The 83,498-nt window shown below is 52.6% G+C and carries 81 protein-coding genes, 1 tRNA gene and 1 pseudogene (1 of these 83 cut by a window edge); 35 read left to right on the top strand and 48 right to left on the bottom strand.

Annotated elements, in window-relative coordinates; genetic code table 11:
- From RW65_RS05305 to RW65_RS05265, 9 genes are all read right to left on the bottom strand, one after another.
- A partial coding sequence (locus tag RW65_RS05305) for an antirestriction protein (RefSeq protein WP_039055631.1) occupies nucleotides 1-254 on the bottom strand: 254 nt, incomplete at its 3' end.
- Between the two features lie 85 nt (nucleotides 255-339).
- The gene (locus tag RW65_RS05300; protein WP_039055630.1) at nucleotides 340-576 is read right to left on the bottom strand and encodes a DUF905 domain-containing protein; all 237 of its coding nucleotides are present in this window, start codon (nucleotides 574-576) and stop codon (nucleotides 340-342) included.
- A 77-nt stretch (nucleotides 577-653) separates the two neighbouring features.
- On the bottom strand, nucleotides 654-1,064 hold the full coding sequence (locus RW65_RS05295) for a hypothetical protein (protein ID WP_039055629.1): 411 nt from the start codon (nucleotides 1,062-1,064) through the stop codon (nucleotides 654-656).
- A gap of 66 nt (nucleotides 1,065-1,130) precedes the next feature.
- Entirely contained in the window at nucleotides 1,131-1,568 is a 438-nt protein-coding gene (locus tag RW65_RS05290; RefSeq protein WP_039055628.1) for a hypothetical protein, read from the bottom strand.
- Between the two features lie 41 nt (nucleotides 1,569-1,609).
- Entirely contained in the window at nucleotides 1,610-2,146 is a 537-nt protein-coding gene (locus RW65_RS05285; RefSeq protein ID WP_039055627.1) for a DUF4339 domain-containing protein, read from the bottom strand.
- A 25-nt stretch (nucleotides 2,147-2,171) separates the two neighbouring features.
- The gene (locus RW65_RS05280) at nucleotides 2,172-2,882 is read right to left on the bottom strand and encodes a DeoR family transcriptional regulator (RefSeq protein WP_039055626.1); all 711 of its coding nucleotides are present in this window, start codon (nucleotides 2,880-2,882) and stop codon (nucleotides 2,172-2,174) included.
- Nucleotides 2,883-3,090: 208 nt separating this feature from the next.
- Entirely contained in the window at nucleotides 3,091-3,915 is an 825-nt protein-coding gene (locus RW65_RS05275; RefSeq protein ID WP_039055625.1) for a DUF932 domain-containing protein, read from the bottom strand.
- A 95-nt stretch (nucleotides 3,916-4,010) separates the two neighbouring features.
- Nucleotides 4,011-4,874, bottom strand: a complete 864-nt coding sequence (locus RW65_RS05270; RefSeq protein WP_039055624.1) for a GTPase family protein — start codon at nucleotides 4,872-4,874, stop codon at nucleotides 4,011-4,013.
- A 99-nt stretch (nucleotides 4,875-4,973) separates the two neighbouring features.
- On the bottom strand, nucleotides 4,974-5,885 hold the full coding sequence (locus tag RW65_RS05265) for a hypothetical protein (protein ID WP_231564359.1): 912 nt from the start codon (nucleotides 5,883-5,885) through the stop codon (nucleotides 4,974-4,976).
- 463 nt (nucleotides 5,886-6,348) lie between these two features.
- On the opposite strand from RW65_RS05265, the gene RW65_RS05260 reads away from it, so the two are divergent.
- From RW65_RS05260 to dndE, 7 genes are all read left to right on the top strand, one after another.
- Nucleotides 6,349-6,936, top strand: coding sequence for a rolling circle replication-associated protein (locus RW65_RS05260; RefSeq protein ID WP_039055623.1), 588 nt, complete (start codon nucleotides 6,349-6,351; stop codon nucleotides 6,934-6,936).
- A 98-nt stretch (nucleotides 6,937-7,034) separates the two neighbouring features.
- Nucleotides 7,035-7,241: a helix-turn-helix transcriptional regulator gene (locus tag RW65_RS05255; protein ID WP_039055622.1), complete on the top strand. Its 207-nt coding sequence runs from the start codon at nucleotides 7,035-7,037 to the stop codon at nucleotides 7,239-7,241.
- A gap of 102 nt (nucleotides 7,242-7,343) precedes the next feature.
- Entirely contained in the window at nucleotides 7,344-7,919 is a 576-nt protein-coding gene (locus RW65_RS05250) for a hypothetical protein (RefSeq protein WP_039055621.1), read from the top strand.
- 551 nt (nucleotides 7,920-8,470) lie between these two features.
- Nucleotides 8,471-9,556, top strand: coding sequence for a DNA sulfur modification protein DndB (gene dndB / locus RW65_RS05245; RefSeq protein WP_039055620.1), 1,086 nt, complete (start codon nucleotides 8,471-8,473; stop codon nucleotides 9,554-9,556).
- The gene (dndC, locus tag RW65_RS05240) at nucleotides 9,553-11,187 is read left to right on the top strand and encodes a DNA phosphorothioation system sulfurtransferase DndC (protein ID WP_039055619.1); all 1,635 of its coding nucleotides are present in this window, start codon (nucleotides 9,553-9,555) and stop codon (nucleotides 11,185-11,187) included. Before dndB ends, dndC begins: the two co-directional genes overlap by 4 nt.
- Nucleotides 11,177-13,186, top strand: coding sequence for a DNA sulfur modification protein DndD (gene dndD, locus RW65_RS05235; protein WP_039055637.1), 2,010 nt, complete (start codon nucleotides 11,177-11,179; stop codon nucleotides 13,184-13,186). Before dndC ends, dndD begins: the two co-directional genes overlap by 11 nt.
- Entirely contained in the window at nucleotides 13,186-13,539 is a 354-nt protein-coding gene (gene dndE / locus RW65_RS05230; protein WP_039055618.1) for a DNA sulfur modification protein DndE, read from the top strand. The genes dndD and dndE overlap by 1 nt, the downstream gene beginning before the upstream one ends.
- Before the next feature lie 126 nt (nucleotides 13,540-13,665).
- Here dndE and RW65_RS05225 read toward each other — a convergent pair whose 3' ends face one another.
- The 8 genes from RW65_RS05225 to RW65_RS05190 all read right to left on the bottom strand — a co-directional run bounded on the left by RW65_RS05225 (nucleotide 13,666) and on the right by RW65_RS05190 (nucleotide 26,082).
- On the bottom strand, nucleotides 13,666-14,814 hold the full coding sequence (locus RW65_RS05225; RefSeq protein ID WP_052250277.1) for a DGQHR domain-containing protein: 1,149 nt from the start codon (nucleotides 14,812-14,814) through the stop codon (nucleotides 13,666-13,668).
- Nucleotides 14,811-15,614: a hypothetical protein gene (locus RW65_RS05220; RefSeq protein ID WP_039055617.1), complete on the bottom strand. Its 804-nt coding sequence runs from the start codon at nucleotides 15,612-15,614 to the stop codon at nucleotides 14,811-14,813. The genes RW65_RS05225 and RW65_RS05220 overlap by 4 nt, the downstream gene beginning before the upstream one ends.
- The gene (dptH, locus tag RW65_RS05215) at nucleotides 15,611-20,692 is read right to left on the bottom strand and encodes a DNA phosphorothioation-dependent restriction protein DptH (protein WP_039055616.1); all 5,082 of its coding nucleotides are present in this window, start codon (nucleotides 20,690-20,692) and stop codon (nucleotides 15,611-15,613) included. The genes RW65_RS05220 and dptH overlap by 4 nt, the downstream gene beginning before the upstream one ends.
- Nucleotides 20,673-22,013: a DNA phosphorothioation-dependent restriction protein DptG gene (dptG, locus tag RW65_RS05210; protein WP_039055615.1), complete on the bottom strand. Its 1,341-nt coding sequence runs from the start codon at nucleotides 22,011-22,013 to the stop codon at nucleotides 20,673-20,675. Before dptG ends, dptH begins: the two co-directional genes overlap by 20 nt.
- 4 nt (nucleotides 22,014-22,017) lie before the next feature.
- Nucleotides 22,018-23,667, bottom strand: coding sequence for a DNA phosphorothioation-dependent restriction protein DptF (dptF, locus tag RW65_RS05205; protein WP_039055614.1), 1,650 nt, complete (start codon nucleotides 23,665-23,667; stop codon nucleotides 22,018-22,020).
- A 217-nt stretch (nucleotides 23,668-23,884) separates the two neighbouring features.
- Complete coding sequence (locus RW65_RS05200; RefSeq protein WP_039055613.1) at nucleotides 23,885-25,150, bottom strand: tyrosine-type recombinase/integrase; 1,266 nt, start codon at nucleotides 25,148-25,150, stop codon at nucleotides 23,885-23,887.
- 199 nt (nucleotides 25,151-25,349) lie between these two features.
- Nucleotides 25,350-25,434, bottom strand: a tRNA-Leu gene (locus RW65_RS05195).
- Nucleotides 25,435-25,629: 195 nt separating this feature from the next.
- Nucleotides 25,630-26,082 (bottom strand): lysozyme, encoded by a 453-nt coding sequence (locus tag RW65_RS05190; RefSeq protein ID WP_039055612.1) that lies wholly within the window; start codon nucleotides 26,080-26,082, stop codon nucleotides 25,630-25,632.
- A 240-nt stretch (nucleotides 26,083-26,322) separates the two neighbouring features.
- Between RW65_RS05190 and ahr the strand changes: the two genes are divergently transcribed.
- Nucleotides 26,323-27,342 carry an NADPH-dependent aldehyde reductase Ahr gene (ahr, locus tag RW65_RS05185; RefSeq protein WP_039055611.1) on the top strand — a complete coding sequence of 340 codons (1,020 nt, stop codon included), beginning with the start codon at nucleotides 26,323-26,325 and terminating at the stop codon, nucleotides 27,340-27,342.
- 35 nt (nucleotides 27,343-27,377) lie between these two features.
- Here ahr and RW65_RS05180 read toward each other — a convergent pair whose 3' ends face one another.
- The 5 genes from RW65_RS05180 to RW65_RS22975 all read right to left on the bottom strand — a co-directional run bounded on the left by RW65_RS05180 (nucleotide 27,378) and on the right by RW65_RS22975 (nucleotide 31,935).
- The gene (locus RW65_RS05180) at nucleotides 27,378-29,015 is read right to left on the bottom strand and encodes a dihydroxyacetone kinase subunit DhaK (RefSeq protein WP_039055610.1); all 1,638 of its coding nucleotides are present in this window, start codon (nucleotides 29,013-29,015) and stop codon (nucleotides 27,378-27,380) included.
- Between the two features lie 84 nt (nucleotides 29,016-29,099).
- Nucleotides 29,100-29,579 carry a hypothetical protein gene (locus RW65_RS05175; protein WP_039055609.1) on the bottom strand — a complete coding sequence of 160 codons (480 nt, stop codon included), beginning with the start codon at nucleotides 29,577-29,579 and terminating at the stop codon, nucleotides 29,100-29,102.
- Between the two features lie 60 nt (nucleotides 29,580-29,639).
- Nucleotides 29,640-30,722 (bottom strand): LPS export ABC transporter permease LptG, encoded by a 1,083-nt coding sequence (lptG, locus tag RW65_RS05170; RefSeq protein ID WP_039055608.1) that lies wholly within the window; start codon nucleotides 30,720-30,722, stop codon nucleotides 29,640-29,642.
- Complete coding sequence (gene lptF, locus RW65_RS05165; protein WP_039055607.1) at nucleotides 30,722-31,822, bottom strand: LPS export ABC transporter permease LptF; 1,101 nt, start codon at nucleotides 31,820-31,822, stop codon at nucleotides 30,722-30,724. Before lptF ends, lptG begins: the two co-directional genes overlap by 1 nt.
- A gap of 62 nt (nucleotides 31,823-31,884) precedes the next feature.
- The gene (locus tag RW65_RS22975; RefSeq protein WP_231564360.1) at nucleotides 31,885-31,935 is read right to left on the bottom strand and encodes a hypothetical protein; all 51 of its coding nucleotides are present in this window, start codon (nucleotides 31,933-31,935) and stop codon (nucleotides 31,885-31,887) included.
- 153 nt (nucleotides 31,936-32,088) lie between these two features.
- Between RW65_RS22975 and pepA the strand changes: the two genes are divergently transcribed.
- From pepA to RW65_RS05150, 3 genes are all read left to right on the top strand, one after another.
- On the top strand, nucleotides 32,089-33,600 hold the full coding sequence (pepA, locus tag RW65_RS05160; protein ID WP_039055606.1) for a leucyl aminopeptidase: 1,512 nt from the start codon (nucleotides 32,089-32,091) through the stop codon (nucleotides 33,598-33,600).
- 202 nt (nucleotides 33,601-33,802) lie between these two features.
- Nucleotides 33,803-34,246, top strand: a complete 444-nt coding sequence (gene holC / locus RW65_RS05155) for a DNA polymerase III subunit chi (protein WP_039055605.1) — start codon at nucleotides 33,803-33,805, stop codon at nucleotides 34,244-34,246.
- Nucleotides 34,246-37,101: a valine--tRNA ligase gene (locus tag RW65_RS05150; protein WP_039055604.1), complete on the top strand. Its 2,856-nt coding sequence runs from the start codon at nucleotides 34,246-34,248 to the stop codon at nucleotides 37,099-37,101. The genes holC and RW65_RS05150 overlap by 1 nt, the downstream gene beginning before the upstream one ends.
- A gap of 67 nt (nucleotides 37,102-37,168) precedes the next feature.
- On the opposite strand, the gene RW65_RS05145 is transcribed toward RW65_RS05150, so the two are convergent.
- The gene (locus RW65_RS05145) at nucleotides 37,169-38,371 is read right to left on the bottom strand and encodes a YjgN family protein (protein WP_052250276.1); all 1,203 of its coding nucleotides are present in this window, start codon (nucleotides 38,369-38,371) and stop codon (nucleotides 37,169-37,171) included.
- A gap of 192 nt (nucleotides 38,372-38,563) precedes the next feature.
- On the opposite strand from RW65_RS05145, the gene RW65_RS05140 reads away from it, so the two are divergent.
- Nucleotides 38,564-39,067: a GNAT family N-acetyltransferase gene (locus tag RW65_RS05140; RefSeq protein WP_039055603.1), complete on the top strand. Its 504-nt coding sequence runs from the start codon at nucleotides 38,564-38,566 to the stop codon at nucleotides 39,065-39,067.
- Between the two features lie 20 nt (nucleotides 39,068-39,087).
- On the opposite strand, the gene miaE is transcribed toward RW65_RS05140, so the two are convergent.
- Together miaE and rraB are read right to left on the bottom strand one after the other, a co-directional pair.
- Nucleotides 39,088-39,846 (bottom strand): tRNA isopentenyl-2-thiomethyl-A-37 hydroxylase MiaE, encoded by a 759-nt coding sequence (gene miaE, locus RW65_RS05135; RefSeq protein ID WP_039055602.1) that lies wholly within the window; start codon nucleotides 39,844-39,846, stop codon nucleotides 39,088-39,090.
- A 45-nt stretch (nucleotides 39,847-39,891) separates the two neighbouring features.
- Nucleotides 39,892-40,317 (bottom strand): ribonuclease E inhibitor RraB, encoded by a 426-nt coding sequence (rraB, locus tag RW65_RS05130; RefSeq protein WP_039055601.1) that lies wholly within the window; start codon nucleotides 40,315-40,317, stop codon nucleotides 39,892-39,894.
- Nucleotides 40,318-40,415: 98 nt separating this feature from the next.
- Here rraB and argL point away from each other — a divergent pair, with 98 nt between their 5' ends.
- Both argL and argF (RW65_RS05125) read left to right on the top strand, forming a co-directional pair.
- Nucleotides 40,416-40,511: a putative translational regulatory protein ArgL gene (gene argL, locus RW65_RS23340; protein WP_231564358.1), complete on the top strand. Its 96-nt coding sequence runs from the start codon at nucleotides 40,416-40,418 to the stop codon at nucleotides 40,509-40,511.
- Nucleotides 40,481-41,485: an ornithine carbamoyltransferase gene (argF, locus tag RW65_RS05125; RefSeq protein ID WP_039055600.1), complete on the top strand. Its 1,005-nt coding sequence runs from the start codon at nucleotides 40,481-40,483 to the stop codon at nucleotides 41,483-41,485. The genes argL and argF (RW65_RS05125) overlap by 31 nt, the downstream gene beginning before the upstream one ends.
- 40 nt (nucleotides 41,486-41,525) lie before the next feature.
- Here argF (RW65_RS05125) and RW65_RS05120 read toward each other — a convergent pair whose 3' ends face one another.
- Nucleotides 41,526-41,978, bottom strand: coding sequence for a YhcH/YjgK/YiaL family protein (locus RW65_RS05120; RefSeq protein ID WP_039055598.1), 453 nt, complete (start codon nucleotides 41,976-41,978; stop codon nucleotides 41,526-41,528).
- 674 nt (nucleotides 41,979-42,652) lie between these two features.
- Here RW65_RS05120 and arcA point away from each other — a divergent pair.
- From arcA to RW65_RS05095, 5 genes are all read left to right on the top strand, one after another.
- On the top strand, nucleotides 42,653-43,873 hold the full coding sequence (gene arcA / locus RW65_RS05115; protein ID WP_039055633.1) for an arginine deiminase: 1,221 nt from the start codon (nucleotides 42,653-42,655) through the stop codon (nucleotides 43,871-43,873).
- 9 nt (nucleotides 43,874-43,882) lie between these two features.
- A complete protein-coding gene (arcC, locus tag RW65_RS05110) occupies nucleotides 43,883-44,800 on the top strand; it encodes a carbamate kinase (protein WP_039055597.1) in 918 nt (305 codons plus the stop codon).
- A gap of 12 nt (nucleotides 44,801-44,812) precedes the next feature.
- Nucleotides 44,813-45,817 carry an ornithine carbamoyltransferase gene (gene argF / locus RW65_RS05105; protein ID WP_039055596.1) on the top strand — a complete coding sequence of 335 codons (1,005 nt, stop codon included), beginning with the start codon at nucleotides 44,813-44,815 and terminating at the stop codon, nucleotides 45,815-45,817.
- A gap of 49 nt (nucleotides 45,818-45,866) precedes the next feature.
- Complete coding sequence (locus tag RW65_RS05100; RefSeq protein WP_039055595.1) at nucleotides 45,867-47,270, top strand: YfcC family protein; 1,404 nt, start codon at nucleotides 45,867-45,869, stop codon at nucleotides 47,268-47,270.
- A gap of 91 nt (nucleotides 47,271-47,361) precedes the next feature.
- Complete coding sequence (locus tag RW65_RS05095; RefSeq protein WP_039055594.1) at nucleotides 47,362-47,838, top strand: arginine repressor; 477 nt, start codon at nucleotides 47,362-47,364, stop codon at nucleotides 47,836-47,838.
- 3 nt (nucleotides 47,839-47,841) lie between these two features.
- On the opposite strand, the gene RW65_RS23335 is transcribed toward RW65_RS05095, so the two are convergent.
- A complete protein-coding gene (locus tag RW65_RS23335; RefSeq protein ID WP_502685543.1) occupies nucleotides 47,842-47,958 on the bottom strand; it encodes a hypothetical protein in 117 nt (38 codons plus the stop codon).
- On the opposite strand from RW65_RS23335, the gene RW65_RS22575 reads away from it, so the two are divergent.
- The 9 genes from RW65_RS22575 to RW65_RS05050 all read left to right on the top strand — a co-directional run bounded on the left by RW65_RS22575 (nucleotide 47,938) and on the right by RW65_RS05050 (nucleotide 52,646).
- Nucleotides 47,938-48,075 carry a pyrBI operon leader peptide gene (locus RW65_RS22575; protein ID WP_156123971.1) on the top strand — a complete coding sequence of 46 codons (138 nt, stop codon included), beginning with the start codon at nucleotides 47,938-47,940 and terminating at the stop codon, nucleotides 48,073-48,075. The genes RW65_RS23335 and RW65_RS22575 overlap by 21 nt on opposite strands.
- Before the next feature lie 2 nt (nucleotides 48,076-48,077).
- Nucleotides 48,078-49,013, top strand: a complete 936-nt coding sequence (gene pyrB / locus RW65_RS05090) for an aspartate carbamoyltransferase (RefSeq protein WP_039055593.1) — start codon at nucleotides 48,078-48,080, stop codon at nucleotides 49,011-49,013.
- Nucleotides 49,014-49,025: 12 nt separating this feature from the next.
- Nucleotides 49,026-49,487, top strand: coding sequence for an aspartate carbamoyltransferase regulatory subunit (gene pyrI / locus RW65_RS05085; RefSeq protein ID WP_039055592.1), 462 nt, complete (start codon nucleotides 49,026-49,028; stop codon nucleotides 49,485-49,487).
- Nucleotides 49,488-49,561: 74 nt separating this feature from the next.
- Entirely contained in the window at nucleotides 49,562-49,948 is a 387-nt protein-coding gene (gene ridA, locus RW65_RS05080) for a 2-iminobutanoate/2-iminopropanoate deaminase (RefSeq protein WP_039055591.1), read from the top strand.
- Between the two features lie 86 nt (nucleotides 49,949-50,034).
- Entirely contained in the window at nucleotides 50,035-50,469 is a 435-nt protein-coding gene (locus RW65_RS05075; protein ID WP_039055590.1) for a hypothetical protein, read from the top strand.
- A gap of 288 nt (nucleotides 50,470-50,757) precedes the next feature.
- Nucleotides 50,758-51,090, top strand: a complete 333-nt coding sequence (locus tag RW65_RS05070) for a DUF1493 family protein (protein WP_039055589.1) — start codon at nucleotides 50,758-50,760, stop codon at nucleotides 51,088-51,090.
- Nucleotides 51,091-51,374: 284 nt separating this feature from the next.
- The gene (locus RW65_RS05060) at nucleotides 51,375-51,824 is read left to right on the top strand and encodes an STM2901 family protein (RefSeq protein WP_039055588.1); all 450 of its coding nucleotides are present in this window, start codon (nucleotides 51,375-51,377) and stop codon (nucleotides 51,822-51,824) included.
- Complete coding sequence (locus tag RW65_RS05055) at nucleotides 51,818-52,144, top strand: DUF1493 family protein (protein WP_039055587.1); 327 nt, start codon at nucleotides 51,818-51,820, stop codon at nucleotides 52,142-52,144. The genes RW65_RS05060 and RW65_RS05055 overlap by 7 nt, the downstream gene beginning before the upstream one ends.
- A 16-nt stretch (nucleotides 52,145-52,160) precedes the next feature.
- Complete coding sequence (locus tag RW65_RS05050; RefSeq protein ID WP_039055586.1) at nucleotides 52,161-52,646, top strand: Hcp family type VI secretion system effector; 486 nt, start codon at nucleotides 52,161-52,163, stop codon at nucleotides 52,644-52,646.
- 223 nt (nucleotides 52,647-52,869) lie between these two features.
- Here the strand turns inward: RW65_RS05050 and RW65_RS05045 are convergent, their stop codons facing one another.
- The 3 genes from RW65_RS05045 to RW65_RS23330 form a co-directional block, all read right to left on the bottom strand.
- A complete protein-coding gene (locus RW65_RS05045; protein ID WP_039055584.1) occupies nucleotides 52,870-55,254 on the bottom strand; it encodes a beta-N-acetylhexosaminidase in 2,385 nt (794 codons plus the stop codon).
- A 147-nt stretch (nucleotides 55,255-55,401) separates the two neighbouring features.
- Entirely contained in the window at nucleotides 55,402-58,110 is a 2,709-nt protein-coding gene (gene mgtA, locus RW65_RS05040; RefSeq protein ID WP_039055582.1) for a magnesium-translocating P-type ATPase, read from the bottom strand.
- Between the two features lie 107 nt (nucleotides 58,111-58,217).
- Nucleotides 58,218-58,424: a hypothetical protein gene (locus RW65_RS23330; RefSeq protein WP_039055579.1), complete on the bottom strand. Its 207-nt coding sequence runs from the start codon at nucleotides 58,422-58,424 to the stop codon at nucleotides 58,218-58,220.
- Nucleotides 58,425-58,493: 69 nt separating this feature from the next.
- Between RW65_RS23330 and treR the strand changes: the two genes are divergently transcribed.
- The 5 genes from treR (at nucleotide 58,494) to nrdG (ending at nucleotide 65,958) form a co-directional block, all read left to right on the top strand.
- On the top strand, nucleotides 58,494-59,441 hold the full coding sequence (treR, locus tag RW65_RS05030) for a trehalose operon repressor TreR (protein ID WP_039055577.1): 948 nt from the start codon (nucleotides 58,494-58,496) through the stop codon (nucleotides 59,439-59,441).
- 125 nt (nucleotides 59,442-59,566) lie between these two features.
- The gene (gene treB, locus RW65_RS05025) at nucleotides 59,567-60,985 is read left to right on the top strand and encodes a PTS trehalose transporter subunit IIBC (protein ID WP_039055576.1); all 1,419 of its coding nucleotides are present in this window, start codon (nucleotides 59,567-59,569) and stop codon (nucleotides 60,983-60,985) included.
- A gap of 45 nt (nucleotides 60,986-61,030) precedes the next feature.
- Entirely contained in the window at nucleotides 61,031-62,686 is a 1,656-nt protein-coding gene (treC, locus tag RW65_RS05020; protein ID WP_039055575.1) for an alpha,alpha-phosphotrehalase, read from the top strand.
- Nucleotides 62,687-63,063: 377 nt separating this feature from the next.
- Complete coding sequence (nrdD, locus tag RW65_RS05015; protein ID WP_039055572.1) at nucleotides 63,064-65,199, top strand: anaerobic ribonucleoside-triphosphate reductase; 2,136 nt, start codon at nucleotides 63,064-63,066, stop codon at nucleotides 65,197-65,199.
- Nucleotides 65,200-65,493: 294 nt separating this feature from the next.
- On the top strand, nucleotides 65,494-65,958 hold the full coding sequence (nrdG, locus tag RW65_RS05010; protein WP_039055571.1) for an anaerobic ribonucleoside-triphosphate reductase-activating protein: 465 nt from the start codon (nucleotides 65,494-65,496) through the stop codon (nucleotides 65,956-65,958).
- A gap of 9 nt (nucleotides 65,959-65,967) precedes the next feature.
- On the opposite strand, the pseudogene RW65_RS05005 reads toward nrdG, so the two are convergent.
- The 14 genes and pseudogenes from RW65_RS05005 to pmbA all read right to left on the bottom strand — a co-directional run.
- Nucleotides 65,968-66,249, bottom strand: a pseudogene (locus RW65_RS05005) (type II toxin-antitoxin system RelE family toxin); the annotation flags it as partial.
- Entirely contained in the window at nucleotides 66,239-66,481 is a 243-nt protein-coding gene (locus RW65_RS05000; RefSeq protein WP_039055569.1) for a type II toxin-antitoxin system RelB/DinJ family antitoxin, read from the bottom strand. The gene RW65_RS05000 and the pseudogene RW65_RS05005, both read right to left, overlap by 11 nt.
- Nucleotides 66,482-66,709: 228 nt before the next feature.
- The gene (locus RW65_RS04995) at nucleotides 66,710-68,620 is read right to left on the bottom strand and encodes a BglG family transcription antiterminator (RefSeq protein WP_039055568.1); all 1,911 of its coding nucleotides are present in this window, start codon (nucleotides 68,618-68,620) and stop codon (nucleotides 66,710-66,712) included.
- Nucleotides 68,621-68,634: 14 nt separating this feature from the next.
- On the bottom strand, nucleotides 68,635-69,783 hold the full coding sequence (locus tag RW65_RS04990) for a lactonase family protein (RefSeq protein WP_039055567.1): 1,149 nt from the start codon (nucleotides 69,781-69,783) through the stop codon (nucleotides 68,635-68,637).
- Between the two features lie 59 nt (nucleotides 69,784-69,842).
- Nucleotides 69,843-70,583, bottom strand: a complete 741-nt coding sequence (gene dagF, locus RW65_RS04985; protein ID WP_039055566.1) for a 2-dehydro-3-deoxy-phosphogluconate aldolase — start codon at nucleotides 70,581-70,583, stop codon at nucleotides 69,843-69,845.
- Nucleotides 70,580-71,698 carry a DgaE family pyridoxal phosphate-dependent ammonia lyase gene (locus tag RW65_RS04980; protein WP_039055565.1) on the bottom strand — a complete coding sequence of 373 codons (1,119 nt, stop codon included), beginning with the start codon at nucleotides 71,696-71,698 and terminating at the stop codon, nucleotides 70,580-70,582. Before RW65_RS04980 ends, dagF begins: the two co-directional genes overlap by 4 nt.
- A complete protein-coding gene (locus RW65_RS04975; protein ID WP_039055564.1) occupies nucleotides 71,682-72,815 on the bottom strand; it encodes an amidohydrolase/deacetylase family metallohydrolase in 1,134 nt (377 codons plus the stop codon). The genes RW65_RS04980 and RW65_RS04975 overlap by 17 nt, the downstream gene beginning before the upstream one ends.
- A gap of 42 nt (nucleotides 72,816-72,857) precedes the next feature.
- Nucleotides 72,858-73,499 carry a DUF4310 family protein gene (locus RW65_RS04970; protein ID WP_039055563.1) on the bottom strand — a complete coding sequence of 214 codons (642 nt, stop codon included), beginning with the start codon at nucleotides 73,497-73,499 and terminating at the stop codon, nucleotides 72,858-72,860.
- 9 nt (nucleotides 73,500-73,508) lie between these two features.
- Nucleotides 73,509-74,285, bottom strand: a complete 777-nt coding sequence (locus tag RW65_RS04965) for a DUF4311 domain-containing protein (RefSeq protein WP_039055562.1) — start codon at nucleotides 74,283-74,285, stop codon at nucleotides 73,509-73,511.
- A gap of 50 nt (nucleotides 74,286-74,335) precedes the next feature.
- Complete coding sequence (locus tag RW65_RS04960) at nucleotides 74,336-74,632, bottom strand: DUF4312 family protein (protein ID WP_039055561.1); 297 nt, start codon at nucleotides 74,630-74,632, stop codon at nucleotides 74,336-74,338.
- A gap of 2 nt (nucleotides 74,633-74,634) precedes the next feature.
- Complete coding sequence (locus tag RW65_RS04955; RefSeq protein WP_039055560.1) at nucleotides 74,635-74,997, bottom strand: SFCGS family glycine-rich protein; 363 nt, start codon at nucleotides 74,995-74,997, stop codon at nucleotides 74,635-74,637.
- Between the two features lie 10 nt (nucleotides 74,998-75,007).
- On the bottom strand, nucleotides 75,008-75,343 hold the full coding sequence (locus tag RW65_RS04950; protein WP_082022407.1) for a glycine dehydrogenase: 336 nt from the start codon (nucleotides 75,341-75,343) through the stop codon (nucleotides 75,008-75,010).
- Nucleotides 75,344-75,702: 359 nt separating this feature from the next.
- The gene (gene cybC / locus RW65_RS04945; RefSeq protein ID WP_039055557.1) at nucleotides 75,703-76,089 is read right to left on the bottom strand and encodes a cytochrome b562; all 387 of its coding nucleotides are present in this window, start codon (nucleotides 76,087-76,089) and stop codon (nucleotides 75,703-75,705) included.
- Nucleotides 76,090-76,145: 56 nt separating this feature from the next.
- Nucleotides 76,146-77,498, bottom strand: a complete 1,353-nt coding sequence (gene pmbA, locus RW65_RS04940) for a metalloprotease PmbA (RefSeq protein ID WP_039055556.1) — start codon at nucleotides 77,496-77,498, stop codon at nucleotides 76,146-76,148.
- A gap of 94 nt (nucleotides 77,499-77,592) precedes the next feature.
- On the opposite strand from pmbA, the gene yjgA reads away from it, so the two are divergent.
- Complete coding sequence (gene yjgA / locus RW65_RS04935) at nucleotides 77,593-78,147, top strand: ribosome biogenesis factor YjgA (protein ID WP_039055555.1); 555 nt, start codon at nucleotides 77,593-77,595, stop codon at nucleotides 78,145-78,147.
- Nucleotides 78,148-78,234: 87 nt separating this feature from the next.
- Here yjgA and mpl read toward each other — a convergent pair whose 3' ends face one another.
- Entirely contained in the window at nucleotides 78,235-79,617 is a 1,383-nt protein-coding gene (gene mpl / locus RW65_RS04930; RefSeq protein ID WP_039055554.1) for a UDP-N-acetylmuramate:L-alanyl-gamma-D-glutamyl-meso-diaminopimelate ligase, read from the bottom strand.
- A gap of 279 nt (nucleotides 79,618-79,896) precedes the next feature.
- Between mpl and fbp the strand changes: the two genes are divergently transcribed.
- Nucleotides 79,897-80,895: a class 1 fructose-bisphosphatase gene (gene fbp, locus RW65_RS04925; RefSeq protein ID WP_039055553.1), complete on the top strand. Its 999-nt coding sequence runs from the start codon at nucleotides 79,897-79,899 to the stop codon at nucleotides 80,893-80,895.
- A 147-nt stretch (nucleotides 80,896-81,042) separates the two neighbouring features.
- Here fbp and RW65_RS04920 read toward each other — a convergent pair whose 3' ends face one another.
- From RW65_RS04920 to RW65_RS04910, 3 genes are all read right to left on the bottom strand, one after another.
- Nucleotides 81,043-81,894: an Rpn family recombination-promoting nuclease/putative transposase gene (locus RW65_RS04920; RefSeq protein WP_052250278.1), complete on the bottom strand. Its 852-nt coding sequence runs from the start codon at nucleotides 81,892-81,894 to the stop codon at nucleotides 81,043-81,045.
- Between the two features lie 238 nt (nucleotides 81,895-82,132).
- Nucleotides 82,133-82,630 (bottom strand): DUF2569 domain-containing protein, encoded by a 498-nt coding sequence (locus tag RW65_RS04915; protein WP_039055551.1) that lies wholly within the window; start codon nucleotides 82,628-82,630, stop codon nucleotides 82,133-82,135.
- A gap of 12 nt (nucleotides 82,631-82,642) precedes the next feature.
- Nucleotides 82,643-83,498: the 3' portion of a methyl-accepting chemotaxis protein gene (locus RW65_RS04910; protein ID WP_039055550.1), read on the bottom strand. It continues 710 nt past the right edge of the window; only the last 856 of its 1,566 coding nucleotides appear in the window; its start codon lies off the right edge, out of view — the gene reads right to left on this strand; it ends in the stop codon at nucleotides 82,643-82,645.

Here is an 83,498-nt window from a genome sequence, read left to right as displayed (position 1 = left end):
CCACCGTCAGCATCAGGGGCCATAAACGCGCCGCCATTACTGAGCGTGTAAAAGGACCAGATACCACCGCTGTACTCATCACAAAAGCGCTCCATCCAGGCGAAAATACGCGGTTCCAGCGTTATCCACTGCGGGATAGTGCCAAAGTACAGCGGCCAGAAATCGAGACGCTGTTCGTCAGGTACTGGTGTTGCTGTAAGGGCAAATTGAGGTTCATTAGCGGGTACCAATTCGCATTGAGTTTGTGTCGTCATGGATTTTCTCCGTCAATAAAAACGCCAGCGACGATGGCTGGCGTATGGGAAATAAAGGACAGACAGGGATGATGAATGGGTGTGGTCAGGAGGAGGATGCTCTGAGCATGCCTGAGTTGCGGATATAACGGTTAAGCCCTTCACCGGCATCCGGTTCAAAGCACCACGCCCGCCAGATCATTCGACCTTCAGAGTCACGAACCACCAGGCGGAAGTGTGTGCCCTGGTCGTCTTCAATGCTGATGTTGCGATACCTGCGGGTAACCGCTTCGGCCTGCTGTCGGGTGAACTGTCCTGATGGCAACATATGAGATTCAGACATTGGGTGTACCTTAAAAGCAAAAGCCCCTGACGCAGAAGCGTCAGGGGCTGTGGGTGTATGCAGGTGTGGGATGATTATCAGTAACCGGTTTGTACCTTATACAGCTGCAGGGTTTTACTGCCCCGGACAATTTTCACATACAAGGCATTATCTTTTGTGCCGCGCACAAACCCGGCCTGTACATCGCCCTTACAGTCACCACCATCGTAAGGAATGTTGGCACCGGTCTGGCGCACCAGGTCGATAATCCCGAAGCTAAGGTCCTCACAGGCCGGGCCCGGCAGGTCCTGAATCAGGGCAAATTTATGGTCGTCGCTGACACCGGTCAGTGAGCACATGGAGGTGTTGATGTCGTTTCCCTGGCACCAGTACTCCTGGCCGGGATTGTCTTTATCCATCAGGCTTGCCGGAAGTTGAGCGGCACCGGCACTGAAGGCGGCAAGTGACAGAATGAGGGCGGGTACAGCAGAGGTCATTATTTTCAGCATGGTTTTCTTCCTGAATTAATCCAGCCCGCTGTCGGGCAAAATGAGGGAGGTAGGTATCGGGTGTTATCAGAAGCGCCGGTAGCGAAACAGCTCTTTGCCCTGGTACAACGCCACCAGGTCGTCATACTCCGGCTTCTTCTGGTTGGGCTTAAAGGTCACTACCGTGCCCGGACGACACAGGTCTTTTGCGGTGAGACCGAATTTCTTGTCCGGAGTAATGGTGAATCCCTTCGACACATCGTTGTGCATGATGGTTATCCAGCCCCACAGGCCGCCTTCGCAGTCTTTAAAGGGTGCGGAACGCACCGTGACCATACCGCCCTTACGGTCAACGAACATGGCCTCACACTTCCCCGTGACCTGACGATGCGCATCACACCAGAAAATGTTCCCGTTGTTGTCATTAACTACCGCAGGTAGGGTCCGGTTATAAGGCTGAGCCTGAGCGCCCGCACAGAGCAGAAGGCTGCCGGTAATGCCCAGTATTTTAATCAGTGTTTTCATTACGTTGGTCCTTAACAGAGAAAGAATCAGGTAGCGGTGATTCAGGCCCAGACGGTCAGGCCCAGCATCAAAAGCCATACCCAGAGGTAAGCTGGTTTCTGACCGAGAGTTTTCGCCCGCCGCCACAGATAGAACGGCACCAGCCAGGCCAGTTTGCCGAACGTGGTGGTGTCCACTCCGGCCTTACGCAGGCGTCGTTCATCGAGATACCCCAGAGCAATATTGAGCAGCAGCGTGATAAACCAGTACTGCCCACCCGAGACGGCATCATATGCCTCGTCAAATGACATCCCGTTCAGCCCTGCAGTCCACAACTCCAGCGCGTAGCCAATGAAGGGAGCAAATGCCAGCGTCCATACCACTCCACCCGGAATGCGGTTCCCCGGCAGCGCTGGTGGTGTGGTGCTGTGGAGCAGCGCCGAAGCCAGCGGGGTGGCGGAGACCGGTTGCCAGTCCGGCATACCCTGTCGCCACACCAGCGTGGCAGCGGTGAGTTCACCGCGCGCAATCAGGCCAGTGATGTCGTCTTCAGTCACATTGTCGTGACGTATGCCATTTTTCTCGTAATGCCAGGTCATTGTTTTTCCTTCTTAACAGAGATAATTAAATCAGTGTGTTGCCCGGCTCCTCCTCAGAGAGCCCAGGAGACAGGACTTCGCGGATACAGCTGAAGTGCGGAAGGGCCCGGATAAAGCCCGCCTGTGTGGTTAACTGGCTGAGACGTTTTAGCGGGGTGAACGTGGTGTTGAGTACTGTCACCGCATGGATGGTCGCCAGAGGATGCACGGTGATATACCCGTTAAGTTCACCGGTGAGGTACCAGCAGCCGTCGAATGAAATCAGTCGGTACGGGGCCAGCCCGTCACAGCGCTCTCCCTCGGCCAGCAGCAGTACCCGCTGGCATGCTGTAATGGCACTGACGAGGCGGTAAAACACCAGCGAGCTGGCCGGTGACACTGACTGTGGGGGTTGCCACACCAGGCAGGGCATCCCTCCTGCAGTGAGCAACATGCCCGCCAGACGCCGGTCCAGCCCCGGAAAAATATCGGCCAGTCCTGCCCGGTGAGCAAAGGTCAGCGCATCCAGCTCGCCCTGTACGCCTCCACCGGTACTGCGCAGGCGGCATTGCCCCCGTCGATACTCAAGGTCGAGGTACATCAGCCGTTCGCGAAAATCCCGTCGCAGGGTACGGACTGACACACCAAACTCTGCAGCCAGCCGCGCCATGTTCAGCGTTTCACCTGCAACCAGGCGGCTGATTATCAGTGACAGCCTGACAGCCAGCCGGTCATGACGGCGCTCTGCCTGTGTCATCTTAAATCTCCGTAATAGTTAACTGACTGAATATGAAATGATTCTAAAGAGGGGGGCGGACAGGGTATGGACATGGAATGAACTATTTTTTATCTGCCACCGGAAGCAGGCCCGACGCGGCACATCGTGAAATACGGTGAAAAAACACTCAATTCAGTGGAGGTAAAACGGACAGGGAGTGTCCTTTCCTAACATGCTGATAACAAGCTCAGGACTGAAACCCACTCAGCATCGCTTCAGCCATCACCCAGAGAGCCCGGTTGAGCTTCACATCTCCGTCGATACCACGCACGGCGCGGGTATGCGTTCGCCCGCCTTTCGCACTCCGACCACTGAGCCCGCCCTTAATCAGGTTCTCCTGAATACGCTGATATGTGGTCCACAGATCATTGCTCTCATCCTGCCAGCGGCGTGGGGAGAGTATCTGAGGTGCTGTCACCGGCTGGTGGTCCTCACCGAAACGGTACGTCAGTGCAGCCTGTGCCAGAGCCTGTTGTGCAGGTGGCGTCAGTATCAGCGACTGCATGGCATCCCGCTTCTCTTCCACACGTTCAAAAATACCCAGTACTTCATACGCCCCCTCAATCACCTGACTCACGACATCCCCTTTGTGCGGCACCCGCACCTCGCCAAACGACTCACCGCAGACGAGTCCGTTCTGGCATACCGCACGGAATAATCCCGGTAGCATCTGGTACGAACTGGTGCCGTCATGAGAGTTGAGCAGAATGATTTCCGGCACCTGCTTGCCGGTAATTTGTCCCTCGCGGCGCAGACGTAACATATGCTTTGTATGCTCACGACGCCCCGGGTCACGCACGCGGGTCTGGCAGGCAAAGAACGGCTGGAAGCCTTCCCGCTGTAAGCTGTCGAGAAGGGAGATGGTGGGTATATATGTGTACCGTTCACTGCGAGATTCGTGTTTGTCCTCGCTGAAAACACTGGGCACTACACGAAATAGCTCTTCGCGGGTTAACGGACGGTCACGACGGATAAGATTTGATGCACCAAAGCGCGAAGCCAGACGGGTCATAAGCAGACTCCTCATGATGGGAAAATAAAGACAGAAAAGCCCTACCGCTCAATCGCGGTAGGGCTCAGGAAACTACGGGTTAGAAGGGTTAATGTTCAGAAGAAGAAGTTCCAGACTGCACGAGCGACCGATACCACGATGTCGCGTACAGACTGGATGACAGTCCGAACCGGGGGCGGTATCAGGGGCATGGAACTTACTGTGTCCAACACCGAGCCGACCGTTTCACCAAAATCGTCAAGGGCTTTTTTATTAATGGCATCGGTACGAAGTGGATCACTAAGCTGTACCGCCACCGGACTACTGGCCTCCCGCGGCAGGCAATGAATCATCCGTTCAGCCATTACCCGCAGCCCCCATTGCAAACGTACCGACACAGCGCAGACAGGGTTTACAGGTTGGAACAACTCATGCAGTAGACAGATTTTGCGGCTGATATTTTGTTTCTGCTCTGAAGACAGCTTTTCACCACCGCTGGTGGGTTCAACCTTGTCGGACTGACTGATGACAAACAACACCTTATGCCGGTATGCTTCACCAATCACCTGCCGGTAAAAATGTTCATCCGCCGCTAGTGCTCGATCATCGGCCTTAATCAACCACAGCACCAGGTCGAGCCGGGGAAGTTGTTCACGGTAGAGTGCGGCATATTCAGCATCCCGGAGTTCGGACTCTCCAACACCGGGTAGGTCCATAACTGTCATAAAGCGTTTGCCGAGCTGCAGGCGAAACTGCAGTGGTTTTCGAGTACATGCCGCCACATCACTGACCGGTGATATATCCCCAGCAAACAGCGCATTACACAGGCTGCTCTTGCCTGCTCCGGTTTTCCCCATAATGCCTATTACAGGCTCGTAGTGGGTTAACTGATTTATCTGCTGCAGAATGCGTTCAGAGACCCACTGGGGCAGGCCGGAAAGCGGTTGCTGCAGTGACTGCAGACCGTCAAATTGTTTCATTATTGCTCCTCCGAAAAAAGTATACAAAAACGGCAGAACTAAGAGGTTCTGCCGTTAATGGGATATGTTCAGAGTGATGATATATATCTGTGATCTTTTTTAATTTTCCCAACTTTTCAGTTTAGCTTTTGCGTATGCATCATTGATCAGCATCTCAATCAATTCATTGATTTTCATTTCATTTTGGCTTGCCAGATAATCAAGTTGTCTCTTACTATCTTTGCTAATATAGGTATTGAGAACTTTTTTGTTTGCAACACTATCTCTGAATTTTTTCTGACCCCATGCTTTTTTTGTTTTTATAATAAACAACTCACCTTCAGCATCGGATTTATTCTCAACCCATTGATCAAAGATTGAGTGAACTTTCAGATTCAAATTTTTTTCAAACCAAAAATCCACATTACCATTAATCATTTTGTTCTTATCGAAGTAAGACATCACCCACTGATAATCTGCCAGGTATTTAGCATCATATCTGGCTGATGAGAACCAAAACGGATTGCCAAATTTTTTCTGGATACGGAGCCAGGAATTTCTCAAACGCTCTAAGTTTGAGCGGATATGGATAAAACTTGATACACGACATTGATGGTCTATCAAAAGAATTAACCCGTCATAATTTACGCCCCCCTTATCAGAATCAAGGCTCCATTCAGGTAAAGTGATATCAAGGAGAGAGGGGGTATTATTATTTGCATATAGCTTATATTCGGCATGAATGTAATTAGCAACAAATGACAACGAACGCTCACAATCAATCCACTCAAGTTCACTAAAAGGTATTAACTTACCCTCAACCTCTCGCCTACTCTTTTCAAAGAAATCTTCCGCACTCCTATACTTAAGCATTTCTTTTTTATTCATATATTTAATACAAGACTCTTTGAAAAAATTGGCATCACCTATTCTTTCCACTAATTCACGAGACTCATCAACATGCATTAATGCTGAGCGGAAGATATCCCAGTAAAGCCATAAATTTACTCTTTTCGTCCAGAGACTGGTCACTCGTTTTCCTGCACTCATCATAACCTCAAACGTAACAACAATCGTAGAAAAAGCCGTAGCACTCTACGTAGTATACTACGTTATTTTTTTGACTATCATAAGCCTCTACACCTGTACTTCATGCCTTGATTTCAATCATACCGGAGAAACTTTGACCTAAGTCATGTTGAGCGCCTCCCCGGAAATACTGAAAATTGTCTCTGCGCCCCCCAACGACAGCCAAGGGTAACAGGTTGTATGAATGTAAAAACTGTAGGAAAACGGAGACGTCTATCAGGTTAAAACATAATTAAGGTTAATTGGTATTATAGAGAGTAGACCTCAATTGATAGACATCTAACATCCCCACCACGAGAGGATAAACATCCGTCAAAAGCGATTGAATCCTGTTTTACAAGCATCGTTTAAGATACAAAAAAACAGATGTGCCAATTCCTTTGAACTCATCCAAAGGAACAGAGCAATGCAAAGACATTACCCACATTTAAAGAAAATCATCCCTAACGACTTCCTGCTGAATTTGATTAATCACCATCTTAATCAGATCCTGGCATGTCACTCCAAAATACTGGCCTTTCGAATGGATTTTGATTACCAGCGAGGTACTAACCGATTCATTCGTAATTCCTCCGCCGAAATACAGGACGACCTTAGAGAACTCACTCAGGCGATGATGAACCTTCCAGGCGTCACTGGTATTTTTTGGGTACTGGAATGGACTTCAGAAGGTGCGGTGCATGCCCATGCGATTTTCTATCTTAATGCTCAGGAACATCAGAAATCATTCCCGTTCATTTTACAGGCAGAAGAACTGTGGTTAGAGATTACCCATGGCGAAGGCAAATCTCAGCGATGTAAGCCAAATGAATATCATCGGGATAACATTAACAAAGTTGTTGAATATCACAATCATGAAGCCCTAAACAGCCTAAGACGTATAGCCAGTTACCTGACAAAAGAAGACCAGAAATATAGTTATCCGATCTGGGGATGCAATGAGGTCCCACTACCTGCAAGACAGGGAAGACCCAGAAAATATATACCAAGCTAATACTTTTTTTTACGCCATCACCGGTACCTATGCCGGAGCGGGAAGTAACAATAATAAGACCTTCTCCGGTTTCCATTCAGATACCGGAGAATAAAATCATGACTATTCAAATTTCCCTGCTCGAAGACCAGTTCATCGATATGGCATTCATTACGCAACTCACCCAGTTGACCGATAAATGGTTTTACAAACTGATTAAAGACGGTAAGTTCCCAAAACCCACCAAATTTGGTCGCAGCTCCCGCTGGCGGAAAAGTGAAGTGGAAGCCTGGCTACAGGCGAGAATCGACGAATCACGCAGCTAGATACCTCTTCTTACATATCACTTTCCTGACAGGCAGACTCTTTATCCGCTCATTGCGAAGGTTTGTGACTGCCTGTCATTCAGTATTCGAGGATAATTCACCATGAAAGAGACAAAGACGCGATATGACAGTTTGCTGGACAGCTATCAACGTTGGCTAAACGGGTTCACAAAACTGGCCATCATAAATGGCATGTGTCACCCCAATATCCAGGCCAGCCACCATCTGATGGTGGGCAGTCTGTACTTTCCCGGCGCGGGACAGATGACTGCAGTGGTTCCACAATGCCTTTACCGACTGATTTACGGAAGTCAGCATCCAGAGCCAGTGTCGGTAGTGACTGATATGCAAATCAGCCTTGAGACAAAGCAAAAAACATTACTGCACCACCCAATGCTGGAAGGGATATTACTGAGTGAATGTATCCGCCTCAAACAACGCCCACTGGCAAATAGGCTGATTAGCCTGTTACACCAATTCAGTTCACCGGAGCATCGCCACAAACTGGTCTGGCTATGTTGGTACGATCTGATGATGGGGGCTACGCTGGAAGACTGGCTGGATAACCTGAAACGTAAGGCACCTGAAGATCTAGGCTTGTGGCTGGTTGGACGGCAGGAGGAAAACATATCCCTCACGCAAATGATGGATGAATATCTGCTATTTACCGGCCACTAATATCAGTTCCGATCTGTGCCTAACCGCTTTGATATCTCAGAAAAAGCAGAACTCCTCCCTCCGCGCCCTTTTCTCAATGACGCCACCTATGTCGGAAAGAAAGGGGGATTACTGGGGTCAGTTGTGCAAGATTGAAGCAAACATCGTATAGCCAGCCTTCCCCCACGATTTAAGGTGCGTGAGATTCGTCATTTGCTGATCTTGCTATGCTGCTACGACTTGGAGCCAGGAACATCAATGATTAACTGGATGGAAATCCTGAAGCGGATGAATCATGAGGAGATTTACTTTTAGCTGGGGCAACGAGAGGAAGAAAATGACGTGCTTACAAGACTGATGGATGAAAACATTTTTATATCTTATTAAATAAAAAGTAAAAATCACCCATACAGAATAATTCACCCCCGTGTAAATTTGGTTTATAGAACTAAATTTCGGGCACATATCGGAATGAGGTACGCAATTTTTCACGTGAAAAAACTGTAATTCTTGTCCTGAGTTACGTAAAATATCACGTAACTCAATTCATTAAATTTTTTACGGATTACAGCATGGCTAGTATTGATGCAGATTACTGCTATTCGTTTCCAGCTATACGTGGCATCCAGGCTGGTCGTCCTTTCTACATCGCCACATGCCCGATGCGCATCATACCCAAAATCTTCAGCTTTGATGAAAATGACGTCCCTCCTGAGCTACGCGCACAACGCACGCTGAATAAATCACGCATCCCCGAAATGGTGCGTTATCTGCTGGAAAATCCGAAAGATTATGTGTTTTCGGCATTGACAGCGTCAATTGCCGTTGACGTTCAGTTTGATGAGTTCCCTAACTCCAACAACTTGGGGACGTTATGCGTGCCAATGGATGCACAAATTCTGATCAACGACGGTCAGCATCGCCGTAAAGCGATTGAAGACGCTTTGGATGCTCGCCCGGAGCTGGGCCAGGATAATATTCCGGTGTTGTTCTTTGTTGATGAAGGCTTAAAACGTAGCCAGCAGATGTTCGCCGATCTGAATAAATACGCCATTCGCCCCAGCCCGTCGCTGGCGTCTCTATACGATCATCGCGATGCCAGTTCAAATCTGGCACGTTACCTGGCGATGTCCATAGAGCCGTTTGTTGGGATGACTGAACTGGAAAAATCTGGTATCAGTCAGCGGTCAAATAAGTTATTTACGTTGAGCAGCATCAAGCAGGCTACCCGCGCATTGTTGGGTAAAGATCCCAAAGAGAACAACTTTGAGGAATGCACCCAAATTGCTACCCAATATTGGCAAGCTATTTTTAGCGTGATGCCGGATTGGCAGCTAGCGGCTAAAAAAGAGGTTTCACCGGTTCAGTTACGACAAGATTATGTTCACGCTCATGGCATTGGATTGCAGGCACTTGGGCAACTGGGATATACCCTGCTAACGGATTATCCTGAGCAATGGCCGGAGAAAATAGCTGCACTTAAAACTTTTAACTGGCGCAGAAACAACCCGGATCTCGTCAAACGTGCGATGCAGCACGGCAAACTGAGTAAAACCAGTACCGCGATCCAGCTCACCTGTAATGCGCTAAAAACCGCGCTCTCAATCCCCCTCACTCCTGAAGAACAGGAGCTTGAAGCTCAAATGGTTGTCTCATGAGTAAATTAGTTCAGGCCTACGATTTGGCCGAATACGAAGATTTTATTAATCAGGAGCAGTTCGCTGGACGCCCTCTAGCCGAATATGTCGCTGAGGTTCAAAGAATTTATTGTGCGGATAAGCGTCCGTGGGTGATTGGCTACAGCGGTGGGAAAGATTCTTCCGCCGTGATCACGCTGGTCTATCTGGCCTTGCTCGGCCTGCCCCCGGAAATGCGCAGCAAAGATGTATTTGTAGTGTCATCCGATACGCTGGTGGAAACACCAGTAGTAGTAGATTTAATTAAGAAAACGATGTTGCAGATTGAGGCAGGCGCAAAGCGTAATGGCCTGCCGATCACTCAACATGCTGTAACGCCTAAAACTAACGAAACCTTCTGGGTCAATTTACTAGGAAAAGGTTACCCGGCCCCAACCCGTAGTTTTCGCTGGTGTACCGAGCGTATGAAAATCAATCCGGTGAGCGACTTTATTAAAGATAAGGTTAGCCAGTTTGATGAAGTGATTGTTGTCCTCGGCTCACGTAGTAGCGAAAGTGCCTCACGTGCGCAGGTCATCGCAAAACACAAAATTGATGGCTCACGCCTGGCCCGGCATACCACTCTGGCAAATGCGTTTATCTATACCCCTATTGATACCTGGGATGTAGAAGACGTCTGGAAACTGCTGCGCGGCGCGTTCCGCTATGCTCCTGAAGATATCGACGAATGGGAAAGCCCGTGGGGTGGAAACAACCGTCCTCTATGGACGCTGTATATGGACTCTTCCGCACAGGGTGAGTGTCCCCTGGTGATCGACGAAAGTACCCCCTCTTGCGGGAACTCTCGCTTTGGCTGCTGGACCTGTACCGTAGTCACCAAAGATAAAGCGATGGAAAGTCTGATCAAAAATGGCGAAGAGTGGATGTCGCCATTGCTGAAATATCGTGATCTGCTGGCATTTACCACCGATCCGGCAAATAAAGACACCTATCGCAACTATAAACGCCGCACCGGTAAGGTTAGCTATCAGTACGCTAAAGACGGCGAAGATCGCAGTGCAGAGCGTAAGCATGTTCCTGGCCCCTACTGGCTCAAATATCGCCAGCAGTGGTTAAAAGACTTACTGGAAATTGAGCGTGATTTAAACGCCCAGGGCCACACGATTACGTTAATTACCCAGCCGGAGCTGCACGCTATCCGTCAGGAGTGGTTGAAAGATCCTAACGAGCCAGACTGGCACGACACATTGCCGGGAATTTACCGCGAGGTATATCAGCAGGATCTGAATTGGGTGGTTGACGATCAGTCGCGCTTTGATTCCAGCGATGCTGATTTGCTGGCGCAGATAACGCAAGGGTTCGACGTAGTACCTGAAATGGTGATGAAACTGATAGAGCTGGAAACCTCGATGGAAGGGTTAAGTCGTCGTCAGGGGATTTTTGACAAACTCGGCACAATTTTGAAGCAGGACTGGGGCAGCCTGGAAGAAATCCAGCAGCAACAGGCAACACTACAAAAACGCAACGATCGGGATATTCATCAGGACGAAGTTGAAAAGCTGGAAGATGAACTTCAGACCTTACAGCGCAGAATTATCGATGCGGGCGAATCGTCTGTGCTTATCGATGAGGAAAATGAACGTGCTCATTAAGCAACTGGTATTACATAATTTTCGCGTATTTTGCGGCACACACACCATCGATCTGGCTCCCAGAAAGCGCCCGCATGAAGTAACCCCTCGCCCGATTGTGCTATTTGGTGGTTTAAATGGTGCAGGGAAAACGTCTATTTTGTCAGCGATTCGACTGGCACTGTATGGGCGTTTAGCATTTGGCCCGGCAATGCAGCAGCAGGAGTATGTTGAACAACTCGGTGCGCTGGTGCACAACGGGACGTATACCACGGAGCGCCCGGAAGAGGCCGCAGTAGAACTGACCTTTACCTACAACCAAAACGGCCATGAGACTGAATTCACCGTCACGCGCAGCTGGAAGAAAGGAAAGAAAGATCGTCTCTCTTTGCAACAGGATGGACAACCGCGTAGTGAACTCAGTTATGACCAGTGCCAAGGATTTTTGAATGAATTAATTCCTCACGGTGTTGCCGATCTTTTCTTTTTTGATGGAGAGAAGATTGCAGAGCTGGCGGAAGATGAATCCGGCAATATTCTGCGTACAGCGGTGCGTCGTTTGTTAGGACTGGACCTGATCGCCAGACTGCAAAATGATCTGATGATTTTTGTCAAACGCCAGCAAACCGCTCAGTTGGGTGGCTCCCAGCAACAGCAGGTTGAAGCGCTTGAGGCAAAGATTAAAACGCTTGCCGGTCAGGCGGAGAAATTGTTGGAAGAGGCAGATTTCGTCAACTCGCGGATTGAATTTTTATCCCAGGACATTATTCGCCATGAGGGATTGTTAAATGCGCAGGGTGGCGCATTTGCCCAGACGAAAGCACAGGAAAAACAGAAAGTTGAAACGCTGTTAAAAGAAAAAGAACGTCTGGAAAAAGCGTTACGACAGGAATGCGATGGATCGTTGCCCTATGCGCTAGCGCCTGATACGTTGTCGCGGTTGCTAGAAAAAATTGCCAATGAAGAGCAGATCAAGCAGGCGAAAATTTTTGAGACGGAGTTAAATCAATTTTTAACCCAACTCAAAAATGATATTACGCTCCGTGCCAGCAGTGAGAGTAATACCAGAACCATCGCTACTGAAGCTATTGCCGATAATTTAGATGCCTATATGGCAACCAAACCCAAAGGTGACTTGCTGTTTGATATTTCTGAACGTGAAGCCGGTATGCTCCAGCAGTCCATTAAACAGGACAGCAAGAAAGCCTGGGAGAGATTTGATACCTATCGCCAACAATTAGCGGATATTGAACAACAACTGGAGCAGGCCGCAGCTAATATTGCTCGCGCCCCGGAAGACGAGCAATTGATGGATCTCTTTGCAGCATTACGCGAGCTCGATCATAAGCGTGAAAAACAGCGGCAAAAATACCGCTCACTGCTGGAAGAGGCTAAACGGACAAAACAGCAGCAACTGGACTGTGTTCGTCAGGTACAGAAAGCACATGACATCACCCGTAGCCAACATGGTTTGAGCAGCGCATTTAAAAATGCGCAGGAAACCATTAACCTGCTCGATTACTACAGCGATGTACTAACGCAGGCGCGAGTGAAAAAATTATCTGCTAACTTTGAAATTGCCTACCACAAGCTGGCTCGTAAAGAGGATTTACAGCTTAATGCGCACATAAATCCACAGACATTTGATGTTGAACTGGTGGATGAAAAGGGTTCGGTGATTAATCGCAAGCTACTTTCTGCGGGTGAAAAGCAGATTTATGCGATTGCCATTCTTGAGGCGCTAGCAAAAACTTCTGGGCGTGATTTCCCGGTGATTATTGATACACCGCTGGGGCGTCTGGATTCTCAGCACCGGGATAAGTTGATTAATCATTATTTCCCGGAGGCCAGCCATCAGGTTGTGCTGCTATCCACCGATACTGAAGTGGACGAGCGTTATTTCGTCGACCGACTGCGTGACGATATTTCTCATGCTTATGAGATTGTGTTTAATGCGCATACCAAATCATCTGCGCTGAAACCCGGTTATTTCTGGGAACTAACTAAGGAGGCTGTTTGATGCTCCCTAATCGAATGGTGCTTAGTCGTCAGGCTGAAGACCAACTCAAGAAGTTAAAAGGATATACTGGAATTACACCAAATGTCGCGGCTCGACTAGCATTTTTTCGCTCGGTGGAGAGTGAGTTTCGCTATTCGCCTGAACGGGATAGTAAGAAGCTGGATGGCTCTCTGGTGCTGGATAAAATAACGTGGCTGGGGGAAACACTGCAAGCTACGGAACTAGTGCTGAAAATGCTTTATCCTCAATTAGAACAGAAAGCGATGATTAAGGCATGGGCGGCACATGTCGAAGATGGTATTGCTGCATTAAGGAATTATCGGAGCTTAAAAGATTTCGCCTTAAACTTATAAAAACAAAAAAATGAATGCCGGATAAACATTCCGGCATTCAATTAGATCAACAGTTCTTATATTTTTTCCAGAAAAAATACCCATCAACCATATCTTTAAAAGATGGGTATCTTAATTCAACATCAATTACAAACCTGTCAAAAACAACATCCGTTTATAAGCATCATTCATCCCTTTTGTTGATGAGGGATAAAGAGTAGAGTCAGAGAAATCCTCTTTGTTTTTTATTACATTTAGATAGTTTGTAAAGTCATCACTTATAACCTTCCTAGAAACGCCATGCTTAAGCAAGACAGCTTTTAGAAATTTAAATATGCAAGCAATGCCAACTGTTTTCTTGAGAAAATTATCATCCCCCAGATCTTTCCAAAAAATTTCATCTGTGGCATCCAACGCTAAAGACAGTACTTCTTGAATAGCTTTATCATTTCCTTGAATATATAATTTCCTTAAGGGATACTCTGCATCATCTTTAAGAACACTTCTTCCATATATAGTACTTTCGCCCGCATATCGCTTTGAGTTCATCAAATATCGATCATCTTTAGGATTCTTACTTATCAGAGAAAGTATAGCTTCTACAATAGAGGCAGTAGAAACACGCCAAGAAGCTGTATTGTTTTTTTTATGTTCGTCTGCTGTTCTATATTTAATCCTATTTAACAAAGGCTTTTCACTGTTGAAAAGCCGAACAAGATAAACAGCTAGGGTTTCTGGCGGCCAATTTATTGGCTCTTCATTATCCAGTTCATAACCAAACAATTGATACGCTAAACTTTTATCGACTTTCCCTTGATTGTAATTTATCGTCGAAAATAGAAAAGCTTGATAAGGCATAGCTAAATCGATATAAATTGCACAAAGTAGATCCATTTGTGTTTCAGCATATTCAAAAGCATACAAGCGATGCTGCCCATCAATAATAGAAAGAACTTCCGAATGTTTAGGCACCTTTATTGTGTAAAGGTTCTCTGTAGTTGTTGGTTCGACTAAGCATCTTTCGCTTTCTCCAGCATATCTACCTGATTTTAAAAAATTTGCCCCTAGAATTATTGAGTTAGGAAAAGCAGCAGACTCTCCATCAATAAACTTTGATATTTCGTGTAGCCTTTTATTATTCAGTAAACGCTGAACACCTTGGATAGTCCCATTTACATTCTCGGCCTTTAAGGAAAAACTTATTTCCTTTAGAGTACCAGAAGGTATAACACAGGCATAATAATCAGCAAATGGCTGGGACACTTTCATTGCTAAAAATTCATGATATACACTCATTCTAGGCCATCTCCATTTAGTTGAGTGACGGGATGTTCTGGAGAAATTGCCGCCTCGTCGAGTCCCATACCTTGTAATTTATCACTATCCAATACTATGCCACCAATAAGATTATTTGCATCCGTTTTTACGATATATTCCTTTTTCCTAATATTTGTGAATATCCATAAAAAAATCGATAATACCCCTCCCCAGAAAACCTGAGGGGAATCACCTGTTGGATTTTTCAATGCAAAGAATGACAGTATAAATGCTACTACCCAAAGGAAAAATGCTGCATATTCCTTTACTCGGCTATCACTACCGTCATCAGTTAATAAATCATCTGAGCTAATATTTTTCTCGCATTCTGAATCATCTTTTTTTTGTATAAAAAACTCAGCAGCAATCCCACCCAACAACCCTAAGTTAAACATAAATAATGAAAAATTCTGAAAAAGAGTAATATCAAGAGATGAAATATACAAACAAACCACATTAACAGATTCAACTATTTTATCTGAGCGTATAACTCCTCCCGATGTTGTTGTAATAACAGCATTTGTTGGAACTATTGTTTCACAGACAGGTGAGAGGTCTAAAGAGTATAACCATGGAGCCCATATCCCTGCACTGGATATAAGCATAATCACTAGAAATGAAAATATAAATTTTGGATTTTGTATTACTTCATATATTACAGAAAGAAGAAAATTCCATAATAAAAACCAATACTTGAAATAGCCTTTTTCATCAATCTTTAGCCTATTGATTGATAAGTAATATTTTGTACAAGCAAGAAACTTTTCTCTTTTATTCATACAATTAACTCCCAAAATGCCTTATCACGCATCTTCTTGACCTTTTTATCTCCATCAATATACAAACTATAATGTTTTTCAAGCTGCCGAATCTGCCCCATCAAAGACTCCTGCTCACCTTTATCATCAACGTTAAATACCGCCTTAATATCTGCATTCCTAATCTCAGAAACACGATGGATCACCCAAGTCAAAATATATGAAGCATAATTATTTTCCCCAGTCTTAAAGTGAGTGATCTCCTGCGTTGACAGGATCGCACCAACACCATACTCACGGCCTTCTTTAAGAATCTTACGCAGGCTGGAGAAATCCTGCCGCATAAAGTTATCGGCTTCGTCCACCAGAATCATTTTGGTGAGCTGACGATAATCCCCCCTCACCACCGGTTTACCGCGCTTTTGCATCTGAGCGTAAAATAGATCCAGCGTAAGTGCGACTACCAGGTTTTGCACTTCTGGCGGGTAACCAGCCAGTTCGATCACGGTGACGCCGTCAATCAATTCGTACAAGCTGGTCATCTTCTCCGGGATAGTCTCGAATATCTTGTAACGCGCCAGTTTAGAAAGTGCTGCGTAAAGCGAATCCTCTTCAACCTTCTCCTGATCGAGGAAGCGCTGCCATACATCTTCAATCGTCGGCGCAGTCCTTGACCATGTTGTCGGATCTTCCGGCGAAATACCTGCCGCTTCGTAGCATTCTAAAATCAGATTTTCTAATTTGAGCTGCTGCTTATGGCCCAGCCCATAGGCTTTCGCCATCGTTTCGGATAGTCCACCAGCAGTATGGATTGGTAGCATTGGCGTGTCGCCAAATAGAGATAAGGGGTTGTAAGGCAGCTTAAATAACTTGTACTTTTTGGCACCCGTTGCATCCAGGAAAGCCTCATCCACATAGTCTGATTTGTAGTCGAAGATCAGCAAACCAATAGGTTTACCATCAACGTTACAGGACTGATTACGCATCAACTGTGTGACCAGTGATTTAGTAAACTGGGTTTTACCGGTGCCCATCGTTCCAATAATGCCGGTATTGGTATTCATAAACTTGGCGGTGTTGGTTGGCTCCCAATATAACGGACTCTGACGCGTAGCATCATGACCAAACAGGATCTGTAATGGGGTATCGCTAATATCAGGAGCTGCCACCGATACAGCAGGCTGTAACGACTCTGGTTCCGAAATGGACTGTGCAGTGGTCGGCGTTGTGACTTTTACCACAACTTCTGGTTGTGAAGGACTGGCATCACACTCTGGCGTAAGCAGGTATTTTTCCGGCACCCGGTAACGTTCCGCCAGCGGTGGTTCATCCCCCTGCGCAGCAATCAGCGAAGGCAGCAGTGAATAAGGGATTTCGATCTGTAAAATATTCTCCGCTGTCTCTTTATAAGAGAGATCGAAGCAGGTTGCGCTGTCCACATGCGCCACAACGAAGCCGTCCGCATAGTCGGTCAACTCACCTAACTGATAGTCGCCCGTTAACCACCATTCGCGTCGTTCCAGCAAGGGAGCCAGTTTGTCGCTGTCCAGCACACCATACAGGCGCAGTTTCTCCACCTGCATCAGTACCTGACGAATAAAGAGTGCTCGGTACAGCTGTGATGCCAGCGTTTGTGGTTCCAGAATATCCTGTTGTAAATAACGTTTCAGCTCACGAGCCTGTTGGCCTGCATAGCTGTAGTCAGGTCGCGCCCCGGTTTTAACTTCCAGCGGCAACAGATAGAGGCGGTCTTCTTTGAATCCCACAAAGAGCACATCATCAGAGATCGCACCTTTACGATACCCCTGTAAATTTCTCGATAAATCACTTTCTTTCATTTTCAGCCCAACATTGCCGGACACGCGGATCATTTCGGCCACCGATAGCGGAATCCAGCAAATATCGGACTGGTGCAACATGGATTGCACAAATTTGTACGCGCCTATAATGCCGTGTTTCTCTTTACGCTCCCTTTCACTGGAGCGCAGCATTTTCAGCAGCCATTCACCGTTAAAGGCATTAAATTCAGCCAGCAAATGCTGACTATCAACAGCAGGTTGCCCTGACTGGCTTCCTGTCTGGAGCAACCGCAGGAACAAATCAACCTGCTTCGTGACGGTGACGGCATCGTAGCCTGCGCAACTGGTGTACTGGTCAGAATAGTGGATAAGCACCACATCTTTCTGACTGGTGAAAAAGTCGAGGGTGACTTTAGGATCAATGATGGTGGTCCAAAGCGCGCTATTGTAAGAGTAATTGAGCAACTGTTTAAAATTGCCACTCACAGCCAGGCCGATCCCTTGTCCATGATACTGGCTATTGCTTTGACGTGCGGGTTGCCACAGGCAGCCGATTAGTCTGGCAAGACGCAGGGCGCAATAAGACTCAGTATCCACATCACGCAGTCCAAACGCGGTAAAGTAAGCATCCCCCTGCGTTTCAGCCCCCTCCCCAGCGATCAACCCATGACACAATACCCCGCTGGATGCATCTTCAATGCGGATCTGGCGGCAATCCACAGGTGCTGTATTGGTGAAAAATGCCAGATGTGCATAGGCCAGCTTGTCGCTTTCTGACGGCAGGACAAACTTGCTGAACGTTAACCGGCTACGCAGCAAATCAATCAGCATATCGGCTTCCGCCCGCCATACGCCGCTGTTCAGATCGAGATCGTTTTTAAGCTGTTCATAGCTACCACTTTCAGCAAAGTGATCGAACATATTTGGTAGCAAACGTTCATCGTAGCAGTTCACATGAACCGAAATAGCGTGCTCTTTTTCTTCCTTAAAATATTCTACTAATCCCAGAAACAATTCTTTGGCATTCCCTTGATTAATAGCATTGATAATCAACGCACTATTTTCAGCACTCTGGAACAACCGGGCGTAAGCGTCTGTGAACTCATTGAGTTTGTCTTTTACCAGACGCTTAATGTAGTCATGACTAACCTGTCGCTGAGGAACCACATCAATCCAGAAGCGGTTTTCCTCCACCGGCTGTAGTTGCGCGTATTCATGCTCACTGTGATAAACAAACGGCATTAACCCGGAAACCATCAAGCGATCAAGAGTGATCGGCGGTAGTGTGGCAAATGAAGCCGAATCGTGCTGTTCCGACTCCGCAACGATAGTTTCTGCCAGTTGCAGATGGTAGGCCAGCACTAATGGGTGCAGTGGTGAGAGACGCTCATGGCTATCATTGCGGCAGATCCCCAGATGCAGAAGACGTTTCTCGTGCGCTGTCAGCGCTCTGCTCTGGCCGATTTGCTGGAGTGACTGCTCAAACGTAGTAACAATGTAGCTGACCAGTGTGCGATATTCCGCTGACCACGACACCAGACTCGGTAGGGTGTTACGACGATGATAGTAGGCAAATAACTGCTCATAGGCATTATGGAGATCGGGGTAGCTGGCAAGAAGTTCATCCAGCGCAAACTCACTATCGTCACTTCCCGTACCCAGCAAACGTTGCTCAATTAATGAGGCTTCCAGTATCAACAACTGCTGGCGTACACCGACGACCTTGTGTTCAGTATTATCGAGTATGATGCGCCCTTTTAGTCGGTTCCAGGTTGCATTACCCTCTTCTTTGAACAACTTATTGAAACGACTTTGGTCAAAAAGCAACGGCAACGTTAGCCCTTCTTCTGCTCCCGGCCCCTCGATGTTAAACGACAGACGGGAATCACCGGAAACGAGCACAAACTGAACCAGGTCACTTTGATTTGCCAGCGTCTCAAAATTCACCAGAGCATAATGCTGGCAGTCGATGTCTTCGCTCTCGTCATCCAACGTACAGGTAAGGTTGCCAGACTCGGCAATACGCAGCGTGTTATCTTCCAGTTGCAGGGTTATTTGATCTTTACCTGGCTCAACGCGGTAGCAGTGCTGAATATCGTTTAGCCAGAATTGCCCTTGTTCGACCAACAACAGGCGAAATTTATACTCTTCAGCTGAATTATTGCGGTTGGTCAGTTCGAGACTGAAGAAGCAGGGATGCCCGTCAAAAGGCACCGACGCCATAATGCGGGAAGTCTTGCCGCCCGCCCGGCTGGTGCGCCAGAAAGATGCATTCTTTAACTGGCGATTATGGGCAATCTTTATCTGGTTATCTTGAAGATCATTACCTTGGAAACTGAATTCCAGCTCAGCCTTTGATTGCCCTGGCTGCACCTGCACCAGCAGGCTGATGTCTCGTTTGCCTGCCTTACTGGCGCTTTTCGCCCGTTGCCAAACCTCACCGTTTTCGACGGAGACGTTCTCCAGTACCAGTTTTTGTTCACTATTCTGTTCTTTCTCTTTCCTGTAGTCGGAGAAATCGAGCTCACGCCAGTCATCTTTATCGTAAAAATGCTCCTGAATGAATTTTGAACTAAACTCAGGCAGCACATTCTCCAGCTGTCCACTGTAGCGTTCAACACTATCTTCTATCTGGCGATATAATTTCCGGTTTTCACTCAGTCGGGTGCGTAGCTGCTTCTGGCTATAATTCAGTAGTTCATCATCTTTAAACAGATGAAGCTCGGAGAAATCCAGATTGCCATCATCCAGCAAGCGATACAGCGACGAGAAACCAAATACGGTCGCGCCTTCATCCAGTACCGTCGCCAGTTGATCCTCCAGCAAACAGCGGGACAATTCCGAACGGTTACTATTAGTAGTAATGAGCTTGTCCAGTTGATGACAGAAAGTTTGTGGGTACCAAATAGCATCCGGTGCCGCCACGTCTTTCGTGCTGTTAATCAGGGTATCGAGCATACTGTTGTGAATAATCAACAGCGCTGTTTGGGCAAAAACGCCGCTGCGCCCTGCAACTTCATCGCGCAAATGAGAAATGTAGTTTTCTGTGAATGCTGGAGCCTCGGCTCCGTGCAGTACAGGAATAAGCTGAACACCATTGCAGGGGAGGCAATCAATATATTGCCCTGGCGCAATTTCCAACTGATTGCCGTCCGCCAGAGAGACGAATGCTTCCCAGAGTTTTAGGGCATTATCGGGATCGGGAGATTTGAACTGGTAGCGCTCGCCGGGCTGAATGATGCCACCTACCCATTCAATAAAGGTTTTTGCCAGATAGGTTTCATACTGTTTTACGGACATACACGGCGTCTCCACTATCACTCATTCGCTCTACATTTCCCATGCGTTCATAAAACGCCACCAACGTTTGCACCGACTGGTTATCCAGATAAAAACCGCGCTGTTCAAAACCACGCAGCAGTTCGTGCAGGCGGAGTTTGTCATTTTTGCCTATGGTGAGATTGGTCAGTAACAGAAGACGATCCTGATTCAGCACCAGCACTTTCCCTGCACGACCACGAACCTGAATAAAGTCAGTGCAAATCTGGCTCTCAAGCTCATTAATGTAGTCTCGGTTCACTCTTGCTCTATCAGATCTTTTATTCTGAAACTGTGCAACAGCAACTGATTTTAGCTGCTTAAAGGCCTCATCCAAGTTTGCAGCTCGTTCGCAAACCTGAAGTTCGCGCTCGACAATAAACTCCTGCAAGTAATTGTTAAGCGAATTTAGTACCTTTGTTGAATCTGAGTAATTGAGACAATCTTGATAAACCTGCCATAGCGGGCGTTTGGGTTGCCCTTTGTGCTTTTTATCATTCCACTGTAAAACTTCCAGCGCAGAGAGCATCGGGAAAAGATTTTTACTATGCCGAGCAAAAAGCTTGTAACCATAGGTTTGCACACCTTCCCGTTCTGCACTGGCTTTTTCCGAGTCAAGGATGAAAAAAAGGGATTTGCTTTGCGGTTCCCCTTTTTGCCAATTGTCTAGATTGAGCGCAAGTTGAGCGCACCAGCTAAAAGCATACAATCGCAAAGTATTGGCTAGTTCCTGTAGAAGATATTGTGGATATTCCGCTAGAAATGCCAAATCGGACTGAAAACATTTCGCAATAAAGGGAAGATAAGATTGTTCTTTGGTAAATGGACTTTCACCAGAAAACTCATATACTTTTTCATCAAGCTTATTCAAAAGTTGCTTTTCGATAAAATTCAGCTTATCCGGCATTGGATAGTTGAGATTAAAATCCCCCATCAAATTAGCGAAGAGAGCTCCAAGACGCTTATCGGCTGCAGAACCAGAGTTTATTCTTTCATTGTTAAACTGGGATTGAAACAATAAAAACATAGGAGAAACACGAAAAATATCGTGGTTCGAAAAATACATTCGTTCCAAGACGGCCCAGAAATCTGGTTCATCAATTATTTTTTCAAAATGGACTTTGCAATCATCTCTGAATTGTTCAATCCCATAAGACTCTTCGATTTTATGTTTCAAGGAATAACTTAGTACCAAACCGGTCACTATTTGCCAGTTAATATTATTATTTTTATTTCGTATAGGAAGATAGCTAGGCTGTGGATTATTTTTCCTTACTTCCAAGATCTCTGAAATAGGATACATTCTGTTACCCCTCCATTCCGCTAATAGAGATCATATCGTCATCAAATCTTGCACTATAAACTCGGCGCATACCATCATAAAATCTTATCTCAGAACTAAGCTTGATCTTATCAGAAACTAAATCAATAATTCCGTCTAATAGAACAATAGCATTTTTATCGTATTTATTCGGACGATAACCATTATTTAATTTTTTCAATAATTCGAACAGGTTAAGTCCGATACGGATGGGTGGTAATGGATCCTCACCCACTTTTAAATGAACATCGAAGCCAGTAGGATGAGCAGTATGTTTACTACGGATAGCGTCCCAGTCAGGCTTCAGCGCTACTGGCGCAGTTATTTTAACCCCACCAAACTCCCCTAAAAAAAATTCTTCTTTATGCTTACTCAACTCCGGCGCTTTACGGTTTGCATAGCGCTGGATACCAGCGATAAGTTCAGAGGTGTAAAAGCGATTCAGTGATCTTTTTTGCTCCAGATCTGCTGTGTAATTTCTATGTAAATGCCAGATTTCTGAGTAATGTTCAAACAACGATTCGTTAAAGAACGCGGAAAATCTCCGATGATAATCATTACCCAATGACTCGTGCTGCAATAGCCAGAAAAGCCGGATCAACGAGGTTGCGTCACCAGGCTTAATGCACTGGCGATCAAACTTAATGTGTAACGGCTCAAGTGCGGCTAAAAAATCATCGAGCTCAGCATCAACCAGTCTCAGTTCATAGCGCAAAACAAACTGATCAAGTTCATAAGTGTGCAATCTGGCGGGATCAAAATCGCAAATTTTTTTAATCAGATCATTTTCTGCACCGGTGAAGAGGTTATCAAACAAGTAGCCAGGCCCCATCAGCAGATGATGCAAAAAATCCAGCAGCGTTCGGGTCGTTACAAACTGGTCTTTAATTAGTCGCGCTTTAAAGAGCTGCGTAATTAATACATTCTGCACACCTGGCATGCAAAGCAATTTAAAGTTTGCGACCTCTTTTAGATCTGGATTAATTGACTCATCGCGCCGAAAAATAAACTGAAATAAATTATTATCATCATCACGAGTTAAATTATCTAATAAGGTCTTAATAAATGATGAATATTGTTTACTTTCGTCAAACTGGAATTTAGGGTAATGTTCAAAATCAAAAAAAGAACAATTCTCGTTACGGTAAGGACGGCTTGCATCCTGCTGTCCTGATAAAAATGAGTCAATTGCAGACCGGATCACCCTGTGGCATTCAGCGCCTTCTCGGGCAAAGTTAGCGAGCATTCCGGTGTTGATGCCAATGAGCAATGGAGATGTCTGCTGATGATGATTAGCAAATAATTCATTCAAAGCATCAATGGCTGATTGTCGAGGGGCAAAGCTATGAGTGGCATCCAGATGGAAAATAAATCGCCGCTGATAACGCGGATCTGACTGACAGCGGGTTAAAATTTCGGACTTTCCATCCCCGCTACTGCCGCACAAAAAAATGATTTCACCGGGTTTAGCAACATCCAGATAGCGTTGTAATTCGGTTTCAATTTCTTGTTTAACAAAGAGTTGTTCCTTTAACTGATCGAACTCATCCTTCTGACGGTGTGTCACGGTGGTGACGGAAAACGAAGATGACTTCGCAAGTACACCCAACGCTTTACGTAATGTGATTGCGCTCATAACTTCATGTTCTCTAAAGTAGGAATACACCTATTCTATAAAAGCTACCCACTGATATCTATAGGCTCTTTGACACATTCATTACGAGCAATTTCAAAATTGTGTATTTTCCTTTCCGTCCACAAAACACATCCAGAGATGGCGGGTCAAGTCCATACATCAACCAGCTTCACTTTGGAAGCTGGTTGATTGATTGTATATTAATTAAACATATACACTAAATATTACCACGATTGACTTTTGCATAGTCAAACGGCGTAATCCCACTCTCCCGATTCCCATCCAGAAAGTCAGCCCACCATTGCAGCATCAGTTTGCGTTCATCCAGATGCTCTGCTTTATGAATATAAGCCGCACGTACTAAGTTACGCTCCATATGGCTCATCTGACGCTCTACCGCATCCCTCGACCACAACCCTGATTCAATCAACGAACTACAGGCCATTGTTCTGAAACCATGCCCACAAACATCAACCTTCGTGTCATATCCCATGACGCGCAGTGCCTTGTTCACCGTGTTTTCACTCATGGGCTTATGAGGGTTATGATCGCCAACGAAAACAAAGTCACGATCACCACTGATCTTGTGGACCTGTTGAAGGATTACTAATGCCTGACGAGACAGAGGAACTAAATGAGGTGTACGCATTTTAGAACCTCGTTGCGAATGCTTAACACCTTCTATAGCTTCTCGTTCTGCCGGGATTGTCCACATTGCCCTTTCAAAATCGATCTCGGGCCAACGGGCAAAGCGCAACTCACTGGAACGAATAAAGATTAATAACGTTAGCTCAACAGCCAGACGGGTTAAAGGCCGTCCGGTGTAGCTATCAATTCGGTGGAGTAGTTCAGGTAAGCGTTTCAGTTCAAGTGCTGGTCGATGGACACGATTACTGGAAGCAACTGCCCCAGCCATCTCCTGAGCAGGATTGTAATCGATCAAACCGCTTTGCACTGCATAACGCATAATCGCATTGGTACGCTGCTGAAGACGCGAAGCCACTTCAAGACGCCCTGTAGCCTCAACTACTTTGATAGGCACAAGGAGATCGCGCGTACTAAAACTATCAATACTTCGCTTTCCAATCGCTGGGAACAAATTATCTTCCAGGCTCTTCAGCACCCGCCGACTATGTTCTTCTGTCCATTTTTTATTTGCTGCGTGCCACTCTCTGGCAACTGACTCAAAAGTAATAGCTTCTTTCGCCTGTTCTTCTTTCACAGCTCGTTTGTGTTCGCGAGGATCGATTCCAGCAGCAACAAGCCTTCTGGCCTCTTCCCTCTTCTGACGAGCATCAGCCAGGGATGTTTCAGGATAAACCCCAAACGCCATCAGGTGCTGCTTACCACCAAAGCGAAAGCGGAACCGCCAGTATCTAGAGCCGTTGGGGTGAACCAGCAAAAACATGCCATCCCCATCGACTAGGGTGTACTCCTTTTTCTGCGGTTTCGCAGAACGCACTTTGATATCTGTCAGAGCCATAAAAGTTCTCCTTCCATGTGCTGCCGTGAGTATATAAGCATTATCGAACCAGCATATATACTCGGTTCTATACTCACAAGCGACTTGATGTGGGTTGACTCAGATTGACTTCTGTTGAAAGGAAAATCGCGGAAAGCCTTGTGTGGCGTGGATTTCAGGCACAAAAAAAGACGTCCGTTGACGTCTATTGATGTTCCGATGGTGCCGAAGGCCGGACTCGAACCGGCACGTATTTCTACGGTTGATTTTGAATCAACTGCGTCTACCGATTTCGCCACTTCGGCACTGAAGGGGATGCGGAAACGTGTTGGATTATACCTGCCGCGGGCGGCTATGCAAGTCGCGATATGGTTACCCACCGCTAAGTGCTGAAAAAATCGGCGGTCTCTACCCCAGCGGCTGCCCCATATAGGCAAACCAGCAAAACACTAGCCCGCCGTCACCCCCTTTTACCGCCGACCGCAGCCCAGTCCCCCAACCTACACCGCCGTCAAAAACAGCTTTCGCTCGGCTTCGCGCCGCCGTGTCAGCCCGGTCAGTACTTTGCCGCCGGCTTTATTCCAGCGCAGGAACTGATCCGCCGCCTGGGCGTATTCGCCCTGATTAAGCAGTTTTAGCAGCGTCGAGCTTTGCAAATTCCCGACGCCCAGGTTGAAGGTGAACGCCACCAGCGCGTCGAACTCGTTTTGATTGAGAGCCACCGTCACCACGTTATGCACGCCGCGCTCGGTGACCAGCAGATCGCTGCGCAGCAGCGCTTCGGCCTCGGCTTCGGTAATAGGTCGGGGGAAGCGTTCGTTCGGTAAAATCAGATGCCCGTAGCCAATGGTCCACTTGCCGACTGCATCCTGGTATTTTTCCAGCCTAAGTCCCTCAAAAGATTTGATAAGCGCGATTCCCCCTGCGCCCGTATGTTGCGGTTGACTCGGCATGTTGGTTGCTCCTGTTGAAGGGGAAAAAACAGCACTCTTTGAGGATGGTTCGGACACATCGTGTTGCAAAGTCAGCGCGGCAAAATAGGCGTATGGAAAATCCGAAAATAGCGGCCTGCGCTGCACGTTTCGCCACGGGCTTTTGGCGAAATGGGCTATCTGCCCTGGTGCACTCTGCCGCCGGGGTCGCAGATGCCCTACACTTCATAAAATCCCCTCTCTCAATCAAAGGAATCCCTCATGAGCATCATTAAAAGTTACGCCGCGCCGCAGGCGGGTGCCCCGCTGGAACTGCAGGAGTTCGACGCTGGCCCGTTGGGGGCAGAAGATGTGGAAGTGCAGGTAGATTACTGCGGCATCTGCCATTCGGATTTGTCGATGATCGATAACGAATGGGGCTTTTCGCAATACCCGCTGGTTGCCGGGCATGAAGTGATTGGTCGTGTGGTTGAGCTGGGAAGCGCGGCGCAGAACAAAGGATTGAAAGTGGGTCAGCGCGTTGGGATTGGCTGGACGGCGCGCAGCTGTGGGCACTGCGATGCCTGTATCGATGGCAACCAGATCAACTGCCTGGAAGGTTCGGTGCCGACCATCGTTAACCGCGGCGGCTTTGCCGATAAATTGCGTGCCGACTGGCAATGGGTGATCCCGCTGCCGGATAGCATTGATATCGAAACCGCCGGTCCGCTGCTGTGCGGCGGTATTACGGTGTTTAAACCGCTGCTGATGCATAACATTACCGCCACCAGCCGCGTGGGCGTGATCGGTATTGGCGGTCTGGGTCATATTGCGATTAAGCTGTTACATGCGATGGGCTGTGAAGTGACGGCGTTTAGCTCGAACCCGGCGAAAGAGCCGGAAGTGCGCCTGATGGGGGCGGATTACGTGGTGAACAGCCGCGATCCGGAAGCGCTGAAAGCGCGCGCCGGGCAGTACGATCTGATCATCAACACGGTGAACGTCGATCTGAACTGGCAGCCCTACTTTGAAGCCCTGACGCACGGCGGTCATTTCCATACCGTGGGCGCAGTGATGAAGCCGCTGGAAGTACCGGCCTTTACGCTGATTGCAGGCGATCGTAGCGTCTCCGGTTCGGCGACCGGTACGCCGTTCGAACTGCGTAAGCTGATGAAGTTTGCCGGGCGCGCGAAAGTTGCACCGACGACAGAGATGTTCCCGATGTCGCAGATCAACGAAGCGCTGCAGCATGTGCGCGACGGCAAAGCCCGTTATCGCGTGGTATTAAAAGCAGATTTCTGATGTGAAAACCCGGCACGCAATGTGCCGGGTCTCTTTTAGTGGCTGATGGCGGCAAACACTTCCGCAATCGCAACAGCGCCCGGATCGCTGACCCCGGCCAGATTCTCACTGTTCACGTAGGACGATCGGCCGGCACCCGCTTTGTGCATGGTTGCAGTGCTGTCAGCGCCGGTTTTCGCCGCAGAAACGGCAGCCTTGAGCCCGCTGTCGCGCAGGGCTTCCAGCGCCGGTTGCAGGGCGTCGATCAGCGTGCGATCCCCTTGCTCCGCACCGCCATAATGTTTCATCTGTTTTAACCCCAGCAGCAACGCGTCCGGTAATGAAGTACCGTCCTGCACGGCCTGGCCTGCGGCGGTAAAGAAAATCGACATCAGCACGCCGCTGGAGCCGCCCATTACTGTTGCCAGTCGCTCACCTACCAGTTGCAGCAGTTGCGCGGTGTTATTTAGCGGCAGGGCGTTTTTCTCCAGCAGCTGTTTAATTTCACGCGCCCCTTCAGCAAAGGTCGAGCCGGTATCGCCGTCACCCACTTTCGCATCCAGTGCATTAAGGCGGTTCTCCAGGCCGATTAGGGTATCCACCGCTTTACTGACCAGCGCTTTAACCTGCGGGTTGTCGGAAGGCTCGATCTCCAGCCCGTCGTACACCGCGTTATGTTGCTGGGTTTTCATCGGCGCGAAGGGCACCGGTTTTTGCCAGCCGACGGTATGCACATCGGCGCAAATCGCTTGTTCAAAGGTTTCATTCAGGCGAAGCAGCGACAGAGAAAAGCCTTTCATATCCAGCGAACTGACCAGCGGCGCGGGGCCAATCAGATAAGCAATCTGATCTTTCAGCGCCGAGTGGGCCAGCTCTTTGGTCAGCAGCGCCATCTCCAGCGCCGACACGCCGCCGAGGTTATTAATCAGCACCGCCACGCGCTCGTTGCCCACTGCCGCCTGCAACGGTTGCACAAGGGTGTCGATTAGCTGTTTGCTGTTATGCGTATCCACGGTGGTTGCGCCCGGTTCGCCGTGAATACCGAGGCCCAGCTCAACTTTACCCTGCTGAATACGCCCCTCTTCGCTGTCGCCGCCCGGCAGATTGCAGGTCTCCATCGCCAGCCCCAGGCTGAATACGTTATCGCAGGCCTGGCGGGCGAGATCGCGCACTTCGCTCAATGATTTGCCCTGCTCGGCGGCATAGCCCGCAATCTTGTGTACTAACGCAGTTCCGGCAATGCCGCGCGGCTGTTTGTTGTCCGGCAGCGCGATATCGTCGGCAACAATCACCATTTCCACTTTCAGGCCGTAGCGCTTGGCTTTTTCCGCCGCAAGGCCGAAGTTCAGCCGGTCGCCGGTGTAGTTTTTAACGATCAGCAGGCAGCCGCGATCGCCAGTGACGGCAACAATGGCGTTGAGTACCGCGTCGACGCTTGGTGAGGCGAAAACGTCGCCGCAAACGGCGGCGGTGAGCATTCCTTTGCCGACAAACCCGGCGTGGGCCGGTTCGTGCCCGGAGCCGCCGCCGGAGATCACCGCTACGCGGCTTTTATCCCAGTCGGCACGGGCGACAATACGAATGGCGGGATCGATATCGAGGCGAACCAGGTTGCCGTGGGGAGCCGAAATGACCATGCCTTCAATGGCGTCATTGACCAGTTGTTTGCGGTCGTTGAAAAAGAATCTGGACATAAGTTTCCCAAAATATATTAATCGTTCTTAAAGCATAGTCCGCAGGATGCGGGACGGCGCAAAGAACAGATTTTACTGAGCGCTCTAGGGCACCCGACGGCCAAAATCCAGCGTGTAGCCGCGCGCGGTGCGCTGTTTATCAAGATAATGGCTCAGCATGATGGCGACGCTTATCCCCAGCGCCAGCAGCGCGCCGTGCAGCAGCATCGCAAGGTAGGAATCGAGCAGGATAAACCCGGCCAGCGCCGGAAGAAGAAAGAGTAACCCCAGCTGTTCAAGCAGCTTTTGCGCTGCGGCAAAACGCGCCAGCACCCGGTCGGCCTGCGCCTCCTGCGCTGAACCGCGCCGCACGGTACCTACCTGCTGCGCCAGCGTATCCGCACGCTGAATCAGCCATGTCGCAAGCCCCAGCGTGATAACGGTTAACAGCAGTTCAAATACCAGCAGCACGCTGTCGCCAAGAGCAGAAAGCCGCCACTGAGCCCCCAGCACCGCCGCAGTAAAAAACACGCTCAAGATGCTGGAGAGAAAGAGGGTCAATGTTGATATCAGCCGTGACAACATGGGCAGCTCCTTGCCGACACGCATAGAAAAAAGAAGAGAGGCCGTAGCCTCTCGTCTTGTTTAACTTTTTCGCATCATCAGCCACAGGCTGAGGAGGAAGAAGCTGGCGCTGGGCAGCAGCGCGCCGAGCACCGGCGGAATGCCGTAGACCAGCGTTAGCGGGCCGAAGATCTGATCCAGCACGTAGAAGACAAAGCCGAAGCTGATACCGGTGACCACGCGCACGCCCATCGGCACGCTACGCAGCGGGCCAAAGATAAACGACAGCGCCATCAGCATCATCACCGCCACCGACAGCGGCTGGAAGATTTTGCTCCACATATTAAGCTGGTAACGCCCGGAATCCTGGCCGCTCGACTTCAGGTATTTCACATAGTTGTGCAAGCCGCTGATCGACAGCGCGTCCGGGTCCAGCGCTACCACGCCGAGTTTGTCCGGCGTCAGCCTGGTCTCCCAGATGCCGCTCACGGTCTGCGCACCGGTCACCTGTTTTGGATCCGTCAGATTAGACTCATCTACCTGCGATAGATGCCAGTTTTTCTCGTTCGGATCGAACTTCGCCGACGCGGCATAGCGTACCGACTGCAAACGACGCTCTTTATTGAAAGAGTAAATGCTGACGCCCGCCAGCTCATCGTTGTTTTTAACCCGCTCGATGTAGATAAAGTTATTGCCGTCTTTTGCCCACAGGCCCGCCTGGGTGGAGAGCAGCGAACCGCCGTACATGGATTGAGCACGCTGGTTACGCGCCATTTGCTCGCCCTGCGGCGCAACCCACTCGCCAATCGCCATGGTCAGCAGCACCAGCGGAATCGCGGTTTTCATCACCGCCAGCGCCACCTGCATACGGGTGAAGCCGGAAGCCTGCATCACCACCAGTTCGCTGCGCTGTGCCAGCATTCCCAGCCCTAACAGCGCGCCAAGAAGCGCCGCCATCGGGAAGAAGATCTGGATATCTTTCGGCACGCTGAGCAGGGTGTACATCCCCGCGCCCAGCGCGTCATAGCTCCCCTGCCCGGCTTTTTTCAGCTGATCGACAAACTTAATAATGCCGGAGAGGGACACCAGCATGAACAGCGTCATCATGATGGTGGTAAAGATTGTTTTACCGATATAGCGGTCAAGAACGCCAAAAGCCTGCATTATACCGCTCCTCTACGGGTAAAACGGGCGCGAATCCGGCGCATCGGCACCGTATCCCACAGGTTCAGCAACACCGCCAGCGCTAAATACGCCAGGTTAACCAGCGACATCCAGACCATCGGATCCAGTTTGCCTTTTGCGCCGTTCGACCGCAGCGTGGTTTGCAACAGGAAGAACACCAGATAGAGCAGCATCGCTGGCAGCATGGAGAGTACGCGGCCCTGACGCGGGTTAACCACGCTCAGCGGGACTACCATCAGCGCCATCATAAACACCGTAAAGATAAGCGTTAAGCGCCAGCTCAGCTCGGCGCGCGCGTGCGGCGTATCGGTTTTATACAGCGTGCGCATATCCATCTGCTCGGTATCGGAAGGATCGAGGGCTACCGCCTGATGGCCGACTATCGCCTGATAGTTCTGGAAATCCGTAATGCGGAAATCGCGCAGCATCGCGGTGCCCTCAAAACGGGTACCGCTATTCAGCGTGACCACCTGAGAACCATCTTTTTGCTGCGACAGGTGACCGGAGTCCGCCAGCACCACCGATGGGCGGGCTGAGCCTTTCGGGCGTAGCTGGGCGAGGAACACCTTGGTGAAGTTTTTGCCTTCGACGCCTTCAATAAACAGCACCGAGTTGCCGTCGCTCGCCTGCTGGAACTGTCCCTGCGCCAGCGCCGCCATACCGGGGTTGGCTTTAGCATCCGCCAGCACCTGATCCTGGTGGCGGGAAGACCACGGGCCTGCCCACATCACGTTAGCCGACGCGAGCGCACCGGTAAACATTGCCAGAATAAGCGCCGCTTTGACCAGCACGCCACGGCTCAGGCCGCAGGCGTGCATCACGGTAATTTCGCTCTCGGTATAGAGTTTGCCCAGCGTCATCAACAGGCCGAGGAACAGACTCAACGGCAGGATAAGCTGCGCCATTTCCGGCACGCCCAGCCCCAGCAGCGAGAGCACGAGGTTCGTCGGAATTTCGCCTTCGGCGGCCGCGCCCAGAATCCTGACCAGTTTCTGACAAAAGAAAATCAGAAGCAGGATGAATAGGATCGCAAGCTGGCTTTTTAGGGTTTCCCGAACCAGATATCTTATGATTATCACTTTAAATACGCCCGTAAAAAGCAGTGTTTCGCAGGAATTTAGCTTGTTTCATGGCTTAAACGTCATTTATGCTCTTGAGTCGTCGAAATCATCGCTAAGATTAATATGCTCAGCGGACACGTGCGTAAGGCCCGATTCTGACGTGCCAAAAGCGAAGCAACATTAAGATTAACACGAAGTCACCGCAACAGCGGACACGCGTTACGAAAGCTTGCAATTCTATCCGTAGCCGCCGCCGTTGTCTTTAAGATTCAGGAGCGTAGTGCATGGAGTTCAGTGTAAAAAGCGGTAGCCCGGAGAAACAGCGGAGTGCCTGCATTGTCGTCGGCGTCTTTGAACCGCGCCGTCTCTCTCCCATCGCCGAGCAACTCGATAAAATTAGCGACGGCTATATCAGTGCGCTGCTGCGTCGCGGGGAACTGGAAGGCAAGCCGGGACAAACCCTGCTGCTGCACCACGTACCGAACGTCCTCTCCGAACGTATTTTGCTGATTGGCTGCGGCAAAGAGCGCGAACTCGATGAGCGCCAGTACAAGCAGGTGATCCAGAAAACCATAAATACGCTGAATGATACCGGCTCCATGGAAGCGGTGTGCTTTCTGACCGAGCTGCATGTTAAAGGGCGTAACACTTACTGGAAGGTGCGTCAGGCCGTCGAGACCGCCAAAGAGAGCCTCTACAGCTTCGACCAGTTGAAAACCAACAAAAGCGAGCCGCGCCGCCCGCTGCGTAAAATGGTGTTTAACGTGCCGACGCGCCGTGAGCTTACTAGCGGCGAACGCGCGATTCAGCACGGTCTGGCGATTGCCGCAGGCATTAAAGCGGCGAAAGATCTCGGCAATATGCCGCCGAACATCTGTAACGCAGGCTACCTGGCCTCGCAGGCGCGCCAGCTGGCGGATACCTACAGTAAAAACGTGGTCACCCGCGTGATTGGCGAGCAGCAGATGCGCGAGCTGGGCATGCATTCTTATCTCGCCGTCGGCCAGGGTTCACAAAACGAATCCCTGATGTCGGTGATTGAATATAAAGGCAACCCGGCAGAAGAGGCGCGTCCAATCGTGCTGGTGGGTAAAGGGCTGACCTTCGATTCCGGCGGTATCTCCATCAAGCCTGCCGAAGGCATGGATGAGATGAAGTACGATATGTGCGGCGCGGCGGCGGTGTACGGCGTGATGCGCATGGTGGCTGAACTGCAATTGCCGATCAACGTGATTGGCGTGCTGGCGGGCTGTGAAAACATGCCGGGCGGGCGCGCTTATCGTCCGGGCGACGTGCTGACCACCATGTCCGGTCAAACCGTTGAGGTGCTGAACACCGATGCGGAAGGCCGTCTGGTGCTGTGCGACGTGCTGACCTACGTTGAGCGTTTCGAGCCGGAAGCGGTGATTGACGTCGCCACGCTGACGGGTGCCTGCGTGATTGCTCTGGGCCATCACATCACCGGTCTGCTGTCGAACCACAACCCGCTGGCCCATGAGCTGATTGGCGCTTCCGAGCAGGCAGGCGATCGCGCATGGCGTTTGCCGCTGGGCGATGAGTACCAGGAGCAGCTGGAGTCCAACTTTGCGGATATGGCGAATATTGGCGGCCGTCCTGGCGGTGCAATTACCGCTGGCTGCTTCCTGTCGCGCTTTGCCCGCAAGTACAACTGGGCGCACCTGGATATTGCCGGGACCGCCTGGCGCTCCGGTAAAGCCAAAGGCGCCACCGGTCGTCCGGTCGCGATGCTGTCGCAGTTCCTGCTGAACCGCGCCGGGTTTAACGGCGAAGAGTAAGTTTCTGGCCGGGCAATAAGACTTCTCTCCCCTGAGATTTCGCATTGCGTGCGGTGACAACGAAGCCAATCGCCGGCCACAGTTTACTGTGGCCGGTGTGCATGCGAATCTGGCGAAACAGATTTTCACGCTGCCCGCAGCGGCCGCTTTTCGGGCGAGCCGGATGAATGCGCGGGCAACCTGTAAGACAACGGGTAGAGAGATGAAAAACGCAACATTTTACCTGCTGGACAACGATACCAAGATTGATGGCTTAAGCGCCGTCGAGCAGCTGGTGTGCGACGTTGCCGCAGAACGTTGGCGTAACGGTAAACGCGTGCTGATTGCCTGTGTCGATGAACAACAGGCGATTCGTCTGGATGAAGCGCTGTGGGCGCGCCCGGCGGAGAGTTTTGTGCCGCACAATCTGGCGGGCGAAGGGCCGCGCGGCGGCGCGCCGGTAGAGATTGCCTGGCCGCAGAAGCGCAACAGCAGCCCGCGCGATATTTTGATTAGCCTGCGCGCGGAATTTGCAGATTTTGCCACCGCTTTCACAGAAGTGATAGACTTCGTTCCTCATGAAGATTCTTTGAAACAACTGGCGCGCGAACGCTATAAAGCGTACCGCTTAGCTGGTTTCAACCTGAACACGGCAACCTGGAAATAATGGAAAAGACATATAACCCCAAAGATATCGAACAGCCGCTGTACGAGCAGTGGGAAAAGCAGGGCTATTTCAAACCGAACGGTGATGAAAGCCAGGAAAGCTTCTGCATCATGATCCCGCCGCCGAACGTCACCGGCAGTTTGCATATGGGCCACGCCTTCCAGCAAACCATCATGGACACCATGATCCGCTACCAGCGCATGCAGGGTAAAAACACCCTGTGGCAGGCGGGTACCGACCACGCGGGGATCGCCACGCAGATGGTGGTGGAGCGTAAAATTGCCGCCGAAGAGGGAAAAACCCGCCACGATTACGGTCGCGATGCCTTTATCGAAAAAATCTGGCAGTGGAAAGCAGAATCCGGCGGCACCATTACCCGTCAGATGCGCCGTCTCGGTAACTCCGTAGACTGGGATCGCGAACGCTTCACCATGGACGAAGGCCTCTCCAACGCCGTGAAAGAGGTGTTTGTCCGCCTGTATCAAGAAGATCTGATTTACCGTGGCAAGCGCCTGGTGAACTGGGATCCGAAACTGCGCACGGCGATTTCCGATCTGGAAGTGGAAAACCGCGAGTCGAAAGGCTCGATGTGGCATATCCGCTACCCGCTGGCCGATGGCGCGAAAACCGCCGACGGTAAAGATTATCTGGTGGTGGCAACGACACGTCCGGAAACCCTGCTCGGCGATACCGGCGTGGCGGTCAACCCGGAAGATCCGCGCTACAAAGATCTGATTGGCAAATTCGTGGTGCTGCCGCTGGTCAACCGCCGTATTCCTGTTGTTGGCGATGAACACGCCGACATGGAGAAAGGCACCGGCTGCGTGAAAATTACCCCGGCCCACGACTTTAACGACTATGAAGTTGGCCGTCGTCATAAACTGCCGATGATCAACATCCTGACCTTCGACGGCGATATCCGTGAAAGCGCGCAGGTATATGACACCAACGGTAACGAATCCGACGTCTATCCGGCGGATATCCCGGCAGAGTTCCAGAAACTGGAGCGCTTTGCCGCACGTAAAGCGGTGGTTGCCGCCGTTGACGCCCTTGGCCTGCTGGAAGATGTTAAACCCCACGATCTGACCGTACCGTACGGCGATCGCGGCGGCGTGGTGATTGAGCCGATGCTGACGGACCAGTGGTACGTTCGTGCCGATGTACTGGCGAAACCGGCGGTGGAAGCCGTAGAAAACGGTGATATCCAGTTTGTGCCGAAGCAGTACGAGAATATGTACTTCTCCTGGATGCGCGATATTCAGGACTGGTGTATCTCCCGCCAGCTGTGGTGGGGCCACCGTATTCCGGCGTGGTATGACAGCGAAGGCAACGTTTACGTGGGCCGCAACGAAGAAGAGGTGCGTCAGGAGAACAACCTGGCCGCCGATGTCGCTCTGCGCCAGGACGAAGACGTGCTGGATACCTGGTTCTCCTCCGCGCTGTGGACCTTCTCGACCCTCGGCTGGCCGGAAAACACCGACGCGCTGCGTCAGTTCCACCCGACCAGCGTAATGGTCTCCGGCTTCGACATTATCTTCTTCTGGATTGCGCGCATGATCATGATGACCATGCACTTTATCAAAGATGAAAATGGCAAGCCGCAGGTGCCGTTTAAAACCGTCTATATGACCGGTCTTATCCGCGACGACGAAGGCCAGAAGATGTCTAAATCCAAGGGCAACGTTATTGACCCGCTAGATATGGTCGACGGTATTTCCCTGCCGGATCTGCTGGAAAAACGCACCGGTAACATGATGCAGCCGCAGCTGGCGGAGAAAATCCGCAAGCGCACCGAGAAACAGTTCCCGAACGGCATTGAGCCGCACGGCACCGACGCCCTGCGCTTCACCCTGGCGGCACTGGCCTCGACCGGTCGCGATATCAACTGGGATATGAAGCGTCTGGAAGGTTACCGTAACTTCTGTAACAAGCTGTGGAACGCCAGCCGCTTTGTGCTGATGAATACCGAAGATCAGGATTGCGGTTTCAACGGCGGCGAAATGCAGCTGTCGCTGGCGGATCGCTGGATCCTTGCGGAGTTCAACCAGACCATCAAAGCCTATCGCGATGCGCTGGATAGCTACCGCTTCGATATTGCCGCGGGCATTCTGTATGAGTTCACCTGGAACCAGTTCTGCGACTGGTATCTGGAGCTGACCAAACCGGTAATGACCGGCGGTTCCGAAGCGGAGCTGCGCGGTACGCGTAACACGCTGGTGACGGTGCTGGAAGGTCTGCTGCGCCTGGCGCACCCGATCATTCCGTTTATCACCGAAACCATCTGGCAGCGCGTGAAAGTGCTGAAAGGCATTACCGCCGATACCATCATGCTGCAGCCGTTCCCGCAGTACGATGTGGCGCAGGTGGATGAGAAAGCGCTGGCCGATACCGAGTGGCTGAAGCAGGCCATCACAGCAGTGCGTAATATCCGTGCCGAAATGAACATCGCACCGGGTAAACCGCTGGAGCTGCTGCTGCGTAGCGCAAGCATCGATGCACAGCGTCGCGTTAACGACAACCTGAGCTTCCTGCAATCGCTGGCGCGTCTGGAGAGCATCACCATTCTGCCTGCCGACGATAAAGGCCCGGTATCGGTGACCAAAATCGTGGACGGCGCAGAGCTGCTGATCCCGATGCTCGGTCTTATCGACAAAGAGGCGGAGCTGGCGCGTCTGGCGAAAGAAGTGGCGAAAGTGGAACAGGAAATTGGCCGCATTGAAAGCAAGCTGGGTAACGAAGGCTTTGTCGCCCGCGCGCCGGAAGCGGTCATTGCTAAAGAGCGTGAAAAACTCGATGGCTACGCCGAAGCGAAAGCGAAACTGATTGAGCAGCAGGCGGTTATCGCCGCCCTGTAATCAACAGGCAATAAAAAAGCCGGGCCGCAGTTTATTGCGATCCGGCTTTTTTTTATGACTGCAGAAATTAAAACGCCGCCGGATAGAACGACAGACCGCGCGCCAGCAGGTTGGCCGGATCTTTCGCTGGCTGAATGCCATGGTTTTCCAGGGGCAGCGTTTGCAGATCGCCATGCACATGGCTGTTTTCCAGCAGGTAGCGGGTCATACGCACCTTCGCCCACGGCCAGGCCAGAAACAGCGTTACGCAGCACACCAGCAGGTTAGTCACGGCAATCCAGAACATCCGCCCCATCTTCACCGTCGATGAGAAACGAATATCCCCTTCCAGCACCATCTGCCCGTAAACATAGGCACGCAGTTTCACAAAGGCGAACAGGAAACAGATAATCGCCCCGGCAATATAGATCAGGTAGCTCAGGACGAATGTGCCATAAAGGGAACTCATCATCAGCGCCATTTGCTGCGGATCGCCGCTTGCCTCGTACATATATCCCGACAAGCTTATTAACGTCGGAGCAAAGATAAGCGCCGATACCACAATAAACGGCACAAAGAGCAGCATCGCTAATAGCACAATAGTGATGCATTTTTTCATGGAAATATCGGCGGAGAATTTCAGCGTGCCGTAATGCAAATTATTCACCAGCATACCAAACCATTGGGCGGCAAATACACCCTGCATAATCGCCACGCCGAGCAGTAATACCAGCGTACCGATCACCATCATGGTGATAATAGCGCCGTACGAGCCGCTGCTTAAAGCCGTGGTGGTAAACAGCGAGAACACCACCACCGAGGCAATAATAATCAGCAGCGGGCAGCCCATCATCACCCACCAGGCGCGCAACGGGCTGGCGTAAAAATTAAAGCGTACGCCGTTAATTTCCGTCATCAGCATTTGATAACGCAGCCCTTGCGTTATCAACCACGGGAAGAAGATCAGGAACAGACCAACCATACAGACCAGTAAAAACACATTGTCATAGGCGGCATTGATAATGAAAACCGCATACAGCACGAACAGGCACAGCCAGCCGACGAAGATAGAGCGACCGGTGGCGTGATAAGAAAAACGCGCCCCGTCAAGATCGGTATTTTCATAAAAATAACGACGCGCACGCACCATCGCCCACGGCAAATATAACCCCAGCGTTACCAGGGTCAGTAAAATATTAACTAACCAAATGACAAAATAACCTTTCCCACTGCCATAAAAGGAAAAATGGCGCACGGGCGTGGCCACAGAACCAGACGTTTCGGAAGTCATAACAATCCTTATTGTAAAAAAACCAGCACAGGTGCAGTTAACCACCACAATATTGCGAAATGGTTATCTCCACTATTAAGTCTAAATGGCGGCCGGGCAAAAAAATAGCGCCCAATATTCCTGGTCTTGCCAGAAAGGCCTCAGAGTGGTATTAAGCAGGATCTCCTTATCACCGCAAAACAGAGTGCAGAGATGAATATTACCGCACCGGTAGAGGTAAAAATGCGCCGGATTGCTATCGCCGACAATGCCGCCATCGCCTCGGTGATCCGCCAGGTTTCGGCAGAATATGGTCTGACCGCCGATAAAGGCTACACCGTTGCCGACCCCGAACTGGACGAGCTTTATCAACTCTATAGCCGTCCGGGTTGCGCCTATTGGGTGGTTGAGCAAAACGGCGAAATCGTCGGCGGCGGCGGGGTTGCGCCGCTGAAATGTAGCGAGCCGGATATCTGCGAACTGCAAAAGATGTATTTTCTCTCCCGCGCCCGCGGGCAAGGGCTGGCGAAAAAACTGGCGCTGTTAGCGATGGAACACGCCCGCGCCGAGGGCTTTAAGCGCTGTTATCTGGAAACCACCGCCTTTCTCACCGACGCCATTGGTCTGTATGAGCACCTCGGCTTTGAGCATATCGACGGGCCCCTCGGCTGCACTGGCCACGTGGACTGCGAAGTGCGGATGCTGAAAACCCTGTAATTACACAATCCGGCGTGGCGTTAGACCGGCACGCCGCTGTGAAAGCGAAACTCCGTATCTGGCGTTGAGATCAGCGCCGCTTCCACCTCACCGAAAAAACGCACGCGCGAGCTGATATCGGTGGTGGAAATCTGCTGTGCCAGCGCCAGGTAATCCTGATAGTGGCGCGCTTCCGAGCGCAGCAGCGACAGGTAGAATTTCTGCAAATCCCCCTCCAGCCACGGTGCCAGCGCGGCGAAACGCTCGCAGGAGCGCGCTTCGATATAGGCCCCGCAAATCAGCTTATCCACTAACGTCAGCGGTTCATGAGTGCGCACCTCTTTTAGCATCCCTTTCGCGTAGCGGCTGGCGGTGATTTTGACGTAGGGAATATTACGCGCCTGCATCGCCTCGCGAACCTGCCAGAAGTGGTGCAGCTCCTCTTTAATCAGCAGCACCATACTGTCGATTAACGCCTGTCCCCACGCATCGTCGGTCTGCGGCATCACGCTTTTGCCGATCTGCTTATGCAGGGCGACGAAATCCGGCTCCGGCCCTTCGCGGAAGGTAAATTCTTCATAGGGTTTTAGCCACGCCAGCAGCGCCTCGGAGCCGCTTTTATCCGCCACATAGCGACGCACCAGCAGCATGGCGGTTTGCGCCGCTTTCAGTTCGCAGACCATATGATCCGTTAACAGCAGAGGCAGCATCGCGGGACTCCGGGCTTTATCGAGCCAGGCTTGCGGTGTGGGGCAGTGCAGAAAGTGTAAAACCGGGGAGAGTATTTGCGGGTAATCCATAGCCGTTCCTTGCATTGCGGCAGCAAGGGCTGCCGCAATATTCACTCAGTGACGCACGCCGTTGTCTTCTTCGTCAACGTAATCCTCGTCATCTTCGTCGTCGCCCTCTTCGGCGTTCGGATCTTCGTAGTAGGTTCCCCAGCCGTCATATTCAACTTCGAACTTCTCTGCGAGGTTGAGCAGCTGTTCTACCTGCGCGTCAATCAGATCGGCGTTCAGCGCGCTTTCGCTCAGCACGTCGCAGCAGATAACCACTTCGCCGTCTTCCAGCTCCAGCTCTTCAGGATCCGTTACTTCATAGCCCAGCTTGAAGGCCTCAACGGCGGCTTTTTCCAGCGTTTCGATATCATCTGCCGACAGGTGATGCTCAATGGTGTACAGCGCATCAGGATCGCTACCATCTTCCAGCAGCTCTTCAATAATCAAACGTGTCTCTTCACGCTGTTCTTCCAGGTGTTCCGGGTTCGCCATGGCTCGTTCCTCTTCAATGTGGCAGTTACACTTATTGTCACACACCACCGGCATTGCCTCCACTCCCCGCCGAAAAGATTTATCCGTCGGGGTTGCAAATGAATATTCATACATATAAATTGAATTTTAATTCAATAATTGGCCTAAGCCATGTGAGGAAAACATGTCTGCGCTTTACCAAAAACATTTTTTAAAACTGCTCGATTTTACCCCCGCTGAGATTAACGCCCTGCTGCAACTCGCCGCCCAGCTAAAAGCGGACAAGAAAAAAGGCCAGGAAGTCCAGAAGCTTACCGGCAAAAACATCGCGCTCATCTTCGAAAAAGACTCAACCCGCACCCGATGCTCTTTCGAAGTTGCCGCTTACGATCAGGGCGCCCGCGTCACGTGGATTGGCCCAAGCGGCAGTCAAATCGGGCATAAAGAATCAATAAAAGATACCGCGCGCGTGCTGGGACGTCTTTATGACGGCATTCAGTATCGCGGCTACGGCCAGCAGATTGTCGAAACCCTGGCGCAGCACGCGGGCGTACCGGTGTGGAATGGCTTAACCAATGAGTTTCACCCGACGCAATTGCTGGCGGACCTGCTGACCATGCGCGAGCACCTGCCGGGCAAAGCCTTTAATCAGATGAAACTGGTGTATGCCGGGGACGCGCGTAACAACATGGGTAATTCGATGCTGGAAGCCGCCGCGCTGATGGGGCTGGATTTAAGGCTGGTTGCGCCGAAAGCCTGCTGGCCGGATGCGAGCCTGGTGGCAGAATGCCAGGCGCTGGCGGTGAAAAACGGCGGCAATATCCTGCTGACAGAAGATATCGCTAACGGCGTGAAGGATGCCGACTTCATCTATACGGATGTGTGGGTTTCGATGGGCGAAGCGAAAGAGAAGTGGGCGGAGCGGATTGCGCTGCTGCGGCCTTATCAGGTGAACAGCAAGATGCTCTCGCTGACCGGCAACCCGCAGGTTAAATTCCTGCACTGTCTGCCCGCCTTTCACGATGAAAAAACCACCCTCGGCCAGCAAATGGCGCAGGAATTTGATCTTAAAGAGGGTATGGAAGTAACGGATGAGGTGTTTGAATCGTCGGCGAGCATCGTCTTCGATCAGGCGGAAAACCGCATGCACACCATTAAAGCGGTGATGGTCGCCACCCTCAGCCAGTAACGAAAGCAGCCCGGTTGCACACGCAGACCGGGCTACGCGCTTATGCTACCAGCAGTTTAACCACCACTTTACGCACCTGCGCCGGCGCGTTGACCGCACACAGCGGTTTGTGAACTTCGCCCGGCCAAAAGACCACGAAATCCCCTTCGCTTAACACCACGGTTTTTTCCTGCTCGCCCTGCGGCAAGAAAGCGATATCTTTATCCGCCAGCCAGTCGGTATCCGGCGCGCCGGCAGGCAGCGTACTAAAGGTCATGCCTTCTTCGCCTTTCAGCACAATCTGGATATCCAGGTAACGCGCATGATACTCGGCGCGTCGCTCCGCAAACGGCTGGGTCATATCTTCCGAGACTAAAAAGAACAGTCGGTTGCCATCGATATCATGTTTGCCGGTGGGTGTGGCATCAGTAACGTGCTGTTTAACGTGTTCGATAGCCTGGCGCAGCTCTTCCGGCAGCCACGGCTGTAAGTGATGAATGTTGCCAACGATCATGATTTAACCCTCAACTAAAACATTGTTTCATTTTTAGCTGTTATACGAGAATTCACCCTGCCATACCACCACTTTTTATGGCCGAAGTGTGTCGATGCATGTTTATGGGAAAATATGTTATATGTCTGTTAAACCGTGCTGGGTTTTTATGCAGCAACTCTGCATATTCTAAGCAGTGTAAAGCGTTGCGGCACCGCTGACCGACTGAAAGATAAGCTTTTATTAAAATAAACATCCCGTGTTCACACTTTAGCGCTCCGTTTATTTGCCCACATATTCACTGGTTATTTCTCTTTTTCTGTGGGAGGCACACAAGTTTATGCATTTATATGCATAGTTATTCCCAATCATGCATAAAATCGCTATTTATCAGCGGGTTATATATGCTAATAATTTTATCCGACACAACAAAATAATAACAAGCTTAAATAATAGCGGCAATTAATGCGTAGTCATTCATTCGGCAAATTTCGCTAATTCGCTGTTCTCTGATGCGAATCATGCAATTGAACGACGGCGCGTTAATATGCAATTCGACGTGACCACAATCACATCATTAAATTATGTGGCTTCTACTATAAGCCGTGAAATTAATCGCTATTGACGCGCAATGAAATTAATCCATGTTCATTGCCCGTCCCTTTTTTATTCTGAAAAACGTTAAAGGAATAATTATGGAAAAGCATTATGTCGGTTCTGAAATAGGTCAATTGCGTAGCGTAATGCTACATCGACCCAATTTAAGCCTGAAACGGTTAACGCCATCGAATTGCCAGGAGCTGCTGTTTGATGATGTGTTATCCGTCGAGCGCGCCGGGGCAGAACATGACGCCTTTGCCAATACCCTGCGTGAACAGGGTGTCGAAGTGCTGCTGTTAACCGATCTTCTTACACAAACCATTGATATTCCTGAAGCCAAAGCCTGGTTGCTGGAGATGCAGCTTTCCGATTATCGCCTTGGTCCGGCTTTCGCCACCGACGTGCGCGGCTGGCTGGCGGATATGCCACATCGTGAATTGGCCCGGCGGCTCAGCGGCGGTTTAACCTTTGGTGAGATCCCGGCATTTATTAAAAATATGGTGGTGGATATCCATACGGCGAATGATTTTATTATGAAGCCGCTGCCGAACCATTTATTTACCCGCGATACATCATGCTGGATTTATAACGGTGTCTCTATTAACCCGATGGCCAAACCTGCCCGACAGCGCGAAACCAATAATCTACGCGCCATTTATCGCTGGCATCCTGAATTCGCCGATGGGGAATTTATTAAATATTTTGGCGACGAGATTATTAATTATGACAAAGCCACGTTAGAAGGCGGCGACGTATTAGTGCTGGGCCGCGGCGCAGTATTAATTGGCCTCTCTGAACGCACCACGCCGCAGGGCGTAGAGTTTCTCGCCACCAGCCTGTTTAAACATCGCCAGGCCGAACGCGTTATCGCCGTTGAACTGCCGAAACACCGCTCCTGTATGCATCTCGACACGGTGATGACCCACATCGATATCGACACCTTTTCCGTCTACCCCGAAGTGGTTCGCAAGGATATCCAGTGCTGGACGCTGACGCCGAACGGGCGCGGCGGGCTACATCGCACCCAGGAGAGCGATCTGCTACACGCCATAGAAAAAGCCCTCGGCATCGATCAGGTGCGACTGATTACCACCGGTGGCGACGCGTTTGAAGCTGAACGCGAACAGTGGAATGACGCCAACAACGTCCTCACGCTGCGCCCCGGCGTGGTGGTGGGCTACGAGCGAAATATCTGGACCAACGAGAAATATGACAAAGCCGGGATCACCGTGCTGCCGATCCCCGGCGATGAACTGGGACGCGGGCGCGGCGGCGCACGCTGTATGAGCTGCCCCCTGCAACGCGACGGCATTTAAGGAGCCATCATGGAGAGAAAACCGACACTGGTTGTCGCGTTGGGCGGCAATGCGCTGCTGAAACGCGGCGAACCGCTGGAAGCGCATATTCAGCGGCAGAACATTGATATTGCCGCGCGCACCATCGCCAGCCTCACCGCCCAGTGGCGGGTGGTGCTGGTACACGGTAATGGACCGCAGGTTGGGCTACTGGCGCTGCAAAACAGCGCTTACGACAAAGTGACGCCCTATCCCCTCGATATTCTCGGTGCCGAAACGCAGGGAATGATCGGCTACATGCTGCAGCAGTCGCTGAAAAACATCCTGCCCCAGCGCGAAGTCAGCGTCCTGCTCACTCAGGTCGAGGTGGACGCCGCCGATCCGGCCTTCAGCCATCCGAGTAAATACATCGGCCCGGTCTACAACGAGGCGCAGGCACACGCTTTGCGCGAGGAAAAAGGCTGGGAATTTAAAGCCGACGGCAGCTGGTTTCGCCGCGTTGTCCCCTCCCCACAACCGAAACGCATTGTTGAGAGCGACGCCATTAGCGCGCTGATCGCCCGCGATCACCTGGTTATCTGCAACGGCGGCGGCGGCGTGCCGGTGGTGGAAAACGCCAATGGCTATCGCGGTATTGAAGCGGTGATCGACAAGGATCTCTCGGCGGCGCTGCTGGCGCGGCAAATCGAAGCGGACGCGCTGCTGATCCTGACGGATGCCGATGGGGTGTATCTCGACTGGGGCAAACCGACACAGCGCCCGCTGGCGCAGGTGACCCCGCAAATGCTGCAAGGCATGGAATTCGACGCCGGTTCGATGGGGCCGAAAGTCGCCGCCTGCTGCCAGTTTGTTGAGACCTGTCGCGGCATTGCGGGCATCGGCGCGCTGGCGGACGGTCCGGCAATCCTCGCCGGGGATAAAGGCACCTTAATTCGTCACAGCTTATAAAAAGGAAAATATATGACTATCAACCTGAAAAACCGCAACTTTCTTAAACTGCTCGATTATACCCCGGCAGAGATCCAGCACCTGATCGATCTGGCTATCACTCTCAAAGCGGACAAAAAAGCGGGACGCGAAAAGAAAACGCTGGTCGGCAAAAATATCGCGCTGATCTTTGAAAAAAGCTCCACCCGCACCCGCTGCGCCTTTGAAGTGGGCGCGTTCGATCAGGGCGCGCAGGTCACCTATATCGGCCCAAGCGGCTCGCAGATCGGCCACAAAGAGTCGATGAAGGATACCGCCCGCGTGCTGGGACGCATGTATGACGGCATCGAATATCGCGGCTACGGGCAGCAGATTGTTGAAGAACTGGGCGAATATGCAGGCGTGCCGGTGTGGAACGGCCTGACTAACGAGTTTCACCCGACGCAGATCCTCGCGGACTTGATGACCATGCTGGAACATGCGCCGGGTAAAACCCTTGCCGAGCTGAGCTTTGCTTATCTTGGCGACGCGCGCAACAACATGGGCAACTCATTGATGGTCGGCGCGGCAAAAATGGGCATGGATATCCGCCTGGTAGCACCGAAATCCTTCTGGCCGGAGGCGGCGCTGGTTGAACAGTGCCGCGCCATCGCCCAGCAGACCGGCGCACGCATCATGCTGACGGAGGAGGTGGAAGAAGGCGTGCAGGGCGTTGATTTCCTCTATACCGACGTGTGGGTATCGATGGGCGAGCCGAAAGAGGCCTGGTCCGAGCGCGTCAGCCTGATGACGCCCTACCAGGTCAACAGCGCAGTGGTGAAAGCCACCGGCAACCCGCAGGTGAAATTTATGCACTGCCTGCCGGCGTTTCATAACGAACACACCACCGTGGGCAGCGAGATCGAAATGGCTTACGGCCTGAAAGGGCTGGAAGTGACGGAAGAGGTTTTCGAATCGCCCAACTCCATCGTCTTTGACGAAGCAGAAAACCGCATGCACACCATTAAAGCGGTAATGGTGGCGACGCTCGGCGACTAACTACTGTCCCGGCGCGCCGGACGGTGCGCCGGGATTTAAGGAACACATTATGGGCAAGTTTAAATTCCCTTCTGCTTACACCATTCTTTTTTTTCTTATTGCCGTCGTCGCGGCGCTGAGCTGGATTATCCCTGCCGGGCAGTATCAGATGGCAATGAACCCGGCTCTTGGCAAAGAGGTGCCGATCGCCGGAACCTATGCTCACGTTGCCGCACAGCCGCAGGGAATAGTGGCGGTGCTAATGGCACCCATTAGCGGCCTCTACGATCCCGAAACCGGCAAGGCAGGCGCTATCGACGTGGCGCTGTTTATTCTTATCATCGGCGGCTTTCTTGGCATCGTTACCAAAACCGGCGCGATTGATGCCGGAATCGAGCGTGTCACCACCCGCCTGCGTGGTCGCGAAGAGTGGATGATCCCGATCCTGATGGCGCTGTTTGCCGCAGGCGGCACTATCTACGGCATGGCGGAAGAGTCGCTACCGTTTTATACCTTGCTGGTGCCGGTGATGCTGGCGGCGCGCTTTGATCCGGTGGTCGCCGCCTCAACGGTGCTGCTCGGTGCCGGTATCGGCACTCTCGGCTCGACCATCAACCCCTTCGCCACGGTGATCGCCGCCAACGCCGCCGGTATCCCCTTTACCCAGGGCATCGGCCTGCGTTTAATGCTGCTGGTTGTCGGCTGGATTATCTGCGTCGGTTGGGTTATGCACTACGCCCGCAAAGTGCGCGCCAACCCGGCGTTATCGATAGTGGCCGATAAACACGACGAGAACCACGCCTTTTTCCTCGGTAATAAGTCCGAGGAGGCGCTCGAATTCACCCCGGTGCGCAAAGTGATTCTACTTATCTTTGCGCTGGCTTTCGCCGTGATGATTTATGGCGTGGCGGTACTCGGCTGGTGGATGGCGGAGATCTCGGCGGTGTTTCTGGCGAGCGCCATTATCGTCGGTTTAATTGCCCGCATGAGTGAAGAGGAACTCACCTCAACATTTATTAACGGCGCGCGAGATTTGTTAGGCGTTGCGCTGATTATCGGCATTGCCCGCGGTATCGTAGTGATCATGGATAAGGGTATGATTACCCATACGATTTTACACAGTGCCGAAGGACTGGTCAGCGGGTTATCCAGCGTTGCGTTTATCAACGTGATGTACTGGCTGGAAGTGGTGCTGTCGTTCCTCGTCCCCTCTTCTTCTGGTCTTGCGGTGCTGACGATGCCGATTATGGCGCCGCTGGCCGATTTCGCGAACGTTAACCGTGACCTGGTGGTGACCGCCTACCAGTCCGCTTCCGGCATCGTCAACCTGGTGACCCCCACCTCGGCGGTGGTGATGGGCGGGCTGGCTATCGCCCGTGTTCCCTATATGCGCTACCTGAAGTGGGTGGCTCCCTTGTTGGCAATCTTGACCGTGGTGATCATGGCCGCACTGAGTCTTGGCGCCCTGATCTAGCGCGCCGGGTGGCGCTTTGCTTACCCGCATCTCGGCCCGGTAAGCGAAGCGCTGCCGGGCGTTTTTTGGCAACCAGAACGGGAAAAAGAGGATGGAACACGGAGATTATTCACCGAAAGAGCAGCTACAGCTGGCGGTCTGCCAGCGTCTGATTAGCGAAAAAAGTTATCTTTCACAGGAGGAGATCCGCCGCGATTTGCAGCATCACGGCTTCGAGAGTATCAGCCAGTCCACCGTTTCCCGTCTGCTGAAGCTGCTCGGCGTAATTAAAATCCGCAACGCCAAAGGACAAAAAATTTATTCGCTCGATCCGCAGTTACGTCCGGTGCCGGACGCCGCCCGCTCGGTTTGTGAAATGGTGGTCTGCGTCGAGCATAATAGCGAATTTATCCTTATCCACACCGTAGCGGGATATGGCCGCGCCGTGGCGCGAATTCTCGATTATCACCAGTTACCGGAGATCCTCGGCGTGGTGGCGGGAAGCAGTATCGTCTGGGTCGCGCCGCGGGTGGTGAAGCAGGCGGCACAGGTGCATAAGAAAATTAATTATTTACTCAAAACGCATTAATATTCATAGAGAACCGATTGCAATGCCTAAAATGTGCATCAAAACCTTGATCCGCGAAAACAGCTGCGTATAATCCGGGACAATTTGCCGGGAGGAAGCATGGTCCAGTGTGTACGACAAACTCGCTCACCGCGTCTGAAAAAAGGCGCTGACCTGCCGTTTTCCTTCCCGCCGATCGCCGAATCCTATAGCCCCTCTTTTGAGGGGCTTTTTTTTTGCGCCGTCGTCAGGAGATAACCATGGCTAATCCGCTATATCAGAAACATATCATTTCCATAAACGATCTCAGCCGCGAAGAACTTGAACTGGTGTTACATACCGCCGCACGGCTTAAGGCCAACCCGCAGCCGGAGTTGCTTAAGCATAAAGTGATCGCCAGTTGCTTCTTTGAAGCCTCTACCCGCACCCGTTTATCCTTCGAAACCTCGATGCACCGTCTCGGCGCGAGCGTGGTCGGATTCTCCGACAGCAGTAACACCTCGCTGGGTAAGAAAGGCGAAACCCTGGCGGACACCATTTCGGTGATTAGCACCTATGTTGACGCGATTGTGATGCGCCATCCGCAAGAGGGCGCGGCGCGACTGGCGACGGAGTTCTCCGGCGGGATTCCGGTGCTCAACGCCGGGGATGGCGCGAATCAACACCCGACGCAAACCCTGCTCGATCTGTTCACTATTCAGGAGACTCAGGGCCGTCTGGAGAATCTCAATATCGCGATGGTCGGCGACCTAAAATATGGCCGCACCGTCCATTCTCTGGCACAGGCGCTGGCGAAATTCAGCGGTAACCGCTTCTACTTTATCGCCCCGGACGCGCTGGCGATGCCGCAGTACATTCTCGATATGCTCGACGAAAAAGGCATTGCCTGGAGCGCCCACGCCAGTATCGAAGAGGTGATGGCGGAGGTGGATATTCTCTATATGACGCGCGTACAGAAAGAGCGTCTCGATCCTTCCGAATACGCCAATGTAAAGGCGCAGTTTGTCCTGCGCGCCAGCGATCTGACGGGCGCGCGCGACAATATGAAAGTGCTACACCCGCTGCCGCGCGTCGATGAAATCACCACCGACGTCGACAAAACGCCCCACGCCTGGTATTTCCAGCAGGCCGGTAACGGCATCTTCGCTCGCCAGGCTCTGCTGGCGCTGGTTCTTAATCGCGATTTGACCCTGTAAGGAGCAACGACAATGACTCATGACAACAAACTGCAAGTCGAAGCCATCAAACGCGGCACCGTCATTGACCACATCCCGGCGCGCGTCGGTTTTAAACTGCTGACTCTGTTTAAGCTGACGGAAACCGATCAGCGCATCACCATTGGCCTGAATCTGCCCTCCGGCGAAATGGGCCGCAAAGATCTGATCAAGATCGAGAATACCTTTCTGACGGACGAGCAGGTCAACCAGCTGGCGCTGTACGCGCCACAGGCCACCGTAAACCGCATTGATGAGTATGAAGTGGTGGGCAAATCCCGCCCGAGCCTGCCGGAGCGCATCACCGGCGTGCTTATCTGCCCGAACAGTAACTGCATCAGCCATGCAGAACCGGTCTCCTCCAGCTTTGCGGTGAAAAAGCGCGCCAGCGATATCGCCCTGAAGTGCAAATATTGTGAGAAAGAGTTCTCGCACCATGTGGTGCTGGCAAATTAATTGCGGTTGGTATTGCCTTTCTGCCTCCCTATAATGGATCGGAACCTCAATACCGCCGTCATTCAGGAGAAATTATGACCAAAGTTATCGCTACGGAAAATGCGCCAGCCGCTATTGGCCCTTATGTACAAGCCGTTGATCTGGGCAACATGATCCTGACCTCCGGTCAGATCCCGGTTGATCCGAAGACCGGCAGCGTGCCGGACGACGTGTCCGCACAGGCGCGCCAGTCGCTGGATAACGTGAAAGCGATTGTTGAAGCGGCCGGTCTGAAAGTCAGCGACATCGTGAAAACCACCGTGTTCGTGAAAGATCTCAACGATTTCGCCACCGTTAACGCCACTTATGAGGCGTTTTTCACCGAGCACAACGCCAGCTTCCCGGCGCGTTCTTGTGTGGAAGTGGCGCGTCTGCCGAAAGATGTGAAAATCGAGATTGAAGCGATCGCCGTACGCCGCTAATCGCGACGCAGGGTAGAAAAAGGCAGCTTAGGCTGCCTTCTGGAATTTCTGAAGAACCTGACGCTCTCATTAATGGGGGTGAAGAAATGATAGCTCTGTTAAAAGTCATGAAATGGTGCGCATTATTGGCCGTCACCGTGCTTATTCTCGTATGGCTGTTTGTCTGGCTCGTTGCATCTGACTCTGATGAAACAACTGCCTACAAAGAAAATGATTTCTTCAACTACCACACTCTGACAGACAAGGACATTGAAAACGCCCCGCGTATAACGGACGATTTCTATTTCGAGTCTCACCCCGGCGATGGTTATGCGCCTTCAAATAGCATTATCTTCAGGGGAACTGCCGATATAACGCCGTTGCACTCTTACCTTGAAAAGCTAGGCTACATCAGAGAAAAGCGTAGCTTAGGGGAAAAGGAAATATGGTCAAAACCTGATCAGCTAAATGGGGATCTTTTCTACCTGTACTTTAATGCCGCCACGGATAAAGTTGAGCTGACAAAGGTTCTGAATAACTGAGTTTCCCCGGATTGAAAGTTGCATGCTTATGGTTGCCCCTTTCCAACGATTAAGGCTTTAACCTCTCCCGTTGTAGTGGCACAGTGAGTAAAAGGATTAACCTATCACCAGGTGCTACAGGTAAGGAAACAGGATTTCAGCCTGATGCGCCTATTCAAAACTAAATGGTTCAGCAAGACGGCTAAATCTCACTTGATTTAAAATAGTGAATTATACCAGCTTAAGGCAACAGCTCATTTATTACGCTATACGTGACTATAACCGTATAGCCCATGATAAGGATAAATTATGGTAAATGACATCGAACCACGTATTTTGGCGTTGGCAAGGCGCTACAATGGCGTTTATTTATTTAACAACGAAAAAAAGCAAAAGTTGTTAACGTGGGATACTGATTTTGATACTGACATGCGGTTAGATGTCGGTGAAGCAGAAGATTTAATGGACGAATTTTTCAAAGAATTTCAGGTGGAAAGTGGCAACTTTAAAATTGAGACGTATTATCCTGATAAGCCTTTTTCATGGAATCCGTTCAAGAAAACGGAACCCGTCCCCGTCCCAGATTTTACTCTTGGTATGCTGCTCGAATCAGCTAAAGCCGGGAAATGGCTATATGACTAATAGCAAGGAGCGTAAAAATGGCTGTATCTATACATCTGATTTTGAAAGACGATGGCGTCTCGCAGATTATGCGGACTTGCGATGTTCATGGCCGTGATGGGAGCATAAAGCTACGCAACTTACTGCTCGGGGGAATTATCCCTACAGATCCGCTCACTGGTGATGGCAGTCATTTCCGTCACTATGCCTAACAATCAGAAATTTCTCGCAGAAACCCTTTCCTATATCCTATTGCGTAGGTGTACGATTAACGATTAATACTTGTATAAAATAAAAGGTTACTGATGGATACAGTAGAGCAACTTAACGGAACATACTTTTATAAAGGTGTTTTCAACATTTCAGCAGGTGAGCTATTTTTCTGGATTTTTTTAGACAAAATAAATGATCAGTTTGGTGGTATTAAAGACGTTGTGACAATGAGTTGCATCGTTCTTGGTTTACCTCTGTTAAAAACAAGGGGTAAGCCATATGGAACAACAGCAGGAACTTCAATTGCCTCTAAATATCTTCGTCAACTACTGAATGTCGAAATGCCAATAAGGTTGCCTACGATCACGGAAGCAAGTATTGCAACGTTAAAACCAAAGTATGTAACTAACTTAGGCGCATTTATTGGCAGAGGAATACCTGTTGTTGGATGGGCGATTGTAGCCAGTGATGTTAGTCAAATCGTCTATAAAACAGTGAGAGACTACAATACCATAGCACATGAGAAAGATCGCATATGGTAACTGAACAAGAAGTTTTAGAGTTCTTTCGAGATGAACTTCCAGTCTTAGGGACATTTAGCGGAAAGCTAATACCATTGCAGTTAGACGATATATTACAGGAGTATGCAGAGGAAGATGATTTAGTTTTTTGCATGAATAAATATAGCGATATGTTTAATGTTGATGTTTCAGTAATGAAATACAATGTCTATTACCCGTGGTTTAAAACATGGTTTTTTAGAAAATGGTTCACGACTAAACCAGTTAAACAAATATCGAAACCTCTCACGGTAAGAATGTTTGCGGAATCGGCCAGGGCTGGTCACTGGTTGTATGATTAAATAAGGAGCGTTAAAAATGGCTGTACCTGTACACTTGATTTTGAAGGATGACGGCGGATCGCAGATTATGGGATCTTGTGATGTTCATGGGCGTGATGGCTCTATAGAATTACGTAGCCTGCAGCATTCTTTAACTATTCCTACAGATATGCTAACCGGGAAAGTTACGGGAAGCCGCCAACATGCACCGTTTAACTTCACAAAAGAGATTGATACCTCATCGCCTTACTTGTTCAAAGCAGCCGCTACAGGACAAACCCTCAAGAGCGCCGAATTCAAGTTTTATCAAATCAACTACAGTGGTCAGGAAGAGGAATACTACACCATCACCCTTGAGAATGTGCGAGTCGTTAGCGTTAGCCCTGTTATGCACGATACACGAACGGCGACGGGTACAGGGCATATGGAGGATGTTTCATTAAGCTATGAGAAAATCACACACTTACATAAACACGGAAACATAATGCACTCTGACGCCTGGAACGAGAAGAAACAAGCTTAAAAGAAAGGGCGCGTGATGCGCCCTTAGATCATGCCTTCAACCTTCGTAGGTAATCTTCTTAAGAAGAGTTACTTGATTCTGTCAAACAAGGGAAACCCATTTTCCTTGTTTGCGCTAAGCTACCAAAGATCAACTTTCCCCTTTCGCATACGTTGACCTCTGCCGCCCTTACAATTCAAAACCTGTTCTCATAGGTGTCAGGCAGCTTACGCTGCCCTTTTTATTAGTGATTGCGCGTGGCGCGCAGCAGTTTTTCCAGCGGATAGACCGCCGCTATCACCACTTCATCCTGAATTTGCGCCGCGTTATCCAGCTCGCGCTGAATAGAGGTCATTTCGCCATCATCCAGCGTGCCCTGCCGAGCGACTAAATCCGTCAGCCGCAGACCAATCGAAGCCAGCTTATCCACCTGCAAAATCACCGGGCGCATCCCTTTAAGCTGATAGTTGCTGTCGCTCAGGGCCAGCGCGTCACTGGTGTTGCTCTGCCAGCGGCTAAACAGATGGCGCAACGCCACGGCGCTGGTGCTATCTTCCGCGTCGCTGATAAGCTTATCGACCCACTGATTCATCTGGCGCACCGTGTTGCTCTCCGGTGCCAGGGCATCGGCAAAGCGGTTTAACGGCTCAAGCTGGTGATAATTACCCGCCTGGAACTTCAGATGCTGGCGCGTGTAATAGTGCGCCGGTTCAATCGCCTGGGCGAGAATTTGCAGCGAAAGCGTGTCGCCGCTGTTCGCTAGTCGCGTGAACTGGGTGAGCTGCTGGCTATGCTGCTGCAGACCCACGGAGACCGTTGACCAGCTGTCTATGGCCTGCAGACGGGTGTACATATTGTCGCTGTCGTTTACGTCCTGCGCCGACCATAACCGTTCCGCCACGGCAAACGCCCGCGGCCACAGTTTAATATCCAGCACCGGTGCGACGACATTTTCCGCCCACAGCGCCGCTTCGCCGCCGAGCAGATTTGCCTGATGGCTGGCATCGGGCACGGCGGGTGCAACGCCTTTTGGCACCTCGTTAAGCCGCGCACCGGTGACCGGATAACGCGCATTGCCCAGCAGGAAGTAGCCGCTGAGCTTATCGTCAGTAATAGTGATTACCGGGCGGGTTTCCCCCATCCAGGTATCAACGACGAAGCTTACCTGGCTGTCGCTGCGCCAGTCGATATTCTGCACCGCACGGCGCGATTTTCCTGAAAAATCAATGAATCCGCGCCAGCCGTTCTCGCCTTTTACCAGCGTAAAGCTCCCTTCGACGGGCTTGCCTTTAAGCCGCGGCATGGAGAATGACCAGCTTTGCGCGCTGTCGTTATCGGCAAGCCGATCGACGCCGTTTAAGCCCTGCGGCACAATCTCATTCCGGTAGTGGTAAGCGGTGTACTGCGGCTGATCGAGGTAAAAACCGGTGGAGAGAATGCCTTTGTAGCCCTGTTGCGCCACTTCACCCAACGCGTCTTGCCCCTGCCAGGACTGAATAAGTATGCTTTTAGGCAGATCCGGATGGAAAATCTCGTCCCAGCCCACCATCTGGCGATGATGTTTTTCCAGAATCGTCTCCAGCTTGCGGTTAAACAAAGCCTGTAAGGCGTGACTGTCGGCAAGCTTGTTGTCGCGCATAAACTGCTGGATCGCCGGATTGTTTTTCCACTGCGTATCGTCCACTTCATCGCCGCCAATGTGCAAATACGCATCAGGGAAGATCGCTGCCAGTTCGCTCACCATCGCCTCCGCAAAGGCGTAAGTTGCCTCTTTTGTCGGATCCAACAGCGGTTTTAGCACGCCCCAATGGCGCTCCATCTGATAAGGCCCCGGCGCGCTCATCAGTTCCGGGTAGGCCACGGCAATCGCCGAAGCGTGCCCCGGCATATCGATTTCCGGTACCACGCGGATGCCGCGTGCCGTGGCGTAACGCACCACATCGCGCATTTGCGCTTCGCTGTAAAAGAGGCCGTCGCTGGCAAGCTGGGTCAGTTTGGGGTAGCGCTTCGAACTAAAGCGCCAACCCTGATCGTCCGTTAAGTGCCAGTGCAATACGTTGAGTTTCGCCGCCGCCATGCCATCGATCTGCCGCTTGATATCCGCAACGGGCACAAAATGGCGGGCGGAATCGAGCAGCAATCCACGCCACGGGAAACGCGGCGCATCCTCAATGGTTACCCACGGCAAGGCGCTATGTTCCGTACCGTTTTGCATCAGTTGCAGCAGTGTTTCGATGGCGCGCAGCGCGCCAAAGCGGGTATTCGCCGCGATCTGCACGCCGCTGGCGTCAACCTTCAGGGTATAACGTTCATCGCTCTCCAGGTTCGGCAGCGGCGGCACTTTTTTGGCGATGGTAATGGCGATGGTGGGATGCTGCGGTTTTTCCGCCTGTGGTTGCAGCGTCCAGCCGGTTTGTAAGGCGATGCGCTGGCGCAAACGCGTCACGGCATCGTCCAAATCGTCGCCGCTGACGCTTATCGAAAGATTATCCTGCAGTACCAGAAAGCCCGCGTTCGCCGGACGTTCAACCTTTGCCGGCCAGGGCATCAACGGCAGATCGCCTGCGGGGGCGGCAAAAGCGGAAAAACCGAGCAGCAACCCGGCAGATAACAGGCTGTAACGTAACATCATTGTTCCTTCAGACGGCGTCAGGCGAGAGAAACATTTTGTTAACATGCTGCCCCAAACGGGTCAAGCGCGCCGGGCGACGGGGATCACAGCCTTAGGGAATTGAGAGAAATCCCGGCTGCGCACAGGCGCAGCCGGGTTGTTGCGTTACTGCCAGCCGTAGCGGCGGCTATAGAAGCCTTTCATTAACTGGGTGAGGGTCATATAGCCCGCCAGGATGCCAACCAGCCACGGGAAGTAGGCCAGCGGCAGCGCCTGCAGCTGCAAATAGGTTGCCAGCGGCGAGAATGGCAGCGCAATGCCGACGCAAATCACCATCAGCGTCATCACCACCAGCGGCCAGGCGGCCCGGCTCTGGATAAACGGTACGCGGCGGGTACGAATCATATGCACAATCAGCGTTTGTGACAGCAAGCCGACAACAAACCAACCGGACTGGAACAGGGTTTGCGCTTCCGGCACGTTGGCTTTAAACACCCACCACATCACGCAAAAGGTGAGAATGTCGAAGATAGAACTGATGGGGCCAAAGAAGATCATAAAGCGCCCCAGATCCGCCGGATTCCAGCGCTGCGGTTTGGCGATCTGCTCGTCATCGACGTTATCAAACGGAATCGCCACCTGCGATACGTCATACACCAAATTCTGCATCAGCAAGTGCAGCGGCAGCATCGGCAAAAACGGCAGAAAGGCGCTGGCGACCAGCACGCTAAAGACGTTACCAAAGTTAGAGCTGGCGGTGATTTTGATATATTTCAGCATATTGGCGAAGGTACGACGCCCTTCGATCACACCTTGTTCCAGCACCATCAGGCTCTTTTCCAGCAGAATGATATCCGCCGCTTCGCGGGCAATATCCACCGCGCCATCCACCGAGATACCAATGTCCGCCGCACGCAGCGCCGGGGCGTCATTAATGCCGTCGCCCATAAAACCGACCACATGACCTTCGCGTTTAAGCAGACGTACAATGCGCTCTTTGTGCATCGGCGTCAGGCGGGCAAACAGCGTAATGTGCTTCGCCATTTGTGCCAGCTCGTAGTCGCTCATATGCTCTATTTCGCTGCCCGTCAGCGCATCGCCAACCTCCAGCCCCACTTCATGGCACACTTTCGCCGCCACCAGTTCGCTATCGCCGGTGAGGATTTTGACGGTGATCCCACTCGCCTTCAGCGCTTTTAACGCCGGTGCGGTGGTCTCTTTCGGCGGATCGAGGAAGGCGATATAGCCTTCGAGGATCAGATCCGACTCATCGATGCGTTGATAATCACCGCTACGGGCCGGCAGATATTTGGTGGCGACGGCAACCACGCGCAGCCCCTGGCGATTCAGGGTACTGGTGACCCGCTCAATGCGCCGCAGCATGGTGTCATCCAGCGGGAAGATCTCGCCGTTAAAACGCACCTGCGAGCAGACGCTGAGGATTTCCGTTAACGCGCCTTTACAGATCAATTGGTGAACATCTTCTTGCTGCGAGACAATAACCGACATGCGGCGACGTTCGAAATCGAAGGGAATTTCATCGACTTTGCGCCAGCTAGCCGCCAGCGTCTGCGCCGCGTGGGCATCAACCCCTTCCAGCACCGCGGTATCGAGCAGGTTTTTCAGCCCGGTCTGATAATGGCTATTGAGCCAGGCGCTGTGCAAAACGAGGTCGCTGACTTTGCCACTGATGTCCGTATGGGTCTCCAGCACGATTTTATCCTGCGTCAGGGTGCCGGTTTTATCGGTACACAGAATGTCCATCGCGCCAAAGTTCTGGATCGCATCCAGATGTTTGACGATCACTTTCTGTTTCGACAGCTTCACCGCGCCGCGCGCCAGCGTAGAAGTGACGATCATCGGCAACATTTCCGGCGTCAAACCGACGGCCACCGACAGGGCAAACAGCGCCGCTTCCCACCAGTCGCCTTTGGTAAAGCCGTTGATCAGCAATACGATCGGCGTCATTACCAGCATAAAGCGAATCAGTAACATGCTGACGCGACCAATGCCGCGCTGAAAGGCGTTCTGCTCAATATCCTGTTCGCCGACGCGTCCGGCGAGCTGACCAAACCAGGTATTACCGCCGGTGGCGATCACCATTGCCTGCGCCGTACCGCTCACCACGTTGGTGCCCATAAAGCACAGGGTATCGCTCTCCAGCGGATTGCGCTGCGCCGTCTGCCGGCTTGTCGCCACTTTTTCCACCGGCAAGGATTCGCCGGTAAGGGAGGCCTGGGCGACAAACAGGTCCCGCGCCTGGATCACGCGCAGATCTGCCGGGATCATATCCCCTGCCGCCAGTTTGACGATATCGCCGGGCACCAGTTGATTAATCGGCAGCTCGCACCAGCGGTTTTCGCCCTTCTCATTGACCATCCGCAGCACCGTCGCGGTATTGCTGACCATCGCTTTGAGCGCATCGGCCGCTTTGGTGGATCGTGCTTCTTGCAGGAAGTTAAGCAGGGTTGAGATCGCCACCATCAGCGCAATCACCACCGCGGCAAAGAGATCTTCCGAGGCATAGGAGATAATCCCTAAACAGGTGAGCAGCAGGTTAAACGGGTTGCGATAGCACAGCCACAGATGGACCCACCAGGGAGCGGGTTTCTGCGCCGGGATGATGTTTTCACCGTGCTTGGCCCGCGCCCGTTCGACATTCTGCGGCGTCAGCCCTTCCGGATGGCTGCTAAAGGTTTGCCAGAGCTGCTCCTGCTCCATCGCGGCAATGGCAAGGCAGCGTTCGCTCATTAAGGTGGGGATTTCGCCCTGTACGCTATGTTGCGCGCCGGGCAGCGGATCGCGCTGGACCAGACGACGAGGTAAATGGCGGGTAAAACGAGCAAAAAGCTCCCGGGTGATATTTTTAAACATAGTCATATCCTTGCACCGGCATCACGCGGGTGCGCTAAACAAAAGGCGTAGAAAAGCCACGCCAACAGGCGTTTCAGTTGGGCAGGGACAATGACAATGTCGCTGCCTTACGCATCCGGTAAGGCAGCAAAGGCGGGCTTACCGGAAAGCGTTTCTCCATCGAGGGAGAGGGGTGGGATCGGGATCCATTTGGCCTCCGGTAAGGGTGAAAAGGTAAATCTTAACGTAGCGGTATCATAGCGGTGTTGAAGTAAACCAAACGTATACGTGCCAGCAATGAATGGCACAAAGTGCATAAACCAGACTTTGCTCATTGCCCAACCATTGGAACCTGAACAAAACTCCTTTATCCTGCACCCGCCCTTTATGGAAAGGATTGACCAATGCAAAACCGGCTGACAATCAAAGACATCGCACGCTTAAGCGGCGTGGGGAAATCCACCGTTTCCCGCGTCCTGAATAATGAGAGCGGCGTAAGCCAGCGCACGCGCGAGCGGGTGGAAGCGGTGGTTAATCAGCACGGTTTCTCCCCTTCCCGCTCCGCGCGCGCCATGCGCGGACAGAGCGACAAAGTGGTGGCGATTATCGTTTCGCGTCTTGATTCATTGTCGGAAAACCTGGCGGTCCAGACGATGCTGCCGACCTTTTACGAGCAGGGTTATGATCCGATTATGATGGAAAGCCAGTTCTCGCCGCAGCTGGTGGAAGAGCATTTGCAGATGCTGAGCCGCCGTAATATCGATGGCGTAGTGCTGTTTGGTTTTACCGGCATCAGCGAAAGCCTGCTCGCCTCATGGCAGTCGTCGCTGGTGCTGCTGGCGCGCGATGCCAGCGGTTTTGCCTCCGTCTGTTATGACGATGATGGTGCTATCCAGCTATTAATGGAAAATCTGTATGCCAAAGGGCATCGCCATATTAGCTTTATCGGCGTGCCGCACAGCGATGCCACCACCGGCAAACGCCGTCACGACGGCTATATGGCGTTCTGCCAGCAGCACCAGCTTGAACCCCGCTTCGCCTTGCCGGGTCTGGCGATGAAACAGGGTTATGAGCATGTCGCCAGCGTGCTCAGCGCCGAAACTACCGCCCTGCTCTGTGCAACGGATACGCTGGCCCTCGGGGCGAGTAAATATTTACAAGAGCAGCATATTGAAAATGTGCAGCTGGCGAGCGTCGGTAACACGCCGCTTATTAAGTTTCTGCACCCGGAAATCGTCACCGTTGATCCCGGCTATGCCGAAGCCGGTCGCCAGGCCGCTGCACAATTAATTGACCAGGTTAATGGCCGCGCCACGCCGCGCCAAATCGTGATCCCCGCCCGCCTCGTTTAAATCCCAACGACGATATATTGTGATCCTCGCCCGGTTACGGGAACGTTCCCATTTTCTATTTTTTGGTCCGCAGTTACGCTTTGCGCCGATCGTTACGCATCATTTCTCCCCCGAGAGGCACCAGAATGAGCAAAGTCAATCCAGCAGATATCGAGCAGTTGATAACCCTGGTAGGCGGCCGCGATAACATCGCCACCGTCAGCCACTGTATTACCCGGCTGCGCTTTGTATTAAATAATCCGGCCGCGGCCGACCCGAAAGCGATTGAGCAGCTTTCGATGGTAAAAGGCTGCTTTACCAACGCCGGACAGTTCCAGGTGGTGATTGGCACTAATGTCGGCGACTACTATCAGGCGCTGCGCGCCGCTACCGGTCTGGCTCACGCGGATAAAGAGCAGGCCAAACTGGCGGCGCGACAAAATATGAAGTGGTATGAGCGGATGATCTCCCACTTCGCGGAGATCTTCTTCCCGCTGCTGCCAGCGCTGATCAGCGGCGGTTTGATCCTCGGTTTTCGCAATGTGATCGGCGATATCCCGATGAGCAACGGCCAGACGCTGGTGCAACTCTTCCCGCCAATGAAAAGCGTGTATGACTTTCTCTGGCTGGTTGGCGAGGCGATCTTCTTCTATCTGCCGGTGGGGGTTTGCTGGTCGGCGGTGCGCAAAATGGGCGGCACGCCGATTCTGGGGATTGTGCTCGGTATAACACTGGTTTCGCCGCAACTGATGAATGCCTATCTGCTCGGCTCGCAAACGCCGGAAGTGTGGAATTTTGGCCTGTTTACCATTGCGAAAGTGGGTTATCAGGCGCAGGTGATCCCGGCGCTGATGGCCGGGCTGGCGCTGGGCTTTATTGAAATACGCCTGAAACGCATGGTCCCGGACTATCTCTATCTGGTGGTGGTGCCGGTATGTTCACTGCTGCTGGCCGTATTCCTGGCCCATGCGTTTATCGGCCCGTTCGGCCGGATGATTGGCGACGGCGTCGCCTGGGCGGTTCGTCATCTGATGACCGGCAGTTTTGCGCCGATTGGTGCCGCGCTGTTTGGTTTTCTCTATGCGCCGCTGGTTATCACCGGTGTGCATCAAACCACGCTGGCGATTGATATGCAGATGATCCAGAGCATGGGCGGCACGCCGGTGTGGCCGCTGATCGCGCTGTCCAATATCGCGCAGGGATCGGCGGTGGTAGGCATTATTATTGCCAGCCGCAAACACAACGAACGTGAAATCTCCGTTCCCGCCGCCATCTCCGCCTATTTAGGGGTGACCGAACCGGCCATGTACGGCATCAATCTGAAATACCGCTTCCCGATGCTGTGCGCGATGATTGGCTCCGGCCTCGCCGGTCTGCTGTGCGGCCTGAATGGCGTAATGGCGAACGGTATCGGCGTTGGCGGCTTACCGGGCATTCTGTCGATTCAAACAGGTTTCTGGCAGATTTTCGCCTTCGCGATGGCGGTGGCTATCGTTATCCCGCTAATCCTGACCTCTTTTGTTTATCAGCGTAAGTTACGTCAAGGTACCTTACAGATCGTGTAATTTTTGGGGCGCGTTTGCGCCCCTTCTTTTTTGCAGGAAATCATTATGACTACCCTTCCCCACTGGTGGCAGCACGGCGTTATCTACCAGATCTACCCAAAAAGTTTTCAGGACACCACCGGCAACGGCACCGGCGATCTGCGCGGGGTGATTGCGCGCCTCGACTACTTGCAAACCCTCGGCGTTGACGCGATTTGGCTGACGCCGTTTTATATCTCTCCGCAGGTTGATAACGGCTACGACGTCGCCCATTACACCGCTATCGACCCGCTCTACGGCACGCTGGAGGACTTTGACGAACTGGTCGCCCAGGCGCACCAGCGAGGTATCCGCCTGGTGCTGGATATGGTGTTTAACCATACGTCCACGCAACATGCCTGGTTTCAGGCGGCGCAGGATCCTCAAAGCCCCTACCGCGCGTTCTATATCTGGCGCGATGGCGATCCTCAAACGCCGCCCACGAACTGGCGTTCCAAATTTGGCGGCAGCGCGTGGCGCTGGCATAGCCAGAGCGAACAGTATTATCTGCACCTTTTTGCGCCGGAGCAGGCGGATCTTAACTGGGAAAACCCGGCGGTACGCGAAGAGATTAAAAAAGTGTGCGCCTTTTGGGCCGATCGCGGCGTCGACGGTTTGCGCCTCGATGTGGTGAATTTAATCTCTAAACAGCAGGATTTCTCCGACGATGAATTTGGCGATGGTCGACGCTTTTATACGGATGGCCCCCGCGCCCATGAATTTTTGCAGGAGATGAGCCGTGAGGTCTTTCACCCGCGCAATCTGATGACGGTTGGGGAAATGTCCTCCACCAGCCTTGAACATTGCCAGCGCTATGGCGCCCTCGACGGCAGTGAATTGTCGATGACCTTTAACTTCCACCATCTTAAAGTCGACTATCCCAACGGCGAAAAATGGACGCTGGCAAAACCTGATTTTGTGGCGTTAAAGGCGCTGTTCCGTCACTGGCAGCAAGGGATGCATAACGTCGCATGGAACGCGCTATTTTGGTGTAACCACGATCAGCCGCGCATTGTGTCGCGCTTCGGTGATGAAGGCGCGCTGCGGGTGCCCGCGGCAAAAATGCTGGCGATGGTGCTGCACGGTATGCAGGGCACGCCCTATATTTATCAGGGCGAAGAGATCGGCATGACTAACCCTCACTTTGCGCGTATTACCGATTATCGCGACGTGGAAAGCCACAATATGTTTGCCGAACGCCGCGCCGCCGGAGACGAACCGGAGGCGTTACTGGCGATCCTCGCCAGTAAATCCCGGGATAACGGGCGCACGCCGATGCAGTGGACGGCGCGCAAAAATGCCGGTTTCACCACCGGCGAGCCGTGGATCGGCCTGTGCGATAACTATCGCGAGATCAACGCTGAAAACGCCCTTAGCGACAGTGATTCGGTGTTTTATACCTACCAGACGCTGATCCGCCTGCGCAAAGATCTGCCGCTGCTGACCTGGGGGGATTATGCCGATCTGCTGCCGGAAAACCCGCATCTGTGGTGCTACCGCCGTCAGTGGCAGGGGCAAACGCTGTTGGTTATCGCCAACCTCAGCAATCAGTGTCAGACGTGGCAGCCGCAAGCGCAGCCCGGCGACTGGCAGCCGGTTATCAGCAACTATGCGGAAGTGTCGTCTGCCCCTTGCGAAATGACGCTGCGCCCCTTCGAAGCCATCTGGTGGCATCAAGCCTGATTTGTTGCTTTTTACACCTTAAGACAGCAGGTTAATCCTGCTGTTTTTGTTTATTTTTCAACCGAAAAGAGAACGGAAAAATTTACATTGCGTGCGAATGCCCACCCTCTGCGCTGTCCGCTTTTTACTTTGTTCTGAGTCAATAAAATCGCAAACATGTTTGATGCAAATCACTATATATAGAAACTAGAATGCACCTCGGCCCAATATGTTGTATTTAACGTCTATTATTCATTCAAATCGAGCGCCCGAAAAGCGATGCGCGCTGTGAATAACACGGGCCAAAACAGGACGAACTTATTGGTTTTAATAATGAATAATCCGCCAGTCGGTGCGTCCTTACCTTGTGGATAACCTGTTTTGTAAATGGAGTAATAATGACACCGCATGTGATGAAACGAGACGGCTGTAAAGTGCCGTTTAACTCAGAGCGCATTCAAGAAGCCATTTTGCGTGCAGCTAAAGCAGCGGAAGTCGATGACGCCGACTATTGCGCCACCGTCGCGGACGTGATTCGTAGTCAGATGCAGGGCCGATCGCAGGTTGATATCAGCGAAATTCAGACCGCCGTTGAAAACCAACTGATGGCAGGCCCCTATAAACAGCTGGCACGCGCCTACATTGAGTATCGCCACGATCGCGATATCGCTCGTGAGAAACGCGGCCGTCTGAATCAGGATATTCGCGGGCTGGTTGAGCAGACCAACTCGGCGCTGCTTAACGAGAACGCCAACAAAGACAGTAAAGTGATCCCGACCCAGCGTGATTTGCTGGCGGGGATTGTCGCCAAGCACTATGCGCGCCAGCATCTGCTGCCACGCGATGTGGTTCTGGCCCATGAACGCGGCGAGATCCACTACCACGATCTGGACTATTCGCCCTTCTTCCCGATGTTCAACTGCATGCTTATCGATCTGAAAGGCATGCTGACCCACGGCTTTAAGATGGGTAATGCCGAGATTGAACCGCCAAAATCGATCTCCACCGCCACCGCGGTAACCGCGCAGATTATCGCCCAGGTCGCCAGCCATATTTATGGCGGCACCACTATTAACCGTATCGATGAAGTGCTGGCACCGTTTGTCGCGGCAAGCTTCGATAAACACCGTAAAGTCGCCGTTGAATGGGATATCGCGGATGCCGAAGGCTATGCGCGCAGCCGCACCGAGAAAGAGTGTTACGACGCCTTCCAGTCGCTGGAATATGAAGTTAACACCCTGCATACCGCTAACGGCCAAACCCCGTTTGTGACCTTCGGCTTCGGACTGGGCACCAGCTGGGAATCCCGTTTGATCCAGCAGTCTATTCTGCGTAACCGCATTGCCGGGCTGGGCAAAAACCGCAAAACCGCCGTGTTCCCGAAACTTGTATTTGCGATTCGCGACGGTCTAAACCACAAGGCGGACGATCCGAACTACGACATCAAACAGCTGGCGCTGGAGTGCGCAAGCAAGCGTATGTATCCCGATATCCTCAATTACGATCAGGTAGTGAAAGTCACCGGTTCGTTTAAAACCCCGATGGGCTGTCGCAGCTTCCTCGGCGTGTATGAAGAGAACGGGGAGATGATCCACGACGGGCGTAATAACCTCGGCGTGATCAGCCTTAACCTGCCGCGTATTGCGCTGGAAGCGAAAGGGGATGAAGCCGCGTTCTGGACGCTGCTGGATAGCCGTCTGCAGCTGGCGCGTAAAGCGCTGATGACCCGTATTGCCCGGCTGGAAGGCGTGAAAGCGCGCGTTGCGCCGATTCTCTATATGGAAGGGGCCTGCGGCGTGCGCCTGAAAGCGGACGACGATATCGCGCCAATCTTTAAAAACGGTCGCGCCTCTATTTCGCTGGGTTATATCGGTATTCACGAGACGATTAATGCGCTGTCGGGCAATAAGCATATTTATGACAGCGAAGCGCTGCGGGCGAAAGGTGTGGCGATTGTTGAGCGTCTGCGCCAGGCGGTTGAGCAGTGGAAAGAAGAGACCGGCTACGGTTTTAGCCTTTACAGTACGCCGAGCGAAAACCTGTGCGATCGCTTCTGCCGCATCGATACCGCTGAGTTTGGCGTCGTGGAAGGCGTAACCGATAAAGGTTATTACACCAACAGTTTCCACCTCGACGTGGAGAAGAAGGTCAATCCGTACGACAAAATCGATTTTGAAGCGCCGTACCCGCCGTTAGCCAGCGGTGGCTTTATCTGCTACGGCGAGTACCCGAATATTCAACACAACCTGCGCGCCCTCGAAGATGTGTGGGATTACAGCTACCAGCATGTGCCCTATTACGGCACCAACACGCCGATCGATGAGTGTTACGAATGCGGTTTCACCGGCGAGTTCGAATGCACCAGCAAAGGCTTCACCTGTCCGAAATGCGGTAATCACGACGCCTCGCGCGTCTCCGTTACCCGCCGCGTCTGCGGCTATCTCGGCAGCCCCGACGCGCGCCCGTTCAACGCCGGCAAGCAGGAAGAAGTAAAACGCCGCGTAAAACACCTCGGCAACGGGCAGATTGGGTAAATCGGTAAACCGAAAATTAGTATATTTGTCTGCGATCTATCCGCCAGTGAACATGCCCGCAGGGGCATGTTTTTAATCGCTACAATGCCATCGGGCACTTTTCCTCACAGCAGTTGGTGTTGTAGCAAGGCGGCAAACGAGTAAATCCCGGGGAGCTTACTCTAGTAAGTGACCCGGGTGAACGAGAGCGGCCAACGCGGCTACAGCGCCAAATGCGCAGAGGAAAATGACCCGGGTGCACACGCGTAGCTCACGCCGTTATGGCTTCAATTGATAAGCGGATAAGAAGGAAAGATGAGATATCACCAGTATTATCCTGTCGACATCGTGAACGGCCCCGGCACCCGCTGCACCCTCTTCGTCTCCGGCTGCGTCCACGAATGCCCCGGCTGCTATAACAAAAGCACCTGGCGGCTGAATTCCGGCGAGCCGTTTACCCCTGAGATGGAAGCGCGCATCATCGCCGATCTCAACGACACGCGTATCAAACGCCAGGGTATTTCCCTCTCCGGCGGCGATCCGCTGCACCCGCAAAACGTGGCGGATATTTTAAGGCTGGTCACCCGTATTCGCGCCGAGTGCCCCGGGAAAGATATCTGGGTATGGACCGGCTATAAAATGGATGAACTGAACGATGCCCAGCGGGAAGTGGTTGCGCTGATTAATGTGCTGATCGACGGTAAATTTATCCAGGATCTAAAAGATCCGATGCTTATCTGGCGCGGCAGCAGTAACCAGGTCGTGCATCACTTGCGCTAAAAACCACTCCAGCCGCTTGCCGGTTTCACGGTAAACAGCGGCTTTTTCACGTTTGCCAATGGCAACGACAAACACCGTCACCACCTTGTCTCTTACCTGGTAGATCAAACGATATCCGGATGCCCGGAGCTTAATCTTATAGCAGTCCGGAAAATGACGAAGCCGGGCGTTGTCCGGCTGCGGATTGCGCAAAACGTTACGCAGCTTCTTTTTGAACTGGGCTTTGATCGTGGCGTCCAGCTTGTTCCATTCCCGGTATGCGCGCGGATCAAACTCCAGTTCATAAGTCATCCAGCTTAACCCTGATACCTTTTTGCGGGTTCGCCAGCCGCTCTCTCACAATGCGCAGTAGCGCTTCTTCATCGTCGCTCACGGTGACGGTTTTAAGCGGCATACGCCCGTTCTCCGCGACATACTGAAACAGTAGCCGAACGGCTTCCGTGGGGGTGATATCGAGTTTTTGCAGCACGCTATACGCCTCCTCTTTAAGTTTGTCATCCAACCGAACATTAAGCGTCGCCATTATGCCTCCAGTAAAATACGATGTGTAATGCAATATAGCATTACATTTGAATTACAGGGTAATTTGGATAGCGGCTCGCAAAATTCCACTGCGGGCTCCCCCAGGGAGAGACGAAAAGAGGTAAACCGTAACGATAGGAAGGTGTTGACGCAGCAAGCCCGACCTACGAAAAATTCCCCCTAGCTGCCCTTTTGCCGCAGGGTTTCTCCCGTACGCAGGATGTGAAAATTAAAATCGGCTCAGGGATTCCATCGCCACACTTTTAAAGGTGGCGAAGTCGGCGCAGGCGCACAGCCGCGCCGTAACCCGCTCGCGCAGGAAGGTGACGAAAATATCGTAGATCGCCATCGCCTCTTCATATTCGCTCTTGCTGATCGCCAGCAGAAAAATAACGTTGGCGGTTTCATCCCCCCACGCAATCCCCTGCGGAGCCAGCACGGTGTAAACCACCGTTTTTTTCGCCAGCAGCCCCAGCGCATGCGGCAGAGCGATTCCCTCACCGAGCAGGGTGCTAACAATCGCTTCACGCTCGACCACCGAATCAAGAAACTCCGCGTCGACATAGCCCTCGCTCTGCAACTGCTGGCACAGGGATTTGAACAGCGTCTGTTGATCCACCGCGCCGTCAATAATGCAAAAATGGGCGGCATCGAAATACTTCTCCAGCATCCACGGGCGCGTTCTGTCCACCAGCACCAGTTTGCCAATCTGCTCAAGCTGGTACTCACTGGGGAACGGCGCAATGGTGACGATCGGTTTATCCTTTTCGCTCACGCGGGCGGTGGAGATAACAAAATCTTCCGCAATATCGGCGCATTGTTCGTAATCGCGCAGGGTAACGGTGCGCGTCACCACGATCTGCGGATATTTGCGCGCCAGCACTGCTTCAATCATCCGCGCCATTGCGTTCCCGGCATCGCACACCAGCAGCACCCGCGGCTGGCGCTGATAGCCAATGTTGTAATGGCGCTCCAGACCGACGCCGATATGCAGCACTAAAAAACCAATCTCGTTTTCGCTTATCACATACGGCGTATATTTGCCCCAGCTTGAGACCGCCGCCAGCGTCATATCCCACGCCATCGGATAGTGCTGCTTAATATTATCCAGCAACGGATTGGGGATCATGATTTGGTAGCGCACGCGGGTGATCATGGTTTTGATATGCGTGAGCAGGTCCGCATGCAGCTGCTCGTCGTTTTGCAGGTTGTAGTTATAGTGACTATTGATGTAGCCGAGGATGTAATTGACCAGCGTTTCGTCATCATCGGCGCTAATGGCGCTGGGGGCAATTTCCTGTACGCGCCGCCCGGCGATATGCACCCGCAGCCAGTGCTCTTCCGCCGCCGCCAGCGGTTTTCCCGCCAGTTGCTGCAGGGCGGCGGTGATATCCCGCGCCGCATCACGCACGCTCTCATCGCCATCTTCGGCGCTGAATTCCGACAGCGGATAGCCCTCGCTGATGCGCCGCACCGCCACCGCGCAATAGAGGCGAATAAACAGATCGCCTTCATCCGTCAGGCGAATGTGATGGCGATTAAAGCAGTCGTGCAGGATGGCGGCCAGCGCCTCCGGCACGCCCGGATTGAGCGCCTCTTCGGTGATCAGCGGGTTCTCTGCGTTCTGCTGCGCCAGCTCCCATAACAGGTCCGTCAGGCATGCGCGCAGGGCCATTTCGCTGCCAAACAGTTTCATACCGTGGCGCGGCCGGGTTTCCAGCGTCAGGCGATAGCGGGAAAACCACTCGCGCACCTCGGTCATATCATTTTGCAGCGTCGCACGGCTGACGAACCACTCATCCGCCAGATCTTCAAGCTTCAGCGAAAAAGCAGAGGTGAGAAAACGCACCACCAGATAGTGCACACGCTCCGACCCACTGCGCGGAATACGCAACGCGCGCGGGCGCGCCGCCTGTAAGTTCTGATAACGCGCGGCATCGTCGATTTTCAGCTGATAACCGCTGCCGCGGATCAAAATAAACTGCGCCCCATGATGCAGCAGCAGAGCGTTAAGCGCGGTGATATCGGCCCGAACGGTACGCGTCGAGACCGACAAGCGTTGCGCCAGCTCATCCTGCGGTAGCGTCTCGTTTTGCAGCATCATAAACAGCTGCGCTAAACGTTGGTTCGGGAATCGCACATCTCTCTCCAGGCTTAAGGGTGAGAAGAAATAACCATTTGGGATGGGCTACCCACCGGCGTGTAATCCGGCTCAAAACGCAGTTTACCCCCGTCAGTAACATGAAAACGGGTGATGTTATCGCTGCGCTGATTCATCACATACAGCCAGCGGCCATTCGCGGAAAGGGTCAGCGTGCGCGGATAATCGCCGCGTGTCCATACATCATTCTGGTGAATGAGTGAGCCATCCCCTTTCACCGTAAAGTGCGCGATGCTGTTATGCAACCGATTGGCGACATACAGCTGTTTGCCGTCGCGGCTTAGCACCAGACCGGCGGCAAAGCTGGTGCCCTTATACTCTTTTGGCAGGGCCGAAAAGGTTTGGCCCGCCTGTAACGTGCCGCGGGCTTTATCCAGCCGGTAATAGGTGAGCGTTGAGGCTTCTTCATTAATTAGCCACAGGCCATCGCCCTGCGGCGTAAAGACAAAATGGCGCGGCCCCGCCCCTTTTGAAGAGGCGTCGATAAAGGGCGGATCGTTGGGCGTCAACCGGCCCGTTTTGCTGTCCAATTGATACTGATAAATACGATCCAACCCCAGATCGGTAGAAAAGACGAATTTCCCGCTCGGATCGGCGGCGATCATATGGGCGTGCGGGCCGTTGTGATCGCTAATGGCAAAGCTGCCTTCCACCGCCGCCTGCGGTTTTGCCGCCCCCGCATCGCCCTGATGCTGGTGCGTATCGACCGCCTCGCCCAAACTGCCGTCCTCTTTCACCGGCAGCACGGCAATCGATCCGCTGATGTAATTCGCCACCAGTAAAAAGTGGCCGTTGGGCGTCAAAGAGAGATACACCGGCCCGGCCCCGCCGGAAGCGACCTGATTCAGTACGCTCAGTTCACCGTTAACGTTAATCCGCAGCGCCTGCACCGTGCCCTTTTCCACTTCGCTGGCGAGATAAAGGGTTTTGCCATCCCGCGCAGCGGTCAGCTGTGCGGCATTCGCTAGCGGGCTGACGAGGGTTTTATCCTTTAACGCGCCGGATTGCGCATCAACGGTAAAACGGTACAGCCCTTCCCCGTTGGGATTGTAGGTGCCGACCCAGGCATACTGCGTTTGCGCCATGGCGCTGGTCGCCAGTAAAGAGAGGGAAGCGGCAAGCAGAGAACGAGCGGTAAGCATGGTGACTCCTTACGCGTAGAGAAGAGGGTTTCCCTCCCACAGACGGGAGGGAAGGACTTTTACTGTACTAACGCTTTAGTCATCGCCAGCAGCTGGCGAACATCCGCCGGGCGCGTGTCGCCGCTCGCCTTATCAATAATTGAGCTGTAGATGTGCGGAATGATTTTGCTGACGCCCGCATCAAGGGCGATCTGCAAGATCTCACTGAAGTTATCCAGATCGATGCCGCCCGTCGGCTCCAGCCAGAAATCATGCTTCGCGCAGGCCTGCGCAACCGCAGTAAACTCTTCGCGGCACGCCAGCCCGCCCATCGGGAAGTATTTAATCGAGCTGCCGCCCATATCTTTCAGCAGCGCAATGGCCGTTTCCACCGGCACAATGCCGTCCGCCGCCTGGCTGCTCAGCGGCCCGGTGGAGATTTTCACCAGGCCCGGCGTGCCGGTTGGCGACACCAGACCGTTCACCACCGTGTCGTTCTGGCCGAGCAGCGCGCGGCTGGTTGCCACGCCGGTAAAGACCTGGTTAACGTGCTGCGGCTGTACCTCGCGGGAAATGGCGCTGACCATCGCCGACTGGTTAGGATCCCCTGCGCCGAGGCCAACGGAGAGGGCGTTATCAATGCGCGCCGCGTAATCGCGCATATCCGCCACCGCGCTCGCCACATCCGGGTAGTTTTTTGATAAAACGCCCACCAGCACATGGCCTTCGGCGGTTTCATAAATAGCGCTGGCGTTCTCTTTGCTGCCTGCCAGCACGTTCAGGCAGACGCGATCGCGGTAAAAATTTGGCGTCAGTTTCATGCATGAGCTCCCTTATTCAACTCTTCGCCGATACGGCGGTAGATAATCTCCAGCTGCTCAGCGCTGACGCTGCGCACATCGGCTTCGATAATCCCTTCATTGGCTTTGTAACCGCGAAAATAGATAGCGTATTCGCCCTGCTTGAGTCGGCTGACCAACTCACCGGTGGCTACACCAGTCGTCGCTTCATCAAACTTGATCTCGCTGCGCGCAATATCGCGCCCGGCGCTATCCCACACCACGCGGGCGGTTACGCCATTTAACGTATTGAGCTGGTCGATAAACGGCGTCATTTTGGCGACCATCTCCGCCCCGCTCTCTTTCGTCGCGCTTAAGTAGTGCTCAATGGCGCAGGTCAGGCCGAGAATGCCCTCTTTGCCCACCTTCATCGCGCGGCCAATGCCCGCCGTCTGGCGCTTTACCCACTCAACATATTGGGTTTTGCCGATTACCAGACCGCTGGTTGGCCCCTCAATCGCCTTCGCGCCGCTGTAGATAACCAGGTCGGCACCGGCGCGGTAGTAGCACTGCAGATCCTCTTCCGCCGCCGCATCAACAATCAGCGGCAGATTATGTTTGCGCGCGACAACTGCCGCCTGCTCTACGCTGAGCATGCTTTTCTGTACGCAATGATGGGATTTGATAAACAGGATCGCCGCCGTACGCGGTGAAATGGCTGCCGCCAGTTGTTCGGCAGAACATTCATTGGCGTAGCCCGCTTCCACCATTTTGCCGCCGCCCAGCGCCACCATCGTCGACACCGGTGCGCCAAAGTTCACGTTGTGCCCGCGCGGCAGCACAATCTCATTGTTCTCAATCGGTGTGCTATGCAGGTTTTCCAGCAGCCAGTCGCTGTCGCGCACCAGCACCGCTGCGACCGACTGGGCGATCCCCGCCGACGCGCACGACACCACCGTTGCGCCTTCTACGTCCAGCAGTTGGGCAATATAAGCACCGGTTTTATTCACCAGATCTTTCATTTCAAAGTAGTGATTCATGCCGCTGAGGACGGCGTCCACCACTTCCGGGCGCGGTGTGGAAACGCCAAGGGCGGTCATGCGCCCGGAGGCGTTAATCACTTGTTTAAGCTGGTACTTTTCATAAATCGAAGGCATGTTCTGCACTCCCTTGTTCGGTCAGATAGCCCTTACCGGCGCGAATGGCGGCAAGGGGCACGAGGATCTGGTCAGCCTGTAACGTCTCATCTTCCGCATCGGTGAACAGCACCGGCTGGCGTCGAAGATCGAAAATCGTCAGATCGGCGTCGTAGCCCACGGCGAGACGCCCTTTTTGCTGTAGCCGCAGCCCCTCGGCTGCGCGATCCGTCACGCAGGCGATCACCTGCGGCAGCGACATGCCGATGGCGAGGAATTTGGACATCACCTTCGCCAGCGAGCGCACCGGCCCATTAATGCGGTTGCGGCAGTAGATATCGGAGCTGATGGTGTGGGGCAAAATCCCCCGCGCCAGCGCCTGTTTTGCCACCGCAAAGCTGAAACTGGCGCTGCCGTGGCCCACATCGAGGCGCACGCCGCGTGAAATAGCGCGCGTCACCGCTGCGCGCAGCTCGCCCTCGGGGGTTAAAATGCGGTTCGGCTTGCCGTTATAGCAGTGGGTAATGATGTCGCCGGAGGTCAGCAGCTCGGCAATCTCGTCGAGATTGGGCGGGTTATTACCAATATGTACCATCAGCGGCAAATCGCCGTTCTGTTGCTGAATCTCTTTGGCGCGTTGCAGCGGCGCAATGCCGTTGTCGCCGACCACGCTGCTGCTCATCCGCGCTTTCAGGCCGACGATAAAATCCGGGTGACGCTTCACCGCCTCGCGCACGGCTGCGGTGTCGATATTGTCCATCTTCGCCAGCTCGTTTTGCGCAATCAGCCCGACGCGGGAGATATTCAGCAGAGCGTAAACTTCCGTCGTTGCCTGACGGGTAATGGCGTAAAAGTCATCAATGTCGTCCGCGCCGGTGCTTCCGGCATCAATCACCGTGGTGACGCCCGTTTGGATGCCGACGCTGTCTGGTTGGTCATGATAAATGGGTGAATTGGGGTAACAGTGCACATGGGAGTCGATCCATCCGGCGCTCACGTAATGTTCGCCGTGCAGATCCACGGTTTTCGCCGCCGGGTCGGTAATCTCGCCGAGGGCGACAATTTTGCCCGCCGCGATGGCGATATCCGTCACCGTATCGTCAACCAGACGCGCCCGGCGCAGGAGTAAATCAAACATACATCTCTCCAGGAGTGACGGGCGCCGCAGCGCCCGTGTGTATCAGAGGGCTATCGGGAAAAGGGAGCCCAACAGCATCGCACCCAGGATAGCGCCGCCGGTGATCGGTTTCTGCCACAGGTAGAACAGCAGCGCGCCAACCAGCGAACCGACGCCAATCGGAATCGACGCGGTCATTGCGCTGAGGATAATCAGCGGACCCAGGAAACGACCGGAGGCGTTACCCGCGCCCATCATCACATCCGCGCCATAGGTCGAGTCGCTTTGGTTGATGGTGAACTTACGCGCCAGGATAATCAGGTAGCCAATCGCCACGCCGATAATCAGGCCGGTTGCCAGCGAGGCGATAAAGTTCGCCACCGGGAAGACAAATCCCGCGCCCAGCAGCAGCGCCGGAACGCCCAGCCCGACACCGGTCTGGATCGCGCCGCCGATGTCGAGAATACCGACCAGCGATCCTTCGATAATGCGCGCAAAGAGGAAGCTTGCGCCAAACGCGGCGACCGCGCCGTAAACACCGGTATCCATCCCGGCGCGCAGCATCGAGACAAACGCCACTTCGTTAAACGCGCCGATGCCGTACAGATAGTACATATGCGTCCCGGCGAAGACGCCGGAGGAGAGCAGGCCAACGAAGATCGGGAATGACCAGTCGGCATACCAAAAGCCTTTATTCTGTTCCATCTCGGTTCCTTACTTGCCGCTGAGCGAGTTGTGGATGAGTTCGAGCCAGTTCGGCGCGCTCAGATTGAAGGAGGCGATCATTTTCAGATCGAAGCCGCGGAAGAAGGCGCTCAGGACAAACAGCGCAACAATGGCGGTCATCATCACTTTGGTGACGCGATTCCAGCCGCTCTCTTCCACCCCTTTACCGATCAGAATGCCCAGCACCAGACCGGGAACGGCGTTACCCATGATCAGCTGCGCTGCGCCACCGAAAACCGTGGCCCAGAAACCGGATTTTTTGCCCGCATCAATCGCCGCCAGCCAGAAGATCACCGGCATCACGGTGTTAACCAGCAGGTTAGCCGCCGGGACCAGCACTTTCACCGCCGTCACCTGCAAGGCCGCCGGTACGGAAGAGGCCGTCAGGTTGAGGAAGGTGACGACCACCATGCCGATTAGTCCGCAGGCGATAGCCATCTTTTTCGGGTCATGCAGGGTTTCGCCGACGTTGCGGTTTTTCACCATCAATGCCGCCGCGCCCCAGTTGGGAATAATGCGGTGATCGACGTCCTGGGTAAAAGAACCCGCTGCGACGGATGAGGCCCAGGCGTTAAAGAAGAACCCCAGGCCAAAGGAGAAGTGCGATGCCGGATCCCCTTCGCAGGAGTTCAGTTCGCCCAGTGTACGAAACGCGCCCATCCCTTGAGTGGTCGGCGCATGGAACATGCGTGCAGCCCCTGCGCCCACGCCGACGCCCACCAGGCCGCCGATAATGAGCGATTTTATTAGTATGATTAAGAACATCAGTCTGCCCTCTTCTACCCTGTGCAAAAACGCACGGGGTATGCGTTGAGTTATGTCGTGACGAAATCCACTTTATCGAGATTAATGGCGGTCACGTTGACGGTAACGTCCAGCTCCACGCTGTACGCGCGTCGTACACGACGCAGAAAGAGAAACAAAAAAGCCTCTTTGCGCGTCGTTTCCTGCGCCTGAACAACCTGCACGTCCTGTGGCTCAATACGCAGTAAAATGTGCGGCGACGCTTTCATCACCGCGGCCTGAACATGGTTCAGCGCATCGGCGAAGGCGCGCGATTTCGTATCGCCCTTGCCGCTTACCCTGACCGTGGTGGTGAATTGTTCTTTCATAGTTATGCGCCGTATTTTTTCTGCCACGCCTGCACCAGGCGCTCGCCTAACTCTTCTTTATCCATAAAGCCAAAGCCCAGCACGTTGCAGCCTTCATTGATGGCGGTCACGCCCTCTTCGACGGAGCGCATGCCGTATTTGGCTTTATAGCCGTATTTATTCTGTGCGGTGATGGCACCCGCGCCGCCACTGCCGCAAAAAGAGATGCCGAAGGTGGCGTTTTCGGTTTTCATCACGTCACCCAACTTCATATCCGCCGCGACGCCCGGCACGACAACCGCACGGCCGCCCGCTTTTTCCACACCAGCCGCTACTTTCTGACCTTTTCCCAGACGATCGCCGATTACTACGGTAATTTGTTCCATTTTTCGCTCCTTAAAGGTTATCTTTCGCCACTTCGAAGTGCACTGACAGCAGCCAGGCCTCTTCTTCTGGAAGATTGCCGAATGCCGCCACGACGTCGCGGGCGAGCTCCATTGAATCCGCCGAGATTTCATCAAACAAGCTGGCGTCCACTTCTGGCAGCGGCTCGCCGGTCACCGACCGGTGCGCCATTGCGCGGACATGAGAGGTCAGCATCTGCTGCTGCACCGCATTCGGCGTGATGTTTTGATCGCTAAGCAGGGCATACACCTGCGCCAGCATGCGTTCAGCGAGGGTTGCCGTTTGCCGGACCTGCTCCGCGTCGTTCATTACCGCTCCGTTATTCACTCGTCGTACCCCGTTAATGGCTTCAGAATCACACTAACGCCGCGGGTTGAGAGTTTGTAGCGAGGAGTTTTCCACTTCGAAGTGGAAACAGAGCAGGCATTAGTGATCTGCACCACAGAAACGGGCAAGTCGGGGATTTTTCACTGTATCGGAGTCACAAGTTTGCGCAAAAGCCGCGGAAATTGGCGGCGCGAAAGCACAATGAAATAGCGGATCAAAGGGGAAAAGTGTGAAGTGGATAAGGTTTGCTTATTGCTGCTCAGGTTGCGCAGCGAAGAGGCCATAAACGGTATTTCTGGGCATAGCTGCCAGCGTAAAAAAGCGGGGCGCTGGCCCCGCTTCGTCCGGGCTATACCCGCTTAACGGTATTTTTTGTGATAGGTGTTGCGAGTGTCAACGAAGCCTTTGGCGGCGTCTTGCGCCTCTTTCACCTTACCTTCGTTCGCCAGCTTCATTGCGCCGTCGATCTGCCCGACCAGAATATCAAAGCCGTGACGATAATCTTTCATCTCCGCGCTGTCCGCCCCTTTGTTTTCAAGCTTTGGCGGTGTGGCTTTTTGCGCGTCGAGCGCAGCGCTACGCATTTTGGCTAAGGCATCTTTCATCTCGCCCGCGTCACTGGTTTTCTGCACCACTTTAAGATTGCTATTCAGAGTATCCATATCATCTTCGAGATCGGCGGCGAACACCGACGATCCGAGAAACAGCGATGAGACAGCCAGGATCGCTAACAGGTTTTTACGCATTGCTCACTTCCTTTTTTATTATTCACGCTTAAGGCGCAGCACTGTGCGCCACGGAGTTATTGTCCGGCGATTTTCATCTCCGGGAGTAACACTGAACCACACTGAATATTACTGCGGTGTTCGATATCGTCACCAACGGTAACAATATTACGCCACATATCTTTCAGATTTCCTGCAATGGTAATTTCGCTCACCGGATACTGAATTTCACCGTTTTCCACCCAGAAACCGGACGCACCGCGCGAATAATCGCCGGTAATGCCGCTCACGCCCTGCCCCATCAGTTCGGTCACCACAAGCCCGGTGCCCATCTCTTTCAGCATCTGTTCGAAACTCAAACCGCGCCCGCCGATGCGCCAGTTGTGGATACCGCCTGCGTGACCGGTGCTTTTCAGTCCCAGTTTACGCGCGGAGTAGTTGGTCAGCAGCCACTGCATCAGTACGCCATCTTTGACGATGTCACGGCGCTCGGTACGCACCCCTTCGCTGTCGAACGGCGACGAGGCCAGCCCTTTCGCCAGATGCGGATGCTCTTCAATCGTCAGCCACTCCGGCAGGATCTGCTTGCCAAGATAATCCAGCAGGAAGGTGGATTTACGGTAGACGGCACCACCGGCAATCGCCCCCACCAGGTGACCAAACAGCCCGGTCGCCACTTCATTGCTGAAAATCACCGGCGCTTTCATCGTCGACAGCTTGCGCGGCGACAGGCGCGACAGGGTGCGGCGCGCGCACTCTTCGCCCACCCACTCCGGCGTTTGCAAATCATGAATATCGCGGCTGATGGTGTAAGCGTAATCGCGCTCCATATCGCCATTCGCTTCGGCAATCACACAGCTCGACATCGAATGACGGGTGGAGCAGTAGCTTTGCAGCATACCGTGGCTGTTACCAAACACTTTAATACCGTAATGGCTGTTGAAGCTGCCGCCTTCGGTATTATTGATACGTTTATCCGCTTTCAGCGCCGCCTGTTCCGCACGCGCGGCCCATTCGATGGCTTCGTCGGGGGTAACTTCCGCCGGGTGGAACAGATCCAGATCGGGTGCTTCGAAGGCCAGCAGCTCTTTTTCCGCGACGCCTGCGAACGGATCCGGCGAGGTGTAACGTGCAATATCCAGCGCCGCCTGCACGGTGCGGGAAATCGCCTCCGGGCTGAGATCCGTCGACGATGCGCTGCCTTTGCGGTTCTGATGATAAACCGTGATGCCAAGCGCGCCGTCGCTGTTAAATTCGACATTCTCTACTTCGCCGTAGCGGGTACTGACGCCGATCCCGGTGGTTTTGCTGACGGCCACTTCCGCGCCGTCTGATTTGCCGGAGGCTAATTCCAGCGCCAGGGATACCGCCTCTTCCAGCGTTTTGCGTTGTTGTGCAACTTGTGTGATGACTTTCATTGCCAATGCCATAATTAAAGGAGAGATTCTTTGAAGTCTAACAGAGAACCGTTTTTCAGTGCGCGCCTTAACTGGTAACATTAGCCTCTTTTTTAAGGAGCCTGAGATGACAAAGCAGCCCGACGACTGGCTCGACGACGTGCCCGGTGATGATATTGAAGACGAAGATGATGAAATCATCTGGGTCAGTAAGAGTGAAATTAAGCGCGATGCGGAAGAGTTAAAGCATCTTGGCGCGGAGATGGTCGATCTTGGTAAAAACGCGCTGGATAAACTCCCGCTCGACCAGGATCTCCGCGACGCCATTGAATTAGCGCAGCGTATTAAGAAAGAGGGCCGCCGCCGCCAGCTGCAGCTGATCGGGAAAATGCTGCGTCAGCGCGATGTCGATCCGATTCGCCAGGCGCTGGATAAGCTGAAAAACCGTCACAATCAGCAGGTCGCCTTTTTCCATAAACTGGAAGCGCTACGCGATCGCCTGATTGAAGAGGGTGATGATGCCGTACCGGACGTGCTGAAACTGTGGCCGGAAGCCGACCGCCAACAGCTGCGTTCGCTGATTCGCAATGCGAAGAAAGAGAAAGAAGGCAACAAACCGCCAAAAACCGCGCGTTTGATCTTCCAGTATCTGCGTGAGCTGGCTGAAGCCAGCGAGCAATAATCGTCTGCGTTTTCCCTCTCCTGCTGGAGAGGAGCGAAAAAAAAACCGCGCCGGGCTTTCGGTCGCGGTTTTTTTATTAGTGCGTTATCAGGCGTTTTCAGCGGCCAGCTGTGCTTTTTTCGCCAGTCCATCAAGCAGCTTCTGATGAATACCGCCGAAACCGCCGTTGCTCATCACCAGAATGTAATCGCCGGGCTGGGCGCTTTTGACAATCATCTCCGCCAGCGTATCGACATCCGCGCTCCAGAAGGCCGGCTGCACGCAGGCATCCGCCACTTCCGCTACCTGCCAGGGAATATGCGGCGGCTGCAGCAGATAGACTTCGTCGGCACGCCCCAGGGACGGGGCCAGATCGTCTTTGCAGATACCCATTTTCATGGTGTTCGAGCGCGGCTCCAGCACGGCGATAATCTTCGCCGTACCGCCCACTTTACCGCGCAGGGCGGCAAGGGTCGCCAGAATCGCCGTTGGGTGGTGAGCAAAATCGTCATACACGCTCACGCCTTGGGCTTCACCGCGCAGCTCGAGACGGCGGCGCGCATTAATAAACGACCCCAGCGCATCGGCAGCATCTTTCGGGGCGACGCCAACATGACGGGCGGCGGCAATCGCCATCAGGCCGTTATGCATATTGTGTTCGCCCACCAGACCCCAGTTCACCTCACCAACGCAGACATTATCCAGCCACACTTCCCAGCTTGAAGCGTCGGTGGTGCGTTTTTTTGCCTGCCAGTGCCCCTGCTCGCCTACCAGCTCCTGTTCGCTCCAGCAGCCCATCGCCATCGTCTGTTTCAGGTTAATGTCGTTTTCCGGCCAGATGATTTTGCCCTGTCCCGGCACGATACGTACCAGGTGGTGGAACTGCTTCTGAATCGCTTTCAGGTCGTCGAAGATATCCGCGTGGTCAAATTCGAGGTTATTGAGCACCAGCGTGCGCGGGCAGTAGTGCACAAACTTGGAACGTTTGTCGAAGAAGGCGCAATCATACTCATCGGCTTCAATCACAAAGAACGGGCTATCGCCCAACCGCGCGGAGACATCGAAGTTGCCCGGTACGCCGCCAATTACAAAGCCCGGCTTGTAGCCGCAGGCTTCCAGAATCCACGTCGCCATCCCGGCGGTAGTGGTTTTGCCATGGGTACCGGCCACGGCGACAACCCAGCGGTCGCGCAGCACAAAGTCATGCAGCCATTGCGGGCCGGACATAAAGGGAATGTTCTTTTCCAGTACCGCTTCAACACAGGGGTTGCCGCGTTTCATCACGTTGCCGATGATGACCAAATCCGGCGCGGGATCGAGCTGGCTTGCGTCATAGCCTTCAATCAGCGCAATCCCTTGATTCTCAAGCAGCGTGCTCATCGGCGGATAAACGCTGTCATCCGAGCCCGTTACCTCGTGTCCCAGCGCGCGCGCCAGCATGGCCAGGCCGCCCATAAAAGTGCCACAAATCCCTAAAATATGAATGCGCATGTGTCATTATCCTTTCCTAAACTGGCGCATATTTTACCCATATGTTGCAGCGTAGAGAAACGCATTTCAGGATAATCCGTATGTTGCTGGCGCGATTCACCTGTGCACGGAGTTTTGAATGTTTGTTAGTATTGTTGCATGACCTTCGCGTTTTCGTTTGCGAAAGCTCTGGCTGTTACGGCACCAGCTGTTTAATATCCAGAACTTGCTGTGACCAGCAACCTGAAAACCACAGGCTACAATCGCTTTACTCCATATTAAAAATGCAGGGAAAGTGTTATGAAAACGTTAGGTGAATTTATTGTTGAAAAGCAGCATGAGTTCTCGCATGCCACGGGTGAATTGACTGCTTTGCTGTCGGCAATAAAACTGGGCGCCAAGATCATTCATCGTGATATCAATAAGGCCGGTCTGGTCGATATCCTGGGTGCAAGCGGTGCTGAAAACGTGCAGGGCGAGGTGCAACAAAAACTCGACCTGTTTGCCAATGAAAAACTGAAGGCCGCACTGCGCGCCCGCGATATCGTGGCTGGGATCGCCTCCGAAGAAGAAGATGAGATCGTCGTTTTCGAAGGTTGCGAACATGCAAAATACGTCGTGCTGATGGACCCGCTGGATGGCTCCTCCAACATCGATGTTAACGTCTCCGTCGGCACCATTTTCTCTATCTATCGCCGCGTCACACCGGTCGGTACGCCAGTCACGGAAGAAGATTTCCTGCAGCCGGGCAACAAGCAGGTGGCCGCCGGGTATGTCGTTTACGGTTCGTCCACCATGCTGGTTTACACCACCGGCTGCGGCGTTCACGCCTTTACTTACGATCCGTCGCTGGGTGTTTTCTGCCTGTGCCAGGAGCGTATGCGTTTTCCGGAGCGTGGCAACACTTACTCCATCAACGAAGGCAACTACATCAAATTCCCGCAGGGCGTGAAGAAATACCTCAAGTTCTGCCAGGAAGAAGATAAGTCGACGCATCGCCCTTATACCTCGCGCTATATTGGTTCACTGGTGGCGGATTTCCACCGCAACCTGCTGAAAGGCGGGATCTATCTCTACCCAAGCACCGCCAGCCACCCGCAGGGTAAGCTGCGTCTGCTGTACGAATGCAACCCGATGGCCTTCCTCGCCGAACAGGCGGGCGGTAAAGCCAGCGACGGTAAAGATCGTATTCTCGATATCCAGCCGGAAAGCCTGCATCAGCGCCGCCCGTTCTTTGTCGGAAACGAACATATGGTGGACGATGTCGAACGCTATATGCGTGAGTATCCGGACGCCTGATTTGCCGACTACCCCTTAAGCGCCACGGCTGTGGCCCTTAAAAGCTACCGAACCCCATGTTTTCACATGGGGTTCTTTTTTTAGCGAATACAGAAAATGTTATCTGACAGGACGCACGCCCTTTAGCAATGCAGGCGCGGCAAAACGTTAGGCCTGAAGATCGCTAACGGATTTTTTCAGTGCGTCGTCAGACAAGCTGGTCACCTGTTTCACCATTTCCGGCGACATCCCCATATTGATAAGTTGGGCAGCAATTCTCATGGCCTCTTCCTGTATCCCTTTTTCTCGCCCTTCTTGTACAAGATATTCCGCGATGGTCATAAGCGTCTCCTTATGCTGTGGAAGCCGATTAGCAAGCGTACGAAGAAACGTTTTCGGTTCCGCACGCTCACCCGTCTGAATAAAATAATTTACCAGAATGGTCAAAGTTTGTCCGTCCGTATACTTAGATTTTAGGAGTACAACAAGGGGCTCCAGACTTTTCACTTTTGCCAGGGCGCGTACGTGTTTCTGCAGCCAGGTCAGGGCAGCAATATGCCGGTGCTGGCTAATCTCCTCATCAGGGATCACGGTCACATCAACCAGCGGAAAGGCACCGCCGTATAAACGCCAGGCCAGCGCCGGATCGTCAAACTCCTCAAGCCAGTTCACCGACCAGGGATAAGGGCTGCGTTTTCCGGCGTAATAGAGCACCGGAATCACCAGCGGCAGCCTCTTATGACCGGCCTCAAGGTGGTTCTGCATCGCGGCAATGGCATAGCGCATCAGGCGAAAACCCATATGCACATCGGGAGAACTCTGGTGCTCAATCAACAGATGAACGTATCCGTCGCCGTGGGTTGTTTTAAGGGACCACAGCAGATCGCTGAAATAGGGGCGTAAATCGTCTTCGATAAATGAAGTGGATTCCAGCTTGAGGGTGGTGAGATCGCATATTGCCCTTAGATCAGACGGCAGATGGATGTCGATAAAATCCCGCGCCGCTTCCGGCCGGGACATTATCGCTTTAAATACCGCATCATGGGGTGTCGCGCTGCTGCTATTTGTCACTGTGTCGTCCAGGTGAACAGTCTGGCTCGACGGTAAGGGCTATGAATGAGCGGTGCAAGCGCGTCGCCAGGCTTTCACGAGCGGCTTCGCAAAGCCTCTCGCTATGCAATTCCGGATGCGTTTTTTAAGGGGGGAATTCCGTGGCAAAACCCCTGTCAGCCCGCAGGCTGACGAGGAGTGACAGGCGTTATCGCACGAAGGTACGCTGTACGCGCACTGAGACTCGAAAGTAGGGGATCCAGATTGCCGCGCTTATCGCGCTACGAATCAATGCCTTAACGATTTCGTAGCTATAGGACAGTTGCAAAAGATAATGCGCCAGCAGTAAATCGAGGGCGTAAAAAGCCAGCCATAACAGCAAAAAACCGATGTAAAAGCGCGGCAGTTGGCGTTTTTTACGGAAAAACAGGCTGCCGACGTACAGGGAATAGACGAGCATAGCGACAAAAAACACCAGCTCTAAAATCAGCAGCGTTTTCTGCCCGCTAATCAACTCGCCGTAGTGATCCATCAATATTCTGACCGAAGTATTAATCGAAACAATCAAACCGAGAAACGAAAGTACCAGGCCAATTGCCGGAACAAACAGCCAGCCACGAATCTTTTTAAATTCGCGCTCCTCGCACGCCGCGCAGTAGTCACTCTCGTTCAGCGCTTCGTTATCACAATTAATACATACGCCCATCGTTGTTCCTGATTATCCTTGTGGTTGTAAGCGGAATGTCGCCATCGCCTGCAGCAGCTCGCGCGACTGCTCTTCCAGCGAACGGGTGGCGGCAGAAGATTGCTGAACCAGCGCCGCATTTTGCTGTGCGGTCTCATCCATCTGGCTGACGGCGATATTGACCTGTTCAATGCCGCGGCTTTGTTCCTGCGAAGCATTGGCGATTTCACGCATCAGTTTGGTCATTCGCAACACCTCTTCGGCGATTTCGTCCATCGTTTCGCCAGCCTGCATCGCCAGCTCGCTGCCTTCTGAGACCTGCGCCTGAGAACTACCGATCAGCGCGCGGATCTCTTTAGCGGAGTCGGCGCTGCGGCTGGCGAGGCTGCGCACTTCGCCTGCCACTACGGCAAAACCGCGTCCCTGCTCACCGGCGCGGGCAGCTTCTACGGCGGCGTTCAGTGCAAGGATATTGGTCTGGAAAGCGATGGTGTCGATTACGCTGAGGATATCGGCGATACGGTCGGAGCTGGATGAGATTTCATGCATTTTTTCAATAACATAACAGACCATTTCGCTGCCGCGATCTGCCGTATCTGAAACCGTCTTCGCCAGTTTATGCGCCTGCTCGGCGTTATCAGCGTTAAGTTTTACCGTGGCGGTGATCTGCTCCATGCTCGCCGCCGTTTGCTCCAGCGACGTCGCGGTGGACTCCGTACGCTGCGACAGATCGACGTTACCGGCGGCCAGCTCACGGCTGCCGGTATCAATCTGCGAACTGGCGTCACGCACGCGCGTGACCGAGCTAATCAGCGCATAACGCATCTCTTCAATCGCTGCGTTTAGCCGGTTGAACTCTTGACTTGCCACCTCGGTTTTGGCGTTGGTC

This window comes from Enterobacter sp. Bisph1 (assembly GCF_000814905.1).
In the GTDB taxonomy this organism is placed as follows: Bacteria; Pseudomonadota; Gammaproteobacteria; order Enterobacterales; family Enterobacteriaceae; genus Kosakonia.
This window is presented reverse-complemented; position numbering and strand designations above follow the sequence as displayed.

Excerpts from the sequence above, each read along its gene's own strand:
- RW65_RS05300 (WP_039055630.1), bottom strand. The coding sequence starts at position 576 with ATGTCTGAATCTCATATGTTGCCATCAGGACAGTTCACCCGACAGCAG.
- RW65_RS05295 (WP_039055629.1), bottom strand. The coding sequence starts at position 1,064 with ATGCTGAAAATAATGACCTCTGCTGTACCCGCCCTCATTCTGTCACTT.
- RW65_RS05290 (WP_039055628.1), bottom strand. The coding sequence starts at position 1,568 with ATGAAAACACTGATTAAAATACTGGGCATTACCGGCAGCCTTCTGCTC.
- RW65_RS05285 (WP_039055627.1), bottom strand. The coding sequence starts at position 2,146 with ATGACCTGGCATTACGAGAAAAATGGCATACGTCACGACAATGTGACT.
- RW65_RS05280 (WP_039055626.1), bottom strand. The coding sequence starts at position 2,882 with ATGACACAGGCAGAGCGCCGTCATGACCGGCTGGCTGTCAGGCTGTCA.
- RW65_RS05275 (WP_039055625.1), bottom strand. The coding sequence starts at position 3,915 with ATGACCCGTCTGGCTTCGCGCTTTGGTGCATCAAATCTTATCCGTCGT.
- RW65_RS05270 (WP_039055624.1), bottom strand. The coding sequence starts at position 4,874 with ATGAAACAATTTGACGGTCTGCAGTCACTGCAGCAACCGCTTTCCGGC.
- RW65_RS05260 (WP_039055623.1), top strand. The coding sequence starts at position 6,349 with ATGCAAAGACATTACCCACATTTAAAGAAAATCATCCCTAACGACTTC.
- RW65_RS05255 (WP_039055622.1), top strand. The coding sequence starts at position 7,035 with ATGACTATTCAAATTTCCCTGCTCGAAGACCAGTTCATCGATATGGCA.
- RW65_RS05250 (WP_039055621.1), top strand. The coding sequence starts at position 7,344 with ATGAAAGAGACAAAGACGCGATATGACAGTTTGCTGGACAGCTATCAA.
- dndB (WP_039055620.1), top strand. The coding sequence starts at position 8,471 with ATGGCTAGTATTGATGCAGATTACTGCTATTCGTTTCCAGCTATACGT.
- dndC (WP_039055619.1), top strand. The coding sequence starts at position 9,553 with ATGAGTAAATTAGTTCAGGCCTACGATTTGGCCGAATACGAAGATTTT.
- dndE (WP_039055618.1), top strand. The coding sequence starts at position 13,186 with ATGCTCCCTAATCGAATGGTGCTTAGTCGTCAGGCTGAAGACCAACTC.
- RW65_RS05225 (WP_052250277.1), bottom strand. The coding sequence starts at position 14,814 with ATGAGTGTATATCATGAATTTTTAGCAATGAAAGTGTCCCAGCCATTT.
- RW65_RS05220 (WP_039055617.1), bottom strand. The coding sequence starts at position 15,614 with ATGAATAAAAGAGAAAAGTTTCTTGCTTGTACAAAATATTACTTATCA.
- dptH (WP_039055616.1), bottom strand. The coding sequence starts at position 20,692 with ATGTCCGTAAAACAGTATGAAACCTATCTGGCAAAAACCTTTATTGAA.
- dptG (WP_039055615.1), bottom strand. The coding sequence starts at position 22,013 with ATGTATCCTATTTCAGAGATCTTGGAAGTAAGGAAAAATAATCCACAG.
- dptF (WP_039055614.1), bottom strand. The coding sequence starts at position 23,667 with ATGAGCGCAATCACATTACGTAAAGCGTTGGGTGTACTTGCGAAGTCA.
- RW65_RS05200 (WP_039055613.1), bottom strand. The coding sequence starts at position 25,150 with ATGGCTCTGACAGATATCAAAGTGCGTTCTGCGAAACCGCAGAAAAAG.
- RW65_RS05190 (WP_039055612.1), bottom strand. The coding sequence starts at position 26,082 with ATGCCGAGTCAACCGCAACATACGGGCGCAGGGGGAATCGCGCTTATC.
- ahr (WP_039055611.1), top strand. The coding sequence starts at position 26,323 with ATGAGCATCATTAAAAGTTACGCCGCGCCGCAGGCGGGTGCCCCGCTG.
- RW65_RS05180 (WP_039055610.1), bottom strand. The coding sequence starts at position 29,015 with ATGTCCAGATTCTTTTTCAACGACCGCAAACAACTGGTCAATGACGCC.
- RW65_RS05175 (WP_039055609.1), bottom strand. The coding sequence starts at position 29,579 with ATGTTGTCACGGCTGATATCAACATTGACCCTCTTTCTCTCCAGCATC.
- lptG (WP_039055608.1), bottom strand. The coding sequence starts at position 30,722 with ATGCAGGCTTTTGGCGTTCTTGACCGCTATATCGGTAAAACAATCTTT.
- pepA (WP_039055606.1), top strand. The coding sequence starts at position 32,089 with ATGGAGTTCAGTGTAAAAAGCGGTAGCCCGGAGAAACAGCGGAGTGCC.
- holC (WP_039055605.1), top strand. The coding sequence starts at position 33,803 with ATGAAAAACGCAACATTTTACCTGCTGGACAACGATACCAAGATTGAT.
- RW65_RS05150 (WP_039055604.1), top strand. The coding sequence starts at position 34,246 with ATGGAAAAGACATATAACCCCAAAGATATCGAACAGCCGCTGTACGAG.
- RW65_RS05145 (WP_052250276.1), bottom strand. The coding sequence starts at position 38,371 with ATGACTTCCGAAACGTCTGGTTCTGTGGCCACGCCCGTGCGCCATTTT.
- RW65_RS05140 (WP_039055603.1), top strand. The coding sequence starts at position 38,564 with ATGAATATTACCGCACCGGTAGAGGTAAAAATGCGCCGGATTGCTATC.
- miaE (WP_039055602.1), bottom strand. The coding sequence starts at position 39,846 with ATGGATTACCCGCAAATACTCTCCCCGGTTTTACACTTTCTGCACTGC.
- rraB (WP_039055601.1), bottom strand. The coding sequence starts at position 40,317 with ATGGCGAACCCGGAACACCTGGAAGAACAGCGTGAAGAGACACGTTTG.
- argL (WP_231564358.1), top strand. The coding sequence starts at position 40,416 with ATGAATATTCATACATATAAATTGAATTTTAATTCAATAATTGGCCTA.
- argF (WP_039055600.1), top strand. The coding sequence starts at position 40,481 with ATGTCTGCGCTTTACCAAAAACATTTTTTAAAACTGCTCGATTTTACC.
- RW65_RS05120 (WP_039055598.1), bottom strand. The coding sequence starts at position 41,978 with ATGATCGTTGGCAACATTCATCACTTACAGCCGTGGCTGCCGGAAGAG.
- arcA (WP_039055633.1), top strand. The coding sequence starts at position 42,653 with ATGGAAAAGCATTATGTCGGTTCTGAAATAGGTCAATTGCGTAGCGTA.
- arcC (WP_039055597.1), top strand. The coding sequence starts at position 43,883 with ATGGAGAGAAAACCGACACTGGTTGTCGCGTTGGGCGGCAATGCGCTG.
- argF (WP_039055596.1), top strand. The coding sequence starts at position 44,813 with ATGACTATCAACCTGAAAAACCGCAACTTTCTTAAACTGCTCGATTAT.
- RW65_RS05100 (WP_039055595.1), top strand. The coding sequence starts at position 45,867 with ATGGGCAAGTTTAAATTCCCTTCTGCTTACACCATTCTTTTTTTTCTT.
- RW65_RS05095 (WP_039055594.1), top strand. The coding sequence starts at position 47,362 with ATGGAACACGGAGATTATTCACCGAAAGAGCAGCTACAGCTGGCGGTC.
- RW65_RS22575 (WP_156123971.1), top strand. The coding sequence starts at position 47,938 with ATGGTCCAGTGTGTACGACAAACTCGCTCACCGCGTCTGAAAAAAGGC.
- pyrB (WP_039055593.1), top strand. The coding sequence starts at position 48,078 with ATGGCTAATCCGCTATATCAGAAACATATCATTTCCATAAACGATCTC.
- pyrI (WP_039055592.1), top strand. The coding sequence starts at position 49,026 with ATGACTCATGACAACAAACTGCAAGTCGAAGCCATCAAACGCGGCACC.
- ridA (WP_039055591.1), top strand. The coding sequence starts at position 49,562 with ATGACCAAAGTTATCGCTACGGAAAATGCGCCAGCCGCTATTGGCCCT.
- RW65_RS05075 (WP_039055590.1), top strand. The coding sequence starts at position 50,035 with ATGATAGCTCTGTTAAAAGTCATGAAATGGTGCGCATTATTGGCCGTC.
- RW65_RS05070 (WP_039055589.1), top strand. The coding sequence starts at position 50,758 with ATGGTAAATGACATCGAACCACGTATTTTGGCGTTGGCAAGGCGCTAC.
- RW65_RS05060 (WP_039055588.1), top strand. The coding sequence starts at position 51,375 with ATGGATACAGTAGAGCAACTTAACGGAACATACTTTTATAAAGGTGTT.
- RW65_RS05055 (WP_039055587.1), top strand. The coding sequence starts at position 51,818 with ATGGTAACTGAACAAGAAGTTTTAGAGTTCTTTCGAGATGAACTTCCA.
- RW65_RS05050 (WP_039055586.1), top strand. The coding sequence starts at position 52,161 with ATGGCTGTACCTGTACACTTGATTTTGAAGGATGACGGCGGATCGCAG.
- RW65_RS05045 (WP_039055584.1), bottom strand. The coding sequence starts at position 55,254 with ATGTTACGTTACAGCCTGTTATCTGCCGGGTTGCTGCTCGGTTTTTCC.
- mgtA (WP_039055582.1), bottom strand. The coding sequence starts at position 58,110 with ATGTTTAAAAATATCACCCGGGAGCTTTTTGCTCGTTTTACCCGCCAT.
- RW65_RS23330 (WP_039055579.1), bottom strand. The coding sequence starts at position 58,424 with ATGAGCAAAGTCTGGTTTATGCACTTTGTGCCATTCATTGCTGGCACG.
- treR (WP_039055577.1), top strand. The coding sequence starts at position 58,494 with ATGCAAAACCGGCTGACAATCAAAGACATCGCACGCTTAAGCGGCGTG.
- treB (WP_039055576.1), top strand. The coding sequence starts at position 59,567 with ATGAGCAAAGTCAATCCAGCAGATATCGAGCAGTTGATAACCCTGGTA.
- treC (WP_039055575.1), top strand. The coding sequence starts at position 61,031 with ATGACTACCCTTCCCCACTGGTGGCAGCACGGCGTTATCTACCAGATC.
- nrdD (WP_039055572.1), top strand. The coding sequence starts at position 63,064 with ATGACACCGCATGTGATGAAACGAGACGGCTGTAAAGTGCCGTTTAAC.
- nrdG (WP_039055571.1), top strand. The coding sequence starts at position 65,494 with ATGAGATATCACCAGTATTATCCTGTCGACATCGTGAACGGCCCCGGC.
- RW65_RS05000 (WP_039055569.1), bottom strand. The coding sequence starts at position 66,481 with ATGGCGACGCTTAATGTTCGGTTGGATGACAAACTTAAAGAGGAGGCG.
- RW65_RS04990 (WP_039055567.1), bottom strand. The coding sequence starts at position 69,783 with ATGCTTACCGCTCGTTCTCTGCTTGCCGCTTCCCTCTCTTTACTGGCG.
- dagF (WP_039055566.1), bottom strand. The coding sequence starts at position 70,583 with ATGAAACTGACGCCAAATTTTTACCGCGATCGCGTCTGCCTGAACGTG.
- RW65_RS04980 (WP_039055565.1), bottom strand. The coding sequence starts at position 71,698 with ATGCCTTCGATTTATGAAAAGTACCAGCTTAAACAAGTGATTAACGCC.
- RW65_RS04975 (WP_039055564.1), bottom strand. The coding sequence starts at position 72,815 with ATGTTTGATTTACTCCTGCGCCGGGCGCGTCTGGTTGACGATACGGTG.
- RW65_RS04970 (WP_039055563.1), bottom strand. The coding sequence starts at position 73,499 with ATGGAACAGAATAAAGGCTTTTGGTATGCCGACTGGTCATTCCCGATC.
- RW65_RS04965 (WP_039055562.1), bottom strand. The coding sequence starts at position 74,285 with ATGTTCTTAATCATACTAATAAAATCGCTCATTATCGGCGGCCTGGTG.
- RW65_RS04960 (WP_039055561.1), bottom strand. The coding sequence starts at position 74,632 with ATGAAAGAACAATTCACCACCACGGTCAGGGTAAGCGGCAAGGGCGAT.
- RW65_RS04955 (WP_039055560.1), bottom strand. The coding sequence starts at position 74,997 with ATGGAACAAATTACCGTAGTAATCGGCGATCGTCTGGGAAAAGGTCAG.
- cybC (WP_039055557.1), bottom strand. The coding sequence starts at position 76,089 with ATGCGTAAAAACCTGTTAGCGATCCTGGCTGTCTCATCGCTGTTTCTC.
- pmbA (WP_039055556.1), bottom strand. The coding sequence starts at position 77,498 with ATGGCATTGGCAATGAAAGTCATCACACAAGTTGCACAACAACGCAAA.
- yjgA (WP_039055555.1), top strand. The coding sequence starts at position 77,593 with ATGACAAAGCAGCCCGACGACTGGCTCGACGACGTGCCCGGTGATGAT.
- mpl (WP_039055554.1), bottom strand. The coding sequence starts at position 79,617 with ATGCGCATTCATATTTTAGGGATTTGTGGCACTTTTATGGGCGGCCTG.
- fbp (WP_039055553.1), top strand. The coding sequence starts at position 79,897 with ATGAAAACGTTAGGTGAATTTATTGTTGAAAAGCAGCATGAGTTCTCG.
- RW65_RS04920 (WP_052250278.1), bottom strand. The coding sequence starts at position 81,894 with ATGTCCCGGCCGGAAGCGGCGCGGGATTTTATCGACATCCATCTGCCG.
- RW65_RS04915 (WP_039055551.1), bottom strand. The coding sequence starts at position 82,630 with ATGGGCGTATGTATTAATTGTGATAACGAAGCGCTGAACGAGAGTGAC.